This window comes from Serratia sp. CY37869 (assembly GCF_052168895.1).
In the GTDB taxonomy this organism is placed as follows: Bacteria; Pseudomonadota; Gammaproteobacteria; order Enterobacterales; family Enterobacteriaceae; genus Serratia; species Serratia ureilytica.
The window spans coordinates 455,817-567,690 of record NZ_JBJNLU010000003.1; the positions used below are offsets into that span (position 1 = coordinate 455,817).

Sequence of the window (111,874 nt, forward strand, 5' to 3'; positions counted from 1 at the left end):
AGCAAAATGAAGGTCACGACCATGCCGACGATGATCGCCTTCGGCAGTTGTTCCGGCTTGTCGGCGAAGCCGCGCGCCATTTCCGGCACGATGTACTGCGCCGAGAAGCAGAACACCACCACGTTGAACACCGGCACCATATAGCGCCAGTCGCCGTCCAGCAGGTTGCACATCTGGGTGGTGTCTTTCAGCAGCGTCGCCGCCACCAGCGCGGTCAACATTACCACCATGCCGATGCTGATGAACTTCTCGCCGCGGCCAATCGCTTTCAAACCGAGGTACAGCACGCCGGCGGCGGGCACGAAGAACAGCAGGCTGCCCAGCGCCGGCGAGATGCCGAACAGCGATTGCAGCAGCTTGCCGCTGCCGGTCATATAGGCGGTGAGCGCCCCAACGCTGTTGACGCATACCGAAGCGAACATCAGCCAGGCGCCCAGGCCACCGACGTAGCGCTTCGCCAGCCCGCTCAGCTGCAGATGCGCGCGAGTGCGCAACGTAGATTCAGCAACGTACAGCATGGTGATGGTGGTCAGGCTTCCCACCAGCACCAGCCAGAACAGCAGCGGCAGAAAGCCGGCCTTGCTGGAGGCGTAGGCGATGGAGAGCACCCCGGCGCCGATGTTGGTGCCGACGATCATCGCCACCCCTTCGAGGAAACTTAACGATTTGGCGGGTGCAGGTGCTCGCACCCCGGCGGCAAGCGCCGGAGAAACAGAGATATTATCAGACATGCATCATCCTTTATCGCCCGGCGACGCTGGCCGCCGGGATGGGTTAACGTCCTGACGCTCAACGGCTCACATCGATACACAGGTATTTCAGCTCCAGATATTCTTCTATCCCGTAGCGCGATCCTTCACGCCCGAGCCCTGACTGTTTCACGCCGCCGAACGGCGCCACTTCGTTGGAAATCAGCCCGGTGTTGATGCCGACCATGCCGTACTCCAGTGCTTCCGGCACGCGCCACTGGCGCGCGGCGTTCTGCGTGAACAGGTAGGCGGCCAGGCCGAATTCGGTGTCGTTGGCCATGGCGATGGCTTCCGCCTCGTCATGGAAGCGGAACAGCGGCGCCACCGGCCCGAAGGTCTCTTCTTTGGCGAAGCGCATCTTCTGCGTTACGCCGGTCACCACCGTCGGCTGGAAGAAGGTGCCGCCGAGCGCGTGCGGCTGGCCGCCGGTGGCGATCTGCGCCCCTTTGATCAGCGCGTCGTCGATATGGCTCTGCACCTTCGCTACCGCATCGCTGTCGATCAACGGCCCCTGGGTGGTGCCTTCGTGGCTGCCGTCTCCCACTTTCAACTGCTCGACCGCCGCCACCAGTTTCTCCGCCAGCCGCTCGTAGATGCCGTCCTGCACGTAGATACGGTTGGCGCACACGCAGGTCTGGCCGCTGTTGCGGAATTTGGAGGCCATGATGCCCGCCACCGCCGCGTCCAGATTGGCGTCGTCAAACACGATGACCGGCGCGTTACCGCCCAGCTCCAGCGACAGTTTCTTGATGCTCGGCGCGCACTGCGCCATCAGGATGCGGCCGACCTCGGTCGAACCGGTAAAGCTCAGCTTGCGCACCACCGGGCTGTCGCACAGCACTTTGCCCACCTGCGCCGCTTCGCCGGTCACCACCTGCAACACGCCGGCGGGAATGCCGGCGTCCTGCGCCAGCTTCGCCAACGCCAGCGCGGTCAGCGGCGTTTGCTCGGCCGGTTTGACGATGATGGCGCAACCGGCCGCCAGCGCCGGCGCCACCTTGCGGGTGATCATCGCCGCCGGGAAATTCCACGGGGTGATGGCCGCGCACACGCCGATCGGCTGCTTCACCACCACCAGACGCTGCGAAGCCTGCGGCGCCTGCAATACCGCGCCGTCCACCCGCTTGGCCTCTTCGGCGAACCAGGTGATGAACGACGCGGCGTACGCCACTTCGCCGCACGCTTCCGCCAGCGATTTGCCCTGCTCGGCAGTCATCAGCTGCGCCAGATCTTCCTGTGCGGCCAGCACCTTGTCGGCCCAGGCCAACAGCAGCGCGGAACGCTGCTTGGCGGTCAGCTGTTTCCAGTCGTTTTGCGCCCGCTGCGCCGCCGCGATCGCCTGCTGGGTTTCCTCTTCGCTGACCAGCGGAATGCTGGCCAGTTCGGCGCCGGTGGCCGGGTTGATCACCGCTTCGCGCTTGCCGCTCAGGGCATCGCACCACTCGCCGTTGATCAGACACTGGCTGCGCAACAGCTCGGGATTATTCAATTTCATGCCGATCGCTCCTTAGTGGGCCAGCGCGCGGGACAGAATGCCCATCGCCTTGGTGAACTGATCGTCCGGGATGGTCAGCGGGTAGAGGAAGCGGATCACGTTGCCGTTCACGCCGCAGCTCAACAGCAGCAGCCCTTCCTCCATCGCCTTCTGCTGCACCTGACGGGTGATCTCCGCCGAAGGCTTGCCGGTAGCCGGATCGTTGAACTCCACCGCCACCATCGATCCCTGCGCGCGCACATCGGCGATCGCCGGGCTGGTTTTGCGCGCCTGCTGGAGCACTTCCACCAGGTGCTGACCCAAGCGCTGAGCGCGCTGGCACAGCTGCTCTTCGTCGATCACGTCCAGCACCGCGTGCGCGGCGGCCACCGCCAGCGGGTTACCGGCATAGGTGCCGCCCAGCCCGCCCGGCGCCGGCGCGTCCATCACCTCGGCGCGGCCCGCCACCGCCGACAGCGGCATGCCGCCCGCCAGGCTTTTCGCCATAGTGATCAAATCGGGCTTAACGCTGTAGTGCTCCATGGCGAACAGCTTGCCGGTACGGGCGAAGCCGGTCTGCACTTCGTCGGCGATCAGCAGGATGCCGTGCTGGTCGCACAGCGTGCGCAGCGCCTGCATGAAATCGGCCGGCGCCACGTTGAAACCGCCCTCGCCCTGCACCGGCTCCAGCACAATGGCCGCCACCTGCTTGGGATCGATATCCGCTTTAAACAGGCGATCCAGGCTGTTCATCGCGTCTTCGGTGGTCACGCCGTACAGCGCGTTCGGATACTGGCCGTGGAACACCGAGCCGGGGAATGGGCCAAAGCCCAGTTTGTAAGGCGCCACTTTGCCGGTCAGCGCCATGGTCATATAGGTGCGGCCGTGGAAGCCGCCGCCGAAGGTGATCAAGCCCGGACGGCCGGTGTAAGCGCGGGCGATCTTCACCGCGTTTTCCACCGCTTCCGCGCCGGTGGTGAAGAAAGCGGTTTTACACGGGCCGGCGATCGGCGCGCGCTGGTTGATGCGCTCCGCCAAAGAAACATAGCTTTCGTAAGGAACGATCTGATAGGCGGTGTGGGTGAAGGCCTGCAGCTGCTTTTCAATTGCGGCGATCACCTTCGGGTGACGGTGCCCGGTGTTCAGCACGGCGATCCCCGAAGCAAAGTCGATCACTTCTTTGCCTTCCACATCCCACAGCGTGGCGTTCTCTGCGCGCTCGGCGTAAAAACCACACATCACGCCCACTCCGCGCGGGGTGGCGTCCTGACGGCGTTGGTTCAATTCTGCGTTTTTCATGCTGTTCTCTCCGGTCGGTGCCAGTTACACGTTTCGTTCACATTCGTGAAACAATGCCGTTTATTTACACAGGATGTGGCCCTATAATCGAGTGCCAGTTACGAATAATTGAGGGATCCAATTGCGCTCATTGAGTGGTGATCTGTTGCTGCAGCGCCTCGGCGAACAGCCCGATGACAAGCTGCACAAGCGGCTTTACAACGCGATCCGCACCAGCATTCTCGACGGCAGCCTGCCGCCCTCCAGCCGCCTGCCCGCCTCACGCGATCTGGCGCAGGAACTCAGCCTGTCCCGCAACACCGTGTTAACCGTTTATGAACAACTGCTGGCGGAAGGCTACGTGTCGGCGCGCGCCGGCAGCGGCACCTTCGTCGCCGACACGGTGCCGGACAGCTGCCTCTCCACCGGCGGCGCCCCGGCGGACGGCAGCGGGCAACCGCGGCGCGTCGAACTGTCGGAGCGCGGCGCCACGCTGCTGCACCACGCCAGCGCCAGCCCCAAACAGTGGGGGGCGTTCATTCCCGGCGTGCCTGACGTCAACGCCTTTCCCCATCAGCTGTTCAGCAAGATCCAGGCGCGCCTCAGCCGCCGCCCGACGCCGCAGCGGCTGACCTACAGCAATCAGGGCGGCAGCCCGGAGCTGCAGCATGCGTTGGTGGAGTATTTACGGGTGGCGCGCTCGGTGCGCTGTTCGCCGGAACAGATCCTGATCACCGAGGGCATCCATCAGGCGATCGATCTGGTGACGCGCATGTTGTGCAATCCGGGGGATGACGCCTGGATCGAAGAGCCGGGCTATTGGGGGATCCGCAATATCCTGCGCATCAATGCGCTGAACATCTGCCCGCTGGCGGTGGACGAAGCCGGGCTGGTGCCGCCGGAGCAGCCGACCAACCCGCCGCGGCTGATCTTCGTCACCCCGTCGCACCAGTATCCGCTCGGCTCGGTGATGAGCCTGGCGCGCCGCCAACGGCTGCTGGCGCTGGCGCGCAACGCCGGCGGTTGGATCGTCGAGGACGACTACGACAGCGAATTCCGCTTTTCCGGCCAACCGATCCCGGCGCTGCAAGGGCTGGAAGCCGACGCGCCGGTGATTTACATCGGCACCTTCAGCAAAACACTCTACCCGGCGCTGCGCCTCGGCTATGTGGTGTTGCCGCCGCCACTGGTGCAGGCGCTGAAAACCGCCCACGCCGAGCTGTACCGCGGCGGGCACCTGCTGATCCAGAGCGCGCTGGCGGAGTTCATCCAGGCGGGGCACTACACCGCGCATATCCGCCGCATGCGGCTGCTGTACGCCCGGCGGCGCGCCTTCCTGACCGGCTTGATCGAACGGCACCTCGGCAAACAGGCGCTCAGCGAGTTCAACAGCAACGCCGGATTGCACCTGATCCTCAACCTGCCGGACGAGGCCGACGACGTGGCGATCGCCGCCGCCGCCGGCGCGCAAGGGGTGCTGGTGCGGCCGCTGTCGCGCTACTACATGCTGCCCAATCGGCGGCGCGGCCTGCTGATGGGGTTTGCCTGCGTGCCGGAAGAGCAGATGGCCGCCGCCTTCACCCAGCTGCTGGCCTGCATCAACGCCCCGCACTAAGTCAGAGCGCCGCCCACCTGCCTCACCAGGCCTGAAGCCACCAGCCGTCCGCTTGCCGGTTCAGGCGGTGCGTCGGCCGCAGCGCCTGCAGGAAGTCTTCGTCGTGCGACACCACCATCATCGCGCCGGGGAAATCCGCCAGCGCGGTTTCAATCGCCAACGACGACGCCAGATCCAGGTGGTTGGTCGGCTCGTCGAGCAACAGCAGCTGCGCTGGTTGTCGCCGCCACAGCGCGCAGGCCAACGCTGCCTTCAGCCGTTCACCGCCGCTCAGCGAGCCCAGCGGCAACGCGATGCGATCCGCGCCAAGCTGCAACTGCGCCAGCCGGGTGCGCAACGCGCCTTCCGCCAACGGCGAATCCTGTAGCCCCAGATGCTCCATCACCGACAGGCCCGGGTCGAGCTGCGACAGGGTTTGATCGAGGTAGGCGGTCGACAGCGGACAATGACAATGGCCGGAAAGCGCCGCCAGCCGGCCGAGAATAGTCTTCAGCAAAGTGGATTTGCCGCAGCCGTTGGGGCCGGTCAACGCCACGCGCATCGGGCCGTCGATACGCAGATCGAGCGGCGGCGCACTGACGAACGGCAGCTGCAGCCGCTCGAGCACCAGCACCTGCTTGTTCGCGTTTACTTCGCTGCCCGGCAGCGCCAGCAACACCGGCGGTTCCTCTTCCACCCGCTGGTAGGCTTCGCGCACCGCCGCATCGAGGCTGTCGCGCCGATCCTGATGCTGTTTGCGCAGCGTGCCGAGGCTCTCTTTCGCCGCCGACTTGTAGGCCACCCGCTCGAAAGAGGCGATATTCAGCGTATCGACGACGCGCAGCGTTTGCGCCGAGCGCCGCTGGCTCATGTCGTGCTCTTTCTGTTGGCGGGCGCGGGTGCGGCGGCGCTCCTCGCGCGCATGCTCCAGATCGGCGCGCGCCGCCTGCTGCTCCGTATCGCGCTGGCGACGGTAGTCATCATAGTTGCCGCCGTAGCTGCGCAGCGCGCCGGGCGTCAATTCGACGATGCGCTCCATGCGCGCCAGCAACTGCCGGTCATGGCTGGCGATCAGCAACCCGCCCCGCCACTGATCCAGCTGCTGATACAGCCAGGCGCGCCCGACGCTGTCGAGGTGGTTGGTCGGTTCGTCCAGCAGCAGAAAATCCGCCTCGCCGAGCAAGGCGCCGCACAGCGCCGCGCGCATCCGCTCGCCACCGCTCAGCGAACCGGCGGATCGCAACGGATCGAAGGCCGGCAGCCCGGCAGCGGCGAAGGCGTTTTGCAGGCGATCGTGGAGATCCCATCGCCCTTCCAGACGATCGATATCGTCCGCCAGCGGCCGCCCCTGCTCGAGACGCGCCAGCGCGGCGAACGCCTCGCCATAGCCCAACAGCTGGGCCAGCGTGGTGTCCGCGGCGATCTCCGGTTGCTGTGCAACGTAAGCTACTGCGGCATGAGATTCGACGTGCCCGTTGCCCGGTTGATCCAGCCCGGCGATCAGGCGCAGCAGCTGGGTTTTACCGACGCCGTTGCGCCCTACCAGGCCGCAGCGCTGCCGGTCGAAAGCAAGATCCAGCGGGCCGAACAGCGTTTCGCCGTCAGCAAATTGGCAGGTCAGTTGATGTAAAACGAAATAAGGGGACTGCGCTGAATGAGCCATAAGCACTCCTGAATGAGATCAAAACATCCCCACAGGGCGCGAGAGCGCACAGCGTGGGACACGATATCAACAGGTGTGGGTGTTCATTTTCGGTAATGGCTCCGCAGAGAGAAGGAATTTACAACGCGTAAAGGCTAACCGATCTTTTGTTCGTTATGCAAACAGAGTCTGAGATTCATGACATCTATCACATTCGGCGCAACGCAGATTCCCAAGCGGCGCGACAACGGCTAGATTTATCTCATCCGACCACTTTTGTTCACATAATAATAACAGATGCTCATCCCCAATCGCTTTCAACCTGCAGCTAGGCGGCAAGTTCGGGCGTTCCCAGGAGCTTACTCAAGTAAGTGACTGGGGCGAGCGAACGCAGGCAACAACGCTGCAGGTTGAAAGAGGCGGGGGATGAACGATGGAGAGTGCAATGAGCAATTACCCTCACCTGCTGGCGCCGCTGGATCTCGGCTTCACCACCCTGAAAAACCGGGTGCTGATGGGATCGATGCATACCGGCCTGGAAGAGCTGCCCGACGGCCCGCAGCGCCTGGCCGCGTTCTATGCCGAGCGCGCCGCCGCCGGCGTGGCGCTGATCGTCACCGGCGGCATTGCCCCGAACGAACAGGGCGTGGTGTTTCGCGGCGGTTCGATCCTCAACAGCGAGGAGCAATTGCCTCACCACCGCCCGGTGACTGAAGCCGTCCACCGGGCGGGCGGCAAAATTGCGCTGCAGATCCTGCACACCGGCCGCTACAGCTATCAACCCAAGCTGGTGGCCCCTTCCGCGCTGCAGGCGCCGATCAACCCGTTTACGCCGAGCGCGCTCAGCGCAGCGGAGATCGAGCAGACTATCGCCGACTTCGCACGCTGCGCGGCGCTGGCGCAGCAGGCCGGCTATGACGGCGTTGAGGTGATGGGATCCGAGGGTTATCTGATCAACCAATTCTTGACGACGCGCACCAATCAGCGCGACGACCAATGGGGCGGCAGCTTCACCAACCGCATGCGCTTCGCCGTCGAAACCGTCAGGGCAGTACGCCAGGCCGTGGGCCCGGAATTCATTCTGATCTACCGGCTGTCGATGCTCGATCTGGTGGAAGACGGCTCCAGCTGGCAGGAGATCGAGCAGCTGGCGCTGGCGATCGAACAGGCGGGCGCCACGATCATCAATACCGGCATCGGCTGGCACGAAGCGCGCATCCCGACCATCGCCACCATGGTACCGCGCGCCGGATTCAGTTGGGTGACCCGCAAGCTGATGGGCAAGGTCAGCATCCCGCTGATCACCACTAACCGCATCAACGATCCGGCGGTGGCCGAGCAGGTGCTGGCGGACGGCTGCGCCGACATGGTGTCGATGGCGCGTCCGTTCCTCGCCGACGCCGCCTTTGTGCAGAAAGCCGCCGAGGGGCGCGCCGACGAGATCAATACCTGCATCGGTTGCAACCAGGCCTGTCTCGACCAGATCTTTGAAGGCAAGCTGACTTCCTGTCTGGTCAACCCGCGCGCCTGCCGTGAAACCGAAATACCGCTGACGATGGCGGAAAAGCCGAAAAAACTGGCGGTGGTCGGCGCCGGCCCCGCCGGGCTGGCGTTTGCCACCACCGCCGCCAGCCGTGGTCATCAGGTGACGCTGTTCGACGCCGCCGAGCAGATCGGCGGCCAGTTCAACATCGCCAAGCAGATCCCCGGCAAGGAAGAATTCCATGAAACCCTGCGTTACTTCCGCCGTCAGCTGGCGCTGCGTGAAGTGACGGTCAAACTAGGCGCCAAAGTCGAGGCGGCGGATTTAAGCGAATTCGATGAGGTGATCCTCGCCTGCGGCATCGTGCCGCGCACCCCGGATATTCCCGGCATCGGGCACGCCAAGGTGCTGAGCTATCTGGATGTGCTGCGCGATAAAAAACCGGTCGGCCAGCGGGTGGCGATCATCGGCGCCGGCGGTATCGGCTTCGACACCGCCGAGTACCTTAGCCAGCACGGCGTCTCCAGCAGCCTGGATCAGGCGGAATTTAACCGCGAATGGGGCATCGACGGCCGCCTTGAACAGCGCGGCGGGCTGGCGGCGCAAGGCCCGCAGGCACCACGCGCCGCCCGGCAGATCTACCTGTTGCAGCGCAAAACCAGCAAGGTGGGCGAAGGCCTGGGGAAAACCACCGGTTGGATCCACCGCGCCAGCCTGGCGATGCGCGGCGTGAAGATGCTCAATAGCGTCAGCTATCGGCTGATCGACGACGAAGGGCTGCACATCACCCGCGCCGAGCAAGACAGCTGCCTGCCGGTGGACACGGTGGTCATTTGCGCCGGGCAGGAACCGCGCCGCGAACTGCAGCAGCCGCTGCTGGCGATGGGGAAAACCGTGCATCTGATCGGCGGCGCCGACGTGGCCGCCGAGCTGGACGCCCGCCGCGCGATCGATCAGGGCACGCGGCTGGCGATGGCGCTGTAAAAAAGGGGCGCATCGCGCCCCTGATATTGATGACAAACCTCATCCCTATGCCGGGGTGGCAGAGAGCAGCGAATAGAAAACAAGGAAAATCAATTTATTGATTTTCGGCTGATAACCACAAAGGGGGAAAAACCACGCTTTTTCCCCCTTTGTCTACAGCCTGAGGGGCGCATCGCGCCCCTTGTTATTCACGCTCAGCGACGCGCGCCGGATTTCACCGCTCTCAAGATCACGAACTTCTTGTTCGAGGCCACCAGCGTGCAGTTGCCGAACAGACGTTTGAGCTTCTGATGGTAGTCGAGGTGACGGTTGCCGACGATGCGCAGTTCGCCGCCCACTTGCAGGCAGCGCTTGGCGTCGCAGAACATCTGCCAGGCGGTGTGATCGGTAATGGCGTGTTGCTGGTGGAACGGCGGGTTGCACAGCACCGCCTGCACGCTTTCGCGCTCGATGCCCGCCAGCGCGTTGTTCACCTCAAACTGGCAGCGGTCCAGCTCTTGCGGCAGGTTGTGCTCCACGTTCAGCTCGCTGGAGGCCACCGCCATGTAGGATTCATCGACGAAAGTCACCTGCGCGTCCGGATTCTGCGCCAGCGCCGTCAGGCCAATCACGCCGTTGCCGCAGCCCAGATCGACGATATGGCCGTTCAGGCCGCGCGGCAAATGATCCAGGAACAGGCGCGCGCCAATATCCAGGCTGCCGCGCGAGAAGACGTTGGCGTGGTTGTGGATCAGCCAATCGGTGCCGTCCAGCGTCCAGTTGGTGGTTTCCGCCGCCGCCGGCGGGACGATGTCCGCCGCCTGGCAGAAAATCAGGCGCGCCTTCTTCCACGCCAGGCTGGTGCGCGTCGGGCCCAGCACCTTTTCAAACAGCTGCATCGTCGAGGTATGCACGTCGCGCGCCTTGGCGCCGGCGACGATCAGCGTGTCTTCGGTCACAACGTGGCGCAGCGCGCGCAGCTGCTGCTCCAGCAGCGCCAGCGCCTTCGGCACGCGAATCAGCACCACCGCCGGCGCCGCCGGCAGCTCGGCCAGGCTGTCCAACAGGGTGACCTGTTCAGGATCCAATCCGTTGAGCTTCAGGTTGTGACGCGTCGCCAGCTGGCTCATGTACGAGTCGCTGACGCTGTAAGGACGATGCGCGTGCAGCGCACAGGCCAGGGTGCCGAAGTTATCGTTGAAAATCAGCACCGGGCGGCCACCGATATCTACGTTTTCAAGCTGTTGCAGCAGATATTCGTCCGCCGCTTCCCACGCCTGCAGCTGGGTGGATTCTTCCTGTTGGGGATAACGCTCCAGCTCAAGTTGCTGTGTTCCCAGATCGAGTTGGCTCATTGCCCCTCCTGACTGATAAAATTTGGGCTGTTTATCCCCTAAAAACGCCCGTCAGTAAAATGTTTTTTCGGATAAATTGCGTATGTCAGGATTTGAGCGAAAAAACAGCATAGAATGACCGGCTGAATGACCGGCTGAATGGCCGTTGATACGGAACAAGAATGTCTGAATTGACCTACCTGCAAGGCTACCCGGCGCATCTGCAAAGCCAGGTGCAGCAACTGATCCATCAGAATCGGCTGGGAGACGTGCTGCTGCAGCGCTATCCGCAGGTGCACGATTGTACCACCGACAAGTCGCTGTATCAGTTTACCGTCGATCTGAAAAACCAGTATCTGCGCAACGCCCAGCCGCTGAGCAAGGTGGCCTACGACAGCAAGATCCACGTCATGAAGCACGCGCTGGGCCTGCACACCGCCATCTCGCGCGTGCAGGGCGGCAAGCTGAAAGCCAAGGCGGAAATTCGCGTGGCGACGGTGTTCAAGGTCGCGCCCGAACCGTTCCTGCGCATGATCGTGGTGCATGAGCTGGCGCACCTGAAAGAGAAAGATCACAACAAGGCGTTCTACAGCCTGTGTTGCCATATGGAACCGGATTACCACCAGTTGGAGTTCGATACCCGGCTGTATCTGACGCACCTTTCGCTGTTCGGCGAGCTGTATGCATAGCGAATGAGGGCGTGATAATCTGCGGTTTTAAGCCTGGACCGGAGCTCGCCATGATTCGCTTTGCCGTCGTCGGCACCAACTGGATTACGGAACGTTTTATTGATGCCGCCCATGAAAGCGGCAAACTCAAGCTGAGCGCCGTGTATTCACGCTCGCTGGAACAGGCGCAGGCGTTTGGCGCCAACTATCAGGTCACGCAGTTTTTCGACTCTCTCGAGGCGATGGCCCAGTCCGACGCCATAGACGCGGTGTATATCGCCAGCCCCAATTCCCTGCACTGCCCGCAATCGCTGCTGTTCCTGCGCCATAAAAAGCACGTGATCTGCGAAAAACCGCTGGCCTCCAACCAGCGCGAAGCGGAACAGCTGGCGGCCTGCGCGCGGGAAAATCAGGTGGTGCTGTTCGAAGCGTTCAAAAGCGCCTATCTGCCGAATTTTCTGGCGCTGCAGCAGGCATTGCCGAAAGTCGGCCGGCTGCGCAAAGCCTTCATCAACTACTGCCAATACTCTTCGCGCTACCCGCGCTACCTGGCCGGCGAGAACCCCAACACGTTTAATCCGCAGTTCTCCAACGGCTCCATCATGGACATCGGCTACTACTGCCTGGCCAGCGCGGTGGCGCTGTTCGGCGCGCCGCAGTCGGTGCTCGCCAGCGCCACGCTGCTGGAGACCGGCGTGGACGCCCACGGCACCGTCTGCCTGAACTACGGCGATTTCGACGTCACGCTTTCCCATTCCAAGGTCAGCGACTCGACGCTCCCCAGCGAGATCCAGGGAGAGGAAGGCACGCTGATTATCGACAAGATTTCCGAGTGCCAGGGCGTGGCGCTGACGCCGCGCGGCGGCAACCGCCAGGATCTGAGCCAGCCGCAGCACATCAACACCATGCTGTATGAAGCGCTGGCCTTCGCCGAGCTGGTGGAAAATCACCGGGTGGAACATCCGGGGCTGGAGAATTCGCTGATCGTCGCCCGCCTGCTGACCGATATCCGCCGCCAGACCGGCGTCGTCTTCCCCGCCGACGGAGAATGAGATGAAACCGCTGCTCGTGATGCAAACCGGCGACGCGCCGCAGGCCATTCGTCAGGAATTGGCCAACTTTGATGGCATGTTCCTGCAACAGGGCAATATCGACGCCGAACGCGCGCACATCGTACACTTGCCCGCCGGCGAGCGGCCGTTGCCGCCGGCCGCCTATTGCGGCGTGGTCATCACCGGCTCGCCGGCGATGGTGACCGAACAGCTGCCGTGGAGCGAGGCGGCGGCCGAGTGGCTGCGCCAGGCGATGGCGATCAAACTGCCGCTATTCGGCGTCTGCTACGGCCACCAGCTGTTGGCCTACGCGCTCGGTGGCGAAGTGGGTTACCACCCGCAGGGCATGGAGGTGGGCACGCTGGAGATCGAACTGCTGCCCGCCGCGGCCGAAGACCGGCGGCTCACCCTGCTGCCACCGCGCTTCAAAGCCAACCTGATCCACTCGCAGAGCGTGCTGACGCCGCCCGCCGGCGCGCAGACGCTGGCGCGTTCGCAGCAGGACGCGCACCAGATCCTGCGCTATGGCGATCATGCCCTGACCACCCAGTTCCACCCGGAATTCAACGGCGCGGTGATGAGCCAGTATCTGCAGTGGCTCGGCGAGCTGCACCCCGAGCAGCAGGCCCGCTATCAACAGCAACAACAGCAGGTTAGCGACACGCCGTTCAGCCGCCTGCTGCTGCAGGGATTCGTCGTCAGCCTGGGCGCGCAAAAAGCGTTGGCCGGCTAACGCGATTCACGTTGACCGCCGACACATTTTGCATTACTTTCTGCTCTGCAAAGGGGAGTAACTTCATTGCCGGTTAATCGTCATTACGATGCGCAAGCATCCGGTTACCGGGCAACCTGATGTCAAAGGTGTAACCACCTTCATCAACGTTGTAAGTGAGACCTTGCCGGAAGGCGAGGTTTGCTTGCAGCGTTCACAGAGCGGCTGGCGTCTTCCGACGTTGGCCGTTTTTGTTTTTGAAGGATACCTCTGATGATGAATTCCGTTGGCACACCGTGGTTATGGGGCAGCTTCGCCGCCGTCATAGTCGTGATGCTCGCAATCGATCTCCTGTTGCAGGGCCGTAAAGGCGCGCACACCATGACTATGAAGCAGGCCGCCAGTTGGTCGCTGGTGTGGGTCAGCCTCTCTCTGCTGTTCAATTTCGGTTTCTGGTACTACCTGAATGAAACCGCCGGGCGCGCCGTCGCCGATACCCAGGCGCTGGCCTTCCTGACCGGCTACCTGATCGAAAAAGCGCTGGCGGTGGATAACGTGTTCGTCTGGCTGATGCTGTTCAGCTACTTCGCCGTGCCGGCCAACCTGCAGCGGCGGGTGCTGATCTACGGCGTGTTGGGGGCGATCGTGCTGCGTACCATCATGATCTTCGCCGGCAGTTGGCTGGTCAGCCAGTTCCAGTGGCTGCTGTACCTGTTCGGCGCTTTCCTGCTGTTCACCGGTATCAAGATGGCGCTGGCGAAGGAAGACGACTCGGCAATCGGCGACAAGCCGCTGGTGAAATGGCTGCGCAGCCGCCTGCGCATGACCGACAGCCTGGAAGGCGAGCGTTTCTTCGTGCGCCGCAACGGCATCCTGTTCGCCACCCCGCTGGTGCTGGTGCTGATCCTGGTGGAACTGAGCGACGTGATTTTCGCGGTGGACAGCATCCCGGCGATTTTCGCCGTGACCACCGACCCGTTCATCGTGCTGACCTCTAACCTGTTCGCCATCATGGGCCTGCGCGCCATGTACTTCCTGCTGGCCAACGTGGCGGAACGTTTCTCGATGCTGAAATACGGCCTGTCGGTGATCCTGGTGTTTATCGGTATCAAGATGCTGATAATCGACTTCTTCCACATCCCGATCGGTATCTCGCTCGGCGTGGTGGCGGGCATCCTGACGCTCACCTTGCTGATCAACGCCTGGGTCAATCGCCGCAACGATCGCCTGGCGAAGAAATAACCATAATCTGTTATCCGGGGCGCTAGTCGCCCCGCGATTGTTTGGCAATTCCCCCAAAACGCCAAACGTTATTACGATCACACAAATGTAACCAGTATGTTATCAAGTGTTGATCCGCGCTCAGAATTTCACCCTCGCCTCTTTCCAACATCATTCGATTACTGAATACTGATTCGGCAAACACACTTAGTTACAGAATCATATAAAGCTGCCCGGCGTCGTTCCCGCCGCGGCGGCCAGATAACATCAGGAAGAGAAGCACTATGCAAAAACTACTACAAAGGATGACTCAGGGCAGCCTGGTTAAACAAATCATGGTCGGCCTGGTGGCCGGCATTCTGGTGGCGCTGGTTTCGCCGGCGGCCGCGGCGGCCGTCGGCCTGCTCGGCACCCTGTTCGTCGGCGCGCTGAAGGCGGTAGCGCCACTGCTGGTGCTGATACTGGTGATGGCCTCGATCGCCAACCATAAACAGGGGCAGAAAACCAACATTCGCCCCATCCTGTTCCTCTACCTGCTGGGCACCTTCGCTGCGGCGCTGGTGGCGGTCGTCGTCAGCTTTATCTTCCCTTCCACGCTGGCGCTGACCACCGGCGCAACCGACATCACCCCGCCAGGCGGCATCGTGGACGTGATGAAGGGCCTGTTGATGAGCGTGGTGGCCAACCCGTTCCATGCGCTGATTAACGCCAACTACATCGGCATTCTGGCGTGGGCCGTCGGGCTGGGGCTGGCGCTGCGCCACGCTTCCGAAACCACCAAGGGGCTGATCAACGACATGTCCCATGCGGTCACGCTGGTGGTGCGCGCGGTGATCCGCTGTGCGCCGCTCGGCATCTTCGGCCTGGTGGCCTCCACGCTGGCGGAAACCGGCTTCGGCGCGCTGTGGGGCTATGCGCAACTGCTGATGGTGTTAATCGGCTGCATGCTGCTGGTAGCGCTGGTGCTCAACCCGCTGATCGTGTACTGGAAGATCCGCCGCAACCCGTATCCGCTGGTGTTCGCCTGCCTGCGCGAGAGCGGCGTGACCGCCTTCTTCACCCGCAGCTCCGCCGCCAACATCCCGGTGAACATGGAGCTGTGCAAAAAGCTGAACCTGAATGAGGACACCTACTCGGTTTCCATCCCGCTGGGCGCCACCATCAACATGGCCGGCGCGGCGATCACCATCACCGTGCTGACGCTGGCGGCGGTAAACACGCTGGGCATCGCGGTGGACGTCCCGACCGCCCTGCTGCTGAGCGTGGTGGCCGCCCTGTGCGCCTGCGGCGCCTCCGGCGTGGCCGGCGGCTCGCTGCTGCTGATCCCGCTGGCGTGCAACATGTTCGGCATTCCGAATGACGTGGCGATGCAGGTGGTGGCGGTCGGCTTTATCATCGGCGTGCTGCAGGATTCGGCGGAAACCGCCCTCAACTCCTCCACCGACGTGCTGTTCACCGCCGCCGCCTGCCAGGCGGAAGACCAGCGGCTGGCGAACGAAGACCCGCTGAAGGTGCGTTAATCGCGCGTTGCTTCATAAAAAGGCGCTCCCTCGAGCGCCTTTTTTGTCAGCTTTACAGCGTCACCCCGCTTTTAAAGATCGCCAGCTCGCGAAAGTCGTTGGTTTCATTACGCGCCGGACGCCCGTTGGCAATCTCGACAATCAGATCGATGAAGCGGCTGAGCAGCGTCTCCATCGCCACGCCGTGAACCAGGCTGCCGGCGTCAAAATCGATCCAGTGCGGTTTCTTCGCCGCCAGCTCGCTGTTGGTCGCCAGCTTCACCGTCGGCACAAAGCCGCCGTACGGCGTACCGCGCCCGGTGCTGAACAGCACCATATGACAGCCGGCGCCGGCCAGCGCGCTGGTCGCCACCGCGTCGTTGCCCGGCGCGCTGAGCAGATTCAGCCCCGGCACGCGCAGCCGCTCGCCGTATTTCAGCACGTCCACCACCTGGCTTAGCCCCGCCTTTTGGGTGCAGCCAAGCGACTTCTCCTCCAGCGTGGTGATGCCGCCGGCCTTGTTGCCCGGCGACGGATTCTCATAAATCGGCTGCTGATGGGCGATGAAATAGCGTTTGAAATCGTTGATCATGTCGACGGTTTTGTCGAAGGTTTCTCCATCGCGGCAGCGGCTCATCAGAATGCGCTCGGCGCCGAACATCTCCGGCACTTCGGTCAGCACCGTGGTGCCGCCGTTGGCGATCGCATAGTCGGAAAAGCGCCCCAGCAGCGGGTTGGCGGTAATGCCCGACAGCCCGTCCGAACCGCCGCATTCCAGGCCGAACTTCAGCTCGCTCAGGCGGCCCGGCTCGCGGCGATCGTGGCGCATCTCCCGATACAGCTCGTGCAACAGCGCCAGCCCGGCCTCCACTTCATCGTCCTGCTGTTGGCACACCATAAAGCGCAACCGCCGCTCGTCCCCTATCCCCAGCGTGGCGCGAAAGGCATCCACCTGATTGTTCTCGCACCCCAGCCCGATCACCAGCACCGCGCCGGCGTTGGGATGGCGCGCCATGTTCTGCAGCATGATGCGGGTGTTGGCATGATCCTGCCCCAGCTGCGAGCAGCCGAACGGGTGGCTGAACAGATGCACGCCGTCGATCCCGTCCGCCTGTGTTTGCTGCAAAAAGCGCTGCTGGATCTGGCGAGCGATACCGTTGACGCAGCCGACGGTCGGCACGATCCACAGCTCGTTGCGGATCCCCACTTCGCCGTTGGCCCGGCGGTACAGCTGCACCTCGCGATCCGCCGCCTGCGGCGGCAGCGTCGGGAACTGCGGCTGGTAACGGTAGCTGTCCAGATCGCTCAGGTTGGTTTTGACGTTTTGCGAATGAATATGCTCCCCAGGCGCAATGGCCGCGAGCGCATGGCCGATCGGCTGGCCATATTTGATGATGTCTTCACCCTCGGCGATCGGGCCGAGTGCAAACTTGTGCCCACGCGCCACCGGCTGCGCCAGTTTGACGACCGCGCCTTCCAGCTCAACGCGCTCTCCGGCAGCCAGATCGCGCAGCGCCACCGCCACGTTATCCTGCTCGTGAATCTTTATCGTACTTTGCATAAACCGGTCCCGGATAACGGCTACGCCAGTTCAATGGCGAAATAGTTTTTGGCGTTGTCGAAGCAGATGTTTTTCACCATCTCGCCCAGCAGCGCGATATCCGCCGGCGCTTCGCCGTCCGCCACCCAGCGGCCGATCATCTGGCAAAGGATGCGGCGGAAGTATTCATGGCGCGTATAAGACAAGAAGCTGCGGCTGTCGGTCAGCATGCCGACGAAGCGGCTCAGCAGCCCGAGCTGGGCCAGCTGCGTCATTTGGCGCTGCATGCCGTCCTTCTGATCGTTGAACCACCAACCGGAGCCGAACTGCATCTTGCCCGGCGTGCCTTCCCCCTGAAAATTGCCGATCATGGTGCCGATCACTTCGTTATCGCGCGGATTGAGGCAATAGAGAATGGTTTTCGGCAGACCGCCCTGCCGCGCCTGAGCATCCAGCAGCCGTGACAGCGGTTCCGCCAGCGGCCGGTCGTTGATCGAGTCGAAGCCGATATCCGGCCCGACGGCGGCCAACATGCGGCTGTTGTTATTGCGCAGCGCGCCGATGTGATACTGCTGCACCCAGCCGCGACGCCGGTATTCGCCGGCCAGAAACAGTAGCACCGCGCTTTTGAACTGGGCGCTCTGTTCCGGCGTCGGCAGCTCGCCGTTCAGGCGGCGCAGCAGGATCGCATCCAGCGCCGCTTCATCGGCCTCGCCGAACACCACCACGTCCAGCGCATGATCGGCCACCTTGCAGCCGTGGGCGGCAAAGTGATCCATGCGCTTGTACAGGGCGTCGCACAGCGCGCTAAAGCGGCCGATGGCGGTGTCCGCCGCCGCCTCCAACTGCCGCAGATAGTCGTTGAAGCCGGGCGCATCGATGGTGAAAGCCTTGTCCGGCCGCCAGCTCGGCAGCACTTTGATAGCGAAACTGCGATCGTCGGCGATCGCCCGATGATGACGCAGATCGTCTATCGGATCGTCGGTGGTGCCGACCATTTTCACGTTCATTTGCTGCATGATGCCGCGCGCGCGAAACGCATCCTGCGCCAGCAGCGCATTGCCGCGCTGCCAGATTTCATCCGCCGTGGCCGGCGACAACAGCATATCCGTGATGCCGAACGGGCGGCGCAGCTCCAGATGCGTCCAGTGATAGAGCGGGTTGCCGATGGTGTGCGGCACCGTGGCGGCCCAGGCGTCGAATTTCTCGCGATCGCCCGCATCGCCGGTGCATAACCGCTCCGCCACGCCGTTGGTGCGCATCGCCCGCCATTTGTAGTGATCGCCCCGCAGCCAGATATCGTACAGGTTGCTGAAGCGGGTATTCTCCGCGATCTGCTGCGGCGGCAAATGGCAGTGGTAATCGAAAATCGGCTGCTGCGCCGCGTAGTCGTGATACAAGCGCCGGGCAAATTCGCTGTCCAGCAGGAAATCTTCGCTCAAAAACGTCGCCATCTCGGGCTCCTTACTTGCCGTGCGGCACGGGGTTCGAATCACAAAAGTTATCACACCAATTTTCACTAGCGTCCAGCAAATTTTTCCCGATGTCTGCCGTTCATCCTCTCTCTACGCCTTTTTTCGCTCAATTTATCGGCAAAAATGCCCTATTTCACCGGCCACATTATTGCTCAGGCGAATAATTCCTTTTGTGATATCACTCAACTTTTAAACCTGTATGACAGGTTATTGTCTCGCCAGCCGCATCGACGGCCACACCTTCAAACGGGGAGACACTTCGGATGCGTAAAATTAAAGGGTTACGCTGGTACATGATCGGACTGGTGACCATCGGCACCGTGCTGGGTTATCTGACCCGCAACGCCATCGCCGTGGCGGCGCCGACGCTGGAAGATACGCTGCACATCACCACCCAACAGTATTCCTATATCGTCGCCGCCTACTCCGCGTGCTACACCGTGATGCAACCGGTGGCGGGCTACGTGCTGGACGTGCTGGGCACCAAGGTCGGCTACGCCATGTTCGCCATTCTGTGGGCGCTGTTCTGCATGGGTACCGCGTTGGCCAACAGTTGGGGCGGGCTGGCGTTGGCGCGCGGCGCGGTCGGCATGGCGGAAGCGGCGATGATCCCCGCCGGGTTGAAGGCCAGCAGCGAATGGTTTCCGGCCAAAGAACGTTCGATCGCCGTCGGCTATTTCAACGTGGGCTCGTCGATCGGCGGCATGATCGCCCCGCCGCTGGTGGTATGGGCCATCGTCGCGCACAGCTGGGAGATGGCATTCATCATCACCGGCGTGCTGAGCCTGATCTGGGCCATCTGCTGGCTGCTGTTCTACAAACACCCGAAAGATCAGAAGAAACTGAGCCAGGAAGAACGCCGTTACATCCTCGAAGGCCAGGAAGCGCAGCACCAGACCTCTAACGCCAAAAAGATGTCCGCCTGGCAGATCGTGCGCAACCGCCAGTTCTGGGGCATCGCGCTGCCGCGCTTTCTGGCGGAGCCGGCGTGGGGCACCTTCAACGCCTGGATCCCGCTGTTCATGTTCAAGGCCTACGGTTTTAACCTGAAAGAGATCGCCATGTTCGCCTGGATGCCGATGCTGTTCGCCGATCTCGGCTGCATCGTCGGCGGTTATCTGCCGCCGCTGTTCCAGAAGTATTTCAAGGTCAACCTGATCGTCTCGCGCAAGCTGGTGGTGACGATGGGAGCGGTGTTGATGATCGGCCCCGGCATGATGGGCCTGTTCACCAGCCCTTACGCGGCTATCGCCCTGCTGTGCGTCGGCGGCTTCGCCCATCAGGCGCTGTCCGGCGCGTTGATCACCCTCTCTTCCGACGTGTTCGGCCGCAATGAGGTGGCGACCGCCAACGGGCTGACCGGCATGGCGGCCTGGACCGCCAGCACGCTGTTCGCCCTGGTGGTCGGCGCCCTGGCAGACACCCTCGGCTTCAGCCCGCTGTTCGCCGCGCTGTCAGTCTTCGACATTCTCGGCGCCATCGTCATCTGGACGGTGCTGCAAAACCGCCCGGCCGCCGAACCGCAGCCGGCCGCGCTGCAGCCCACCCCGGCGCGCAGCTGATCCCCCGCCCGGCCGCTGCGCCGGGCCCCTTGCTCCTCTGGCAGCGGTGCCGAATAAGTGGTATAACAAATCCGATGGCCACGCGCCCCTTCCCACCGCACCGTATAGAGCATTCACTATGGAATTCACTGAAACCAGACGCCTGTATCAGCAACTGGCCGCCGAGCTGAAGCAACGCATCGAAAGCGGCCGTTACCCGGTAGGCGACAAGCTGCCGGCCGAGCGATACATCGCCGAAGAGATGAATGTCAGCCGCACCGTGGTGCGCGAGGCGATCATCATGCTGGAAGTGGAAGGCTATGTGGACGTGCGCAAGGGATCCGGGATCCACGTGGTGTCCAACCAGCAAAAGCACCTGGTGGTGCCGGGCGACAGCATCGAGTTCGCCACCGCCGGCCCGTTTGAGCTGCTGCAGGCGCGCCAGCTGATAGAAAGCAACATCGCCGAATTCGCCGCCACCCAGGTGACCAAGCAGGATATCGTGCAACTGATGGAGATCCAGGAGCACGCCCGCAAAGAAGACCGTTTCCGCGACTCGCAGTGGGATCTGAAGTTCCACGTGCAGGTGGCGCTGGCCACCCAGAACACCGCCATGGCCACCATCGTGGAAAAAATGTGGGTGCAGCGGGTCAACAACCCTTACTGGAAGAAACTGCACGAGCATATCGACGAACGCTCGATCGCCAGCTGGTGCGACGATCACGATCAGATCCTCAAGGCGCTGATGCGCAAAGATCCTTACGCCGCCAAACTGGCGATGTGGCAGCACCTGGAGAACACCAAGCAGATGCTGTTCAACGCCACCAGCGACGACTTCGAATACAACGCCGACCGCTATCTGTTCGCCGAGAACCCGGTGGTGCACCTGGACGGCGTGAGCCACGAGCCGAAATAGCCACGGCGGTCAAAAACCGTCGGCTTATGTCAGGTAATGTAAAATCCGCTGAATCGATGCCGGAACCGCCGTTTGCCGTGTACTATTTCACCGTCGGCAACGTAGATTTCCCTGTTGCCAATCGTGCTATTTTGGTAGAGTTAGCCCACTTTTTTACCCATTGCTGCGGGGGCGGGACGCGAATAAATGCGCTGGTTGTTTGCCATGCTGATTGCTCTTTTCTGCTGGACCGGTTCGGTCTCCGGCCAACAGCTATGCGTGGCGTCATCCAAGCCCACCCCCAGCGCGCTGAGCAGCCTGCCGCTGCTGGCGGAGCCGGCGCTTTCCCCCTATGATCATGTGTATCGGGCACCGGCCGAAGCGCGCCGCAAAGCGCCCGGCAAGTTGCCGCTGCTGCTGCCCAGAGCGTACTCTTTCCCCGGTTCGCTGCTCGCGTCCTCCCTGCCGGCGCCGGTCTATACCCTGGCCGCAGAGCCGGGCTACCGAATTCGTTTCCCCCGCCAGGACACCCCGGCCCCCAACCGGCTTGCCCAGGTCGACTGGATGCTGGACGCCTCCAGGCAACAAAGTCGGCAGGCCGGCTGGAAAGAAAGCAACATGCAGTACCGTGGCACGCTGACTTACCACCTATGACCGGTGTCGCACCGCTTAGAAACCTTAAAGCAACGCCGTTTCATCGTTATCAGCATTCAGGATCGCCGCGCGCTTTCAGCCCACGCCCGCTCCGCCGCTGAGATAAAAATAAACAATGACGTTTTAGGAACACCGGATGGACATCATTAAAGAACTGATACATGCCTTATGGCAGCAGGATTTTGAGACGCTGGCGAACCCTTCGTTGGTGTGGACCCTCTACATCCTGCTGTTCATGATCCTGTTTTTGGAAAACGGCCTGCTGCCGGCCGCTTTTCTGCCGGGCGACAGCCTGCTGATCCTGGTCGGCGTGCTGATCGCCAAAGGCACCATGGGCTTCCCATTGACCATCGTTATCCTGACCGTCGCCGCCAGCCTGGGGTGCTGGGTCAGTTACATACAGGGCCGATGGCTCGGCAATACGCGAACGGTGCAAGGCTGGCTTTCGCATCTGCCGGCCCACTACCATCAGCGTGCGCATAACCTGTTCCACCGCCACGGCCTTTCCGCCCTGTTGGTCGGCCGCTTCCTGGCCTTCGTGCGCACCCTGCTGCCAACCATCGCCGGCCTGTCCGGCCTGAGCAACGCACGCTTCCAGTTCTTCAACTGGATGAGCGGCCTGCTGTGGGTCTTGATCCTGACGACGCTGGGCTTCGCCCTCGGAAAAACCCCGGTATTCCGCAAGTATGAAGACCAGCTGATGTTCTGCCTGATGATGTTGCCGCTGGTGTTGCTGGTGGTCGGCCTGGTCGGCTCGCTGATCGTGCTGTGGCGCAAGAAACGCGCCAGCGGCCAGAACCCGGGGAAAGGGGCGTGACAGCAAAGCGCCCGCGCTGGCAATACGTCCTGATGATCGCGCTCGCCCTGCTGGCGCTGGCGACGCTGTTGGTGCCCTGCATGGTGCGCACCGAGAGCGAGCTGCGCATTCGCGCCAGCCAGCAAGGGCTGTCGCTGCCCGACGGTTTTTACGTCTACCAGCGCCTGGATGAGCGCGGTATCCGCATCAAAAGCATCACGCCGGAAGGCGATGGCTTGGTTATTCGTCTGGATTCGCCGGAGCAGCAGTTGCTGGCGCGTGAAGCGCTGCAAACCATCCTGCCTCCCGGTTACCACATCGCGCTGAGCGAATCTCCCGTGCCAACGCACTGGGTGCGCGAATTTGCGCGCTCCCCACTCAATCTGGGATAATCCCCTTCAAATGAAGGGGATTCCTTTCATTGCCGTTATCTTCATTTTCATTCGCATCATTTAGCTCAAAAAACAATCAGTCGCGCCGAATTTCGGCTGATTCTTTGGGGGCGCGCCGGTTTCATGGCTATGCTGAAGGATAACTTCAGCCGGCGATGAACGCCCTCCTCTCGCGCTGCCGCCTCCGGCAGTCAGGAAAGCGGATGCCTGTTCAGGCATCCCATGAAAAGGAACTGAGAAATGAAATTTCGCCACTCACTGTTACTGCTGCTGCCACTCTGCGCGCTGCCGACGCTGTCCTCGGCCGCTGAGGGCGGCTGCGCCGCCAAAGCGCAAAATATCCAGCAGCAAATCGACTACGCGACTCAGCACGGCAACACCCACCGCGTGGATGGGCTGAAAAAAGCGCTGAGCGAAGTGCAGACCCACTGCACCGAAGCCGGCCTGCAGGCCGAACGCCAGAAAAATATCGCAGAGAAACAGCGCAAGGTGGACGAGCGCCGGGAAGAGCTGAAAGAAGCGCAACAAACCGGCAAGCTGGACAAGGTCGCCAAGAAGCAGCAAAAGCTGGCCGAAGCGCAGGCTGAATTGAAACGCGCCCAGGCGGAATAATTTTTTTACACCAGCGGATTTATCGATGAGAGCCCCATCACACGGGATTTCTTAAGCATATGGAATTGATGTCTGGTGTTATCTGCTGGTCATCACCCCTTTGCTCCGGCGAAAAAATCCGCTATGTTAAAAGTCTGTCGAAATAAACGTTAAGGAATAATCACATGGCACATGATTCAAATGCAGAAAACTTACGCGCTGAACTGAAGTCCTTAGCCGATACGCTGGAGGAAGTGCTGAACTCCTCCACCGACAAGCCGAAAGCCGAGCTGGAGAAGCTGCGATCGAAGGCGGAAGGCGCGCTGAAAGAGACTCGCGCTCGCCTGAGCGACGCCGGTGACAAGCTGGCTTCGCAAACCAAACAGATCGCCGGCCAGGCCGACGACTATGTGCGCGACAACCCGTGGACCGGCATCGGTATCGGCGCGGCGGTCGGCGTGGTGTTGGGCGTGCTGCTCGCGCGTCGTTAATCATGGCTGAACAACCGCAAGTGCGCGCACAGGGCCCCGCTAAAGGGGTCCTGGATATCGGTCAGCGCATCATCACGATCCTGGTCGGCATGGTGGAAACCCGTGTCCGGCTGGCGGTAGTCGAGCTGGAAGAGGAGAAAGCCAACCTCATTCAGCTGCTGATCATGGCCGGCATGACGCTGCTGTTCACCGCCTTCGGTTTGATGAGCCTGCTGATCCTGATCTTCTGGGCCATCGATCCGGTCTACCGGCTGGTGGCGCTGGGCGCAACAACCGGCGTGCTGCTGTTCCTGGCCGTGGTCGGCACCATCTGGACGCTGGTCAAGGCCCGTCGCACCACGCTGCTGGGCGCCACGCGCAAGCAACTGGAGCTCGATCGCGCCGAACTGGAGCGAGAGCCATGAGCCGCCGCCGCTATCTGGAATGGAAAAAAGAGAGGCTGATTCGGCAGATCCAGCAACAGCGTCTGGATCTGGCCGAAAACAAGTCCCTGTGGCTGGAAAAGACCGAACGCATCGACCGCGGCTGGCAAACGGTGTTTGGCCTGCGCCGCTATCTGGTGCTCGGTTCCAGCGTCATGGCGCTGTACGGCATCCGCCATCCCAGCAAGATGATCCGCTGGTCGCGTCGCGCTTTCGGCGCCTGGAGCGCTATCCGTCTGTTTAAAAAGACGTTTTCCGCCAAGTAAGCCGCTTGGTCTTTCCTTCAAACCTCCTGTTGCTCTGCCCGCATTTTCTCCCTTGATACAACGCGTCCAACCCCGGGGCCGGGCAACCTGCTGATCGGCGGCATTTTATTAGCACGCTAAAGATTCAGATTTTTTGAAAAATTACGACAGTTTTACTTGCTAACAACCTGAGCACTTCCCGCTTAACATTCACTCCATCAATACGATACGAGCCGGACAGGGCGAATGTCCTGATATACCGCTCGTTGACATGGCTTCCGCCGAACAGGCATACAAAAACACTTTGGAGTAGATGATGAAAAAATTAGAAGATACAGGTTTGTTGGTTGCTCGTATTCTGATGCCAATCCTGTTTATCGTGGCAGGCTACGGCAAAATGGGTGACGCCTACGCCGGTACCCAACAGTACATGCAATCGATGGGCGTGCCTGGCTTCTTGCTGCCGCTGACCATCCTGCTGGAATTTGGCGGCGGTCTGGCGATCCTGTTCGGTTTCCTGACCCGCACCGTGGCGCTGTTCACCGCCGGTTTCACCATCCTGACCGCGCTGCTGTTCCACACTGATTTTGCGAACGAAGTAAACCAGCTGATGTTCATGAAAAACCTGACCATCGCCGGCGGCTTCATCGTGTTGGCGGTCGCAGGCCCGGGCGGCTTCAGCATCGACCGTCTTCTGAACAAGAAATGGTAATCTAAACTGTCATTCAGGGCCCGGCATGCCGGGCCTTGTCGTTTTTTAACTCGGACACCAAGGAGATTCCCATGGGACAACTCGTCGATGGCGTTTGGCAAGACATCTGGTATGACACCAAATCTACCGGCGGCCGTTTCAAACGTTCAACCGCTCAGTTTCGCAATTGGGTGACCGCCGACGGTCAGCCGGGCGAACACGGCGTGGGCGGCTTCCAGGCCGAAGCGGGCCGTTATCACCTTTATGTTTCTCTCGCCTGCCCCTGGGCGCATCGCACGCTGCTGATGCGCAAACTGAAAGGGCTGGAGCAGATCATTCCGGTCTCGGTGGTGCACCCGCTGATGCTGGAAAACGGCTGGACCTTCGGCCAGGATTTTCCTGAAACCACCGGCGATCCGCTGTATCACGCCGACTTCCTGTACCAGATCTACCTGCGGGCCGATCCGCACTACAGCGGGCGCGTGACCGTACCGGTGCTGTGGGATAAACAGCGGCAAACCATCGTCAGCAACGAGTCCGCCGACATCATCCGCATGTTCAACAGCGCGTTTGACGGCGTCGGCGCTCGGGCAGGCGACTACTACCCGACCGCGCTGCGCGGCAAGATCGATGAGCTGAACGGTTGGATTTACGATCAAGTGAACAACGGCGTGTACAAGGCCGGTTTTGCCACCAGCCAGGAAGCCTATGACGAAGCGGTCAACGGGGTATTCAACGCGCTGGAACGCCTGGAGCAGATCCTGGGGCAGCATCGTTACCTGACCGGCGATCGGCTGACCGAAGCCGACCTGCGTCTGTGGACCACGCTGGTGCGTTTCGATCCGGTGTACGTCACCCACTTCAAGTGCGACAAACACCGCATCAGCGACTACCTCAATCTGTACGGCTTCCTGCGCGACATCTACCAGATGCCGGGCATCGCCGAGACGGTCAACCTGCCGCACATTCGCAACCACTACTATCGCAGCCACGCCACCATCAACCCGCACGGCATCATTTCCATCGGGCCGGCGCAGGATCTGGACGAGCCGCACGGCCGCGACCAGCGCTTCGGTTAAGGCGAAAAAAATCCCCTTGCCGCCCGGCAAGGGGATGTCATCCAACCGACGTTAACGCTGCGCGAACAGGCGCGGAATCTCACGCAGGAACCAGGCTTTCGCCTCCCCCATGCTGTCACGCCGCCAGGCCATGATGATGTCGGCTTCGCGGCTGTATTCCGGCCCGACCACGCGCAGCCGCCCGGCTTCGATATCTTTCTCCACCATCGGATACGGCATGGTCGCCACCCCCAACCCGGCCAGCAGCGCCAGGCGTTTGTCTTCAATGGTGCTCACCGTCAGGCGCTGTTGCTTGTCCAGCAGCTGTACGGTCAATACCGGGCGCTCACGGGCGGTGTCGGCCACCGCAATGCCGCGATACTTCACGCGGGTCACTTCGGAAAGCGGCTCCGGCTCCAGGTGGATCGGGTGATCCGGCGCGGCGACATAAACGCTCATCACCTTATACAGTTTGCGGGTGTTGATCTCCGACGACGCGCGGAAATGCATGTCCGGCGCGATCACGATGTCAGCGCGCCCCTGCTCCAGCCGCTCCCAGGCGCCCGCCAGCACCTCGGTGAAAATGGACACCTGGGTGTTGGCCTTCAGCGCCAGCTTGTCGACCAGCGGGAACAGCAGACTCGGCGGCGACAGCGCTTCACTGACGATAGTCAGGTGAGTTTCCCAACCGCGCGCCAACGCTTCGGCGTCGGTGGTCAGCTTATCGGCCGCCTCCAGCAGCACCCGACCGCGTTCCAGCAACATGCGCCCCACGTTGGTGAACTTGGTGCGGTGGCCCGAACGGTCGAACAGCACCACGTCCAATTCTTCTTCCAATTTTTGCATGGTGTAGCTGAGTGCCGACGGCACCCGGCCCAATTCATCGGCGGCCGCGGCGAAACTGCCGCGCCGGTCGATTGCATCCATCACCCTTAGTGCCTCAAGCGTGAGCGCCCGATCTCTGGCCATCGCATCCCTCTGTCAGGAAATTTGAATATGCCGACCAGATTAACTGGCTAACAATCCGACGTCCAGATGCTTACCATTTGGATAATGAATTTAGAGAGCCGATTGCCATGATTACATGCAGAACAGCACAACAATGCGGGCAAGCTGACTTTGGTTGGCTGCAGGCTCGCTACACCTTTTCCTTTGGTCACTACTTCGATCCCAAACTGATGGGCTACGCGTCGCTGCGGGTGTTGAATCAGGAGGTGCTGGCGCCGGGCGCGTCGTTCCAGCCGCGCACCTATCCCAACGTGGATATCCTGAACCTGATCCTGCAGGGCGAGGCGGAATACCGCGACAGCGACGGCAACACCACGCGGGTTAAAGCCGGCGAAGCGTTGCTGTTGGCCACCCACCCGGGCCTGAGCTACAGCGAGCAGAACGTCAGCAGCGATACGCCGCTCACCCGCCTGCAGCTGTGGCTGGACGCCTGCCCGGAACGCAGCAACGAACGGGTGCAGCGCCTGGCGCTGCCGACGGCGGGCAGCCTGCTGTTGGCTTCGCCGGACGGCGCGCAGGGCAGCCTGCAGCTGCGTCAACAGGTCTGGATCCATCATCTCGATCTGCAGCCGGGCGAAGAACAAACGCTGACGATTAACGGGCCGCGCGCTTATCTACAGTCGATACACGGCACCATCGCCGCCACCGGCGAGCGCCACGAGGAACAACGCCTGACCTGCGGCGACGGCGCCTTCGTGCGCGAGGAGAATCGCCTGACGATCCGCGCCGAGACGCCGCTGCGCGCGCTGCTGATTGATCTGCCGGTGTAAGCCGGCCGGAAAACGAAAAACCCCGCGCAACTGGCGTTGCGCGGGGTTTTCTTTTGTCGAGGGAGTTGACCGGTAAGCCGGGTTCTGTCGTGGACAGTCATTCCTCTAGGCCAGCAATCGCTCACTGGCTCAAGCAGCCTACCCGGGTTCAGTACGGGCCGTACCATGTGAACCCCTATTTGGCCTTGCTCCGGGTGGAGTTTACCGTGCCACGAACTGTTGCCAGCCGCGCGGTGCGCTCTTACCGCACCCTTTCACCCTTACCTGATCCCGCTTGCGCGGGCCATCGGCGGTTTGCTCTCTGTTGCACTAGTCGTAGGCTTGCGCCTCCCAGGCGTTACCTGGCACCCTGCCCTATGGAGCCCGGACTTTCCTCCCCTCCATCTGTCTCCCCGAAGAGGACGGCAATGAAGCGGCGACTGTCTGGTCAACTCCGGCGCGGATAGTAGCGTCGCGGCGGCGGCAGGTCAACCGCTTTACGGCTGTTGTTGCTCCAGCGCGTGCTTATACAGCGCATTTTTCTTCACGCCGTGGATTTCCGCCGCCAGCGCCGCCGCCTTTTTCAACGGCAACTCTTTTTGCAGCAGCGCCAGCGTGCGCAGCGCCTCAAGCGGCAGCGCATCCTCCTGCGCCTTGTGGCCTTCGACGATCAGCACCATTTCGCCGCGGCGGCGCACTTCATCTTCCTGCACCCACGCCAGCAGCTCACCCACCGGCGCGCCGTGGATGGATTCCCAGGTTTTGGTCAGCTCACGCGCCAGCACGACATAACGCTGCGGGCCCCAAACGGTGACCATGTCCTGCAGACTTTCCAACAGGCGGTGAGTGGATTCGTAGAAAATCAGCGTGCGCGGTTCCTCCGCCAGCGCCATCAGCGTATCCTTGCGCCCCTTGGTTTTCGCCGGCAGAAAACCTTCGTAGCAGAAACGGTCGGAAGCGACGCCCGCGGCGCACAGCGCGGTAGTGGCGGCGCAGGCGCCCGGCAGCGGCACCACGCGAATGCCGGCCTCGCGGCAGCGGCGCACCAGGTGATAGCCGGGATCGTTGATCAGCGGCGTGCCGGCGTCGGAAACCAGCGCGATGCTCTGGCCTTCCTGCAGTTTCGCCAGCAGCTGATCGGCCTTTTGCTGTTCGTTGTGATCGTGCAGCGCGAACAGACGCGCGTTGATCGCGAAGTGTTGCAGCAGCAATCCGGTATGGCGCGTGTCTTCCGCCGCGATCAGATCAACGCTTTTCAGTACCTCTAACGCGCGGTGGGTAATATCGCCCAGATTGCCGATTGGGGTGGGCACCACATACAGCGTTGATGCAGAAATGACTGATTGTTGGTGTTGATTCATTGTTTCATCCGGGTTGCCGATTTAATATTGAGCATCTTGAAAAAAACATCACTGGATACAGTATGCTTTCCTCAACATTCGTTCGTACCAAAGCAGGGCGTTCCAAGCCTGTCCGACTTACCGCAGTCATCGCGGCCGCCCTTTTCCTGGCAGGCTGTCCGAGTCGGGCCCCGCAAACGCCGCCCGCCAATATACAGGACGAAGCGAGCGCCAGCTCCGATTACTACCTGCAGCAGTTGCAGCAAAGCAGCGATGATAACAAGGCTGACTGGCAATTACTTGCTATTCGCGCCTTGCTGCGTGAAGGAAAACTGCCGCAGGCCGGCGACCAGTTGAATCAGCTGCCGAAAAACCTCAGCGGCGCACAGCAGACCGAACGCCAGTTGCTGACCGCCGAACTGCAGATCGCCAACAAGAGCTACGTCAGCGCCCGCAGCACGCTGGGCCACCTGGACAGCGGTGCGCTGTCGCCGAATCAAAAGGTGCGCTACTACCAGGCGCAGATCGCCGCCAACCAGGGCAAAGCATCGCTGCCGCTGATCCGCGCCTATATCGCTCAGGAGCCGTTGCTGACCGGCAAGGCGCACCAGGACAATCTGGATCAAACCTGGCAGGCCCTGCTGCAGCTGACGCCGCAGGAGATGAACAGCCTGGTGATCAACGCCGACGAGAACGTGCTGCAAGGCTGGCTGGATCTGCTGCGTGTCTATCAGGACAACAAGCAGGATCCCGATCTGCTGAAGGCCGGCATCAAAGACTGGCAGAACCGTTATCCGAAGAACCCGGCGGCCAAAACGCTGCCGGCTCGCCTGAATCAGGTGCTGAACTTCACCCAGGCCTCCACCTCGAAAATCGCCCTGCTGCTACCGTTGAACGGCCAGGCGAAAGTGTTCGCCGACGCCATCCAGCAAGGGTTCGAAGCGGCGAAAAACGGCGGTTCCATGCCGGCGCCGCAGCCTCAAACCGCGCAACCGGCCGGCGCGCCGGCCCAAACGGCGCCGGCCGATCAGGCCGCTGCCGGTGACATCAACGCCAACGGCGCGGTCAGCCCTTCGGCGCAAGAGAGCCAGCCGGCCGTCACCGCCGCGCAACCCGCTGCGCCGTCCAGCGCGCCGATAACGCCGCTGCAGGCCGCTAATGCGCAGGTCAAAGTGTACGACACCACCAGCCAGCCGCTGGCCGCCTTGCTGAGCCAGGCGCAGCAGGATGGCGCCACTCTGGTGGTCGGGCCGCTGCTGAAAGAGAACGTCGATCAGTTGTCCGCCAGCACCACCACGCTGAACGTGCTGGCGCTCAACCAGCCCGAAACGCCGAAGGACAATCTGAACATCTGTTACTTCGCCCTGTCGCCGGAAGATGAAGCGCGCGACGCCGCCCGCCACATCTGGGAACAACAGAAACGTCAACCGCTGCTGCTGGTGCCGCGCGGCGCCTTCGGCGATCGCGTCGCCAAGGCCTTTAACCAGGAATGGCAGAAGCAAGGCGGGCAAACCGTGCTGCGTCAGGACATCGGCTCCGCCGGTGAACTGCGCCAGATGGTGAACAGCGGCGGCATCCGCATGACCGGCACGCCGATGTCGAGCGCCCCGGCGCCGCAGAGCGTGACCATCGCCGGGCTGACCATTCCGGCGCCGCCGAGCGACGTGCCCGCCGCTACCGGCGGCAGCGTCGACGCGGTGTATATCGTCGCTACCCAGTCCCAGCTGACGCTGATCAAACCGATGATCGACATGGCCACCAGCTCGCGCGGCAAACCGGCGATGTACGCCAGCTCGCGCAGCTACCAGGCCGGCGCCGGCCCGGACTTCCGTCTGGAAATGGAAGGTCTGCAGTTCAGCGACATCCCGCTGCTGGCCGGCTCAAACCCTCAGCTGTTGCAGCAGGCCAGCGCGCGTTTCCGCAACGATTACTCGCTGGTGCGCCTGTATGCGATGGGGATGGATGCCTGGACATTGGCCAACCACTTTGCTGAAATGCGCCAACTGCCGGGCTTCCAGGTTTCCGGCACCACCGGCACGCTGAGCGCGTCGCCGAACTGCGTGATCAACCGCAAGCTGCCTTGGCTGCAATATCGTCAGGGTACGGTCGTGCCGGTCTCTTGAACCCACGCGCCGCCGGGGCGGGCTATGAGTTACTGGCCCGCCGTCATCTGGAACGCGCCGGGCTCACCTTCTGCGCCGCCAACGTTGCGGTGCGCGGCGGTGAGCTCGACCTCATCATGCGCGACGGCGCCACCTGGGTGTTCGTCGAAGTGCGCTACCGCCGCAACGACGCCTTCGGCGGCGCGGCCGCCAGCGTTACCTCTCGCAAACAACAGCGGTTGCTGCACGCCGCCGCCGTCTGGCTGGCGGGGCGCGGCGCCAGTTTTGACACATCATCTTGCCGTTTTGATGTTTTGGCCATTACCGGTAGCCAGTTAGAATGGATACCCAACGCCTTCAATGCGGATTAATTGGGGTTTTGCGGCGCAGACCGGCCCTTTGACTTAGTGGATTAATACAACGTGCTGGATAGAATTAAAGTCTGTTTTACCGAAAGCATCCAAACCCAGATCGCGGCGGCGGAAGCGTTGCCTGACGCCATTTCCCGCGCTGCGATGACGCTGGTTCAATCCTTACTCAACGGCAACAAAATCCTGTGCTGCGGCAACGGCACCTCGGCGGCCAACGCACAGCACTTCGCCGCCAGCATGATCAACCGTTTTGAAACCGAGCGCCCCAGCCTGCCGGCCATCGCCCTCAACGCCGACAACGTGGTGCTGACCGCGATCAGCAACGATCGCCTGCACGACGAAGTGTACGCCAAGCAGGTGCGCGCGCTCGGGCACACCGGCGACGTGCTGCTGGCGATTTCCACCCGCGGCAACAGCCGTGATATTGTGAAAGCGGTCGAAGCGGCCGTCACGCGCGATATGACCATCGTCGCGCTCACCGGCTACGACGGCGGCGAGCTGGCCGGGTTGCTCGGCCAACAGGATGTCGAGATCCGCATCCCGTCGCACCGCAGTTCGCGCATTCAGGAAATGCATATGCTGACCGTAAACTGCCTGTGCGACCTGATAGACAATACGTTATTCCCCCACCAGGACGATTAAGGAACTGAGATGAAGCTAAAAGCCACATTTGCAGTGCTGTCCAGCGCCCTGCTGTTGCAAGGCTGTATCGCCGGCGTCGTCGTCGGCAGTGCGGCCGTCGCCACCAAAACCGCCACCGACCCGCGCAGCGTAGGGACCCAGGTGGATGACGGCACGCTGGAAGCCAGGGTAGAAAGCGCCCTGAGCAAAGACCAGCAGTTGAAGAAAGAGGCCCGGGTGGTCGCCACCGCCTATCAGGGCAAGGTGCTGTTGACCGGCCAGTCGCCTAACGCCGATCTCACCGCGCGCGCCAAGCAGATCGCCATGGGCGTGGAAGGCACGACCGAAGTGTATAACGAAATTCGCCAGGGCACGCCTGTCAGCCTGAGCACCGCGTCCTCCGACACCTGGATCACCACCAAAGTGCGTTCGCAGCTGTTGACCAGCGATACGGTGAAATCGTCCAACGTGAAAGTCACCACCGAAAACGGCGAAGTGTTCTTGCTGGGCCTGGTCACTCAGCAGGAAGGACAGTCGGCGGCGCAGATCGCCAGCCAGGTCAGCGGCGTGAAGCACGTCACCACCGCCTTTACCTATGTGAAATGATCCTTCAGGCAAGGGGGCTTCCCCTTGCCGATTTTCTGTACGCTTCCCGCTGTTTTACCCTGGTTTAATGAGCCGCGTTTAAAGTAATCTCTCACTTCATTACGGATAAAATTCAAATGGACAGAATTTTAATCGGTTTTCTCACTGCCGTTTCTTTATTCACCGCCGGAGTTTCCGCCGCCAATCCCACTCAGGATACGCCCCGCGCCGAACATGCCCCGCCCCCGATGACCGGTCAAACCGTTGCTACTCAAGGCGCGATCACGGTCGACCAGGTAAAAATCAATTATCAGGCGCAAACCGGGGTGCTGGAATTGAGTAAAGAGGATCCGGAAGATCCCGTGACCGGCATGTTCTATGTTGCGTATTTCAAAAAGAATGAGAATAAGAACGAAAGCAGGCCGATTACCTTTATCTACAACGGCGGGCCGGGCTCCGCCTCGCTGTGGCTGCATATGGGGGCGCTGGGGCCTAAACGGGTTATCGCTACTCAGCCAGAGAAAACACAGCTGGCGCCTTACCAACTCACCGATAACCAATACAGTCTGCTCAACGTCAGCGATCTGGTGTTTATCGATGCCCCCGGAACGGGTTACAGCCGCTTTTCCAGCAGTGCCGCCAGCCAGCCGGAGAGAGCGCAGCAAAAAGCACAGAGTGCCAGCAACGTCTATGGCGTCAACGGTGATGCTCAGGCTTTTTCTCAATTTATCGTTCAGTTTTTAACGCATTACCAACGCTGGAACTCACCTAAATATTTATTGGGTGAAAGCTACGGCACTACCCGCTCGGTGGTATTGGCCGAGACGCTAAAAAATCAGAATATCGATCTTAACGGTATTATCCTGATGTCGCAGTTTCTGAACTACGACAATAACGTCGACGATCCCAATCAAAACCCTGGCGTCGATCAACCTTACTATCTGGCGCTCCCAACCTACGCAGCCAGCGCATGGTACCACCAGCGGCTGCCGGGCAAACACCAGAGCCTGAAAACCCTGTTAGACCAGGCCGAGCAGTTTGCGCTGGGGACTTATGCCCCAGCCTTGCTGCAAGGTGCCAATCTGCCTGAAAAAGATCGCCAAACGCTCGCCGAGCAGCTTTACCAATTTACCGGCATTCCGGCCGATTATTGGCTCAATGCCAATTTGCGCCTGAGTGGACCGGTCTTCGCCAAGCAACTGTTGCGCAGCCAAGACGAGACCATTGGCAGAATCGATACCCGCTATCGTGGGCCGTCGCTGGATAATATCGCTGAAACGTCCAACTACGATCCCAACGTCAGTGCAATTACTTCCGCCTACGTCGCGCAATTCCACGATTATCTTGGCAAAACGCTGCATTTTAGCGCCGACCAAAACTATCGCGCATTTTCCAATGAGGTCTATGACTGGAACATGTCCAGCAACAGCCGGGACAGATCATTTAACGTGTTGCCGAACCTGTCGCGAGTGATGAAAATGACTCCGACAATGAGAGTGATGGTGATTGGCGGGGTTTACGACCTGGCCACCCCTTACTTCGTCGCCAAATATGAGATGAGCCATCTGCCCGTGTCGCCCAAATTACGCGACAATATCCGTTTCTATTGGTATGACACCGGGCATATGCCGTACGTGGATGAACTATCGCTTAAAAAGATGCACGCGGATTTAACTGCATTTATCAGCGAAAAGCCCTGATGCGGCATTAGCCACCGAAGAGAGGGATACCTTGCCCGAAAGCAGGGTATCGCTTGGTTAATCCAGCTTGTTCTCTTTCAGGAAACCTTCCCCACCCAACTGGCGCATCTGGCGCATAATCCACTGTTGACGCTGCACCACATAACCGGACGGCGCATCGGCCCTGAAGCGGTGCGGATTCGGCAATACCGCCGCCAGCAGCGCCGCTTCGGCCGCGGTCAGGCGCTTGGCCGGCTTATGGAAAAAGCGCTGTGAAGCCTCTTCCACGCCGAACACCCCGTCGCCGAACTCCACGATGTTCAGATACACCGTCAGAATACGCCGCTTGGTCCACACCAGCTCGATGCCCGACGTCAGCCCGGCCTCCAACCCTTTGCGCAGCCAGCTGCGGCCATCCCAAAGAAACAGGTTCTTGGCGGTCTGCTGCGACAGCGTGGACGCGCCGCGAATGCGCGTCGGGCGCTTCTCGTTGTGGCTGAGCGCCTTTTCAATGGCCGCCACATCGAAGCCCCAATGGTCTGGAAACTTCTGATCTTCCGCCGCCATCACCGCCAGCGCCATCTGCGGCGAAATGTCGTCCATCGACACCCAGTCCGAATGAGCGACGTAGCCGAAGTCGCCGCTCAGCCAGGCGCTGATCTGCCGCTCCACCATCACGGCGGAAAACGGCACCGGCAGGAAGGCGAAGGCCACAATGCCCAACACCCACAGGCCGATAATCGCGATGACGCCGCGTTTCAGCCAATACCACGGACGCAGCCGCCGCCATCCGCCGACCGATTTGCTCATTCAGCCAGTTCCAGCACCCGCGCCACCAGTTTATCGATGCCGACGGCCGCCTGCGCGATCGACGGTGCCAGCATATAGGCCGGCGTGGTCACGATCTTGTGCTCGCTGTCCACCACGATGTCGTCCACCGGGCAAATCACCGGCTCGCCGCCCATGGCGTCAATCACTTCTCCCAGGTCGGGATCGTTGCCAATGGTCAGCCGCGCTTGTTGATCGAGCAGCTTCGGCAACAGCGCCGGTGCGATGCACATCAGGCCAATTGGTTTGTTGGCCTTATGCATCTCGCGCGTCAGACGCGCCAACGCTTCATCGACCCAACATTCCGCGCCGGCCTCGGCGAAATTGCTGAGATTCTTGGCGGCGCCAAAGCCGCCGGGCACAATCAGCGCATCCAGCTGCGCGGCCTCCGCCAGCGCCAACGGCTGCACTGCGCCGCGGGCAATGCGCGCCGATTCAATCAGGACGTTGCGCGATTCCGCCATCTCCTCACCAGATAAGTGATTAATAACATGGCGTTGCGGTTTATCAGGCGCAAAACACACCGCCTGCGCGCCGGCACGGTCCAGCGCCAGCAGCGTCAGCACCGCTTCGTGGATCTCCGTACCGTCATAAACGCCGCTGCCGCTGAGGACTACACCCACCTTTTTCATCACTCTTCCTCCTGTCGCTGCTGTCAACTGGTTCGTGCTCGGAGTTGACAAACACTAATCTACATCACACATTTTAATGAATCTTCTAACAAGAGCGCTTACATTTGCTATGTTGTTGGCTGTATGATGTTTAGGAATTCGCTACAACCTGCTCGACCAGAACACTGAAACCAATACGCAGGTTCACAATTTCCCTGGTGTTGGCGCAATATTCGCGCACCCCGGCTCACGTCGGGGTCATTTTTTTTCAGCGTTCTCTACCCAAGCCCGCAGTACCTGCACGTCGTTACGCCACTCTTGCTTCAGCTCATCTACCCAGTCCTGCACGTTATCCCACCAGGCCGGCAGCGTCGGCGTTTGAATCTGTTGCGCCAACTGCTGCAGGTGACGCAGGCCGACCGAACCGGCGGCGCCCTTGATCTTGTGCCCTTCCTCGGTGATGCCTTTCTGATCGCGCGCCGTCATGTTGGAATCCAGCACCGCCAGATAACCCGGCATCATCTGTTCGAACATCTCCAGACTTTGATGGATCAACTGCGGACCAACCAGGTCCATGTACTGCTCCAGCATCGCGGTATCGAGTAACGACTCATTAATCTGCATCGCCTTGTGCTCCGTTTTCTTAGAAGTGTGAGAAGGTTGATGATCCCAATAGTGTTTGATGACCTTGGTCAGCGCCGGCACCGACAGCGGCTTGCTCAGCACATCGTCCATGCCCGCCTCGAGATACTCTTTTTTGTCTTTCAGCACGTTGGCGGTCAGGGCCACCAACGGCGGCAGCGCCTGCCCGGCGTAACGCTCGCGCAGCGCCCGGGCGATATCCAGCCCGGTCATGTCCGGCAGTTGGATGTCCAGCAGCACCAGATCGAACTCGTCCGGATCGAACATCGCCAGCGCGTCATGGCCGTTCATCGCCACCTCGACGCTGTTGCCCAGCTTCTCCAGCACCGAGCGCGCCACGATCACGTTCAGTTCGATATCTTCCACCAGCAGGATGTGCAGCGCCGGCAACGGCAGCTCCTCTTCCTCCGGCGCCGCGCTGACGGCTTCCTGCACCGCCGGCGCCTTGATGGTCAAAGTGAAGCAAGAACCGTGCCCTTGTTCGCTGCGCACGGTAATGTCGCCGCCCATGCTCTGCGCCAGCCGTTTGGAGACCGCCAGCCCGATGCCGGTGCCGGTGGCCGGACGGCCGCCGCGCTGATCTTTCACCTGATAATACATGGCGAAGATCTTGTCCTGCTCGTCCTGCGGGATGCCCATGCCCGAGTCTTCCACTTCGAACACCAGCTTCTCCTGCGCCTCGCGCCGCACGCGCACCACAATTTGCCCCTGTTGGGTAAATTTCACCGCGTTGCCGATCAGGTTCCACAAGATCTGCCGCAGGCGCGTGCCGTCGGTCACGATCTGCTGCGGCAGCGGCGTCTGCGGCTCCATGATGAACTGCAGCCCTTTCGGCTGCGCTAGCAGGCCCGAGAGATTCTCCAGATCCGCCAGGAAACCGGTGAAGTCCACCGGCTGGTTGTCGAGCTGCACCTTGCGCCGCTCGAGCTTGTCCATTTCGATAATGTCGTTGAAGATATTGCCGAGGGTGATGGCGCTGACGTGAATGGTCTTCAGGTATTTCAGCTGCTCGTCGTTCAGCTCGGTATCAAGCAAAATGCGGCTCAGGCCGACGATGCCGTTAAGCGGCGTACGCAGCTCGTGGCTGATCGTAGAGATAAAGGTGGTTTTCTCCCTGCTGGCGTTCTCCAGCGCGTCCTGGTAGCGCTTACGCTCGGTAATATCGCGGCCGAAGCCCATCAGCCCGTGGCGTTTGCCCACCCGGTCGTAAAACGGGACCTTGCGCAGCTCGAAACAGGCCTTGCGGCCGTCGGGATACACCAGCCACTGTTCGTAGGTCAGCGAAACGTTGTGGCGGAACACCTTCTCGTCGGTCTCAATGACCTTTTCGGCGATCTCCTGGCCGTAGACGTCGAACGGCGTCAGGCCGATCAGCTGTTTCTCGCTTTTGCCGGTCAGCAGTTCCATCGCGCGGTTACAGCCGGAAAACTCTTTATCTTCGTTGCGGTAGTAGACCAAATCCGGCGAGGCATCGAGGAAGGAACGCAGCAGCGCCGATTGCTGGCCCAGCTCAATCTGCGCCTGCTCGCGCTGCTCCATCTCTTCCGTCAGCTTTTCCATCACCTGCAGGCGCTCTTCTTCCGCTTTGATACGGTCGGCGATCTCCTGATTCAGCTGGCTGATATTGTCTTTGAGCTGCTGATTAAGCTCCAGATCGCGGTGGCGCATCTCTTCCAGCTTGTCCACCAGCCGCGCCAGCCGTTGGCGCGACTCTTCCAGCTGTTCCACCACCACCGAGAGAAAGTAGACCGCCCACGGGGTGATCAACAGACCGAAGAAGATTGAACGCACCACGTCGATGCTTTCCACTTCGCCGCGCAGCAGCATGGTCACCGCCATCTGCACCACCATCGCCAGCACCACCAGCGCCGAGGCCAGCAGCAGCGAGAAGCGCACCAACCCCAGTTTCACCATTAAATCAACGTAGTACTGGGCCAACACCCGGATTTGCTTCATAGCGGCTCCCATCAGACACAATCTTTTGAATCATACCGTAAAACCGCAATGAGATAAGGCGGCAAACGCCGAAGTGTGGCAAAGATTGCACTTCAGAGCGGCATTCCGGGGCGGTAGCGCCGCTTTTCATCCAGCGCGCTGCCCTGCCCGCCGTATTGCTGCAGATAAGCACCGACCGCCTGCATGCCGCTCCAGCGGTTTTCGCACCACAGCGGCGCCAGCAGCGTCGGCCGACGGGCGCTGGCGGAAAGACGGTGGTACACCACCTCGCCCGGCGTATGGCGGACCATCTCCCCGGCGCTGGCGGCGTAGTCCTCCAACGCCAGTTCGGACAACCGCCCGGCATGCCACGCCCGCGCCAGGGTACTGCCGGTGACGACGTGCAGCGGATGCAGTTTGATGCCATCCACGCCGGTCTCCGTCACCCGCTGCAGCGTGAGCAGATGATCGCGCTGAGTTTCTCCCGGCAGCCCGACGATCAGATGGCAGCACACCTTCAGCCCGCGCTGCCGGGCCAGTCGCGCAGTCTGCTGATAACAGCGAAAATCATGGCCGCGGTTGATGCGCTTCAGCGTTTTATCGTGCGCCGTCTGCAACCCCAGCTCCAGCCACACTTCATAGCCTTGCTCGCGGTATCCCGTCAGCAGATCCAGCGCGGCGGGCGGCACGCAGTCCGGCCGGGTGCCGACGCACAGGCCGACCATGGCGCTCTGCGCCAACGCCTGCCGATACATCGTCTCCAGCCGTTCAACCTCCGCATAGGTGCTGGTATAGGCCTGGAAATAGGCCAGATAGCGCCGCGCCCGATCGGCCCGCGCGGCCTGCTGCGCCAGCTGTTCGGCGATGCTCTGGCGTTGCATCGCTTCATCGGCGAACGAGGCGACATTGCAGAACGTACAGCCGCCGCGCCCCAACGTGCCGTCGCGGTTAGGGCAGCTGAATCCGCCGTGCAGCGTGAGTTTATGGATCTTTTCGCCATAGCGGCGCTGGAGATCCGCGCCAAACATATTGACTAATTGCGGCAACTGCATAATCTTGGTGGTTCTCTGTGTTCAAAGCCGCGATGCTAATAAGAAACGGTTTTTCCCGCGATGACAGAGATCAACGCTTTCCCCGCAAGGCGCCATCAGGCATAACTATTCATCATAAACGCAAATCAATTCATTCTAATTCTGATGAATTATTCTAATCGTCACGCAACCGTTAACGGCAATATGACAACACGGTGAAAAATAGTCATAAACATCAGCCAAGCAATATCTTATAGAATAAAATTCTGGCATTACCCCCCGCACTAGCATGGTGCAGAGATTAAGGGGTTGCACTATAGTGAGACAGCTCACACTTCTGCAAGGATCGGCGTTGCCCCACGATAGTGCAAAAATGCATTAAATTACTTATTTATCAAATAAATAAACATCATTAATTCGATAAGAATCTATCTTAAGCCCACATTTGACCTGCGAATTCTTTCTCGCTAAGTTGGAAGTCCGCTGGAAGCTTTCTGGACGGGCAAACGTCTCGTCATATTTATGCAGTAATTGAAGACTCCCTCTTAAAACAAGTCCTATACCACTTGTGAGACCGTCACGAGAGGCCATTGATGGAGGGCGGAAAAGCAGATTGGCGGGGTTAACTTGCTGATTGGACTTCTGCCTGAAATTGGGAAGCCCCCTCGCAGTAGGTTGTGAGAGTCACGCAGAGCCTGGGGAGGTTCACGATATGTTGTACGATAAATCCCAAGAGAGGGACAACTGTGGTTTCGGCCTGATCGCCCATATAGAAGGCGAACCTAGCCACAAGGTGGTGCGCACCGCCATTCACGCGCTGGCCCGCATGCAGCACCGCGGCGCGATCCTCGCCGACGGCAAGACCGGCGACGGCTGCGGCCTGTTGCTGCAAAAACCCGATCGTTTCTTCCGCATGGTGGCGGAAGAGCGCGGCTGGCGTTTGGCCAAGAACTACGCCGTCGGCATGATGTTCCTCAGCCAGAATGAAGAGGAAGCGCGCCTCAGCCGCCGCATCGTGGAAGAAGAGCTGCAAAACGAAACGCTGTCGATCGTCGGCTGGCGCGAAGTGCCGACCAACCCGGACGTGCTGGGTGAAATCGCCCTCTCCTCCCTGCCGCGCATCGAGCAAATCTTCGTTAACGCCCCGGCCGGCTGGCGCCCGCGTGATATGGAGCGCCGCCTGTTCGTGGCGCGTCGCCGCATCGAGAAACGCGTGGAGGACGACAGTTTTTACGTCTGCAGCTTCTCTAACCTGGTGACGATCTATAAAGGCCTGTGCATGCCTGCGGATCTGCCGCGCTTCTATCTCGATCTGGCGGACCTGCGCCTGGAGTCGGCCATTTGCCTGTTCCACCAGCGCTTCTCCACCAACACCGTGCCGCGCTGGCCGCTGGCGCAGCCGTTCCGCTACCTGGCGCACAACGGCGAAATCAACACCATCACCGGCAACCGCCAGTGGGCACGCGCCCGTACCTATAAATTCCAAACGCCGCTGATCCCGGATCTGCAGGCCGCCGCGCCGTTCGTCAACGAAACCGGCTCCGACTCCAGTTCGCTGGACAACATGCTGGAGCTGCTGCTGGCGGGCGGGATGGATCTCATCCGTGCCATGCGCCTGCTGGTGCCGCCGGCCTGGCAGAACAACCCGGACATGGACGGCGATCTGCGCGCCTTCTTCGACTTCAACTCGATGCACATGGAGCCGTGGGACGGCCCGGCCGGCATCGTGATGTCCGACGGCCGCTACGCCGCCTGTAACCTCGATCGCAACGGCCTGCGCCCGGCGCGCTACGTGATCACCAAAGACAAGCTGATCACCTGCGCCTCCGAAGTCGGCATCTGGGATTACCAGCCGGATGAAGTGGTAGAAAAAGGCCGCGTCGGCCCCGGCGAGCTGATGGTGATCGACACCCGCAGCGGCCGCATCCTGCACTCGGCGGAAACCGACAACGATCTGAAAAGCCGCCACCCGTATAAAGAGTGGATGGAGAAAAACGTCAAACGCCTGGTGCCGTTCGAAGATCTGCCGGACGATCAGGTCGGCAGCCGCGAGCTCGACGACGCGCAGCTCGAAACCTATCAGAAACAGTTCGGCTACAGCAGTGAAGAGCTGGATCAGGTGATCCGCGTGCTGGGCGAAATTGGCCAGGAAGCCACCGGTTCGATGGGCGACGATACCCCGTTCGCCGTGCTCTCCAGCCGGCCGCGCATCGTTTACGACTATTTCCGCCAGCAGTTCGCGCAGGTCACCAATCCGCCGATCGATCCGCTGCGTGAAGCGCACGTCATGTCGCTGGCCACCAGCATAGGCCGCGAAATGAACGTGTTCTGCGAAGCCGAAGGCCAGGCGCACCGCCTGAGCTTCAAATCGCCGATCCTGCTGTACTCCGATTTCAAACAGCTCACCACGCTGGAAGGCGAATACTATCGCGCCGAGACCCTCGATCTGACCTTCGATCCGCAGCAGCAGGATCTGGAGCAGACCATTCGCGCCCTGTGCGACGAAGCGGAACGTAAGGTGCGCGAAGGCGCGGTGCTGTTGGTGCTGTCCGACCGCGCCATCGCGCCCGGCCGCCTGCCGGTGCCTGCTCCGATGGCAGTCGGCGCCGTGCAAACCCGCCTGGTGGAAAAAAGCCTGCGCTGCGACGCCAACCTGATCGTTGAAACCGCCAGCGCCCGCGATCCGCACCACTTCGCCGTACTGCTCGGCTTCGGCGCGACCGCCATCTATCCGTATCTGGCCTATGAAACCCTGGCCAAGCTGGTGGACAGCCAGGCGATCGACAAGAAATACCGCGACGTGATGCTGAACTACCGCAACGGCATCAACAAAGGCCTGTACAAGATCATGTCCAAGATGGGCATTTCGACCATCGCCTCTTACCGCTGCTCCAAGCTGTTCGAAGCGGTCGGCCTGCACCGCGATCTGGCGGATCTGTGCTTCCAGGGCGTGGTCAGCCGCATTGGCGGCGCCAGCTTCAGCGATTTCCAGCAGGATCTGCAGAACCTTTCCAAGCGCGCCTGGCTGAAACGCAAACCGCTGGAGCAAGGCGGCCTGCTGAAATTCGTGCACGGCGGCGAATACCACGCCTACAACCCGGACGTGGTGAACTCGCTGCAAAAAGCGGTACACAGCGGCGAGTACAGCGACTATCAGGCTTACGCCAAGCTGGTGAACGAGCGGCCGGTCGCCATGCTACGCGATCTGCTGGCCATCACGCCGAAAGGCGAACCGATCCCGGTCGATCAGGTCGAACCGGCGGAATCGCTGTTCAAACGCTTCGACACGGCGGCGATGTCGATCGGCGCGCTGAGCCCGGAAGCGCACGAATCACTGGCGATCGCCATGAACGGCCTCGGCGGCTTCTCCAACTCCGGCGAAGGCGGCGAAGATCCGGCGCGCTACCGCACCAACAAGGTGTCGCGCATCAAACAGGTGGCCTCCGGCCGCTTCGGCGTAACACCGGCCTACCTGGTGAACGCCGACGTGATCCAGATTAAGGTGGCGCAAGGCGCCAAGCCGGGCGAAGGCGGCCAGCTGCCGGGCGACAAAGTCACCCCGTACATCGCCAGACTGCGTTACTCGGTGCCGGGCGTGACGCTGATCTCCCCGCCGCCACACCACGACATCTACTCGATCGAAGATCTGGCGCAGCTGATCTTCGATCTGAAGCAGGTCAACCCGAAGGCGGTGATCTCGGTGAAACTGGTGTCCGAGCCGGGCGTCGGCACCATCGCCACCGGCGTGGCGAAAGCCTATGCCGATCTGATCACCATCGCCGGTTACGACGGCGGCACCGGCGCCAGCCCGCTGTCCTCGGTGAAATATGCCGGCTGCCCATGGGAACTGGGCCTGGTGGAAACCCAGCAGGCGCTGGTGGCCAACGGTCTGCGCCACAAGATCCGCCTGCAGGTGGACGGCGGCCTGAAAACCGGCGTGGACATCGTCAAAGCGGCGATCCTGGGCGCGGAAAGCTTCGGCTTCGGCACCGGGCCGATGGTGGCGCTGGGCTGCAAATACCTGCGCATCTGCCACCTCAACAACTGCGCGACCGGCGTCGCGACTCAGGACGACAAGCTGCGCCGCGATCACTACCACGGCCTGCCGGAACGCGTGACGAATTACTTCCAGTTTATCGCGCGTGAAACCCGCGAGATCATGGCGCAACTGGGCGTGAGCCAGTTGGTGGATCTGATCGGCCGCACCGAGTTCCTGACCGAGCTGGACGGCATCTCCGCCAAGCAGAACAAGCTGGATCTGTCGCCGCTGCTGAAAACCGCCACGCCGCATCCGGGCAAAGCGGTGTACTGCACCGAAAGCAGCAACCCGGCGTTCGACAAGGGCCTGCTGAACAAAGAGCTGCTGGCGCAGGCACAGCCGCATATCGAAGCGAAACAGGGTAAAACCTTCTACTTCGACATTCGCAACACCGACCGCTCCGTGGGCGCCATGCTGTCCGGCGCTATCGCCAACGTGCACGGCGATCAGGGCATGGCGGCCGATCCGATCAAGGCGCACTTCTCCGGCACCGCCGGGCAGAGCTTCGGCGTCTGGAACGCCGGCGGCGTCGAGCTGACCCTGACCGGCGACGCCAACGACTATGTCGGCAAAGGCATGGCCGGCGGCAGCATCGCGGTGCGTCCGCCGATCGGCTCCGCCTTCCGCAGCCATGAAGCCAGCATCGTCGGCAACACCTGCCTGTACGGCGCCACCGGCGGCAAGCTGTTCGCCGCCGGCCGCGCGGGCGAGCGTTTCGCGGTGCGCAACTCCGGCGCCATCACCGTGGTGGAAGGCATCGGCGACAACGGCTGCGAATACATGACCGGCGGCATCGTCTGCGTGCTGGGTAAAACCGGCATCAACTTCGGCGCCGGCATGACCGGCGGCTTCGCCTACGTGCTGGACGAAGACGGCGAGTTCCGCAAGCGCGTGAACCCGGAGCTGGTGGAAGTGCTGGATGTCGATCAGTTGGCGATCCATGAGGAGCATCTGCGCGGCCTGATCACCGAACACGTGCAGGCGACCGGCTCTTCCCGCGCGGAAGAGATCCTGGCCAACTGGCCCGAGTGGGCGCCGAAGTTCGCCCTGGTCAAACCGAAGTCCAGCGATGTCAAAGCGCTGTTGGGTCACCGTAGCCGTTCCGCAGCCGAGCTGCGGGTGCAGGCGCAGTAAGAGGTAGGTCATTAATGAGCCAGAACGTTTACCAATTTATCGACCTGCAGCGTGTTGATCCGCCAAAGAAACCGCTGAAGATCCGCAAAATCGAGTTCGTCGAGATCTACGAACCGTTTTCGGAAACCCAGGCCAAGGCCCAGGCGGACCGCTGTCTGTCCTGCGGCAACCCGTATTGCGAGTGGAAGTGCCCGGTGCACAACTACATCCCGAACTGGCTGAAGCTGGCCAACGAAGGCCGCATCATGGAAGCGGCGGACCTGGCGCATCAGACCAACAGCCTGCCGGAGGTGTGCGGCCGCGTATGCCCGCAGGATCGCCTGTGCGAAGGGTCTTGCACCCTGAACGACGAGTTCGGCGCGGTCACCATCGGCAATATCGAGCGTTACATCAGCGATAAGGCCATCGAAATGGGCTGGAAGCCGGACATGTCGCACGTGCAACCGACCGGCAAGCGCGTGGCGATCGTCGGTGCCGGCCCCGCCGGGCTGGCCTGCGCTGACGTGCTGACCCGCAACGGCGTTAAGGCGGTGGTGTATGATCGTCATCCTGAGATCGGCGGTCTGCTGACCTTCGGCATCCCGGCCTTCAAGCTGGAAAAGGAAGTGATGGTCAAACGCCGCGGCATCTTCAGCGAGATGGGCATCGAGTTCCAGCTGAATACCGAAGTGGGCAAAGACGTCAGCATGGAGACTTTGCTGAGCGAGTACGATGCGGTGTTCCTCGGCGTCGGCACCTATCAATCGATGCGTGGCGGGCTGGAGAATGAGGATGCGCAGGGCGTGTACGACGCGCTGCCGTTCCTGATCGCCAACACCAAGCAGTTGATGGGGTATGAAACCGAGCAGCACGAGCCTTATGTCAGCATGGAAGGCAAACGGGTGGTGGTGCTGGGCGGCGGCGATACCGCCATGGACTGCGTGCGCACCTCGGTGCGTCAGGGCGCGACGCAGGTCACCTGCGCCTACCGCCGCGACGAGGCCAACATGCCGGGCTCCAAGCGCGAAGTGAAGAACGCCCGGGAAGAAGGGGTGGACTTCCAGTTCAACCTGCAGCCGCTGAGCATCGAACTGAACAGCGCCGGCCGCGTGGCCGGGGTGAAAATGGTGCGCACTCAGTTGGGTGCGCCGGATGCCAACGGCCGCCAGGCGGCGGAGCAGGTGCCGGGTTCCGAGCACGTGATCGACGCCGACGCGGTGGTGATGGCGTTCGGCTTCCGCCCACACCGCATGGACTGGCTGGCGGCGCACGACGTGCAGCTCGATAAACAGGGCCGCATCGTGGCGCCGGAAGGCAGCGACAACGCATTCCAGACCAGCAACCCGAAAATCTTCGCCGGTGGCGACGCGGTCCGTGGCTCCGACCTGGTGGTGACGGCGATCGCCGAAGGCCGCAAAGCGGCAGACGGCATCATGAACTACCTGGAAGTGTAAACCTTCCGTACCGCCAAAGGCCCGGCACATTGCCGGGCCTTTGTTTTAACCGGCCACGCTTTGTAACAACCTCCCCCCTACTCACTGCCTCAACGCGCTATAGTATTGAGTTAGCACCATTGCAGGGCGCGGCTGCGCCTGACACCGAGATAAGGATAGCGAACATGAAATGCTCCATTTCCCTGTTGGCCGGCGCACTGCTGGCCGTCAGTTTCAGCGCCTCAGCCCTGGCGCTGGATTCGCAGGAGGTCGGTTACAATATCGAAGCGCGCGGCGCACGGCCGGTCGTGGCGCAGTTGGGCAAGGCCGGGCAGTTCAGCGCCGTGGAAAACAGCATACGGTTGGGGGACGACAACTGGATTGCCCTGGCACCCAAGCTGGCCGGCGGCGGCAATGCCGGATTTACCGCCGGCATTAAATCTGCCCTCTCCGCCGCCCTGATCTACAACCCGGCGGCGGTATTGCAGGCGCTCAACAAAGGCAACGATCTGCCGCTCAATGACATCTGCACCGCGCCGCCGGAAGTGCAAGGCGACACCGCCATCACCAGCTTCCGTGAGCGCGCGGCCCGCGCGCTGTCCACCGTGCGCGTAGGCGATCTCAGCGCGCCGCGCGATGCCTGCATTGCCGCCTTGAAAGGCTGATCCGCTTCGTCCGGGCAAAAAAAAGCACCCCACGGGGTGCTTTTTCGTTTGTTCACGCGGGCTTATTTTACCACGCGCAGCGCCGGGCGGCCACCGCGCGGCGGCTGCGGCGGTTCGTCGTCCGAGCCGTCATCTTCCGCGGTATCCGGGCGATCGCCGTCGATCACCGACATCAACGTTTCCGAAGGGATCGTCTCATTGTCCAAACCTTCGAACACGCCTTCGCTTTCGTCGTAGGCGGCTTCCGGTTCAAACATCGTGCCGGCGCCGTTCTCACGCGCATAAATCGCCAGCACGGCGGCCATCGGCACCGAAACCTGGCGCGGCACGCCGCCGAAGCGCGCGTTGAACTGCACGTCTTCGTTGCCCAACGCCAGGTTGCCTACCGCGCGCGGCGCGATATTCAACACGATCTGGCCATCGCGCGCGAACTCCATCGGCACCTGAACATCAGGGCGAGTCACGTCGACCACCAGGTGCGGCGTCAGCTGGTTATCCAGCAGCCAGTCATAGAACGCCCGCAGCAGATACGGGCGACGCGGCGTCATCTGAGACATGTCCATCGCGCTTAGCCCCGGGTTTGCAGGCGCATTTCACGCTCGGCTTCGGTCAGGGAAGCCAGGAAAGCGTCGCGTTCGAAGACGCGGGTCATGTAGCCTTTCAGCTCTTTGGAGCCGGCGCCGCTCAACTCGATGCCCAGCTGCGGCAGACGCCACAACAGCGGTGCCAGGTAGCAATCCACCAGGCTGAACTCTTCGCTCATGAAATACGGCGCCTGGCCGAAAATAGGCGCGATCGCCAGCAGCTCTTCACGCAGTTGGCGGCGGGCGGATTCTGCTTCCTGACCGCTGCTCTTCTCGATCTTGTCCATCAGCGAGTACCAGTTCTTCTCGATGCGCAGCATCATCAGACGGCTCTCACCACGGGCAACCGGGTAAACCGGCATCAACGGCGGGTGCGGGAAGCGCTCATCCAGGTATTCCATGATGATGCGGGATTCATACAGGGTCAGTTCGCGATCGACCAGCGTAGGCACCGTCTGGTAAGGGTTGAGGTCAATCAGATCTTGCGGCAGGTTATCCATTTCGACCTGCTCGATCTCGACGCTGACACCTTTCTCCGCCAGTACGATGCGTACTTGATGGCTAAAAATGTCGGTCGGGCCAGAGAACAGCGTCATTACCGAACGTTTGTTGGCAGCGACAGCCATGAAAACCTCCAAGTTATCTAGAAAATACTGCGAATAGCCAACTGACAGGCTGCTATCCTGAATAATCTTGCCGCAGGCCGGCAGCACGCAGCGCGACCCGAACCCATAAAAAACCGGCCCAGGAGGTCAACTGCACGGCGAACAGGCGCAAAAGTGGGTGATAGTTTACCAGATTTTGCTTGTTTTGTGGGGGCGCTGCGGCGAATTCATGTTGAATTGTCTGATATACCACAGATTTTAGTCGGGGACGGCGGATTTCAGGCATAAAAAAACCCGGTGAAGCACCGGGTTTTTTGCGTAAATCGCACTGCCGAAGCAGCGGAAATTAACGCTTGGAGAACTGCGGACGACGACGTGCTTTACGCAGACCGACTTTCTTACGTTCAACCTGACGAGCGTCACGGGTGACGAAGCCAGCTTTACGCAGTTCAGAACGCAGAGTCTCATCGTACTCCATCAGTGCACGGGTGATACCGTGACGGATGGCGCCAGCTTGACCGGAGATACCACCACCTTTAACGGTGATGTACAGATCCAGTTTGCCAACCATGTCGACCAGTTCCAGCGGCTGACGAACTACCATGCGGGCAGTTTCGCGACCGAAGTACTGTTCCAGGCTGCGCTGGTTGATAACGATGTTACCGTTGCCCGGCTTGATGAAGACGCGAGCGGCGGAGCTTTTGCGGCGACCAGTGCCGTAGTATTGATTTTCAGCCATTGCCATTAATCCCGATTAAATGTCCAGAACTTGCGGTTGCTGTGCCGCGTGATTGTGCTCGGTGCCCGCGTAAACTTTCAGTTTACGGAACATAGCACGACCCAGCGGGCCCTTTGGCAGCATGCCTTTAACCGCGATTTCAATCACGCGCTCAGGACGGCGGGCAATCATCTCTTCAAAGGTCGCTTGCTTGATACCACCGATGTGGCCGGTGTGGTGGTAGTACACTTTGTCTGTACGCTTGTTGCCGGTTACAGCAACTTTGTCAGCGTTCAGAACGATGATGTAATCACCGGTATCCACGTGCGGGGTGTATTCCGCTTTATGCTTGCCGCGCAGGCGACGAGCCAGTTCAGTAGCGAGACGGCCTAAAGTTTTACCATCTGCATCAACAACGTACCAGTCGCGTTTTACGGTTTCTGGTTTAGCTGTAAAAGTTTTCATTAGAAAGCTTACCCAATAATTAGTTACACGTTGGTGAACACCCAAACGCTCGAAAACAGTTGAGGCTCACACGACCATACAAGTCCAGCAAACCTACCCCTTCGAATAGCCATTGCCGGCACTATAAAGTTTTTGGGAAAAAAAACTTTGTTGTAACGTGGGGTCGCAAGATTATAGAGAAGTCGCTCACAAAGATCGAACGGTTTTTGAATGGAAAATAAATTTATCGCCGGCGGCGGACAACCGGCGATACGGCGGCGGCAAGCCCGGCAGACTCAGGGCAAATGCGGCAGCTTGAGGTACTCTTCGCTCTGCATTTCCTGCAGGCGCGACAGGCAGCGCTGGAATTCAAATTTCAGCTGCACCCCCTGATAGATCTCGAACATCGACGCTTCAGCGCCGATCACCAGCTTGATGTGCCGCTCGTAGAATTCGTCCACCAACGCCAGGAAACGGCGCGCGGTATTCTCTTTCAGCGGCCCCATCACCCGCACATTATACAGGATCACGCTGTGATACAGCCGCGACAGCGCGATGTAGTCCAGTTGGCTGCGCGCCTCTTCGCACAGCGTGTGGAAATCCACCGCCAGCACGCCGTCCACCGAACGGATAGCCTGCAGCGGCCGATGGTTGATCTGCAGCACCGGCGCGTCCTCCCCCGCCTTGCCCGCCAGCTTGACGAACATCCGATCCAGCGTCTCGCGCGTCTGGTCGCTCAGCGGCGTCAGGTAGAGGTGCGCCTGGGTCAGGGTACGCAGACGATAGTCGATGCCGGCGTCGACGTTCATCACGTCGCAGTACTCGTTGATCAGATCGATGGCCGGCAGGAAACGCGCCCGCTGAAGACCGTTGCGGTACAGATCGTCCGGCGGGATGTTCGACGTGGCCACCAGCGTAATGCCGCGCGCGAACAGCGCCTGCAGCAGCGTGGCCAGCAGCATGGCGTCGGTGATGTCGGACACGAAAAATTCGTCGAAACACAGCACGTCGGTCTCGGCCTTAAAGCCGTCGGCGACGATTTCCAGCGGGTTTTCCCGCCCCTGCAGCTCGGTCAGCTCTTCATGCACCCGCAGCATGAAGCGGTGAAAGTGCAGACGCATTTTGCGATCGCCCGGCAAACTGTGGAAGAACATATCCATCAACCAGGTTTTGCCGCGCCCGACGCCGCCCCACATATACAGCCCCTGCACCGGGCGCTGCGGCGCCGTGTCGCCGCCCTTGCCCAGCAAGCGGCTGAGCTTACCGCGCAGCCCGCCGGCAGGCGCGCTCGCCGCCGGCTTTTGCAACAGAGCCTGATAAATGCGATCCAGTTGAGTGACGGCCCGGCGTTGAACCTCATCGGCCTGATATTCCCCCGCATCCAGCGCCTGCTGGTAGCGAGATAACGGTGATAGTGCCTGCATCTGTTCGATGTTCCCTAAGAACGCTTAGAAATTATTTAGCCAACGTTGGCGGCAAGTTGATGCCGATTCGCACCGTTATCGCCACAAATGCCCGCTGCGGGCGCCGCTGAAAACCCTGTAAAAATTAGGTGGAAGCGCATCAGGATTCCACTCGGACAAGGTTAACGGTTATAGTGGATATTATTAAGTGAAAAATCCCTGCGGAACAACGAAGTCAAAATAGGAGTCATCATGACCTGGGAGTATGCGCTGATTGGTTTGGTCGTCGGTATCGTGATTGGTGCGGTGGCGATGCGTTTTGGCAACCGTAAATTACGTCAACAACAAGTCCTGCAGAACGAGCTGGACAAGAGCAAAACCGAGCTGGAAGAGTACCGTCAGGAGCTGGTCGGCCACTTTGCCCGCAGCGCCGAGCTGCTGGACAACATGGCGCGCGATTATCGTCAGCTGTATCAGCACATGGCGAAAAGCTCGAACAACCTGCTGCCGGATCTGCCGATGCAGGAAAATCCGTTCCGCTATCGCCTGACCGAAGCGGAAGCAGACAACGATCAAGCGCCGGTGGAAATGCCGCGCGACTATTCGGAAGGCGCCTCCGGCCTGCTGCGCGGGCAAAGCGCGCGCCGCGACTGACCCCCTTCGCCCGCGGGGCCACCCGCGGGCTTCCTCCGTTTACCGTCTTGACCTTCCCTCGCATTACCTTTACTGAACTTTGCACGCAAATTCACGGTCTTACCCTTCACTATGACAAGGTGATTGCCTTATCATCAAATTTTCATCGGCAGGTATTGAGAGAGTTATAATCAATGAAGAAAAAGTCGTTAATTCTTAGTGCATTGGCAATGAGCCTCGGCCTGACGCTCAGCTCCGTACCGGTGGCCAACGCGGCCCTGCCCGTCGCCGTTCAGGGGCAGCCGCTGCCGAGCCTGGCGCCGATGCTGGAAAAAGTCTTGCCCGCCGTAGTGAGCGTGCATGTCGCCGGCACTCAGGTGCAGCGTCAACAACTGCCGGAAGAGTTCAGGCGCTTCTTCGGCCCTAACTTCCCCGGCCAGCAGCAAAGCTCCCGTCCGTTTGAAGGGCTGGGTTCCGGCGTTATCATCGACGCCGCCAAAGGCTATGTGCTGACCAACAACCACGTCATCAACAACGCCGATAAAATCCGCGTGCAGTTGAACGACGGTCGCGAGCTGGACGCCAAGCTGGTCGGCCGCGATGAGCAATCAGACATCGCCCTGCTGCAGCTCAGCGACACCAAAAACCTGACCGCCATCAAGATGGCCGACTCCGATCAGCTGCGCGTCGGCGACTTTGCCGTCGCCGTCGGCAACCCGTTTGGCCTGGGCCAAACCGCCACTTCCGGCATTATCTCGGCGCTGGGCCGCTCCGGCCTGAATCTGGAAGGGCTGGAAAACTTCATTCAGACCGACGCCTCCATCAACCGCGGCAACTCCGGCGGCGCGCTGGTTAACCTGAACGGCGAGCTGATCGGCATCAATACCGCCATTTTGGCGCCGAGCGGCGGCAACGTCGGCATCGGCTTCGCCATTCCGAGCAATATGGCGCAGAACCTGAGCCAACAGCTGATTGAATTCGGCGAAGTGAAACGCGGCCTGCTAGGCATCAAGGGCAGCGAAATGACCCCGGATATGGCCAAAGCCTTCAACACCGACGCGCAGCGCGGCGCCTTCGTCAGCGAAGTGTTGCCGAAATCCGCCGCCGCCAAGGCCGGCATCAAGGCCGGGGACATTCTGGTTTCCGTCGACGGTAAACCGGTAAGCAGCTTCGCCGAGCTACGCGCCAAGGTGGGCACCACCGCGCCGGGCAAAACCCTCAAAGTGGGCCTGCTGCGCGACGGCAAACCGCAGGAAGTCTCGGTCACGCTGGACAATAGCGAGAGCGCCTCGACCAATGCCGAAACGCTGTCGCCGGCGCTGCAGGGTGTTTCCCTCAGCAACGGCGCGCTGCCGAGCGGCGACAAGGGCGTGAAGGTGGAGAACGTGGATAAAGGCTCGACGGCGGCGCAGATCGGCCTGCAGAAAGGCGACGTGATCATCGGCGTCAACCGTCAGCGCGTGGACAACATCACTACGCTGCGCAAAGTGCTGGAGGCCAAGCCACCGGTGATGGCGCTCAATATCGTACGCGGCAACGAAACCATTTATCTGCTGCTGCGTTAATTTGTGCAAAAACCGGGCTCGGTGACATACTGCGCCCGGTTAACTCATGCTATCCTCCGAACATCGTTCACCACACCACGAAAACTCCATGTTTGCTAAGCTCTTGCGTTCTGTCGTTATCGGTCTCATCGTTGCCGGCCTGCTGTTGGCCGCCCTGCCCATGCTGCGTTCTTCCAACGGCCTGTTTGCAGACAAACCTGAGAGCACCAGCGACGAAACGCCAGTGAGCTACAACAAAGCGGTGCGCCGCGCCGCGCCCGCCGTGGTGAACATTTACAACCGCAACCTGAACGGCGCCGCCAACGTGCTGTCGCTCGGTTCCGGCGTGATCATGAATGAACGCGGCTATATCATCACCAACCGCCACGTGATCAAAGACGCTCAGCAGATCACCGTGGTGTTGCAGGATGGCCGCCGCTACGAAGCGCTGTTGGTCGGCTCGGACGGCCTGACCGATTTGGCGGTGCTGAAGATCGATCCCGGCAATTTGCCGGTGATCCCGACCAATAAAAATCGCGTTGCCCACGTCGGCGACGTGGTGCTGGCGATCGGCAACCCCTATAACCTGGGGCAGACCGTCACACAGGGCATCCTCAGCGCCACCGGCCGCATCAGTATGAGCACCACCGGCCGACAGACGTTCCTGCAGACCGACGCCTCCATCAACCGCGGCAACTCCGGCGGCGCGCTGGTCAACTCGCTGGGCGAGCTGATCGGCATCAACACCCTGACCTATGACAAAATTACCGACGGCGAAACGCCGGAGGGCCTCGGCTTCGCCATTCCGATCGAACTGGCCACCAAAATCATGGACAAGCTGATCCGCGACGGCCGTGTGATCCGTGGCTATTTCGGCATTCAGGGCAAAGAGATCATTCCGCTGCGCTCCTCGAATTCCGGCATCGATCGCCTGCAGGGCATCATCGTGACCGAAATTACCCCGAACGGCCCGGCGGGCAGCGCCGGTTTCCAGATCAACGACATCATCATCAACGTGGATAACAAACCGGCGGTATCCGTGCTGGAAACCATGGACCAGGTAGCGGAGATCAGGCCAGGCACCGAGATACCGGTTATCGTGCTGCGCGACGGCAAACGCATTACGTTGAAAATGACGGTGGGTGAATTCCCGGAAGACAGCAATTAAAAAAGGGCCGGCATTGATAGCCGGCCCTTTGATTTTCATCCTGCCGACGCAGCCGCGCCGGCGCTAATGCCTTACTCGCCTTTCACACGCTCGATGTTCGCACCCAGCGCGCGCAGCTTGTCTTCAATACGCTCATAGCCGCGATCAATATGGTAGATGCGATCGACGACGGTCACGCCGTCGGCGATGCAGCCGGCGATCACCAGGCTGGCGGAAGCGCGCAGATCGGTCGCCATCACCTGAGCGCCGGACAGCTGTTCAACGCCATGGCAGATCACGGTGTTGCTCTCGATTTCCGCGTGCGCCCCCATGCGGATCAATTCCGGCACGTGCATGAAGCGGTTTTCGAAGATGGTCTCGGTGATAACGCCGGTGCCTTCCGCCACCAGGTTCAACAGGCTGAACTGGGCCTGCATGTCGGTCGGGAAGCCCGGGTGCGGCGCGGTGCGCACGGTGACCGCTTTCGGGCGCTTGCCGTGCATGTCCAGGCTGATCCAGTCTTCGCCCACTTCGATATCGGCACCGGCTTCACGCAGTTTGGCCAGCACCGCATCCAGCGTATCCGGACGGGTGTTGCGGCACATCACTTTGCCGCCGGAAACCGCGGCGGCGATCAGGAAGGTACCGGTCTCGATACGGTCAGGCAGCACGCGATACACGCCGCCGCCCAGACGCTCGACGCCCTCGATGGTGATCTTGTCGCTGCCTGCGCCGCTGATCTTCGCGCCCAGCGTATTGAGGAAGTTGGCGGTATCGACAATTTCCGGCTCACGCGCGGCGTTCTCGATAACGGTCGTGCCGGTCGCCAGGGTCGCGGCGCTCATGATGGTCACGGTCGCGCCCACGCTCACCTTGTCCATCACGATGTGCGCGCCTTTCAGACGGCCATCGACGGACGCCTTGACGTAACCTTCTTCCAGCTTGATCTCGGCCCCCAACTGCTCCAGGCCGGTGATGTGCAGATCGACCGGACGCGCGCCGATCGCGCAGCCGCCCGGCAGGGAAACCTGGCCGCGGCCGAAACGTGCCACCAGCGGCCCCAGCGCCCAGATGGAAGCGCGCATGGTTTTCACCAGATCGTAAGGCGCGCAAAACTCGTTCACGCCGCTGGCGTCCACGAAGACCGAACCGTTGCGCTCAATCTTGGTGCCCAACTGGCTGAGCAGTTTAATGGTGGTGTCGATGTCCTTCAGCTTGGGGACATTCTGCAGCTCGACCGGCTCTTCCGCCAACAGGGCGGCGAACAGGATCGGCAGGGCGGCGTTTTTGGCCCCGGAAATAGACACTTCACCGCTCAGGCGGGTCCGACCCTGCACACGAAATTTATCCATCTGACTACTCTCTGTTATCTAATCTGAAGCTGCCCGCCCGGCAGGGCAAACAGCCTTAAAATCCGTTGAGTTTGCGGTCTCGCTGCCACTCTTCAGGGGTGTACGCCTTGATAGACAAGGCATGAATGCGGTTGTCCGCAATGTATTCCATCAGCGGTGCGTAAACCGTCTGCTGTTTTTTGACGCGGCTCATGCCGGCGAACAGTTCGCCGACCACGATCGCTTGAAAATGGCTGCCGTCGCCCGTCACGTGCGCTTCATCCAGTGCCAATGCCTGCATCAGCACGTCTTTAATCTCGTTGGTTTCCATAGTATCCAGTTCTGCCGCTAAAGGATCATAAACAGCCTAGTATCTTAGTGGAATACGATGTTTTCTTAAACTAAAGAAAAAGCCCCTGCATAACAGGGGCTTTGTATCGTTTAACCACGCAAAGGCGGTGTAAAACGCCGCTAACCGGCGGTATCGACAGGCATTATCGCCTGCAGGTTGTAGAGCGCGATCAGCGTTTTCAGACGCTCGGTGACGCCGAAAATTTTTAGCGCGACGCCACGTTGGCGCTGCTCTTCCTGCAGATGCAGCAACAGCGCCAGCCCGGAGGAGTCCACGCGCTGCAGTTGCGCCACGTCGATCGCGGTTTTATCCGCCATCAGCGCGTCGCGCTGCCGCCACAACGGCAGCAGCGTTTCACGGTCCAGTTCACCGCGCAGGATCAGCGTCTGCTGCTCTGATTCGAAGCTGAGCGCTGCCGACATCAGTTTTTCTTGTCCAGCGAGATGGGCTGCGCGGCAGCGGCCTGCAGCTGTTTGGTCAGGCCGTCGATGCCCTGAGTACGCAGCGTAGACGCCCACTCGTTTTGCTTGGTGGTGATCATGCTGACGCCTTCGGCGATCATGTCATACGCCTGCCAGTAGCCGGTTTTGCTGTTCTTGCGCCATTGGAAATCCAGACGCACCGGCGGGCGGCCGCCGTTGTCGATGATGGTGACGCGAATGGCCACGATGTCGGCGTTGCCCAGCGGCTGTTCAGGCGCGATCTGGTAAGTCTGGCCGTGGTACATCGCCAGCGCCTGGCCGTAAGCCTGCTCCAGGTAAGCCTGGAAAGCGGTGAAGTAAGCTTCGCGCTGCGCAGGCGTCGCATCTTTGTAGTAACGGCCCAGCACCAGCGCGCCGGCGTATTTCACCTGCACGAACGGCATCAGTTCCTGATGCACGATGGAGCGCAGGTAGTTCGGGTCCTGCTTGATCTTCGGCTGTTCGTTCTTCAAACGGCTGAAGGTCTTCTGCGCCGCGTCTTGCATCATGCTGTAAGGATTGGTTTGGTCGGCTGCGCTCGCCAGCGGCGCAACCACCAGCAGAGCCACCATCAGTAAACGTTTAAACATGCAGGTATCCTCTCTTAATGATTTGGAACAGCGGGTTGCGGTGCAGCGCCGGCAGCCGGCTCAGCGGCCGCGTCTCCCGGTTTGGCGCTGTCCTGACCGCCGCTTTTATACAGGAACTGGCCGATCAGATCTTCCAGAACCATGGCTGATTTAGTGTCCTGGATGGTGCCGCCGTCTTTCAGAATGGTGGTGCCCATATCAGGATCTTCGAAGCCCACGTTAAGCGCCAGATATTGCTCGCCCAGCAGGCCGGAGGTGCGGATCGCCAGCGAGCTGGTATCCGGGATTTCGTCGTACTTTTTCTGGATATCGAGCGCCACGCGCGGCGTGTAGGTTTTCGGATCGAGTTCGATGTCCGCCACGCGGCCGATCACCACGCCGCCGATCTTCACCGGCGAACGCGGTTTCAGGCCGCCGATATTGTCGAACGTCGCGTAAACGCGGTAGGTCGGCTCGCTGCCGATCGATTTAAGGTTCGCCACCTGCAGGCAGATAAACACGATGGCGCACAGCGCGATCAGCATGAATGCCCCAACCCAGATTTCACTCTTCTTCGTTTGCATCGAATCAATTCCCAAACATCAGTGCGGTCAGCACGAAATCCAATCCCAACACCGCCAGTGACGAATGCACCACGGTACGCGTCGTCGCCCGGCTAATCCCTTCAGAGGTAGGCACGGCGTCATACCCGTTGAAAATGGCAATCCAGGTTACGGTAATGGCGAACACCACGCTCTTGATCAGGCAGTTGAGCAGATCTTTTTTCCACTCTACGGCGCCTTGCATCGCCGACCAGAAGAAGCCGCTGTCGATGCCTTTCCAATCCACGCCGACCACCGAGCCGCCCCAAATGCCGATCGCCACGAAGATGATGGTCAGCAGCGGCATGCTGATCATCCCCGCCCAGAAACGCGGCGCCACGATGCGCCGCAGCGGATCGACCGCCATCATTTCCAGGCTGGAGATCTGTTCCGTCGCCTTCATCAGGCCGATTTCCGCCGTGAGCGCGGAACCGGCGCGGCCGGCGAACAGCAGCGCCGTCACCACCGGCCCCAGCTCGCGCAGCAGCGACAGCGCCACCATCATGCCGAGGCTGGCTTCAGCGCTGTAGGTGGTAAGCACGATATACCCCTGCAGGCCCAGCACCATGCCGATAAACAGCCCGGAAACCATGATGATCAGCAGCGACTGCACGCCGACGCTGTAAAGCTGTTTCAACAACAGCGGCCACTGCTTGCCGGGTTCCGGCCGGCCAATCAATGCGTTGAACAGCATCAACCCGGCGCGGCCGAAGCTGGCGCTGGTGTTGATGCCACTGCGCCCCAGAGACGCTAACGCTCTTAATAACATGAGCTTATTTACTCCCTAAGCCTAGCAGTTCAGTCTGATAATCCCCGGCCGGATAGCGGAACGGCACCGGTCCATCCGCTATACCATCCAGGAACTGACGCACGCGCGCATCAGGATTGTTCTGCAATTGCTGCGTGGTGCCTTCGGCAATCACCCGGTGATCGGCCACGATATATGCGTAGTCGGCGATGCTCAGCACCTCCGGCACGTCGTGCGACACCACGATGCAGGTAATGCCCAGCGCATGGTTCAACTCGTCGATCAGCTTGACCAGCACCCCCATGGTGATCGGATCCTGGCCGACGAAAGGTTCGTCGAACATGATCATCTCCGGGTCCAGCGCGATCGCGCGCGCCAACGCCGCCCGGCGCGCCATGCCGCCGGAGAGTTCATTGGGCATCAGCTGCGCCGCACCGCGCAGCCCGACCGCTTCCAGCTTCATCAGCACCGTGCTGCGCAGCAGGGGCTCAGGCAGGTTGCTGTGCTCACGCAACGGGTAGGCCACGTTTTCGAATACGGTCAAATCGGTGAACAGCGCGCCCGACTGGAACAGCATGCTCATCTTTTTGCGCGCGTCGTACAACTGACGGCGGGACAATGCGGGAATGTTGTCGCCGTCAAACCAAATCTCCCCGCGGTCCGGCGTCAGCTGACCGCCGATCAGACGCAGCAGCGTGGTTTTGCCGATGCCCGACGGCCCCATGATCGCCGTGATCTTACCGCGAGGCACCGTCAGGTTGATGTCTTCAAATATCCGCCGGTCGCCGCGCGAGAAGCTCATGTCGCGCACTTCGACCAAATTATCTGCCTTTTGGAGCATGTTAATGGACCCTTTACGACTCATCTTTTGCTGAATCTACCCGTGATGTTAAAGCAATGGGCGCAATCCGTCTCATCTTTACAAAAACTTACTGCCATTTCGCAACCAATGATGCCATTGGTTTTACTTTTCCGCGCCACCCGGTCAAAATTGGCGCCATAACGAAAAAAAACGAAAGTGTTCAACAATTAGCCGGGAAAAACCGTTGCTGCGCTCAAGCGCACGCACCGGAGGGCAAGCAATACCGCCGCATTGACGGCTTTAACCAACGAACCGGGATAATACCCGACAAAGGACCCTGCATGTTTCTCGCAATAGCATTATTAATCGTTGGTTTATTTCTACTGGTGTATGGTGCAGACCGCTTAGTTTATGGTGCTGCCGTGATTTCCCGTTCGCTTGGCGTGCCGCCGTTGATCATCGGCATGACCATCGTCGGCATCGGCACTTCACTGCCGGAGCTGATCGTGTCCACCACCGCCGCGCTGAACGGGCAGATAGATATGGCCGTTGGCAACGTATTAGGTTCCAACATCACCAACATTTTATTGATCCTGGGCGTCGCAGCGCTGATTCACCCGCTGGCTGCACGATCGGAAATACTGCGGCGCGAACTGCCGCTGATGTTAGCGGTCACAGTATTGTGCGGTTTCGTGTTGATGGACGGCACCCTGAGCAGGCTGGACGGCGTGCTGCTGCTGACCGCCGCCGCCGGTTTCATCCTGCTGATGCTGAAAATCGCCCGGCTGGCGCAGCGCGAGGGCAGCGACAGCCTGACCATGGAGCAGATCGCCGAACTGCCGCAGGACAGCAGCAATACCGTAGCGGTGCTGTGGCTGGTGCTGGCGTTTATCATTCTGCCGCTCTCTTCCAGAATGGTGGTCGATAACGCGACGGTGATCGCGCACTATTTCGGCCTGAGCGAACTGGTGGTCGGCTTGACCATTATCGCCATCGGCACCAGCCTGCCCGAGCTGGCCACGTCCATCGCCGGAGCATTAAAGGGCGAAGATGATATGGCGATTGGCAATATCATCGGCTCCAATATTTTCAACACGGTGATCGTGCTGGGCGTCCCCGCCCTGCTGTCGCCGGGCAGCGTGGACGCCGCCGCCTTCCAGCGCGATTACTGGGTGATGCTGGCGGCCAGCGTGCTGCTGAGCGTGCTGTGCATCGGCCGCAAACACCGCATCGGCCACCTGGCCGGCGCGCTGTTATTATGCGGCTTTATTGCGTATCTTGCGGTGCTGTTCTTTAACCCTTTCAGTACTTTCGGCTAAACCGACGGGAATGAGTATGTCGAACATTGAGTTGCAACCGGGCTTCGATTTTCAACAGGCCGGCAAAGAAGTGCTTCAGATAGAGCGTGACGGGCTGGCTCAGCTCGACAGCTACATCAACGCAGACTTCACCCGCGCCTGCGAAACGATCGCCGCCTGCGGCGGCAAAGTGGTGGTGATGGGCATGGGCAAATCCGGCCATATCGGCTGCAAGATCGCCGCGACCTTCGCCAGCACCGGCACCCCCTCATTCTTCGTTCACCCGGCGGAAGCCAGCCATGGCGATTTGGGCATGGTCACTCCGCAGGATATCGTGCTCGCCATCTCCAACTCCGGTGAGTCCAGCGAGATCCTGGCGCTGATCCCGGTGTTGAAACGGCAGCGGATCACCCTCATCTGCATGACCAACAATCCGGAAAGTTCGATGGGCAAGGCGGCGGACATCCACCTGTGCATCAAGGTGCCGCAGGAGGCCTGCCCGCTGGGGCTGGCGCCGACCACCAGCACCACCGCCACGCTGGTGATGGGCGATGCGTTGGCCGTCGCGCTGCTGAAGGCGCGCGGTTTCACGCCGGAAGATTTCGCGCTGTCGCATCCGGGCGGCGCACTCGGCCGCAAGCTGCTGCTGCGGGTTAGCGATATCATGCACAGCGGCGACGAAATGCCCCACGTCAGCGCCGACGCCTCATTGCGCGACGCGCTGCTGGAAATCACCCGCAAAAATCTGGGTCTGACGGTGATCTGCGACGATCTGATGAAAATCGCCGGCATCTTTACCGATGGCGACCTGCGCCGGGTGTTCGATATGGGCATCAACCTGCACGAAGCCAAGATCGCCGATGTCATGACGCCGGGCGGCGTGCGGGTGCGTCCCAACCTCCTGGCGGTCGATGCGCTGAATCTGATGCAGCAACGCCACATCACCGCGCTGCTGGTTGCCGATGGCGACCAGTTGCTGGGTGTGGTACATATGCATGACATGCTGCGTGCCGGCGTCGTTTAATTAAGGAATAGAACGGAATGGGTATGGTAGAAACCTGCTACGGGCCGGTAGAACAAGAGGTTATGGCGCGTGCCGGGAACATCCGCCTGTTGATTTGCGATGTTGACGGCGTACTGTCGGACGGCCTGATCTTCATGGGCAACAACGGTGAAGAATTGAAGGCGTTCAACGTGCGCGACGGTTACGGCATCCGCTGTCTGAAAACCTCCGACATCGAGGTGGCGATCATTACCGGTCGCTCCGCCAAGCTGCTGGAAGACCGCGCGCAAACGCTCGGCATCACCCATCTGTATCAGGGGCAATCCGATAAGCTTTTGGCCTTCCGCGAACTGTTGGATAAACTGTCGTTAACGGCGGATCAGGTCGCCTATATCGGCGATGACCTGATCGACTGGCCGGTGATGGCGCAGGTGGGCCTGGCGGTCGCGGTCGCAGACGCTCATCCGCTGCTGACGCCGCGAGCCCACTACGTCACCCGCATTGCCGGCGGCCGCGGCGCGGTGCGCGAACTGTGCGACATCATTCTTTTGGCTCAAAATAAGCTGGAGGACGCCAAAGGGCTGTCGATATGAGTAAAACCAAACTTTGGATCACCATCCTGTTGACGGTGATCGTTCTGGCGCTGATCGGCTGGAACATGACGGACTTCAGCGACGATACGGCTCCTGGCCCGGCTAACGATCAGGATCCGACCTACCAGAGCCAGCACACGGTCACCGTGGTGTACAATCCGGCCGGTAAACTGAATTATAAGCTGGTGGCGGAAGACGCGAAGTATTACACCGCCGGCGAGCTGAGCTGGTTCACCCAGCCGGTGATGACGCTGTTCGACGAGAATGCGGTGGCCACCTGGTCAGTTCGCGCCGATCGCGCCAAACTGACGAAGGACCGGATGCTGTATCTGTATGGCCACGTCGAGGTAAACAGCCTGACCACCACCTCGCAGCTGGAAAAAATTAAGACGGACAACGCTCAGGTAAACCTGGTCACCCAGGACGTCACCTCCGATGACGAAGTCACGCTTTACGGGACCAATTTTACCTCTAACGGCATGAAAATGCGTGGGAACCTGCGGACCAAAACCGCTGAGCTGATTGATAAGGTTAAGACCAACTATGAAATCCAGAACCAAAAACCAACTCCGTAATCTGTTGATCGGCAGCTTAGTTTTGGCCGCCAGCGCCCCTGCTCTGGCGCTGAAATCCGACTCCAGCCAGCCGGTCAGCATCGACTCGCTCAAGCAGTCGTTGGATATGCAAAGCAACGTCAGCACCTTTACTGACAACGTGGTGATCAAACAGGGCACCATCGATATCCGCGCTGACAAGGTGGTGGTCACCCGTCCGGGCGGAGATCAGAATAAGACCTATATTGAAGCGTTCGGCAACCCGGTAACCTTCTACCAGATGCAGGACAGCGGCAAGCCGGTCAAAGGCCACGCGCAGAAAGTGCGTTACGACGTGGCGACCCAGCTGGTGACCCTGACGGGCAACGCCTATCTGGAGCAGCTCGACAGCAACGTGAAAGGCGATCGCATCACCTATCTGGTGCAACAGCAGCAAATGCAGGCGTTTAGCGACAAAGGCAAACGCGTGACAACGGTTCTGGTACCGTCGCAGTTGCAAGACAAAAACGGGCAAAAAAAGAGTAACTAATCACTTATGGCAACACTCATCGCAGAAAATCTGGCGAAAGCCTACAAGGGCCGTAAAGTTGTCGAAGACGTCAGCCTGAAAGTGAAATCCGGCGAGATCGTCGGCCTGCTCGGCCCGAACGGCGCCGGTAAAACCACCACTTTCTACATGGTGGTCGGCATCGTGCCGCGCGACGCCGGGCGCATCGTGATCGACGAGGAAGACATCAGCCTGTTGCCGCTGCACGCCCGTGCGCGCCGCGGCATCGGTTACCTGCCGCAGGAAGCGTCGATCTTCCGCCGCCTGAGCGTGTACGACAACCTGATGGCGGTGTTGGAGATCCGTCCCGATCTCACCAGCGAACAGCGCGAAGACCGCGCCAAAGAGCTGATGGAAGAGTTCCATATCTCCCATCTGCGCGACAGCCTCGGCCAGGCGCTGTCCGGCGGTGAACGCCGCCGCGTCGAAATCGCCCGCGCGCTGGCGGCCAACCCGAAATTCATTCTGCTGGACGAACCCTTCGCCGGGGTGGATCCGATTTCCGTTATCGATATCAAGAAAATCATCGAGCACCTGCGTGACAGCGGCCTGGGCGTGCTGATCACCGACCACAACGTGCGCGAGACGCTGGACGTGTGTGAACGCGCCTACATCGTCAGCCAGGGCAAACTGATTGCCCACGGCACGCCGGATGCTATTCTGGCCGACGAGCAGGTTAAACGCGTTTATCTGGGCGAAGAGTTCCGCCTCTAAGCGCCGGCGCGTCCTGCGGGACGACACCGTTAACGGAAGTAGACAGAAAACTATGAAGCAAGGTTTGCAACTCAGGCTCAGCCAACAGCTGGCCATGACACCTCAGCTCCAGCAGGCGATCCGCCTGCTGCAGTTGTCCACGCTTGAGCTTCAGCAAGAGATCCAGCTGGCGCTGGAGAGCAATCCGCTGCTTGAACAGACCGATCTGCACGACGAAATCGACGCCAAAGAAACCCAGGAGACCGAGGGGCTCGATACCCGCGAGGCCTTGGAGCAGAAAGACATGCCGGAAGAGCTGCCTCTGGACGCCACCTGGGATGAAATCTATACCGCGGGCACGCCGTCCGGCACCGGCACCGACTACAGCGACGACGAGCTGCCGGTCTATCAGGGCGAGACCACCCAAACGCTGCAGGATTATCTGATGTGGCAGGTGGATCTGACGCCGTTTTCCGATACCGACGCCGCCATCGCCACTTCCATCGTCGACGCGGTGGATGACACCGGCTATCTCACCGTCCCGCTGGAAGACATTCTGGAAAGCCTGGGCGACGAGAACGTGACCCTCGAGGAAGTCGAGGCGGTGCTGAAGCGCGTGCAGCGTTTTGATCCGATCGGCGTCGCCGCGCGCGATCTGCGCGATTGCCTGCTGGTGCAGCTCTCCCAATACGCCAAAGATACGCCTTATCTGGCCGAAGCGCGGCTGATCATCAGCGAGCATCTGGATCTGTTGGCCAACCACGACTTTCGCAGCCTGATGCGATCAACCCGGCTAAAAGAAGATACACTGAAAGAAGCGATGCTGCTGATTCAGTCGCTCGATCCGCGCCCAGGGCAGTCGATCAATACCGGCGAATCGGAATACGTTATTCCGGACGTGCTGGTGCGCAAAACGCAGAACAAATGGACGGTCGAGCTCAACGGCGACAGCGTGCCGCGTTTGAAGATCAATCAGCAGTACGCCGCGCTGGGCAACAGCGCCCGCAGCGAAGCCGACGGCCAGTTCATCCGCAGCAACCTGCAGGAAGCCAAGTGGCTGATTAAAAGCCTGGAGAGCCGCAACGAGACGTTGCTGAAGGTCACCCGCTGCATCGTCGATCAGCAGCAGGCGTTCTTCGAGCAAGGCGAAGAGTTTATGAAACCCATGGTGCTGGCGGATATCGCCCAGGCCGTGGAGATGCATGAATCGACGATCTCGCGCGTCACCACGCAGAAGTTTCTGCACAGCCCGCGCGGCATTTTCGAATTGAAATATTTCTTCTCCAGCCACGTGAATACCGACAGCGGCGGCGAAGCCTCCTCGACGGCGATCCGCGCGTTGGTGAAGAAATTGATTGCGGCGGAAAACCCCGCCAAACCACTCAGCGACAGCAAGCTGGCCACCCTGCTCGCCGATCAGGGGATCATCGTGGCCCGGCGCACCGTCGCCAAGTACCGAGAGTCTTTGTCCATCCCGCCGTCGAACCAGCGCAAACAGTTGGTTTGACCTCTATTGAGAAGGAAGACACTATGCAGCTCAACATTACCGGACACCACATCGAAATCACCGATCCGTTGCGCGAGTTCGTGAACAACAAGTTCGCCAAACTCGAACAGTATTTTGATCGCATCAATCAGGTGTATGTTGTATTAAGTGTGGAAAAAGTGCAGCAAATTGCGGAAGCAACGGTGCACGTGAATGGAGGCGAGTTGCACGCCACCTCGGAAGACGAGAATATGTATGCCGCAATTGATACGCTGATCGACAAATTGGCACGTCAATTGAACAAACATAAAGACAAATTGAAGCAACACTGACACCCTGACCCATTCCGTGAGGCGGCATCCGTCGCCGCCTCTCCCTTCGGCGCGTGACCCGCATGGGTGACGCGCCGAACGGTAATCAGGGTCAAAACCGACGAAAAACCGCCTTGCCGGGTTCGCCCGGCGGCGCGGTTTTAAGTGAAGATGAGATGAACAACGAATATATGCAATTAAGCTCGGTGTTAAACATCGAGTGCACCAAAAGCTCGGTACACTGCACCAGCAAGAAGCGGGCTTTGGAAATTATCAGCGAACTGGCCGCCAAACAGCTCAATCTGCCTTCGCAGGTGGTGTTTGACGCGGTTCTCACCCGGGAGCGCATGGGCAGCACCGGTATCGGCAACGGTATCGCCATTCCCCACGGCAAACTGGAAGAGGACACACTGCGGGCCGTTGGCGTGTTTATCCGTCTCGACCAACCCATCGCTTTCGACGCTATCGACAATCAGCCGGTCGATCTGCTGTTTGCGCTGCTGGTGCCTGCCGATCAGTGCAAAACCCATTTGCATACGCTGTCGCTGGTCGCCAAACGCCTGGCAGACAAAACCGTATGCCGCCGCCTGCGCGCCGCGCAGAGCGACGAAGAACTTTACCAAATCATCACCGAGTGATGCCCGGCCGGCGTGACTTCCAGCCCGGATAACGATACTGTTTTACGATGATGGATCCGGCTGCGGCCGGAATAACAAAGTTTAACGGTGGCGATGAACGCCGCCGCGATGCCAGGGGAGTTGCCACATGGTGCTGATGATTGTCAGCGGCCGTTCCGGTTCCGGAAAATCCGTCGCCTTGCGGGCGCTGGAAGACATGGGTTTTTACTGCGTTGACAACCTGCCGGTGGTTCTGCTGCCGCAGCTCGCCAATACGCTGGCGGAACGCAATATCTCCGCGGCGGTCAGCATCGACGTGCGCAACATGCCGGAATCGCCGGAAGTGTTCGAATACGCGATGACTCAGCTGCCGGACAGCTTCTCGCCGCAGCTGCTGTTCCTCGACGCCGATCGCAACACGCTGATCCGCCGTTACAGCGACACCCGCCGCCTGCACCCGCTCTCCAGCAAAAACCTGTCGCTGGAAAGCGCGATCGACGAAGAGAGCGATCTGCTCGAACCGCTGCGCTCGCGGGCTGACCTGATTATCGACACCTCGGAAATGTCGGTGCACGAACTGGCCGAAATGCTGCGCACCCGCCTGCTCGGCAAACGCGAGCGCGAACTGACGATGGTGTTCGAATCCTTCGGCTTCAAGCACGGTATTCCTATCGACGCCGACTACGTGTTCGACGTGCGCTTCCTGCCTAACCCGCACTGGGATCCGAAGCTGCGGCCGATGACCGGTCTGGACAAGCCGGTAGCGTCGTTCCTCGATCGCCATACCGAAGTGCATAACTTTATTTACCAGACCCGCAGCTATCTGGAACAGTGGCTGCCGATGCTCGAAACCAACAACCGCAGCTACCTGACGGTCGCCATCGGCTGTACCGGCGGCAAACACCGTTCGGTGTACGTGGCGGAACAGCTGGCCGATTACTTCCGCTCGCGCGGCAAGAACGTGCAATCGCGCCACCGCACGCTGGAAAAGCGCAAACAATGACGGTCAAACAGACGGTTGAAATCAAAAACAAGCTGGGCATGCACGCGCGCCCGGCGATGAAACTGTTCGAACTGGTGCAAAGCTTCGACGCCGAAGTGATGCTGCGCAACGAAAGCGGCACCGAAGCCGAAGCCAGCAGCGTCATCGCGCTGCTGATGCTGGACTCCGCCCAGGGTCGGCACATCGAAGTCGAAGCGACCGGCCCCGATGAAGTCAACGCGCTGGCGGCGGTGGTCGAGCTGTTCAACTCCGGGTTTGATGAAGATTAGTCGCTGAGACTCTTCCCATGCGTCGCCTCGGCGCATGTGTTGCCTCCGCCCTTCCCATAGTGTAGCCCTCCCGTTTCTCATTTTGCGAATCCGCTTCCAGAAGCAGCCGTAACCGCCTGTAAATTCACGTTATGGATTTACCCCCACCACGGTAATCGCAATAGTGTGTAACGCAAAAACAGACAACAGGCGGATGTTTCCCCACGCTTTGCTTGCGGGACAACAGAAAGTTTACAATTTGTGAACTTCACCGGCAGTCGCTATAATGTTCACCGGGTAGGAATCGAAGGAACGATGCATATCATTTCCAGGGAACCGTTCAATAACGCAACGAAGCAATATCCCAATGAAGCCACTGCTCTCGAGGCCATTTATAAAGCGTTGCGACGGGGTGAGTTCCGCACGCCGGACGAGTTAAAAGCGCTTTTTCCTTCGCTCGATCGTATGAAGTACAAAGAGAAATGGTGGGTCATTGACGTCGGCGGCAACCACCTGCGGATCTTGTTCTTTGCCAGCTTCGAGACACAGAAAGTCTTCATAAAGCATATCGTTAGCCACGCCGAATACGACAAGCTGATGCAGCACTATCGAAGGAGTTCGTCATGATTACAGATGCCATTAAGGCGGCCGATGCGCTACTGCGCGCCGTACCCTTATTGCAGGGCAGCCACGCTCAGCAAGACTACCGAGAAGCGCTCGAATTGGTGGAATATCTGCTGGAAAACGATGAACGCCATCCGCTGATTGACATGTTGGCAAAAAAAATCGCCGAATATGAAGACAACAGCGCCGAATTTACCGCATTCAACCAGCGTATCGCCCAACTCCCGCAGGGGGTGGCCGCGCTTCGCGTATTGATGGAACAGCACCAACTCAGCCAAAGTGATTTTGAACATGAGATCGGCAAAAAGTCGTTGGTCAACCAAATCCTGAACGGCAAAAGATCGCTGACCATTCCGCACATTATGGCGCTGGCCAAACGCTTCAATCTGCCCCCAGCCCTGTTCCTGCCGGAAGCGGATTAATCCCCCTCAACTCCGGCTCAGGCAGTCCAGCGCCACCGCCTTAAAACTGTCGAAGCTGTCGCTGCCCAGCAGGCGGCTCATTGAGCGTTCACGCACGAAGGTGACGAACAGCTCATAGATCGCCATCGCCTCTTCATAGTCGCTCTTGCTGATCGCCAGCAGGAAAATCACGTGCGCGACCTCGCCCTCGCCCCAGGCGACGCCCTGCGGCGCCAGTAGCGTCACCACCACGGTCTTTTTCGCCAGCAGCCCCAGCGAGTGCGGCAGCGCGATGCCTTCGCCCAGCAGCGTGGAGACGATCGCCTCGCGTTCGACCACCGACGGATAAAAGTCCGCGCCGACGTACCCTTCCCGCTCCAGCTGGCCGCACACCCGGCTGAACAGTTCCGCCTGCGTCAGCGGCTCGTTGAGCACCATGAAATGCTCGGCGTCGAAGAACTTCTCCAGCATGTACGGTCGGGTGCGATCCACCAGCACCAGTTTGCCCAGTTGCTCCAGCTGATAATCGGTCGGGAACGGCGACATCACCACTACCGGCTTGTTCTTTTCGCCGATGCGGGCGTTGGAAATCACGAAGTCTTCGTCGATGTGCGCGAGCATCTCATAATCGCGCAGCGAGACGATGCGCGTCATCACCAGCTGCGGATACTTGCGCGCAATCTGCGCCTGGATCATCCGCACCGTCGAGTTGCCGGTGTCGCACACCAGCATCACCTGCGGGTGGCGTTCATAACCGATGTTGTAATGCCGCTCCAGCCCCACGCCGATGTGCAGCACCAGATAACCGATTTCGTTCTCGCTCAGCGTATAAGGCGTGTACTTGCCCCAGCTGGAGACCGCCGCCAGCGTCACGTCGTAAGCCATCGGATAGTGCTGCTTGATGTTGGCCAACAGCGGATTGGGGATGTTGATCTGGTATTTCACCCGCGTAATCATGGTCTTGATATGGGTAAGCAGATCGGCCCGCAGCTGCTCGTCGCCCTGCAGGTTGTAGTTATAGTGTGCGTTGATGTAGGACAGGATGTAGTCCACCAGCGCTTCTTCATCGTCGGCGTTGATTTCGGTCGGCTGCACGTCTTGCACGCGGCGCGCGGCGATATTGACCCGCAGATAGGCCTCTTCGGCCATCGAGATCTCTTTGCCGGAGGCCGCACGCAGCTCCGCCGCCAGGCGGGTCGACACCTGGCGCACCGCCTCGTCGCCGTCCTCCACCTCGAAGTCCGACAGCGGATAGCCATCGTTGATGCGCCGCAGCGCCACCGCGCAGTAGAAAATCAGGTACTGCTCGCCCTCGTCGGTCAGGCGAATGGCGTATTGCGACAGCAGCGGGTGCAGCAAGCCGGCGAACGCCGCCACCTGCGGCTGCAGCAGGATCTCGTTGTTGAGCAGCGGGTTCTCGGCGTCGGCCAGCTGCAGCTGGAACAGCAGGTCGGTCAGGCAGGCGCGGATCGCCATCTCCGCGCCGAACAGCTTCATGCCGTAACGCGGCTTGGTTTCGATCGTCAATTGATAGTGCGCCAGACGCTCTCTCACCTCAGCCATGTCGTTTTGCAGCGTGCCGCGGCTGACAAACCACTCGTCAGCCAGATCTTCCAGTTTAAGGGAGAAGGCTGAGGTCAAAAAACGCACCAGCAGATAATGCACTCGCTCCTGCGCGCTGCGCGGGGTGGCGTGTTTGCGGCGCTCCTGATGCTGCAGGGCGCTGAACAGCGCGGCATTATCGACCTGCAAACGATAGCCGGCCCCGCGGCTATGCACGAAGCGCGCGCCATATTTGTCCAGGATCTCGTTCAGCGCGGTGATATCCGCCCGCACCGTGCGGGTGGACACGGCGAAACGCTTCGCCAGCTCATCCTGCGGCAAAGTCTCGGTTTGCAAAGCATCGAACAAGTAAGCCAAACGCGGGTAAGGAAATCGCACCATTCTGTGTCCGTCAATCAGGCGGCCCGCCCGGTGAACCGGGCGGGCCACAGGTTACTTCGGCGGCGGCAGGAACGCCATTTGCGAGGGGCTGCCGATCGGCAGATAGCCGCCCACAAAGCTGAGTTTGCCGTCCGTCGGGTTGACGCTGAAGCGGGTGACGTTATCGCTGCGCTGGTTCAACGCATACAGATAGCGGCCATCCGGGCTCAGCGCCAGCGAACGCGGATAATCGCCGCGCGTCCAGGTATCCGCCACCGGTTTCAACTCACCGCCGGCGCCCACGCTGAACTGGGCAATGCTGTTATGCAGCCGGTTGGCGACGTACAGCGTGTCGCCGTTCTTGCTGAGCGCCAGCCCCGAAGCGAAGCTGGTGCCCTGATAGTCGGCGGGCAGCGCGGAAACCGCATGCAGTTGTTTCAGAGTACCTTTTTGGCGATCAAAACGGTAGCTGGTCAACGTCGAGGCCTCTTCGTTCACCAGCAGCACGGTTTCGCCGTCCGGATGGAACACAAAGTGACGCGGCCCCGCGCCGGCGGAAGAGGCGGCGATCCACGGCGGATCGTTCGGCGTCAGCCGGCCGCTCGCGGCGTCAAAGCGCCATTGGTAGATGCGATCCAACCCCAGATCGGTGGAGAACACGAACTTGCCGCTCGGATCGCTGGCGATCATATGGGCATGCGGGCCGTTGTGATCGCTGATGGCGAAGCTGCCGTTCACCGCCGCCGCCGGTTTGGCCGCGCCCGCCGGGCCCTGTTGCTGCTGCACCGAGCTGGCGGCGCCCAGGCTGCCGTCCGCTTCAATCGGGAAGACCGCCACGCTGCCGCTGACGTAGTTCGCCACCAGCAGATGCTGCCCGTCCGGCGTCGAGGTGAGATACACCGGCCCTGCCCCCTGCGAATCCACCTGGTTGAGCTGCGTCAGTGCGCCATCGGCCGGATTGACCCGGTAGGCGGTGATGCCGCCGTGCTTGCCGCCGTTGAAATCGGCCACTTCGCTGGCGACATACAGCGTCTTGCCGTCAGCGCCCAGCGTCAGCTGCGCCGGATTCGGCACGTTGCTGACCAGCGTAACCTGGCTCAACGCGCCGCTGGCCGGATCGACCCGCACTCGGTAAACGCCTTCGCCGTTGGGATTGTAGGTGCCGATATAGGCAAAATGAGATGACGTGGAGTTCATTGCATCCTCAGCATGCAGCGCCGGGCCGGTCACGGCCAGCAGCGCCAGGAACAACGCGGCGCGTCGGGTTGGAGCCTGCCAGTTTCGCATAGTAGTCCTCAATATAGGTAACGGCGCGGCATGCCGCGCCACGGGAAAACCTTCGCCTCCCAGCGTTTACCTCATCCCATTACGCGTTCAACCCACCAGCTTTTTGGTCATCGCCAGCAGGGCTTTCACGTCCTGCGGACGCGTATCGCCGCTGGCGGCGTCGATGATCGAGCTGTAGATATGCGGGATCACGCGTTTCACGCTGGCCGCCAGCGCGATCTCGACGATCGGCTCAAAGTTCTCCAGATCGATACCGCCGGTCGGCTCCAGCATGAAGTCATGCTCGGCGCAGGCCTTGGCTACGTACTGGTACTCGTCCTTGCACTTCAGGCCGCCCATCGGGAAATACTTGATGGAGCTGCCGCCCATGTCTTTCAGCAGGGCGATGGCGGTTTCCACCGGCACGATGCCGTCCGGCGCCGCGGCGCTCAATGGGCCGGTAGAGATCTTCACCCAACCGACGCGGCCGGTCGGCGACACCAGGCCGTTGACCACGCTGTCGTTCTGGCCCAGCAGCGCGCGGCTGGCGCCGACGCCGGTGAACACCTGGTTAACGTGCTGCGGCTGCACCTGCTGAGCGATCAGGCTGACCATCGCCGACTGCTTCGGATCGCCGGCGCCCAGGCCGACCGAGAGCGCGTTTTCAATCAGGCGCGCATAGCGCAGCATGTCGGTCACCGCGCTGTCGACGTCCGGGTAGTTCTTGGAGAGCACGCCCACCAGCACATGGCCTTCCGCCGCAGCGTAGATGTCCTGCGCGTTGGCTTTGGAGCCGGCCAGCACGTTCAGGCAGACGCGGTCGCGATAGTAGTTAGGCTGCAGCTTCATGCTTGTTTCTCCGTAAACAGATTTTTGATACAGGTAAAGACGGTCATCAGTTGCCGCTCGTCGACGCTGCGCACGTCGACCTCAATCTTGCCTTCGTTGGCCTTGTAGCCGCGGAAGTAGATGGCGATATCGCCGGTTTTCAACGCCTGGACGATGTCATAGGTCGACCGCCCCAGCACCGCCTCATCAAAGGTGATCTCGGCGCGAGCGATATCGCGGCCGGCGCTGTCCCAGACGGTCTTGGCGCTGACGCCGGTCAGGGTGTTGAGGCTGTCGAGGAACGGCGTCATCCGCTCCACCATCTGTTGCCCGGTGGTTTTCTCAAGCGTCAGATAGCTTTCAATCGCCTGGGTCAGGCCGAGGATGCCCTCTTTGCCGACCTTCATCGCCCGGCCGATGCCGCCGGATTGCAACTTCACCCACTCGACGTACTGTTTCTTGCCGATCACGAGACCGCTGGTCGGCCCCTCGATGGCTTTGGCGCCGCTGTAAATCACCAGATCGGCCCCCATCTGGTAATAACACATCAGATCTTCTTCCGCCGCGGCGTCGACGATCAGCGGCAGGTTATGCTTGCGCGCCACCACCGCCGCCTGTTCGACGGACAGAATGCTTTTCTGCACGCAGTGGTGCGATTTGACGTACAGGATCGCCGCAGTCTGCGGCGTGATGCAGGCTTCAATCTGCTCCGGCGAACATTCGTTGGCGTACCCCGCCTCCACCACCTTGCCGCCGCCCAGCGCCACCATGGTGTCCACCGGCGCGCCGAAGTTGACGTTGTGGCCGCGAGGCAGCACGATCTCGCGCGGCACGGCGATCGGCGCCGAATGCAGGTTCACCAGCAGATTGGCGTTATCTTTAACGATCACCGCCGCCACCGACTGGGCGATGCCCGCCGAGGCGCAGGAGACGATCACCGCATCTTCCACGTTGAGCAGATCGGCGATGTAGGCGCCGGTCTTGTTGACCAGATCCTTGATTTCGAAATAGTGGTTCAGGCCGTAATCAACGGCGTCGATCACGTCCTGGCGCGGCGTGGAAACGCCGAGAATGGTCATACGGCCGGAGGTGTTGATCACCTGCTTCAAACCGTATTTTTCATAAATCGAAGACATGGCTTGCCTCCCCTTGTTCGGTTAATAGGATTTCCCCGGCCACCACCGCGGCCAGCGGCACCAGCAGCCGTTCGCCCTCGGCGGTTTGCCCTTCGGCGTCGGCGAACACCTGCGGTTCGCGGCGCAGCTCAAACAGCGTGAAATCGGCGTCATAGCCCGGCTCCAGCCGCCCTTTGCCGCTCAGCTGCAGCGCCGACGCGGCGTTCTCCGTCACGCAGGCGATCACCTGCGGCAGCGTCAGGCCGACGCTGAAGAATTTGGACATCACCGTCGCCAGGCTGTGCACCGGCCCGTTCATGCGGTTGCGGCAGTAAATATCGGAGCTGATGGTGTGCGGCAAAATGCCCAGTTTGATCGCCTGGCGCGCCACCTCGAAGCTGAAGCTGGCGGTGCCGTGCCCTACGTCGAGCAATACGCCGCGCCGCAGCGCGCGCTGGATAGACTCGCGCAGTGTGCCCGCCGGCGTCAGAATGCGGTTCGGTTTGCCGTTGTAGCAGTGGGTGATGATGTCGCCACGGGTCAGCAGATCGGCGATGTCGTCCAGATCCGGCGGGTTGTTGCCGATATGCACCATCAGCGGCAGCCGACGGTTTTCCTGCTGGATCTCTTTGGCCAACACCAGCGGCCGGGTGCCGTTCTTGCCCACCACGCTGCTGCTCATGCGCGCCTTGATGCCGATGATGAAACCGGGATGGTTGGCGATGGCCTGGCCGGCCTCGCGCTTGTCGATGTCCGTCAACTCCGCCAGCTCGTTCTGCCGCAGCAGGCCGATGCGCGAGATATTGAGGAAGGCGAAAACGTTGGTTTTGGCGCTGCGCGTCAGCTGATAAAAGGCGTCGATATCGTCGGCACCGGCGCTGCCGGCATCGACCACGCTGGTGACGCCGCTGGCGACGCCGACCCGATCCGGCTCGTCATGGTAGATCGGCGATTCGGGATAGCAGTGCACGTGCGCATCGATCCAACCGGCGCTCAGGCGGCAGTTGCCCGCCAGATCCAGCTGGCGAACGGCGCTGACGTCCGCCGCCAATCGCCCCACCGAGGCTATTTTGCCGTCTTTCACCGCCAGATCGATCAGCGTATCGTCCGCCAGTCTGGCGCCTCTGATTACTAAGTCATACATACCGCATTGCTCCTGTTAGCCCGGGCGCCGCCGCAGCCTCGGGCGGCGCCTGGCGCAGGCCTCTTAAGAAATGGCTACCGGGAAGATCGCCCCCAGGATCATCGCGCCGAGGATCGCTCCGCCGGTGATCGGTTTGCCCCAGATATAGAACAGCAGCGCGCCGAGCAGCGAACCGATGCCGATCGGGATCGAGGCGGTCATCGCCGACAGGATGATCAACGGCCCGAGGAAGCGGCCCGAGGAGTTGCCCGCGCCCATCATCACGTCAGCCCCGTAGGTGGAGTTGCTCTGATTGATGGTGAATTTGCGCGCCAGAATGATCACGTAACCGATCGCCAGGCCGATGATCAGGCCGGTGGCCAGCGAAGCGGCGAAGTTGGCGACCGGGAACACGATGCCGGCCCCCAAAAGCAGCGCCGGTACGCCCAGCCCGACGCCGGTCTGGATCGCGCCGCCGATGTCGAGGATGCCCACCAGCGAACCTTCGATGATGCGCGCGAACAGGAAGCTGGCGCCGAACGCCGCCACAGCGCCGTACACGCCGGTATCCATCCCCGCCCGCAGCATGGAGACGAAGGCCACTTCGTTAAAGGCACCGATGCCGTACAGGTAGTACATGTGCGTCCCGGCGAACACGCCGGAGGACAGCAGGCCAACAAAAATCGGGAATGACCAGTCGGCGTACCAGAAGCCTTTTTGGGTTTGCTCTTCCATCATCCCGCTCCTTATTTACCGCTCAGGGTGTTGTGAATGGCGTCCAGCCAGCCCGGCACGCCGAGGCTGAAGGACTCGAGAACTTTCATGTCGAAGCCGCGGAAGAAGCCGCTCAGCACGAACAGCAGCACGATCACCGCCATCATGATCTTGGTGATTTTGTTCCAGCCGCTCTCTTCCACGCCTTTGCCGATCAGAATGCCCAGCACCAGGCCCGGTACGGCGTTGCCCATGATCAGCTGCGCCAGGCCGCCGAAAATGGTGCCCCAGAAGCCGGAACGGCGCCCGGCGTCGATCGCCGCCAGCCAGAAGATCACCGGCATCACGGTGTTCACCAGCAGGTTGGCCGCCGGCACCAGCACCTTGATCGCGGTGACCTGCAGCGCGGCAGGCACGGCGGAAGCGGTGGTATTGAGGAAGGCCACCACCAGCATGCCGATGATGCCGCAGGCGATGGCCATTTTTTTCGGATCGTGCAGCGTTTGCGCCAGATTGCGGTTCTTGACCATCAGGGCCGCCGCGCCCCAGTGCGGGATGATGCGGTGATCGACGTCCTGCGTGAAGGAGCCCGCCGCCACGGAAGACGCCCAGGCGTTGAAGAAGAAGCCCAGACCGAATGAGAAGTGGGAAGCCGGATCGCCCTCGCAGGAGTTCAGCTCGCCCAGGGTGCGAAACGCCCCCATGCCCTGTGTTGTCGGCGCGTGGAACATGCGTGCGGCGCCGGCCCCTACGCCAACCCCCACCAGCCCACCGATAATAATCGATTTAAATAAGATGATTAAAAACATCAGTATACCCTTTCATTTATGCTAACGTTTTTATTTCGTGACGAAGACAACCTTCTCGGTATTGATAATGGTTACGTTCACGGTTATTTCCAGAGAAACGGCATAGCTCTTTCTTTCACGCGGCAAAAAGAAGAAAAGAAATTTCTCTTTTGTTATTTTCTCTTCCGCTTTCACCACGCTGACGTCCTGCGGCTCGATGCGCAGCAGAATATTGTTGGTGGACTTTAATACCGCGCCCTGCACATTAGCCAAGGCGGAAGCAAAAGCTTTCGCTTTGCTGTCGCCTTTACCCTCCACCTTTACCGATGTGGTATATTGCTCTTTCATTATGGGTTGCCATGTTTTTTGACGTAGGCTTCCACCAGTTTCTGGCCCAGCTCTTCTTTATCCATAAAGCCGAACCCCAGCACGTTGCAGCCTTCGTTAATTGCCGTCACGCCCTCTTCCACCGAACGCATGCCGTATTTGGCTTTGTAGCCGTATTTGGTTTGCGCGGTAATCGCGCCGGCACCGCCGCTGCCGCAAAAAGAGATGCCCAGCTGCGCGTTTTCCGCTTTCATGACGTCGCCCAGCTTCATATCCGCCGCCACGCCGGGGATAACCACCGCTTTTCCGCCTGCGTTTTCAACGCCCTGGCCGACTTTTTGCCCTTTTCCCAAACGATCGCCGATCACTACGGTAATTTGACCCATGGTATATTCTCCTGATTGAAATCGATGCGTTAACCGCTATGCGTTATTATCTTTCGCCACTTCGAAGTGCACTGAAAGCAAATAGGCTTCTTCGATAGGCAATGTGCCAAACTGATCCACCACGCGCTCCGCCATTTGCATGGACTCGGCGGAAATTTCGTCGAACAGTGATTTATCCACCTCCGGCAACGGCTCACCGGTTATTGAGCGCAGCACCATGGCGCGAATATGCGATTCCAGCATCTGTTGCTGCACCGCATTGGTATAAATATTCTCAGCATTCAGCATCGCGGTAATATCCGCCAGCACCCGAGCGGTGATCTCACCGGCTTCGCTGATATCGGATTGTTCAATTTCTTTTATCGAAGCAGATCCATCATTCACTTTTCAGTACCCCTAGATCCCACATTAATCAGTAAGCCGTAAAGCGCATCACCTGAATAACCCGCTTTCTGTGATGTCTTTACCCTACCCCCGGTAAGATTTTCTGTGGAGACCGGTTTTTTCCAGTTCGAAGTGGAAATCGAATGACGCGCGGAGATCCATTTCGCAAAACGGCGCTAAGGCGAAAAAGTAAATGAGATAACAATTACATAACCCGGCTAACGGTTTTTTTTGCCTCGATTGACGATAAAAGCCTTCGTGATCGGGATCTCTTTCTTTTCTCGCCCCAACCGCCTACTATCAATGGGACAAATCGACATTACCCACACCCCCGCTCCTCTGGCGCGGGGGTGTTGCTTTGTGTTGTTTTTCCGAATTTATGGGTGCACAGACTGGCGCCCTTTGATTTGACTGGAGAGTGGAATGACCAAACCCATCATTACTATTAATGAGCTGGATGCGGAACGCCTGGATGCGCTATTGGAACAACCGGCCTTTGCCAACACCGACGTCGCCGCCGCGCTGAACGACGAGTTGGATCGCGCGGAAATCCTGCCGCCGGAGAAAATGCCGGCCAACGTGGTGACCATGAACAGCCGCGTGCGTTTTCGCGATCTGCACACCGATGAAGAGCACGTGCGCACGCTGGTTTACCCGGCCTCGCTGAAAGACAGCCACGATCAGCTGTCGGTGATGGCGCCGCTGGGCGCAGCGCTGCTCGGCATGCACGTCGGCAAGCAGATCTCCTGGCAATTGCCGAACGGTGAAGAAGCGCGGATTGAAGTGCTGGAATTGCTGTACCAGCCGGAAGCGGCGGGCGAATACCACCGTTAAGCGGTTCTCAGGGCGGCATCCGGCCGCCCTTTCTGTTTCAGAGGCAGATAGCGATCAGCACGGCGATCAGCAGCAGCACATAGATTTTGGCATGCAGCGCATCGCTCACCTTCGGCAAACAGCGCCTGGCAAACACGATCCCCGCAATCCCCGCCACCACCAGCAGCCCCAGAATGTTCAGATTGACGTAGCCCAGATACTGCGGCCCGCTCATCTCGCGCCACCCCAACACGATATACATCAGCGCCCCGATCACCGCCACCGGGATCGACAGCGGGTTGGCGGCGCTGACGCAATACTTCATGTCATAGCCATGGCGGCGCAGCAGCGGCACGGTCATCACGCTGCCGCCCACCCCCAGCAGTGTGGCGATGCCGCCGATCAGCGGCCCGCCGCCCCACAGCGTGGCAGGGGAAAGTTCAGCGCGCGCCGGTTTGGTCAGGAACCCCCGGCGGAACAGACAGTCGGCGATGGTCACCGCCATATAGGCCACGAACAGCACGCGGATCACGCCGTCCGCCAGCAGCGAGGAGGCAAACGCGCCCAGCGCCGCGCCGATGCCGATGAAAAAGATCAGCGGCACGATGGTTTCCCGCAGCAGGTTGCCGCTGCGCCAGTTGGTCAGGGTGGCGTACCCCGCGTTGAGGATCATCACCGCCGTCGAGGTCGCCACCGCAATATGCATCGCCTGGCCGGGCTGCTCGCCTGAGGCGGAGATCAAATGGTAAACGAAAGGTACCACCACAAAGCCGCCGCCGAAGCCAAACAGAATGGTGGTGATGCCGGTCAGAAAACCGGCACCCAGAACGATTAACATTTCAATCATGGCCGTGCGCCCGCACGAAGTCGTCGAACCCGGCGCAGAACTGCCCCGCCAGCGGGTGGAAACGATCGCCGACAAACAGCCCCAGATACTGCTCGCGCACGGCGTCGTGATCCACCAGCTCAATGCCCGCCTGTTCCGCCTGCGCCAGCGTCTGCGCATCCGGGAAGCCCCAATAGCGCGAATCGCCCTGCTTTTCCGCCGCTATCGCTTCGCTCCGTTCCGCCCGCATCAGCTGGCGCGCCAGGAAGGTGCCGCTCTGCACGCCCAGCAACATCATGTTTTCCAGGAACGACAGGTCGTGGCGCAGCTCGGCGGGCAGGCGGGCGAGCACCGGGCCGGCATCCCAATGTTCGTCCATTTCATGCAGCGTCACCGCACAGTCCTTGTCACCGTTCATCATCGCGCGGAACAGCGTCATCACCCCGCGATAGCGCGGCAAGTCACCCGGATGCAGGTTCCACAGCAGCTTGCCGCGCCGGCTGAAGGCGCGCACATAGTCGGCGGAAAATTTCTGATAACAGCGCAAAGAAATCACCCCGTCCATATGACCCAGGCTGCTGATAAACGCGGCGTCATTGATGTCGAGAACGCGATGCGCTTTGACCCCGGCGGCGGCCAGGAACAGTGCCGGCGGCTGATAGGCGCCCTCACAGGCGGCGGCGTTGCGGCCAACGAACGGGAACACGAAATCGTTCAGCACCTCGCGCTCATACAGCCCCAGGCGGCGAACCGCCGGCTCCTGGGCGCGGCCGCCGCTTTTCGCCAGGGGGAAATACACCGTAAAAGCACACTCGCCTTTCAGGGCGGCGATCAGATCCTGACATACCAGCCAGGAGAAAATGTCGTTGCCGACAAAGAGCGCTACGTTTTTCATGCTTCAGCCTTCTTTGCGTTGAAAATAGGGTTGTTAAACACGATTTTGCTGATATCTCGCGTGATGGATTCCATCGCCGAGGTGTAAAAAAGGTCGCCCTTGGCGGGCGCGCCGAGCGAGTAGAGATGCTGCTCGCGGCCGCGGCGATCGGCGATTTTCAGCGTGTGCGGGTTGCACTTCACGCCGCCGAACAGGTTCTCCTGCACCACCCCGTCTTGCAGCAGTTGATGGCTCAGGCGGTTGGGCGGCAGTTGATAAGAAGGCGTGGTGCAGTTGAACAGATACTGCGCATGCACCCGCATCTCATGGCAACGAAGGATAAATCCGTCCGCCCCCTTGCTGATATCCGCCAGGCCACCGCAGGCGCGCAGGCGTTGGCTCTCCAACGCCGCCACGATCTTGTAGGCGTTCTTGATCGGCATGGCGTGCCGATTGCGCATCCAGGAGGAGTTGTAAAAGCGCATGAAGATCTGCCGGTTGTTGGCATCCATTTTGACCCAGGCGGCGCACACCGTCGGATGGATCGCCGCCAGGTAGCTGCAGATGTGCTCACGGGCAAAGCGCGCCCGGTCGAGGCTGTCCGCCAGATCGCGGTAGCAATCGCGCCTTTCCCCCAGCGCCGAGAGCACCGTCAACCGTTCCGGCCCCGGATAGTGACGCGCCAGCGCGGCATTGATCGCATGCACCAGCTGATGCGCATCAATAAAATCGTGACCGGCGACAAAGCGCCGCAGCCCCTCAACAAACGCCTCCGGCGGCGGACGCATCAACGCCGGTTGCACGCTGGGGAACAGGCCCGAACGCGACAGGGCGCAGATATCGGTGGCCCCCAGGCGCTCCATCAGTTCAACGATGGCGTCGATCGCCGTCAGGCTGCAGCCGATCACGCCGATGGTTGAGTAAGGGTTGATCGGCGGCAGATCCCGGTGGGCCTGATAAGCGATCACCCCGTCCACCGGATAGAGACATTCCGGCGGGTTATGCCCCGAACACAACACCAGCGCGTTCATCTGTTCGGCGGCACCGCAGGCGGTGGTCAGCCGATAGCCTGCCTCGTGCGGCGCAATGGCATTCACTTCGGCGGTCACGAAATTCAGCGCCACGTTGCTGTCCGCCGCCATATACATCGTCATGTCGCGAATAAAATCGAGATATTCCCGATACAACCAACGCGGCGGATAACGATCCTGGCAAAACTGCGGGAAATGCATGGCGATCCAATCGACGAAGTGCGCGTCGTCGAAAATATCCGCCGACATATTTTCTGGCGCCATATTTAATATATGGCTGTCAAAATCGCTGCTGTATGCCATACCGCCCTTGAAGCCCTGCTTGTCGAACACCGTCAGGGAAAGCGGCCTTTTGCAATGATTAACCGACTTATTTTTTATAAAGTTATACGCAAAAGAGATGCCGGCGGCTCCGCCGCCAATCACACCGAACTTATACATGAAATATCACCTTATAGTCATTGAACTGCGCTAAGAACTATTGCTTCAGGTGTTGGAATAAAATGACGATTTATTCCTTATTAACTTCTTGTATTGCGAGAACGAAAACCTTCTTCTCACCCCGGTGTGAAAACTTGCGCGGGCTTTATGGCCGATAAAATAACGGCGCCCCGGACAAGCGTTATTTTTCTGCCCCGATAGTAGGGCGACCGCCGCTGGCTTGCTTTATATGAAAGGCCAACTATCATTGCGTTTCGGCCAACCTGCCGCCAAAGGGGACACATGCGCAACGTCCGCATTGATGACATCGACCACGTAGCGCGCGCGGTAATCGCCATCGGCACCGATTATCCGCCGGGGCATTTGCTGCCGATGCACAGCCACCGGCGCGCGCAGTTGCTGTACGGCGCCACCGGCGTCATGCACGTTTTCACGCAGCAAGGCAATTGGATCGTCCCGCCGCAGCACGCGGTGTGGCTGCCGCCACAGATGCCGCACGCGGTGAGAATGGTCGGCGTCACTACCCGCAGTCTGTACCTCGAACCGGGCGCGTTGCCCGCCGAACAGCCTCAGGTTTGCCAGGTGGTTAGCGTCACCCCGCTGATGCGCCAACTGTTGATGGCGGCGGTGGACATGCCGCTGGAGTATGAGCGGGAGGGACGCGACGGGGCGCTGGCGACGCTGCTGCTGCACGAGCTGGCCCGGCTGCAACCCTTGCCGTTGCACATCCCGCTGCCCGCCGATCCCCGGCTGGGCGAGCTGTGCCGCGCCTTTTTGCAGCACCCCGACGCCCACGACTCCGCGCAGCAATGGGCCCCTCGTCTGTACATGAGCATTCGCACCTTCAGCCGCTTCTTTCGCGCGCAGACCGGCCTGCCTTTTTCGCAATGGCGTCAGCGCGCCTGCGTGGTGCTGGCGTTGGCGCTGCTGGCCGAAGGGCGCAGCGTGACGCAGGTGGCCATGGAGATGGGATATGACAGCAGCGCGGCGTTTTCAACCATGTTTCGCCGCGTGCTGGGGCAGGCGCCCTCCTCCTATCTGACGGAAGACGGGCGCGACGGTTGACGGGTTAGCGGAATTTCTTGTGGTTGGCGTCGCGGGTCTGCTTGAAGCCCTGCGCCAGCTGCTTGGCTTCGGCGACTTTGCCCTGATTGGCCAGCGCCAGCGCCTGATCGATCTGGCCGATCAGGGTATCCAACCCGCTGCGGAAATCTTTCATCTCCGGGCTGTCGGCGGCTTTGCTCTCCAGTTTCGGCGGAGTACCCTGCTTGGCATCCTGCGCGGCGGCGCGCATGTTCTGCAGGCTCTGTTTGAGGGTGGCGGCGGAGTCGGTATTCAGCACCGTTTTGTAGTTTTCCGCCAGGGTGTCCATATCGTCGCCCAGATCGGCGGCGGCCGCCAGCGAACTGGCCGCCAGCAGCGTCAACGCCGCCAGCGCTTTCAGGGTATTCTGCATGTTTGCTCACCTTCCAGTTATTGTTTTAGTTAACCCACCGCTACCATAGGCAAGGCCGGGCAAAATCGAAACCGGAGATTTGTAAGCAAGGTTGAGGCGGGATAACGCGCGGCCGGCGGGCGCCGACCGCACAGAGGATCACTGGCCGGCGATCTTCATTTCCGGCAGCAGCACCGAACCGCACTGGATATTGCTGCGGGTTTCGATATCGCTGCCGACGCTGACGATGTTGCGCAGCATGTCTTTCAGGTTGCCGGCGATGGTGATCTCGCTGACCGGATACTGGATCTCGCCATTTTCCACCCAAAAACCGGCGGCGCCGCGAGAATAATCGCCGGTGACGCCGCTGACGCCCTGGCCCATCAATTCGGTGACCACCAGGCCGGTGCCAAGCTGTTTCAGCATGCCGGCGAAGTCTGCGCCCTGCCCGGCAATGCGCCAGTTATGGATGCCGCCGGCATGGCCGGTGCTGTGCAGGCCCAGCTTGCGCGCCGAGTAGCTGGTCATCAGCCAGGTTTGCAGCACGCCATCCTTGACGATATCGCGCCGTTGGGTGCGCACGCCCTCGCTGTCGAACGGCGTTGACGCCAGCCCTTTCAGCAGATGCGGGTGTTCCTCGACGGTCAGCCACGACGGCAGGATCTGCTTGCCGAGCGCGTCCAGCAGGAAAGTGGATTTGCGGTAGACGCTGCTGCCGCTGATGGCCCCCACCAGATGGCCGAACAGCCCGGTGGCCACTTCGGAGGCGAACAGCACCGGCGCCTTCATGGTCGACAGTTTACGCGGCGCGAGACGCGCCAGCGTGCGGCGGGCGCACTCCTGCCCCACCCACTCGGGGCTGTGCAGATCGCCCATCGCACGGCCGATGGTGTAAGCGTAATCCCGCTCCATGTCACCGTCCTGCTCCGCAATGACGCAGCTGGACAGCGAGTGACGGCTGGAACAGTAGCTTTGCAGCATGCCGTGGCTGTTGCCGAACACCTTGATGCCGTAGTGGCTGTTGAAGCTGCCGCCTTCGGTGTTGGTAATGCGTTTGTCCGCCGCCAGCGAAGCCTGCTCGGCGCGCGCCGCCAGCTCGATGCCGCGCTCGGCGTCCAGCTCGGTCGGGTGGAACAGATCGAGATCCGGCGCCTCAAACGCCAACAAATCTTTCTCCGCCGGGCCGGCGCAGGGATCTTCAGAGGTGTAACGCGCGATGTCCAGCGCCGCCTGTACGGTGCGGGCGATGGCATCCGGGCTGAGATCGGTGGAAGAGGCGCTGCCTTTGCGCTGACGGTGATACACGGTGATGCCCAGCGCGCCATCGCTGTTGAACTCGACGTTTTCCACCTCGCCGAAGCGGGTGCTGACGCTGATACCGGTCGATTTGGTGACCGCGACTTCCGCCGCGTCGGAACCGGCGCATGCCAGCTCCAGAGCCTGAGAAACGGCCTGTTCCAGCGCCTTGCGCTGTTCTGCAACTTGAGTGACTACTTTCATCAATCTGCCATAATTAATCAGAAAATCGTTGAGAAAAGTGCCGGAGCGGCGTAGTTGTGCACGCGGGGCGGCGCGCAAAAATCCTGAGATCTCTGCCGTTGAGTCTAACAGGAACCGCGTTGAATTTCGCATAAAGCCGGCAACCTGTTAGGATTAGCCTCTTTTTAACGGAGCCTACCATGAACAAACAGCCTGAAGACTGGCTCGACGATGTCCCGGAGAATGAAAACGAGGACGATGACGAGATTATCTGGGTCAGTAAAAGTGAAATTAAACGTGATGCCGAAGCGCTGAAAGACCTGGGGGCCGAAATGGTCGATCTGGGCAAAAACGCGCTGGATCGCATTCCGTTGGACGAAGATTTGCGCGCCGCCATCGAGCTGGCGCAGAAGATCAAGAAAGAAGGCCGTCGCCGTCAGCTGCAGCTGATCGGCAAGATGCTGCGCGCCCGCGATATCGAGCCGATCCAGACTGCACTCGACAAGCTGAAAAACCGCCACAACCAGCAGGTTTCGCTGTTCCATAAGCTGGAAGCGCTGCGCGACCGCCTGGTGGAAGAAGGCGATGACGTCATTCCGTCGATCCTGGATCTGTATCCGGCCGCCGACCGTCAACAGCTGCGTTCACTGGTGCGCAATGCGCAGAAAGAGAAGGCCGCCAACAAGCCGCCTAAGGCTTACCGCCAGATCTTCCAATACCTGCGCGAGCTGGCCGAAGCGGCTGACTAAGCGCCGCCGCCATCCCGGGATGAACCCGTTTCATCCCCGGTGATGCGCCGGTTCGCCGCTGCTTTCGCGGATATTGAAACGCAGGCTGCCTTCCAGCTCTTCTTCCGCTTCTTCAAACAGCAGAATGATCGCGCCAAAACGACGTTTGCTGCGGGCATTGAGGTGGGTGAACTCGATTTCCACCGGCAGACCGATATCACCGGTCACTACGTCCCACAGCGCGTCGAGGTTGGCGCCAAACCCCTCGTCCAGCGCAAACTTATGCGCGAAATCGCGGTAGAAGGCCGGCACATCCTGGATCTGCTCAAAATCAAACTCTACTTTTGCCATCAAACTCACTCCACACGAATGAAGTTTTTGTAATGGTCACGCGAGACGAAGATCAGACCGTCGCTCGAATACAGCAGGCGATCGGCGCCGCGCCGGCCACACTGGTAATTGATGTCCGCTTCACGCCAGACCCGGCCGCCGGCGCTCGGCAGTTGCCCTTCACGGTTAGAAAATCGATCGCCGCCAATCGCCTTGCCCGGCAATACCGAACAGAGGTTGCCTGAACGCGGGTCCCAGCCCTGCTCGCGCGCCTGCTTCTTGGTGATGTAATAATCCGGCAGCCGCTGATGCTGCTGCAGGTAACTCACCACCGTTTGCTGCTGCGTGAGCCGATCGATGCTCTGTTGCTGCCCCGCCGGCGCTTGCACCACCGCCGCATTGCCGCCAATCGCACGGTGCTCGTTGCCGCGCAACGCGCTGAAGACGGCGATGACCACGGCGATGACAATCGCCAACAGAATCCGCTTGTTCATGACATTCCCTGAAATTATGCCGCCGGAGGCGCCGCAGCTCCCCCAGGCTAGTTAGGTATATAGCCGACCTGGATGAAACTAAGATGACCGACACGTTGCGTTTTCGCGGCGGTGTGGGTTTCATCCATTCATGTCAATGATGCCACTTTCCAGCCGTTCTGGCACTCGGAGTCTCTCTGAAAACGAGCCGCCTGCTCTGAGACGGCCCGCCGAACAACGACTGCTTACAGTATAGTCAGGGAAGGCGCCGCACAGCGCGGCGCAACAGGAGGGAACGCATCAATCGATCAAGGCGTGGCGGTAGCGGTGCAGCATGTCGGCCAGGCGTTTCACCGGCCCAGTGACGCTGAGCGGCGCCTGATTGTCGACCAGCTTCTGTTGGTACTCGTTCATTTCGCCCAGCAAGCGATCGTAGTAATAGGCGCGCTTGACGTCGTTCTTGGCGGAGACCACCCGATCGGCGGTGCTGCGGATCTGGCGGTGGAAGGCCGACAGCTCTTCGCTGGCCGGAATTTCCGCTCGCTGCATGCGCTGGTGGGCGATGATCAGGTTCAGCGCCAGACGATACTTGGCAATGTCGTTCGGGAACATCATCAGCAGCTGGTTAAGCTGCTGATACAGCGCGGGCAGGTGGTTTTGCCGACGGCGCGCCGCCTTGGTGGTCAGCGCCGACACCGCGCTGCTGACGAACTGGTTGAGCAACGTGCGGCCGGTGCGTTCGCGCGAATTATCGCGGATCAGCAGCAGCACCATCAGCCCGACGCAGCTGCCGAGGAACTGGCCCAGCGCCCCGTCAAGAAACTGGGTCACGTTGAACTCCATCGGGTTGCTCAGCACCAGAATGTTGATGGTCCCCGCCAACAGCCCCAGCGAACCGAGCCGCCGCTTCTGCACCTCGATGCCGATGAAAAACGCCAGCAGGCCAAGGCTGAGACACAGCAGCAAAATGCTCTGCTGGGTCGCCGGCAGGATCACCATGAAGAACAGAGAACCGACCGGGATTGCCGCCAGCATGCCCAGCACGAAATCCATCGCCACCATGCGCGGCGCCGGGGTGCGCATCGCCAGCGAGGTGATCACCGCAATGATCACCATAAAACCGCTGCCGGACGTCCAGCCGGTCCACAGCCACAGCAGGCAGCCGAAGGCCGTCGCCACAAAGGTGCGCAGACCGTTGATCATCGCGTGATGCCCTTCCGCCGAGGTCGGCTTGACCACGGTTTCATTGCTCAAGACGCCCTCTTCCACCGCGCTGATGCTGCAGTTGGTGTGCACGCCTTTCGACAGCAGCAGGTAGCGCGTCGCCGCGCCGACCCAGCCGGTGATGGTCGGCAGCGTTTCCTCGGAGCGATGCGTGGTCAGCACCTGACGCAACAGCTTCATGCGCTTGTGGATCTCCTGCGGGGTCTCCGCCGGAACCATCAGCTGTTCCCGCAAACTTTCTTTCAGCGCCTGCGGGTGATTCAACAAGATCAGATAGGTTTCACAGGCCTGGGTGATCAGCGTCAGCGACAGGGTATGCAGCGCTTTCACCCGTCGGTTGACCTTCTGCCAGCGCGAGGATTCCATCATCAGGTTGTTGCGCATGCCGTCCAGCGCCGTGGTGCTCTTCACCAGATTGCTCCAGGCGCGGTCGATGTCCTCTTTATCGGCATGGCTGATGCACATCTGCATCAGGCGGTATTGATCCACCAGCAGCTTATCCACCGCCCGATCGATGTCCTGCTTGATCGAACGCGGCGAAAACAGCAGATCGGCCAACACGGCGCTGACGATCCCCAGCACGATCTCGCTGCAACGCTCGATGGCGAACTGCGGCGCTTCCAGCAGGTGGGCCTCGCTGGTGGCGACCGTCACGATGATGATCAGCGCGGTATAGCCGGCCAGCCCCCAGGCGTAGGAGTTCTCCACCTTGATAAGCGAAGAGAGCCAGGTGCAGAAACCGGCCCACATGCAGCACAGCATCAGCATCACTACCGGCGCGCGGGCGGTGGTGATGATGATGAGCAGGCCGACGAAGCAGCCGATAAAGGTGCCGATGATGCGCAGCCAGCCGCGATGGCGAATGGCGCCGGAGAAGGGTTCACCGCCGGCGGCAAAGGCCGGGCCGGCGGCGACGATGGCGGCGGTCATCGCCGACCAGCGCGGGGTTTCCAGATTGAGATGGAAGCCGACGAACAGCGCAAACACAATCGCGAAGCTGAGTTTGAAGGCAAATCTCAGCCGGATAAAGGTTGGGCTGCTCATTAGCCGAACTCACGCAGCCGGTGCATCAGGCGCACAAAAGGCGAGCCGCTGTCGGCATTGCGATCGTTCTTACCGACGATCACCACGGTGGCGGTGGTGCCGGCCGGGTACGGATGCTGTTGGTCCTTGGCGTCCAGCAGGATCTTCACCGGCACGCGCTGCGCCAGGCGCACCCACTCCAGGTTGCTGTCGATCGAGGCCAACCCTTTGTTGTTCACCGTGCTGCTGCTGTTGTTCACCGCCGCCGCCACGCTATCGACGGTGCCGTGCATGATGCGGTTGCTGCCGAGCGGGGTAATCTCCGCGCGATCGCCCTTATTCAGGCCGTTCAGCTTGGTCTCTTCCAGGTACGCCAGGATGTAGAAGGAATCTTTCTTCACCAGCGCCACCGCGACCGACCCGCGGGTGATGTATTCACCGGCGTGTACGTTGAGGTTGGTGATCCAGCCATCGGCCGGGGCGCGCACCGTGGTGCGCTCCAGATCCAACTGCGCCAGCTCGCGAGCCGCAATGGCCTTCGCCAGCTGGTGCTGCACGGTCTGCAGCGAGTTGTTCGACTGGTCAATCTCTTCCTGCGACATCGCCTGCACGCCCAACTTCACGCGGCGGCCGGCCTCACGCCGTTTTTCCGCCGCCAGCGTCTGATAGTAGGCGACGTCGGCGCCGGCTTCCGCCAAGGCCTGCTCATAACGCGGCCGATCGACCACGAACAGCACCTGGCCTTTCTTGACCAGTTGGTTGTCCACCACCGGCACGTCGGTCAGCAGGCCGCTGACGTCCGGCGCGATCGCCACCACGTCGGCGGTAAACTTGGCGTCACGCGTCCACGGCGACTCGGTGTAGAACACCCAGGCCTTGAATACCGCGGCAATGCCCAGCAGCACAAGAATCAAAGTGATCGCGATTCGGGTTATTTTTATCGAAAAATTTTTCACAGCGACCTCAAACAAAAAGACACGAAATCAGATAAAACAAGCAGCAATACAGCGCGGTATTAAACAGCGCCGGATGCCAGACAAAATCGTAAATCCCCGTCGGCTGCAGCAGGCGGCGCAAGAGAAAAAACAGCGCCAGCGACACCAACAGCTCGAAAAACACCGGCGGAAACGACAGTCCGAAGATGACCATAACCGGAAGCAAACTCATCACTTTTTCCTTATTGTTCACTGCGCCGGGGAAAGACAGGTCTCGCCATTCACATTCTCTTTACATTTTAGCGTGCGCGCGCCACAAATCTTGACCAGGCAGCTTGTCCAGGTCACGAACCCGAAAAAAGGTTAAACTTTGGGGCAGACATCCACGACAGGGATTGCGAGGGTGCCGGAGGAGCGGCAGGATGACGTCGCCGCTCGCTCTCGCACGTTGGTGAGGTCTATTCACCCGACCACGTTATATTAGCCTGCTTACTATCAAGGCATCAACAATCTGTGATCTAAATCACTTTTAAGCCAGAGTGAATAATGGAAAGATTAAAACGCATGTCGGTATTCGCCAAAGTGGTTGAGTTCGGGTCGTTTACCGCGGCCGCGCGCCAACTCGACATGAGCGTTTCATCGATCAGCCAAACCGTCTCGAAACTGGAAAATGAGCTGCAGGTCAAGCTGTTGAACCGCAGCACGCGCAGCATCGGCCTGACCGAGGCCGGCAAGATTTACTATCAGGGCTGCCGACGCATGCTGCAGGAAGTCAGCGAAGTGCATGAGCAGCTGTACGCGTTTAACAATACGCCCGCCGGCACGCTGCGCATCGGCAGCTCGTCCACCATGGCGCAAAACGTGCTGGCGAACATGACCGCCGAGATGATGAAAGAGTACCCGGGTCTGACGGTCAACCTGGTGACCGGTATACCGGCGCCGGATCTGATCACCGACGGTCTGGATCTGGTGATCCGCACCGGCGCGCTGCAAGACTCGAGTCTGTTCTCGCGCCGCCTGGGGCAGATGCCGATGGTGGTGTGCGCCGCCAAAAGCTACCTGAGCCAGCACGGCACGCCGCAGAAGCCGAGCGACATGGTCAACTTTTCCTGGCTGGAGTACAGCGTGCGGCCCGACAGCGAATTCGAACTGATGTCGCCGGAAGGCATCACCACGCGCATTTCCCCGCAGGGGCGCTTCGTCACCAACGACTCCTCCACCATGATCCGTTGGCTGAAAAACGGCGCCGGCATCGCCTACGCCCCGCTGATGTGGGTGATCGAAGAGATCAAACGCGGCGAGATCGAGATCCTGTTCAAAAGCTACCATTCGGATCCGCGGCCGATCTACGCGCTCTATACCGAGAAGGACAAACTGCCGCTGAAGGTACAGGTGTGCATCAACTATTTAACCGACTATTTCGAACGCGTAGCGGCGGTCTATCAGGGTTATCGCTGAGCAGCGCTTAAATAGCGGCGCGCCAGCGCGGCCAGCAGCATCAGCGCCAACATGCCGATGCCCCACAGCAGCCAGACGGCGTAGCCCGCCCAGGCCAGTAGCAGAGGAAAATAGCTCGCCAGCCCGCTGCCCAGCTGTTTCAGCCACGGCAGCCAAGTGTCCAACACCGTCTGCGGCACCAGGCTCAGCGCACCGTTCACCGGCAACGTTGCGTTTCCGGCCGCCTCCGCCAACGTCGGCAGCCAGGTCAGCAGGCCGGATACGCCCCAGGCCAGCAACGTCCACAGCGCCATGGCGCCGAGCAGCAGCGCGACCGTCCAGCCGCCCCGATTCACGGCACACCGCCGCCGCACTGCGGACAAAAGCGGCTGCCCGGCGGCAACGGCGCGGCGCACTGTCCGCAGGTGGCGCTCACCGCAGCAAACGGCTGGCCGCAGCGGTGACAATAACGCGCGCCCGGCTTATTCACGGCCCGGCATTCCGGGCACTGCGGCCCCTGTTCGCCATGCTGGCTATAGCGGTTGCCATGGTGGCCACCGCCGTGGCCCGCGCGCCGATGACCGCCGTTAATACCGCCTTGCCCCAACAACCTTTTCAGTAAGCTCATCCCGCCTCTCCTCTGTGCATTCACGCTGAAGCTCACTGTAAACCCTGGAGTAAACTCCAGGGTAAAGCCCGGCGATGAGGATTTACGTTTCATTACATCGTAATAATGGCAAGGCTTTGATGCCGTTAACAAAAGCATCATCGGCATTATCCCACGCCGCTGCGCTGCGTTATGCTGCGGGCACCTCTCCCTGCATCAGGAATAACCATGAAAAAAATCATACTGGACTGTGACCCGGGGCATGACGACGCCATCGCCCTGCTGCTGGCCTGGGGCAATCCGCAGATCGACCTGCTGGCGGTCACCACCGTGGTGGGTAACCAAACGCTGGACAAAGTGACGCGCAACGCCCTCGCGGTGGCACGCATCGCCAATATCACCGGCGTGCCCTTCGCCGCCGGCTGCCCGCGCCCGCTGGTGCGCAATATCGAAGTGGCACCCGACATTCACGGCGACTCCGGCCTCGATGGCCCGGTGCTGCCGGAGCCTCACCTGCAGCTGGACTCGCGCCACGCGGTGGATCTGATCATCGATACCGTGATGGCCCACCCGCCCGGCAGCGTGACGCTGGTGCCGACCGGCGGCCTGACCAATATCGCCATGGCGGTGCGTAAAGAGCCGCGCATTGCCGAGCGGGTCAAGGAAGTGGTGCTGATGGGCGGCGGCTATCATGTGGGCAACTGGAGCGCGGTGGCGGAGTTCAATATCAAAATCGATCCCGAGGCGGCGCACATCGTGTTCAATGAAAAATGGCCGCTGACCATGGTCGGGCTGGATCTCACCCACCAGGCGCTGGCCACGCCGGCAGTCTGCGAACGCATCGCCGCCCTCGGCACCCGGCCGGCCGCCTTCGTCGGCGAACTGCTGGCATTCTTTGGCCATATGTATCAGCAGGCGCAGGGCTTCAGCGCCCCGCCGGTGCACGATCCTTGCGCAGTGGCCTATGTGATCGATCCGAGCGTTATGTCGGTGCGCAAAGTGCCGGTGGATATCGAGCTGACCGGCACCCTGACGTTGGGCATGACGGTCGCGGACTTCCGCGCGCCGCCGCCGCCGGACTGCCACACCCAGGTCGCGGTCAAACTGGATCAGGATAAATTCTGGGATCTGGTGGTGGATGCGCTGGAGCGGATCGGCGACGTGGAGTAAGCGCACAAGAGACGAGATTAACGCGCTTGGGCAGGCGCGTTAGTCTGTATTCTGCCGCGGCAACGGGAGGCTCAAGCCATAACCGCTTTTATTTCCAATGCAACAGAACAATCCTAATAATAAATTATTTCATGAAAATTTAAAAAAACAGATAAAGAAAGGAAGAATCTTAATAAAATTAAAACCATGAAAATCACATTGAATTTAAAAACCAGCAATGGGAAACGATGAAGCAAATCTCCGCCCTCACGCCGCCACTGACGGCATCAATTAAACAAGCAGATACCTCTTTTATTCTTCACACTGCCTGCCAATATAGACCATTGCCGGGATGTCCCTCGATATCCACACACGCGATAACCACAGACAAAACATTGATTTTAATTAATAAAAATAATATTAAGATTAAAAATTGACTGAATCACAATAGATTTGAGAAAATAGCGTGTCTGTTTTTGCAAACAACAAAAATGCCTTTTGCGAGTGAAAAATACGGCTTAACCTTTCTTTGGGCAAACAGCCTCGCGCATTCTCAGGGCAAACATTATTTATCGCTTTACCATAAAGACGGTTTAAATTTCCCGTGAGACATTTTCGATTTCAACATTACACGCATTTCAACACCAGGATAAAGGATAGGGAATAATCAAAGCATGCATTTAATAAACGCTATCAGGCCTTGGCAGGTTAACCATGGCCGATAAATCTCCCGCTAACGCAGCGACCATCGCCGTGCTGCCCCTGCTGCTGATCTGGATGGCGGCGGTCCTGCCGATTTATTACCCCAACATGGGCGGCGACGGTCTGGCGCTGCCGCAAAACATTCTGGCCTGGGGCGTCATGGCGCTTACTACGCTGATCGTGACGTTTACCGTTTGCCTGGGTCGCATCCGCCTTTCGCTCACGCCCACCGCACGCCTGTTGCTGCTCGGCATCGCCTTGCTGGCGCTGCCGTTGCTGTATACCCGCCCCGAATGGCGCGAAGACGCCCTGTGGCGCTGCGCCGGCCTGCTCGGCGGTTGGTTGTTCTATGTCGCCTGCCTGCAGCTGCGCGTCACCGCCCGGCAGCGCGAGCTGCTGCTGTTCGGCCTGTTGTTTGCCGTCGGCATTCAGGCGTTGTTGGCGGCTTTACAGCTGTTCGCCCCCTCGCTGGCCTGGGTATCCCCTAACGGCGGCCGGGTCTACGGCGTCTTTCAGCAGCCGAACGTGCTGGGCAGCTTTATCGCCACCGGGCTGGCTTTGGCGCTCTGGCTGCTGCTGGCTCCCTACTCTGCGCCGACGCGGCGGCAAATCCCGCTGCTCGCGCTGCTGGCCGCTTTCTCCGCCCTGCTGGTGCTGATCCAGTCGCGCGCCGCCTGGTTGGGGGCCGCATTGGCGGCGGCGCTGCTGCTGTGGTGCTTTGCCCACCAACGCCCGGCCGCAAGCCGCTGGGCCGGCGGCGCGCTGCTGCTGGGCGCCGCGATCGGTCTGACGGTGCTGTTCACCGGTTTCGGTCTGGATGGCCGCGCTGGCCTGATCGGACGGGAGCTTTCCAACAGCGCGCGCCTGACCATGCTGCACGACGTCGGCGCCATGATCCTGGCCAAGCCGCTGCTGGGCTGGGGCTACGGCGGCTTTGAATACAGCTTCGCGCACTTTCGCCTGCAGGAAATGCCCTGGAGAGAAGTGCTGGAAGTCGCCGGGCATCCGCACAATGAAATCCTGCTGTGGTGGGTCGAGGGCGGCCTGACGGCGCTGGCAGGTATCGCTATCGTCCTTGCCGCCGGCGTACGGCTGCTGAAAAGCGCCTGGCAACGGGATCGAGAACAGCAGAACGGTGCGCGCGTCGGCCTGTTCCTGGTGCTGCTGCCGATGCTGATACACACTCAGCTGGAATACCCTTTCTATCTGTCTGCGCCGCACTGGCTGGCGTTTCTGCTGCTGCTGGCGCTGCTGGACGGCCAAACCGGCGAGCCCCGCCCGCTGCCGTTCGCCAAAGCCCTGAGCCTGCCGGTGGCGCTTGCGGCGCTCGGCGTGCTGGTGATGGCGGCCTTCGCCTGGCAAGGGCGCATGGCGCTCACTCAGTCGGAGCGCACTATGCTGGCCAACATCGACAGCATCGAGCAGATGCCGCCGCCGGCCGCCTGGATCTACCGGGAGCGCAAAACCTTCGACGAGCAATCTCACGCGCTGCTGGTCTATAACCAAACGCGCGATGATGCCCTGTTGACCGGCTATCGGCAGTGGGCCAATGCCTATCTGCAGCACCGCATCGACGCCAACGTCTACGCCACGCTGATCATGATCTTGCGCTATCAGGGGGATCAGGCACAAGCCGATGCTCGCCAGCGGGAAGCCGCTTTTCTGTTTGCGCGGGATGCGCGGTTCAGGTAGGGACAACGAGGTGAGAGCGATGCCTCGCCGCTCTCACCTGCGTCATTTTATGTAGCAAAATTAACGCGGCAAAATCGCGCACTCTTTATCCAGCAGCGACTCTACCGAAGCGCGATTGCCGACGTCCCAGCCGCGCTTCGAGGCCAGCAAAATAAACCCCCGTTGGCCGCCAAACGTAGTGGGCACTAACGCCACGCCATATTCCGCCATCTGCGGCGGCGACAGATGGAAATAATCCGCCAGATCCTTAATCGGGTAAACGCCCATCGCGGTTGGCTGCATCACGCGGCGCGCGTAGTAGGTGTGGCGCAACAGCTTATCCGGCAAGGGCCGCCATTGTTCCTGTATGTAGGGGCGTTCCGCCTGCAATTGACGCCGCACGTCCTCACGCAGACAGGTCAGGTGAATATGCAATTGGTTTTGGCTGCGGCCGTATGCGGAGTTGATCGCCATGCCCAACATATCATCCGGCACCGGCCCGCCATATTCGGCGGCCAGCCGATAACGCATCAGCCAGGCATAGCCAAAATAGTCCGTCCGTTCCCCGGCCAACAGCTGCGGGCTTTCGATGCCGGAGAGCGGCGCCGTCGGAACCAGAATAAAATGATAGGGGTAACGCGGATTTTGCAGCACGCTGAAGCCCTGGGCCTTCCCCTGCGGCATATAAATCTGCTCACAGGGCGCCGGATCGCGCTTTTGCTGATAATTGGCCATGCAAAGCTTATCGACTACGCCCCACAGCGCATCGGAGCGGGCGCAGCCCGTCAGGGACAGGACGCCCAGCGCCAGCAGCCAACGCCGGGCGGGTATAGCCAGACGCGTCATCATCGTATTGCTCTGTTTTTTCGCCACGTCAATTTTATTCCATTATATCGTGCAGGCTACGGCGTCCTGCCGCGCTTAGCGTTACGAATGCGAGAAAGGCCGCAAAATGGAGCATGATTGAGGGGCCAACGCGTGGCCCCTGGAGGAAAAATTACGCCGTGCCGCCGACGGTGAGCGTGTCCAGTTTCAGCGTCGGTTGGCCGACGCCCACCGGCACGCTCTGGCCTTCTTTGCCGCACACGCCCACGCCTTTATCGAGCGCCAGATCGTTGCCGACCATCGAGATCTGCTGCATAGCCTCGATGCCGGAGCCGATCAGCGTCGCCCCCTTCACCGGTTTAGTGATGCGGCCCTTCTCGATCAGATAGGCTTCGGTGGTGGAGAACACGAACTTGCCGGAGGTGATATCCACCTGGCCGCCGCCAAAGTTCGGCGCGTACAGGCCGTACTCAACACTGGCGATGATCTCTTCCGGCGTCGATTTACCCGCCAGCATGTAGGTATTGGTCATGCGCGGCATCGGCAGATGCGCGTAGGACTCGCGGCGGCCGTTGCCGGTCGGCGCGACGCCCATCAGGCGCGCGTTGAGCTTGTCCTGCATGTAGCCTTTCAGCACGCCGTTTTCGATCAGCACGTTGTACTGGCCCGGCACGCCTTCGTCGTCGATCGCCAGCGAACCGCGGCGCCCTTGCAGGGTGCCGTCGTCCACCACGGTACACAGCTCAGACGCCACCAGCTCGCCCATATGGCCGCTGAACACCGAGGTGCCGCGCCGGTTGAAGTCGCCTTCCAGGCCATGGCCCACCGCTTCGTGCAGCAGCACGCCCGGCCAGCCGGCACCCAACACCACCGGCATATTGCCGGCCGGCGCCGCTACCGCGCCGAGGTTGACCAGCGCCATGCGCACCGCTTCTTTAGCGTAAGCGTCGGCGCGCACGTCGCCGTCGACGGTTTCCAGGAAGTAGTCATAGCCGAAACGGCCGCCGCCGCCGCTGGAGCCGCGCTCACGCTTGCCGTCCTGCTCCACCAGCACGCTGACGGAAAGGCGCACCAGCGGGCGAACGTCCGCCGCCAGCGTGCCGTCGGTGGCGGCCACCAACACCTGCTCGTAAACGCCGGTGATGCTGGCGTTCACTTCCTGCACCCGCGCATCGGCGGCGCGCGCCACCTTGTCGACGCGGTGCAACAGGGCGATTTTCTCTTCGCGCGGCAGGCTTTGCAGCGGATCGAGCAGCGGGTACAGCGCTCGATAACCGATTTCGCCCAGGGTATGCGCCCGCCCGTCGCCCTGCTCGCGCACGATGCTGCGCGCCGCCTGGGCGCTCTGCTGCAGCGCATTCAGAGTGATCTGATCGGCATAGGCGAACCCGGTCTTCTCACCGCTGACGGCGCGCACGCCGACGCCCTGGTCGATATTGTAAGAGCCATCCTTGATGATGCCGTCCTCGATCACCCAGGCTTCGTGATAGCTGGACTGAAAATAGAGATCGGCGTAGTCGATACGGCGTTCTGCCAGTTGACCCAGTACCGAGTACAGGTCTTGATGACTCAGCTTGTTGGTAGCGAGTAACTGCTCACTGACAAACGTCAGACTCATAATGGTTTCACTCTTGATTGGAGGATAACTTGTCAGACGGCGCCGTCAGCGACGTCTGGAATCGGTTGTGCTGCAGCACCGGCATCTGCGCACGAATATTTTTCAGGCTTGCGGCGTCCACGCGCACCTTCAGTGCCGCCACGGCGTCCGGGTTCTCGGCCAGTACCTTGCCCCAGCCGTCGACGGCCAGCGTGTGGCCCCAGGTGCGACGGGTCGGCCCGTGGCGCCCCACCTGCGCCGGCGCCAGGATCATGCACTGGTTCTCGATCGCTCGGGCACGCAGCAGGATTTCCCAATGCGCCTCGCCGGTTACCCGCGTAAAGGCCGCCGGCACCGAAATCAGTTCGGCGCCCTGCGCCCGCAGCGCCTGGAACAGCGCGGGGAAGCGCAGATCGTAGCATATGGTCATGCCCAAACGCCCGACCGGCGTATCCACCACCGTCAGGTGCTGCCCATGCTGGTAGGTATCCGACTCGCGGTAATGGCCGTGCGCGTCGTTGATGTCCACATCGAACATGTGCAGCTTGTCGTAGCGGGCGCGGATCTCGCCCTGCTCGTCGAACAACAGGCTGCTGGTGGTGATAAGCTCCGGGTTCTCACGGCTGACGAGCGGCATCGAGCCCACCAGCAACCACACGCCATAGCGGCGCGCCAGTTCGCGCACCGCATTCTGCAGCGGGCCATCGCCCTGTTTTTCCGCCTGTTGGCGGTAGGCTGCGGAGTTGGCGAACAGCAGCGCGTTCTCCGGCGTCATGACCAGTTTTACCCCGGCATTGAGCTGCTTAATCTGCTGTTCAATCTGGGCCAGGTTATCGCGCACCTGATCGCCACTGCACAACTGCAACAACGCAACGTTAGCATTCCTCATGACGCCTTATCCTCCTTTGACTTACGCTGTACCTCATTGATCTTCGGCTGGTCGAGATCGCCGCCGATATGGTAGCGAATCAGCGAAATCTTGCTCCACAGCGGCCCCAGCACCTGCGAGGCGGCGAACACCGCCGCGCCGACGATCGGGTTAACGACAAACGCCGTGGCCACGCCGACGGTCGCTGAAATCGCCGGCGCCACCACCGCTTCCATATCGATGCGGCGGCGCGCCAAATCGATCTGGCCGCTCATAGCAATATCCGCCGCCAAGCCATCGATCAATAGATTATCAGTATGCATTATGCCATCTTTCAGCCAGGCGGTACTGCGGATGGAATCAAAGTAGAAGCCTTTGCCGAAGGTATCGCTGAAGTCGAACTGCAGCTTGCGCAGCAAAGCGTCGAAGCTGACCAGCCGCAGCAGCTGACCGGCGCGGCCGCCGCCCATGCTGTCGATCTCGCCCTTGCCCATTTTGACCTGCAACGCGCCGCTCAGCGTATCGACCCGCGGCTGCCACGGCGTGCCATGCCAGTACAGATCGAAATCCACGTCGTAAGGCGCTCCCTTGAGCGGAATGGTGATGCCAAAGAAGGCGGCGGTTTCATCAATCTTGCCGCCGAGCAGCTTGCCTTTCAGCGAGCTGCGCTCTTCCTGCGCGTTTTGTTTCCACAGGCCGGTGGCGGTCATGCGCCCTTGGCCGGTATCGACCAGGCCGTGATCCAGCGTCAGAGTATCGCCCCGATTAGTCAGATCCGCCTCGACCTTGCCGAGGTTCTGCCCCAGCACCCAACACGACTTGCAGCGCAACATCAGCGAAGGCCAGTCGCGGAAGCTGATTTTCTCCGGCGGCGGCGGCGTGCCCGCCGCGCTTTTCGTCTCTGCGAACTGCGGGTTGTAATACAGATAATTGATATCGGCGCGCCACGGCCCGCGATCGGCCACCCGCAGGCTGCCGTCCACTTCGTCGCTCTTGGCGCTCACGAGGGTAGCGCCAAGCTGTTTCTCGGCCGACAGCGTCAGCTTATGCCAGGCCTGGCCGCCCAACAGCAACTGCGGCGTGGTCAGCGCCACGGTGGTGGGGAAGCTGAAACCGCCCACCTGGCCGCTGCCGCCGCCCTGTTTCAGCGCCGGCGCGAGCAGCGCCAGCCACTGCTCACCGTCCAACGCCGGCAGATTCAGCGTCATCGACTTGCCGGCCGGCAGCGGCGGCGTGCCGCCCCCGTTGGTTTGCCAGGCGGCGCGCGCCAGATTCACCTGTTTTTTATCGAAGTTCCATTCACTGTTGAAACGGTTCTGTTTGCCCGCGCTACCGGTCAACATGAAGCCGTTCAAACCGCCTTTGACCTTGACGTTCACCGGCAGCGCCTCTCCTGGCGCCTTGTCCAGCGGCGAAGGTAAGTGACTGCTCACTTTCTTCAAATCCGCGTCGAGACCGATATCGTAGCTGGCCGAACCTTGGTGCGGCAGCGTGATGGCCACCTGGCTCTGCCAGGGCGCGCTGCCGCTGAGCGCATCGGCGGCCTCTTTCGGCAGGCCGGGGAACTTGCCCGGCTGCCAGTCTCCTTTCAGACCAACGTTGACCTTGTAGTCACGCTCGCCTTCCTGCGTAGTGAAGTTGACCGCCACCGGTTGCCCGAACCAGTTGGCCGACAGGGTGTCGCTCTCCAGATTGCCGTTGTTGAAACGGAATTTGCCGCTGAGCTTCTGCAGCTCGCTTTCCAGCGGTTTTATCAGCAACGAATTATTGTTCAGCGCCACTTCACCGGTGGCTTTGACCTGCTCGCCGTCCAGCGGGATATCCAGATGTAAGCGCCCACTGACATCGCCGCCAATTTGCAGCTGCTCCAGTGCCGCCCCCAGCGAATCGTGCAACGGCGTCTGCATAAAGTAGTCATGCACATCGCTGCCCGCGCCTGCGACTTCGGCGTCGATCAGCAATCGCTCTTTCAGGTAATCCGGGATCACCGCGCTGATATTTTTACCCGCCACCTTGCCCAACCGGGTTTGCGGCGCATGCATCCACAGCCCCTCGTTGGCGAAATCGAGATCGATCGCCAAATCGGTCAGCGCCGGCCAGCCCGGTTGGAACTGGAAGGTGGCATGGCGCAGCGGTACGAAGACTTCGAACTGCCCTTCGTTTTTGCGATACGGGAAGTGCTGCGGATCGCCGGAATAAATCAGCGTGGCGTTATCCACCTGGCCGCCCTGAATGGCGCCGCTCAGGTAGTCCACCAGATGCTTGCCCATCAACGGTTCCGGGAAATAGCGCCAGGCGTCGGCGCCGTCATACAGGCGGATGCCCGCCAGGATGTTCAGCCACGGATCGCCCTTGGCCGGCTGCTGATAACGGAAATCGCCGTTGACCCACAGCGACTTCGCCTTGACGTCCAGCCCCTGGCTCGCCAGTTCCCAGCCCTGATCGTTGTAACGCCAGGTCAGCGCGCCACGCGCGCGGCTGACTTCAAGCGGCGCTCGGAACATGTCGCCGTAAGGCAGGGTGCTGTCGGTAAGCCCCAGCGTCAGGCGGCCGTTCTCCACCCCGCCGCTCAACGCCCCGGAGAAGTGGTTAACGCCCGGCAGCAGTTCCCAACGCTGCCAGCTGACATCGCGCCACAGCGCCTGGAAACGGCTCTTTTCCGGCTGCTTGAGCGGAATGTCCAGCGCCAGCGCTTCCAATTGCCCCTGCGGCTGCAGATCGTTCCAGCGGTCGAGCACGTCCGGGCTGAGGAACGAGAAGGTCGGCAACAGCGCCGACAGACGCTCCAGCTGAATATCAGTCGCGCGCACACGCAGTTCTTCATTCTGCGCCGGCCCCATGAATTCGGTGTTTTCCGGCAGCCACAGCGCGGAAAGCCCGCCCTGCGGCCAGGCCTGGCCGTCGGTGCTCAAACGCAGTTGCGGCACGTCGAGCTGCCAACCGGTGCCCTGGCGGCGCAGCGACAGCGCCAGATTATCCACGTCCAGCCGGTGCTGCGCGGCGCCGGTGTCCCAGTTGGCCGCCCCCTGCTTGAGCAACGCATTGCCGCCGGCGATCTGGCCGTTCTGCACCTGCAGCCAGGCCGCCAGGCTGAAGTCGGCGCTTTCCAGCCCGGTGTTGGCGCGCAGCCAGCGGGTAAACCAGGGTTTCATGTCGATGTTATCGGCCTGCAGGTAGACCGTGCCGGTATCCAGCAGGCCCTGATTATCGCGCAGGTCCATGCGCAGCTGCACCACGCCGTGTTGGCCGTTCAGCGTAGACAGACTGATCTGCCCCTCGGCGCGGTGGCGATCGCGGCCGTTGAGCCAGGTCAGCTGGGGAATGTCAAATTCGGCGCGCGCGCCGGCGGGCGTCAGGAACGAGATACGGCTGTCGCGCAAATCGAAATGATCGAGCTGGCGCAGCATCAGATCGCTGATCTTGCCCGGCTCAAGGCCTTCGCCCTGCTGGTCGCCGCCCAGCGTGGCGTTCAAGTCGAGGCGGAATTGGTAGAAGGTCAGATCGCGGAACTGCCAGCGCCAGTGCAGCAGCGACTGCCACACGTCCAACGCCAGCGTCACGCGCTCGATATGCACATCGCTTTTGGGCAGCGTAGCGCTCAGGTTGCGCATTTCAAGCTGCGGGCCGAACGTTTCCCAGCTGCCCTGCACGAAATCCATCCGCACGGGCACGCCGGACAGCTTCTCCACCTGCGCCAGCAGTTGCGGGCGGTAGTCGTTCAGCTTCGGCAGCATCAGGCGCAGCCCGCTGATCAGCAGCGCCACAATCACAATTAGGGTGGCGCCTGTTGCTAACAGAATCCCAGGCAGTCGCCTCACGCAGTTCTCCTTGCTCCGCTGCCTGGCAACGGGAATATCTATGCACTGACGGGCCCGGCGTGCCGGGCCCCTACCGATGTCGGGCGGGCTACATCATGACGACGTCGAACTGCTCCTGGCTGTACAACGGTTCGATCTGCACCTTCACCTGTTTGCCGACGAAAATCTCCACTTCGGCCAGCGCGTGCGACTCTTCGCTCTTCAGCGCTTCGCCGACCGCCGCGGAGGCGTACACCAGGAAGCGATCGGAATCGTAGGCGTGATGCACGCGCACAATTTCGCGCAGGATCTCGTAGCACACGGTTTCCACCGTTTTCACGGTGCCGCGCCCATTGCAAGTAGGACAATCGTGACAGAGCACATGTTCAATGCTTTCACGCGTTCGTTTACGCGTCATTTCAACTAAGCCTAGCTGAGAGAAGCCGTTGATCGTGGTTTTTACCCGATCTTTACTCAACGCCTGCTCCAGCGAGTGCAGCACCCGGCGGCGATGCTCTTCGTTGTTCATATCGATGAAGTCGATAATGATGATGCCGCCCAGGTTGCGCAGCCGCAGCTGGCGGGCAATGGCTTGCGTCGCCTCGATGTTGGTATTGAAGATGGTTTCATCGAGGTTGCGGTGGCCGACGAAGGCGCCGGTGTTGATGTCGACGGTGGTCATCGCCTCGGTCTGATCGATGATCAGATAACCGCCGGACTTCAGCTCCACCTTGCGCTCCAGCGCGCGCTGGATCTCGTTTTCCACATCGTACAGATCGAAAATCGGTTGGCTGCCGGTATACAGCTCCAGCTTGCGGGTGATGTCCGGGATATACTCGCCGGTAAAATCCACCAGCAGATCGTGCGTCAACCGCGAATCGACGCGAATGCGATCCAGCGCCGCGCCGGCGAAGTCGCGCAGGATGCGCTGCGCCAGCGCCAGCTCGCCGTACAGCTTGTATTTGGTCTGGTTGCGCTTCTTGCGCTCCATCACCTTGGTCCACAGGCGTTTGAGGAACGCAGCGTCCTGCGCCAGCTCCTCCTCGCCGATGCCCTCCGCCGCGGTGCGGATGATAAAACCGCCCAGCTCGTCGCAGTGCGGCGCAACGATGGACTTCAGGCGTTCGCGCTCGGCTTCGCTTTCAATGCGCTGCGACACGCCGACGTGCGCCGCGCCCGGCATGAAGACCAGATAGCGCGAAGGCAGCGTAATGTCGGTAGTCAGACGCGCACCCTTGGTGCCGAGCGGATCTTTCACCACCTGCACCATCAGGTCTTGCCCCTGGCGCACCAGCTCGGCGATGTCGCGCACGTGGAAGTTTTTCCGCTCGTCGCCGGCGACGCATTCGGTATGCGGCATGATGTCGGAGGCGTGCAGGAAGGCGGCCTTGTCCAGGCCGATGTCGACGAACGCCGCCTGCATCCCCGGCAGGACGCGGCTGACGCGCCCTTTATAGATATTGCCGACGATGCCGCGTTTGGATTCGCGTTCGATATGAATCTCTTGCAGAATGCCGCCATCGATATAGGCGACCCGCGTTTCAGACGGTGTGATATTAACCAGTAGCTCAGCTGTCATGCCTTCTCCTCAGAGCCGGTCGATAATGGCAGCGCCCATCAACCGGTTCTTACATCACGTAATGCGACAAAATTACTGAGCAGCTCATGTGTTTCGACCAGTGGCAGACCGACCACCGCGTGATAACTCCCGGTTATCGTTCTGACGAAACAACCACCCTTTCCTTGAATGCCGTAGGCGCCCGCTTTATCCATCGGTTCGCCCGTAGCAATATAGTCGCGGATATCCTGTTGCGACAGGCTGCGGAACGTCACGTCGGTCACCACCAGCTGGCAACGCACGTCTTGGCGATCGGCGATCGCCACCGCCGTCATCACCTGATGCTGTTTGCCCGACAGGGCCGCCAGCATCTGTGCCGCATGGGCTTCGTCGCGCGGCTTCTCCAGCACCCGGCCGTTGAGCACCACGATGGTGTCGGCGCCCAGCACCGGCCGATCTTCCTGCGCCAGCGCCACGCCCGCTTTGGCCTTGTCCTGCGCCAGGCGGCGCACATAGGCTTCTGCGGCTTCGCCTTCCCGGCGCTGCTCTTCGGTATGCGTCAACAGGATGTCGAACGATACGCCCAGCAGGGTCAGCAGTTCACGTCGACGTGGGGAGCCGGAGGCCAGATAAAGCGAAGTCATTGAGATACCCTTACTGTACGGCGAACTGACGGCGGATTTTGCGCATCAACAGGAATAACCACGGCCACAAAATGCCGTTTACCACACTACTCCAGAACACCTCTGGGCGGAAAGAGACGTTGATCACTAAAAACTCAGCCCAGAACACCACCACGTCCATCGACAGCGACAGCAGCACGACGATCAGCGCCTGTTGCCACAGCGCCATATTGCGGAACAGTTGGAATTTGAACGCCACCAGGTAGGCGATGATGCCCAGCGCCAGCGCGCGCACGCCCAGCGTGGAGCCGAGGATCAGATCCATGATCAACCCCAGCACGAAACCGGTGCCGACGTTGACGCGGTGCGGCAAGGCCATCACCCAGTAAATGAGGATCAGCACCAGCCACGAAGGCCGGAACATGTAGATCTGTTCCGGCCACGGCATGATTTGCAGCACCAACGCCACCAGGAACGACAGCCAGATGATCCAGCGCCCGTGGCTGCGGTAACTGTTCATTGCACCACTCCCGCCGCGGCAGGCTGGGCTGGAGGCTGGGCAGACGCCGGAGCGACGGTTTGCGGCGCCACGCCGGTGGCCGGCGCCGGCAGCTGCGGCCCGACCGAACCGGCAGGCGGCAACACCTGCGGCATCATCTGCATCAGGCGCTCATTGGCCACGCGGTGAACTTCGTCCGGCGGCAACGGCATGTCGCCGTTGCGATCGGCGCCCCACAGCAGCAGCAGGTAGCGCAAGCGCTGCAGACCGGCGGTCGGCCGTGCCTGAATCACAGTGTAAGCGCGTTGATTGTCGACCTTGACCGAAGAGACTACCGCCACCGGATACCCTTCCGGGAAACGGCCGCCGAGGCCGGAGGTCACCAGCACGTCGCCAACGCGGATATCGGTATTGTTCGGCAGGTGTTCCAGCTGCAGATCGTCGGCGCAGCCGCTGCCTGCGGCGATCACCCGAATATCGTTGCGCAGCACCTGAATCGGCAACGCGTGCGAGGCATCGCAGATCAGCAGCACGCGGCTGGTCACCTTCGCCACCGCCACGACCTGGCCAACTACGCCCTTGTCACTGATCACCGGCTGGCCTTCATAGACGCCGTTATCCGACCCTTTGTCGATAACGACCTGGTCGCTATACGGATCGGAACCGGTGGAGATCACCTGGGTGACCATCTTGTGTTCGTCCTGGCGCAGCGGGGAACCCAGCAGCTCGCGCAAGCGGGCGTTTTCCTGCTTGAATTGGCCAAGAAGAAGAATATCGCTGTTTTTCAGCAGCAGTTCCTGCCGCAGAGCTCGGTTTTCCAGCTCCAGCTGTTGGCGGGTGGCCAGCGTTTCCGACACGCTGTCCAAAACTTTACGCGGCCCGTTGGCCAGAAAATAGAAAGGGCTGACTGCGGTGTCCATGTAGTTACGTATCTTCACGAACGTGCCGAGCCGGCTGTCGGCAACGATCAGGCCAATGGCCGCGATCACCGCCAAAAAAAGTCGCAGTTGCAGGGAAGGCCCCCTGCTAAAAATCGGCTTCATAAATTATGCGAGTTCCTCGACAACAGAAAGAGGAACCGTACCCGATTTTCGCTGTGCGCATTCATCCGATACGATTCCTCCTTCCAGGGGCTGACTATTCTTCGCTGAACAAATCGCCGCCGTGCATGTCGATCATTTCCAACGCCTTGCCGCCGCCGCGCGCCACGCAGGTCAGCGGATCTTCCGCCACCACGACCGGGATGCCGGTTTCTTCCATCAGCAGGCGATCGAGGTTGCGCAGCAACGCGCCGCCGCCGGTCAAGACCATGCCGCGTTCGGAAATGTCGGAGGCCAATTCTGGCGGGCACTGCTCCAGCGCAACCATCACCGCGCTGACGATGCCGGTCAGCGGCTCTTGCAGGGCTTCGAGGATTTCATTGGAGTTCAGGGTAAAGCCGCGCGGTACGCCTTCAGCCAGGTTACGGCCGCGCACTTCGATTTCGCGCACTTCGTCGCCCGGATAGGCAGAACCGATTTCGTGCTTGATGCGCTCTGCGGTGGCTTCGCCGATCAGCGAGCCATAGTTGCGGCGCACATAATTGATGATGGCTTCATCGAAACGGTCACCGCCGATGCGCACGGAAGAGGAGTACACCACGCCGTTCAGCGAGATCACCGCCACTTCAGTGGTACCGCCACCGATATCCACCACCATGGAGCCGGTCGCTTCGGAAACCGGCAAACCTGCACCGATCGCCGCCGCCATCGGCTCTTCAATCAGGAACACTTCACGCGCGCCGGCCCCTTGGGCGGACTCGCGGATAGCGCGGCGTTCAACCTGGGTTGCGCCGACCGGCACACAGACCAGCACGCGCGGGCTTGGGCGCATAAAGCTGTTGCTGTGAACCTGTTTGATAAAGTGCTGCAGCATTTTTTCGGTCACGAAGAAGTCGGCGATCACGCCGTCTTTCATCGGGCGAATAGCCGCGATGTTGCCGGGGGTGCGGCCCAGCATCTGTTTGGCGTCATGACCGACGGCCGCTACGCTCTTTGGGGAGCCGGCACGATCCTGGCGAATGGCAACCACCGAAGGTTCATTCAGTACGATGCCTTGCCCTTTAACATAAATCAGGGTATTGGCGGTACCCAAGTCGATGGACAAGTCGTTGGAAAACATGCCACGAAATTTCTTAAACATAACGAAAGGATAATCCTGCAAGCTGGGGGCGGAAAATAAAATCCGCCTACTTTACCAACCACACGAAGCAGCGACAAGGCGCAAAAACGTTCTACTTCGGTGAAAAATAGTCTGTATTGTTTCTGCTCGAATGCACGGAAATTGGATGAGGCCTGAATTCCCTGAACAAAGGCTCAGTTTACCACCCTGTCAACGCACGAAACGGCGTAACACAGCTCATAAAATCTAACATATTCCCTGATTGCCGCCGGTGGTAAGCACCTACCAACGTCAACCAGATAAAGGCAGACAAGAGCCTATCTCAAATAGGCGTTGTTGTCGCAGGCAGTTTGGAAAAAACTCCAAAAAGACGGTAACGAGGCCCAGATGGATCCGGTCCTCATTCTACGTCAATTTTTGTCCGTCAATCAGCTTAAACACGATAACGACGTGAATATTTTTTACGCCCCACGTCGATCGGTTCCGGCGACGCGAAAAAGTCGCCCTGCCCGCCATGGATCCCACGCTCTTTCAGCGTCTGCCATTCGTTGCGCGTACGTACGCTGGCAGCGAACACCTGAGCGCGCGTGCCCGCGCAGGCGCCGGTCAGGCTCTGCACGAACAGCTGATTTTCGTCCCGCTTATCGATACTCCGCACCAACCCCGGGTGGAGCTTGACGATCTCCACCTGCAACGACTTGATATAGGACGTACTGACCACGGTTAACCCCGCTTTGGACACCGCCAGGCGGCAACCCAGCCCTGACAGCAACCTCAGCACCGGACGCAAACGGTCGATATGTTGACACACATCTGCCTCCGCAAGTTCAATCAGAATTCGTCGACGCTGACTTTTTTCGCACTGCAACAGCGTATCGCGCAGCCAGCGTTGGAAAGAGCGCTGCAAAATCGAGTCCACGCACAGCGGGAACGCCAGCGTTTCTTCAGGCCACTGCGCCAGCAACGGGATGATGCGGCTCACCTGTTGGCGATCGTAACTCTCCGCCAACCCCAATTGCTCCACCAGCGGCATATATTCCGCCGGCAGCAATTCCTGGGCGCCGTCATAAATTCGGCTCATGATCTCACGGTGGTGCACCTCGCCTTCCACGGTCACCGCCGGTTTCTGATACAGCCGCGGGCCGCCGCGCGCCAGCACCTGTTCCAGCAGCGTGCGCCACTTGACGCTGCCGCGCCCCTTTTCCGGCACCTGGCTGTCGTACACGTACCAACCGTTTTCGCCCTGCAGCGTGGCGTGCCGCGTCGCCTGCTCCGCGTAATCGATCACCTGCTCCGTGGTCTGGCCGCTGCGGTACGCCACGATGCCGATGTGCAGGAAGGCCTCACGGTCGATCATCGCCGTGGAAGGCAAGGCATCGATGGCGTTGACCAGCTGTGAGGCGATGCCGTCGGCCTCCTTCAGCGTGCGATGCGGCAGCAAGACGGTAAAATCGCTGTGAAAATAGCGCGCCAGCAGCGCCGACGGATAGCGCATCACGAAGGTAGACAGCAGATTGACCAGCGAATACATCAGCTCCTGCACCGCTACGCTGCCGTGCGTGTCGCGCAGGGTCTCGAAATCGGGCAGCCGCACCATCATCACGATGCCGTGCGAGCCTTCCTCTTCCAGCTGAGTGGTCAATTGGTTATCGAAGAACAGGCGATTGTTCAGCCCGGTTTTGGCGTCCTGCGCGGCGAAGGCGCGGATCAGCGTATCGACCCGGCTGCGCTCCTCCCGGGCTTCCGCCAGATCGGCCAGCAGGCGGTCGAGCGCCCCGCTGACGTTGGCCGGCCATTCGCGCACGTCGCCCTGCATGACGTTTTCGCGCTCGCCGTTCAGAATGCGCCGCGCGCGGCGCTCCAGACGATCCTCGCCGTCGGCCTGTTCACGCAGCCAGCGCAGGCTGAACAGCAAAATCACCACCATAACGACGATCGACAGCGTGACGGCGGCCGTGGATTGCAACGTGCGCACATCGCTGGCGAAGGGATCGAGGTAGGTGATTTGCAGCGTACTGCCCGGGTGCTGCAACAGCGGGCGCGAGACCTGACGATAGCCGTTCAGCGCATCCCAGGGCTCTTTTTTCGCCGTCGGCAATTTATAGTCGAGGAGCTTGCTGGCGCCGGCCTCTACGCGGATCGACACAATGCCGAGCGGGCGCATGACAATCGGCAACCATTTCTCCTGATCGCGCGGCGACTCGCGCAACATGGCTTGATCGAGAGACGTGACCAGCGAATCAAAGCGACGCTCCTGGCGATCCTGGGTAACGTAAAAGAAGCTGTATGAGCATCCCATCAGCATCAAAAACATCGCCAGCGCGACCAACAGAGTGATCAATGCAGAGAGTTTGGTGGTAAATCGCATCCCTGTGCCTTGTCCGCTATGGTTAAGTGAGTGTTCACCCTTTAGCTAAAAGGGGCCGTCCAACCCTAACAAGCCTTGCTGAGGAATTAAACCTGCAAGCGCCGTTTTTGTCCTTTATCAGGACTTGGGCCGCTTATTATGCATATAGTCAAATAAATGTGATTCAGCCATTGATAGAAAAGTGTAAACGAGAGGAAGAGTGACATGCGTGCACTGTTATTGGAACAACAAGACGACCAAACTCTGGCTCATATCAAAGATATCGGCAGCGATCGGTTGCCGGAAGGCGATGTTACCGTCGACATCAACTGGTCCAGCCTGAACTACAAGGATGCGCTGGCGATCACCGGGAAAGGCAAGATCGTGCGTCATTTCCCGATGGTGCCGGGCATCGACTTCGCCGGCACCGTGCGCCACAGCGGTGACGCTCGCTTTAAAGAGGGGCAAAGCGTGGTGCTCACCGGCTGGGGCGTGGGTGAACACCACTGGGGCGGCCTGGCCGAGCAGGCTCGCGTCTCCGGCGAGTGGCTGGTGCCGCTGCCGAACGGCCTGGATGAGCGCAAGGCGATGATCATCGGCACCGCCGGCTTTACCGCCATGCTGTGCGTGATGGCGCTGGAGGAAGGCGGGGTACACCCGGACGACGGCGATATCCTGGTTACCGGCGCCAGCGGCGGCGTGGGCAGCACCGCCATCGCCCTGCTGGCGGCGCTGGGGTACCGGGTGACCGCCATCAGCGGCCGCGACAGCAATACCGACTACCTGAAAGCGCTCGGCGCCAAAGAGGTGATGTCGCGCGATGGCTATATCGACACGCCGCGTCCGCTGGAGAAACAGCTGTGGGCCGGCGCGGTGGACACCGTCGGCGACAAACTGCTGGCCCGGGTGCTGGCGCAGATGAACTATAACGGCACCGTCGCCGCCTGCGGCCTGGCCGGCGGTTATCAGTTGCCGACCACCGTGATGCCGTTCATTCTGCGCAATGTGCGCCTGCAAGGGGTGGATTCGGTGCATACGCCGCTGCATCGCCGCCAAACCGCCTGGGAACGGCTGGCCGGCATCCTGCCGGACAGTTTCTATCAGCAGGCCACGCACGAAATCACCCTCGAACAGGCGCCGGCCACCGCCGCCGCGCTGCTGAACAACCAAATCACCGGCCGCACTCTGGTGAAAATCCGCTGACGGACTCCCCCCGGCGACGGGGGGCTCACCGGCGTCTGCGAAATTTCATATTTTCCCGCGTCCCCTCGCTTCCGGCCGGCTTTAGCGCCATGCTTATTTCATGGAGCCCCGTTAACCGCTCGCGGGCGGCGGGCATCAGTCGCGGAGAACATAAGCATGAACAAACACCCCAAATTGACCGAGGCCGACGTCACGCCGGAGAGCGTATTCCACCAGCGGCGCAAAGTGCTGCAGGCGCTCGGCATCACCGCCGCCACGCTGGCGCTGCCTACCGGCGCACAGGCGAACCTGCTGTCGTGGTTCAAAGGCAACGATCGTCCCAAGGCGCCGCCGGGCAAAGCGCTGGAATTCAGCAAACCGGCCGCCTGGCAGGCGCAGCTGGCGATGACGCCGGAAGACAAGGTCACCGGCTACAACAACTTCTATGAGTTCGGCCTCGACAAGGCCGATCCGGCCGCCAACGCCGGCGGGCTGAAGACCGAAGGCTGGAAAGTGCGCATCGACGGCGAAGTGGCGAAGCCGATAACGCTGGATATCGACGATCTGATGAAGCGTTTCCCGCTGGAGCAGCGCATTTATCGCATGCGCTGCGTCGAGGCCTGGTCGATGGTGGTGCCATGGATCGGTTTCGAGCTGGGCAAGCTTCTCAAGCTGGCCGAGCCGAACGGCAACGCGCGCTACGTGGCCTTCCAGACGCTGTACGATCCGGAACAGATGCCCGGCCAGAAAGATCGCTTTATCGGCGGCGGCCTGAAATATCCCTACGTCGAAGGGCTGCGGCTGGACGAGGCGATGCATCCGCTGGCGCTGCTGACCGTCGGCGTGTACGGCAAAACCCTGCCGCCGCAAAACGGCGCGCCGCTGCGGTTGATTACGCCGTGGAAATACGGCTTCAAAGGCATCAAGTCGATCGTGCATATCCGTTTGGTGCGCGATCAGCCGCCGACCACCTGGAACCAATCTGCGCCGAACGAGTACGGTTTTTACGCCAACGTGAATCCGCACGTCGATCATCCGCGCTGGTCGCAGGCCACCGAGCGTTTTATCGGCGCCGGCGGCATACTCGACGTCAAACGCCAACCGACCCTGCTGTTTAACGGCTATGCCGATCAGGTGGCGTCGCTGTATCGCGGCATGGACCTGCGGGAGAATTTCTAAGTGCGCCTGACGCCTGTTCATATCAAATGGCTGAAAGCCGCCCTGCATCTGGCGGCGTTTTTGCCCTTTCTCTGGCTGGTGTTGGCGGTGGATCAGGGCTGGTTCAGCGCCGATCCGTCCAAGGACATTCAGCATTTTACCGGCAGGATGACGCTGAAACTGCTGCTGGCCACGCTGGCTATCGCCCCGCTGGCGCGCTACGCCCGGCAACCGCTGCTGATCCGCTGCCGCCGCCTGGTCGGGCTGTGGTGCTTTGCCTGGGGCACGTTGCACCTGATAAGCTACTCTACGCTGGAACTGGGGCTGAGCAATCTCGGCCTGCTGGGCAGCGAGCTGGTGAACCGCCCGTATCTGACGCTCGGCATCCTCACCTGGTTGATCCTGCTGGCGCTGGCGGCCACCTCGACGCTGTGGGCGATGCGCAAACTGGGCGCCAAATGGCAAACGTTGCACAACTTCGTCTATCTGGCGGCGATCCTCGCGCCCATCCACTATCTGTGGTCGGTCAAAACGTTTTCACCCCAGCCGTTCATTTACGCGCTGTTGGCGGTGGCGCTGTTAGGCCTGCGTTACAAGAAATTCCGCGCCTGGTGGCGCTGAATCGCGCGGCGGCGCGTGGGATTGCCGCTGAAAAACGCGCGCCGCCGGCGGGAACTTTTTTTGTGTTCCAGCGC

Annotated in this window: 109 protein-coding genes and 1 other RNA gene (1 of these 110 running past the window's edge); 52 read left to right on the forward strand and 58 right to left on the reverse strand. The window is 60.7% G+C overall.

The window, feature by feature from the left end:
• The 3 genes in view from ACJ8J1_RS17720 to ACJ8J1_RS17730 are tightly spaced (at most 58 nt apart) and all read right to left on the reverse strand, a layout consistent with a single transcriptional unit that may run on beyond the window.
• A protein-coding gene (locus ACJ8J1_RS17720; RefSeq protein WP_033644540.1) for an aromatic amino acid transport family protein crosses the window boundary here: on the reverse strand, nt 1–731 show its 5' portion. The gene continues 511 nt to the left of window position 1, outside the view; 731 of the gene's 1,242 nt are visible here — the first part of the coding sequence; it begins with the start codon at nt 729–731; its stop codon lies beyond the left edge, outside the window.
• A gap of 58 nt (nt 732–789) precedes the next feature.
• A complete protein-coding gene (locus ACJ8J1_RS17725) occupies nt 790–2,244 on the reverse strand; it encodes an NAD-dependent succinate-semialdehyde dehydrogenase (protein ID WP_033644539.1) in 1,455 nt (484 codons plus the stop codon).
• A gap of 12 nt (nt 2,245–2,256) precedes the next feature.
• Nucleotides 2,257–3,522 carry a 4-aminobutyrate--2-oxoglutarate transaminase gene (locus tag ACJ8J1_RS17730; protein WP_033644538.1) on the reverse strand — a complete coding sequence of 422 codons (1,266 nt, stop codon included), beginning with the start codon at nt 3,520–3,522 and terminating at the stop codon, nt 2,257–2,259.
• 121 nt (nt 3,523–3,643) lie between these two features.
• Between ACJ8J1_RS17730 and pdxR the strand changes: the two genes are divergently transcribed.
• A complete protein-coding gene (gene pdxR / locus ACJ8J1_RS17735; RefSeq protein ID WP_033644537.1) occupies nt 3,644–5,116 on the forward strand; it encodes a MocR-like pyridoxine biosynthesis transcription factor PdxR in 1,473 nt (490 codons plus the stop codon).
• Between the two features lie 22 nt (nt 5,117–5,138).
• Here pdxR and ACJ8J1_RS17740 read toward each other — a convergent pair whose 3' ends face one another.
• Nucleotides 5,139–6,758: an ABC-F family ATP-binding cassette domain-containing protein gene (locus ACJ8J1_RS17740; protein ID WP_033644535.1), complete on the reverse strand. Its 1,620-nt coding sequence runs from the start codon at nt 6,756–6,758 to the stop codon at nt 5,139–5,141.
• Nucleotides 6,759–7,182: 424 nt separating this feature from the next.
• On the opposite strand from ACJ8J1_RS17740, the gene ACJ8J1_RS17745 reads away from it, so the two are divergent.
• On the forward strand, nt 7,183–9,204 hold the full coding sequence (locus ACJ8J1_RS17745; protein WP_033644534.1) for an oxidoreductase: 2,022 nt from the start codon (nt 7,183–7,185) through the stop codon (nt 9,202–9,204).
• Nucleotides 9,205–9,398: 194 nt separating this feature from the next.
• Here the strand turns inward: ACJ8J1_RS17745 and rlmG are convergent, their stop codons facing one another.
• A complete protein-coding gene (rlmG, locus tag ACJ8J1_RS17750) occupies nt 9,399–10,538 on the reverse strand; it encodes a 23S rRNA (guanine(1835)-N(2))-methyltransferase RlmG (RefSeq protein WP_033644533.1) in 1,140 nt (379 codons plus the stop codon).
• Between the two features lie 161 nt (nt 10,539–10,699).
• Here rlmG and ACJ8J1_RS17755 point away from each other — a divergent pair, with 161 nt between their 5' ends.
• The 5 genes from ACJ8J1_RS17755 to sstT all read left to right on the forward strand — a co-directional run bounded on the left by ACJ8J1_RS17755 (nt 10,700) and on the right by sstT (nt 15,690).
• Nucleotides 10,700–11,206: a M48 metallopeptidase family protein gene (locus ACJ8J1_RS17755; RefSeq protein WP_033632026.1), complete on the forward strand. Its 507-nt coding sequence runs from the start codon at nt 10,700–10,702 to the stop codon at nt 11,204–11,206.
• Between the two features lie 50 nt (nt 11,207–11,256).
• Nucleotides 11,257–12,237 carry a Gfo/Idh/MocA family protein gene (locus ACJ8J1_RS17760; protein WP_033644532.1) on the forward strand — a complete coding sequence of 327 codons (981 nt, stop codon included), beginning with the start codon at nt 11,257–11,259 and terminating at the stop codon, nt 12,235–12,237.
• Between the two features lies 1 nt (nt 12,238).
• A complete protein-coding gene (locus tag ACJ8J1_RS17765) occupies nt 12,239–12,970 on the forward strand; it encodes a glutamine amidotransferase (protein WP_033644531.1) in 732 nt (243 codons plus the stop codon).
• 252 nt (nt 12,971–13,222) lie between these two features.
• Nucleotides 13,223–14,191 (forward strand): TerC family protein, encoded by a 969-nt coding sequence (locus ACJ8J1_RS17770; protein WP_016930179.1) that lies wholly within the window; start codon nt 13,223–13,225, stop codon nt 14,189–14,191.
• 263 nt (nt 14,192–14,454) lie between these two features.
• Nucleotides 14,455–15,690 (forward strand): serine/threonine transporter SstT, encoded by a 1,236-nt coding sequence (gene sstT / locus ACJ8J1_RS17775; RefSeq protein ID WP_028128305.1) that lies wholly within the window; start codon nt 14,455–14,457, stop codon nt 15,688–15,690.
• Nucleotides 15,691–15,742: 52 nt separating this feature from the next.
• Here the strand turns inward: sstT and ACJ8J1_RS17780 are convergent, their stop codons facing one another.
• Nucleotides 15,743–17,230, reverse strand: coding sequence for a UxaA family hydrolase (locus ACJ8J1_RS17780; RefSeq protein ID WP_033644529.1), 1,488 nt, complete (start codon nt 17,228–17,230; stop codon nt 15,743–15,745).
• A gap of 20 nt (nt 17,231–17,250) precedes the next feature.
• Nucleotides 17,251–18,663: a glucuronate isomerase gene (gene uxaC / locus ACJ8J1_RS17785; protein WP_033644528.1), complete on the reverse strand. Its 1,413-nt coding sequence runs from the start codon at nt 18,661–18,663 to the stop codon at nt 17,251–17,253.
• A 284-nt stretch (nt 18,664–18,947) separates the two neighbouring features.
• Between uxaC and ACJ8J1_RS17790 the strand changes: the two genes are divergently transcribed.
• The 11 genes from ACJ8J1_RS17790 (at nt 18,948) to ACJ8J1_RS17840 (ending at nt 26,481) form a co-directional block, all read left to right on the forward strand.
• Nucleotides 18,948–20,246: an MFS transporter gene (locus ACJ8J1_RS17790; protein WP_033644526.1), complete on the forward strand. Its 1,299-nt coding sequence runs from the start codon at nt 18,948–18,950 to the stop codon at nt 20,244–20,246.
• A 118-nt stretch (nt 20,247–20,364) separates the two neighbouring features.
• A complete protein-coding gene (gene exuR, locus ACJ8J1_RS17795) occupies nt 20,365–21,141 on the forward strand; it encodes a transcriptional regulator ExuR (protein WP_033636102.1) in 777 nt (258 codons plus the stop codon).
• A gap of 186 nt (nt 21,142–21,327) precedes the next feature.
• Nucleotides 21,328–21,774, forward strand: a complete 447-nt coding sequence (locus ACJ8J1_RS17800) for a hypothetical protein (RefSeq protein WP_033644524.1) — start codon at nt 21,328–21,330, stop codon at nt 21,772–21,774.
• Nucleotides 21,775–21,910: 136 nt separating this feature from the next.
• A complete protein-coding gene (locus tag ACJ8J1_RS17805) occupies nt 21,911–22,591 on the forward strand; it encodes a DedA family protein (protein WP_033644523.1) in 681 nt (226 codons plus the stop codon).
• Nucleotides 22,588–22,962 carry an EnvZ/OmpR regulon moderator MzrA gene (gene mzrA, locus ACJ8J1_RS17810; protein WP_071845111.1) on the forward strand — a complete coding sequence of 125 codons (375 nt, stop codon included), beginning with the start codon at nt 22,588–22,590 and terminating at the stop codon, nt 22,960–22,962. The genes ACJ8J1_RS17805 and mzrA overlap by 4 nt, the downstream gene beginning before the upstream one ends.
• A 240-nt stretch (nt 22,963–23,202) precedes the next feature.
• Complete coding sequence (locus ACJ8J1_RS17815) at nt 23,203–23,574, forward strand: DUF1090 domain-containing protein (RefSeq protein WP_033644521.1); 372 nt, start codon at nt 23,203–23,205, stop codon at nt 23,572–23,574.
• Between the two features lie 164 nt (nt 23,575–23,738).
• Entirely contained in the window at nt 23,739–24,044 is a 306-nt protein-coding gene (locus tag ACJ8J1_RS17820) for a DUF883 family protein (protein ID WP_004937125.1), read from the forward strand.
• 2 nt (nt 24,045–24,046) lie between these two features.
• Nucleotides 24,047–24,448 (forward strand): phage holin family protein, encoded by a 402-nt coding sequence (locus tag ACJ8J1_RS17825; protein ID WP_015379160.1) that lies wholly within the window; start codon nt 24,047–24,049, stop codon nt 24,446–24,448.
• Nucleotides 24,445–24,732: a YqjK-like family protein gene (locus ACJ8J1_RS17830; protein ID WP_033644520.1), complete on the forward strand. Its 288-nt coding sequence runs from the start codon at nt 24,445–24,447 to the stop codon at nt 24,730–24,732. Before ACJ8J1_RS17825 ends, ACJ8J1_RS17830 begins: the two co-directional genes overlap by 4 nt.
• A 295-nt stretch (nt 24,733–25,027) precedes the next feature.
• Nucleotides 25,028–25,423, forward strand: coding sequence for a DoxX family protein (locus ACJ8J1_RS17835; RefSeq protein WP_033644519.1), 396 nt, complete (start codon nt 25,028–25,030; stop codon nt 25,421–25,423).
• Between the two features lie 71 nt (nt 25,424–25,494).
• On the forward strand, nt 25,495–26,481 hold the full coding sequence (locus ACJ8J1_RS17840) for a glutathione S-transferase family protein (RefSeq protein WP_033644518.1): 987 nt from the start codon (nt 25,495–25,497) through the stop codon (nt 26,479–26,481).
• Nucleotides 26,482–26,532: 51 nt separating this feature from the next.
• Here the strand turns inward: ACJ8J1_RS17840 and ACJ8J1_RS17845 are convergent, their stop codons facing one another.
• A complete protein-coding gene (locus tag ACJ8J1_RS17845) occupies nt 26,533–27,429 on the reverse strand; it encodes a LysR family transcriptional regulator (RefSeq protein ID WP_025304355.1) in 897 nt (298 codons plus the stop codon).
• 107 nt (nt 27,430–27,536) lie between these two features.
• On the opposite strand from ACJ8J1_RS17845, the gene ACJ8J1_RS17850 reads away from it, so the two are divergent.
• Nucleotides 27,537–28,238 carry a pirin family protein gene (locus tag ACJ8J1_RS17850; protein WP_033644517.1) on the forward strand — a complete coding sequence of 234 codons (702 nt, stop codon included), beginning with the start codon at nt 27,537–27,539 and terminating at the stop codon, nt 28,236–28,238.
• 57 nt (nt 28,239–28,295) lie between these two features.
• On the opposite strand, the gene rnpB is transcribed toward ACJ8J1_RS17850, so the two are convergent.
• Together rnpB and rsmI are read right to left on the reverse strand one after the other, a co-directional pair.
• Nucleotides 28,296–28,673, reverse strand: an RNA gene (gene rnpB / locus ACJ8J1_RS17855) — RNase P RNA component class A.
• 41 nt (nt 28,674–28,714) lie between these two features.
• A complete protein-coding gene (rsmI, locus tag ACJ8J1_RS17860) occupies nt 28,715–29,578 on the reverse strand; it encodes a 16S rRNA (cytidine(1402)-2'-O)-methyltransferase (protein WP_004937108.1) in 864 nt (287 codons plus the stop codon).
• Nucleotides 29,579–29,640: 62 nt separating this feature from the next.
• Here rsmI and ACJ8J1_RS17865 point away from each other — a divergent pair, with 62 nt between their 5' ends.
• The 5 genes from ACJ8J1_RS17865 to ACJ8J1_RS17885 all read left to right on the forward strand — a co-directional run bounded on the left by ACJ8J1_RS17865 (nt 29,641) and on the right by ACJ8J1_RS17885 (nt 34,936).
• Nucleotides 29,641–31,680 carry a penicillin-binding protein activator gene (locus tag ACJ8J1_RS17865; RefSeq protein ID WP_033644516.1) on the forward strand — a complete coding sequence of 680 codons (2,040 nt, stop codon included), beginning with the start codon at nt 29,641–29,643 and terminating at the stop codon, nt 31,678–31,680.
• Entirely contained in the window at nt 31,677–32,030 is a 354-nt protein-coding gene (locus ACJ8J1_RS17870; RefSeq protein ID WP_089192279.1) for a YraN family protein, read from the forward strand. The genes ACJ8J1_RS17865 and ACJ8J1_RS17870 overlap by 4 nt, the downstream gene beginning before the upstream one ends.
• A 51-nt stretch (nt 32,031–32,081) precedes the next feature.
• Nucleotides 32,082–32,672 carry a DnaA initiator-associating protein DiaA gene (gene diaA, locus ACJ8J1_RS17875; RefSeq protein WP_004937103.1) on the forward strand — a complete coding sequence of 197 codons (591 nt, stop codon included), beginning with the start codon at nt 32,082–32,084 and terminating at the stop codon, nt 32,670–32,672.
• Nucleotides 32,673–32,681: 9 nt separating this feature from the next.
• Complete coding sequence (dolP, locus tag ACJ8J1_RS17880) at nt 32,682–33,257, forward strand: division/outer membrane stress-associated lipid-binding lipoprotein (protein ID WP_021505102.1); 576 nt, start codon at nt 32,682–32,684, stop codon at nt 33,255–33,257.
• A 116-nt stretch (nt 33,258–33,373) separates the two neighbouring features.
• Nucleotides 33,374–34,936 (forward strand): S10 family peptidase, encoded by a 1,563-nt coding sequence (locus ACJ8J1_RS17885; protein WP_033644513.1) that lies wholly within the window; start codon nt 33,374–33,376, stop codon nt 34,934–34,936.
• Nucleotides 34,937–34,993: 57 nt separating this feature from the next.
• Here ACJ8J1_RS17885 and mtgA read toward each other — a convergent pair whose 3' ends face one another.
• From mtgA to ACJ8J1_RS17905, 4 genes are all read right to left on the reverse strand, one after another.
• A complete protein-coding gene (mtgA, locus tag ACJ8J1_RS17890; protein WP_033644511.1) occupies nt 34,994–35,725 on the reverse strand; it encodes a monofunctional biosynthetic peptidoglycan transglycosylase in 732 nt (243 codons plus the stop codon).
• Nucleotides 35,722–36,375 carry an isoprenoid biosynthesis glyoxalase ElbB gene (gene elbB, locus ACJ8J1_RS17895; RefSeq protein WP_033644510.1) on the reverse strand — a complete coding sequence of 218 codons (654 nt, stop codon included), beginning with the start codon at nt 36,373–36,375 and terminating at the stop codon, nt 35,722–35,724. Before elbB ends, mtgA begins: the two co-directional genes overlap by 4 nt.
• Before the next feature lie 237 nt (nt 36,376–36,612).
• Complete coding sequence (arcB, locus tag ACJ8J1_RS17900; RefSeq protein WP_033644509.1) at nt 36,613–38,952, reverse strand: aerobic respiration two-component sensor histidine kinase ArcB; 2,340 nt, start codon at nt 38,950–38,952, stop codon at nt 36,613–36,615.
• Between the two features lie 92 nt (nt 38,953–39,044).
• The gene (locus ACJ8J1_RS17905) at nt 39,045–39,983 is read right to left on the reverse strand and encodes a TIGR01212 family radical SAM protein (RefSeq protein WP_033644508.1); all 939 of its coding nucleotides are present in this window, start codon (nt 39,981–39,983) and stop codon (nt 39,045–39,047) included.
• A 691-nt stretch (nt 39,984–40,674) separates the two neighbouring features.
• Between ACJ8J1_RS17905 and gltB the strand changes: the two genes are divergently transcribed.
• The 3 genes from gltB to ACJ8J1_RS17920 all read left to right on the forward strand — a co-directional run bounded on the left by gltB (nt 40,675) and on the right by ACJ8J1_RS17920 (nt 47,212).
• Nucleotides 40,675–45,135 (forward strand): glutamate synthase large subunit, encoded by a 4,461-nt coding sequence (gene gltB / locus ACJ8J1_RS17910; protein WP_033644506.1) that lies wholly within the window; start codon nt 40,675–40,677, stop codon nt 45,133–45,135.
• 14 nt (nt 45,136–45,149) lie between these two features.
• Nucleotides 45,150–46,568, forward strand: a complete 1,419-nt coding sequence (locus ACJ8J1_RS17915; protein ID WP_033644505.1) for a glutamate synthase small subunit — start codon at nt 45,150–45,152, stop codon at nt 46,566–46,568.
• A 164-nt stretch (nt 46,569–46,732) separates the two neighbouring features.
• Complete coding sequence (locus tag ACJ8J1_RS17920; RefSeq protein WP_033644504.1) at nt 46,733–47,212, forward strand: hypothetical protein; 480 nt, start codon at nt 46,733–46,735, stop codon at nt 47,210–47,212.
• A gap of 62 nt (nt 47,213–47,274) precedes the next feature.
• Here ACJ8J1_RS17920 and sspB read toward each other — a convergent pair whose 3' ends face one another.
• The 5 genes from sspB to zapE all read right to left on the reverse strand — a co-directional run bounded on the left by sspB (nt 47,275) and on the right by zapE (nt 50,987).
• Nucleotides 47,275–47,775: a ClpXP protease specificity-enhancing factor gene (gene sspB / locus ACJ8J1_RS17925; protein WP_033644502.1), complete on the reverse strand. Its 501-nt coding sequence runs from the start codon at nt 47,773–47,775 to the stop codon at nt 47,275–47,277.
• A gap of 5 nt (nt 47,776–47,780) precedes the next feature.
• Nucleotides 47,781–48,422, reverse strand: a complete 642-nt coding sequence (sspA, locus tag ACJ8J1_RS17930; RefSeq protein ID WP_004937082.1) for a stringent starvation protein SspA — start codon at nt 48,420–48,422, stop codon at nt 47,781–47,783.
• Between the two features lie 325 nt (nt 48,423–48,747).
• Nucleotides 48,748–49,140, reverse strand: a complete 393-nt coding sequence (gene rpsI / locus ACJ8J1_RS17935) for a 30S ribosomal protein S9 (protein ID WP_004937080.1) — start codon at nt 49,138–49,140, stop codon at nt 48,748–48,750.
• 15 nt (nt 49,141–49,155) lie between these two features.
• On the reverse strand, nt 49,156–49,584 hold the full coding sequence (gene rplM, locus ACJ8J1_RS17940; RefSeq protein WP_004937079.1) for a 50S ribosomal protein L13: 429 nt from the start codon (nt 49,582–49,584) through the stop codon (nt 49,156–49,158).
• 275 nt (nt 49,585–49,859) lie between these two features.
• Complete coding sequence (zapE, locus tag ACJ8J1_RS17945; protein ID WP_033644501.1) at nt 49,860–50,987, reverse strand: cell division protein ZapE; 1,128 nt, start codon at nt 50,985–50,987, stop codon at nt 49,860–49,862.
• 231 nt (nt 50,988–51,218) lie between these two features.
• Between zapE and zapG the strand changes: the two genes are divergently transcribed.
• The 3 genes from zapG to degS all read left to right on the forward strand — a co-directional run bounded on the left by zapG (nt 51,219) and on the right by degS (nt 54,311).
• Complete coding sequence (zapG, locus tag ACJ8J1_RS17950) at nt 51,219–51,620, forward strand: Z-ring associated protein ZapG (protein WP_004937074.1); 402 nt, start codon at nt 51,219–51,221, stop codon at nt 51,618–51,620.
• A gap of 173 nt (nt 51,621–51,793) precedes the next feature.
• Nucleotides 51,794–53,164, forward strand: coding sequence for a serine endoprotease DegQ (degQ, locus tag ACJ8J1_RS17955; RefSeq protein WP_025304368.1), 1,371 nt, complete (start codon nt 51,794–51,796; stop codon nt 53,162–53,164).
• 88 nt (nt 53,165–53,252) lie between these two features.
• Nucleotides 53,253–54,311: an outer membrane-stress sensor serine endopeptidase DegS gene (degS, locus tag ACJ8J1_RS17960; RefSeq protein WP_033644500.1), complete on the forward strand. Its 1,059-nt coding sequence runs from the start codon at nt 53,253–53,255 to the stop codon at nt 54,309–54,311.
• 71 nt (nt 54,312–54,382) lie between these two features.
• On the opposite strand, the gene murA is transcribed toward degS, so the two are convergent.
• The 7 genes from murA to mlaF form a co-directional block, all read right to left on the reverse strand.
• Entirely contained in the window at nt 54,383–55,642 is a 1,260-nt protein-coding gene (murA, locus tag ACJ8J1_RS17965; protein WP_019453131.1) for a UDP-N-acetylglucosamine 1-carboxyvinyltransferase, read from the reverse strand.
• 55 nt (nt 55,643–55,697) lie between these two features.
• A complete protein-coding gene (gene ibaG, locus ACJ8J1_RS17970) occupies nt 55,698–55,952 on the reverse strand; it encodes a BolA family iron metabolism protein IbaG (protein ID WP_025304370.1) in 255 nt (84 codons plus the stop codon).
• A gap of 140 nt (nt 55,953–56,092) precedes the next feature.
• Nucleotides 56,093–56,395 carry a lipid asymmetry maintenance protein MlaB gene (mlaB, locus tag ACJ8J1_RS17975; protein ID WP_033644499.1) on the reverse strand — a complete coding sequence of 101 codons (303 nt, stop codon included), beginning with the start codon at nt 56,393–56,395 and terminating at the stop codon, nt 56,093–56,095.
• On the reverse strand, nt 56,395–57,024 hold the full coding sequence (mlaC, locus tag ACJ8J1_RS17980) for a phospholipid-binding protein MlaC (protein WP_033644498.1): 630 nt from the start codon (nt 57,022–57,024) through the stop codon (nt 56,395–56,397). The genes mlaB and mlaC overlap by 1 nt, the downstream gene beginning before the upstream one ends.
• Before the next feature lie 14 nt (nt 57,025–57,038).
• The gene (gene mlaD / locus ACJ8J1_RS17985; RefSeq protein WP_033644497.1) at nt 57,039–57,587 is read right to left on the reverse strand and encodes an outer membrane lipid asymmetry maintenance protein MlaD; all 549 of its coding nucleotides are present in this window, start codon (nt 57,585–57,587) and stop codon (nt 57,039–57,041) included.
• 4 nt (nt 57,588–57,591) lie between these two features.
• Nucleotides 57,592–58,374, reverse strand: coding sequence for a lipid asymmetry maintenance ABC transporter permease subunit MlaE (gene mlaE / locus ACJ8J1_RS17990; RefSeq protein WP_033644495.1), 783 nt, complete (start codon nt 58,372–58,374; stop codon nt 57,592–57,594).
• 4 nt (nt 58,375–58,378) lie between these two features.
• On the reverse strand, nt 58,379–59,194 hold the full coding sequence (gene mlaF / locus ACJ8J1_RS17995; protein WP_033644494.1) for a phospholipid ABC transporter ATP-binding protein MlaF: 816 nt from the start codon (nt 59,192–59,194) through the stop codon (nt 58,379–58,381).
• Between the two features lie 302 nt (nt 59,195–59,496).
• Between mlaF and ACJ8J1_RS18000 the strand changes: the two genes are divergently transcribed.
• The 13 genes from ACJ8J1_RS18000 (at nt 59,497) to ACJ8J1_RS18060 (ending at nt 68,554) form a co-directional block, all read left to right on the forward strand.
• A complete protein-coding gene (locus ACJ8J1_RS18000) occupies nt 59,497–60,474 on the forward strand; it encodes a calcium/sodium antiporter (protein WP_033644493.1) in 978 nt (325 codons plus the stop codon).
• Nucleotides 60,475–60,490: 16 nt separating this feature from the next.
• Nucleotides 60,491–61,477, forward strand: a complete 987-nt coding sequence (gene kdsD, locus ACJ8J1_RS18005) for an arabinose-5-phosphate isomerase KdsD (protein WP_033644492.1) — start codon at nt 60,491–60,493, stop codon at nt 61,475–61,477.
• 17 nt (nt 61,478–61,494) lie between these two features.
• A complete protein-coding gene (gene kdsC, locus ACJ8J1_RS18010) occupies nt 61,495–62,049 on the forward strand; it encodes a 3-deoxy-manno-octulosonate-8-phosphatase KdsC (protein ID WP_021505108.1) in 555 nt (184 codons plus the stop codon).
• Nucleotides 62,046–62,624, forward strand: coding sequence for an LPS export ABC transporter periplasmic protein LptC (gene lptC / locus ACJ8J1_RS18015; RefSeq protein ID WP_033644491.1), 579 nt, complete (start codon nt 62,046–62,048; stop codon nt 62,622–62,624). The genes kdsC and lptC overlap by 4 nt, the downstream gene beginning before the upstream one ends.
• Nucleotides 62,593–63,132 (forward strand): lipopolysaccharide ABC transporter substrate-binding protein LptA, encoded by a 540-nt coding sequence (lptA, locus tag ACJ8J1_RS18020; RefSeq protein ID WP_025160121.1) that lies wholly within the window; start codon nt 62,593–62,595, stop codon nt 63,130–63,132. The genes lptC and lptA overlap by 32 nt, the downstream gene beginning before the upstream one ends.
• A 6-nt stretch (nt 63,133–63,138) precedes the next feature.
• Complete coding sequence (gene lptB, locus ACJ8J1_RS18025; RefSeq protein WP_004937040.1) at nt 63,139–63,864, forward strand: LPS export ABC transporter ATP-binding protein; 726 nt, start codon at nt 63,139–63,141, stop codon at nt 63,862–63,864.
• Nucleotides 63,865–63,916: 52 nt separating this feature from the next.
• Nucleotides 63,917–65,350 (forward strand): RNA polymerase factor sigma-54, encoded by a 1,434-nt coding sequence (gene rpoN / locus ACJ8J1_RS18030; RefSeq protein ID WP_004937039.1) that lies wholly within the window; start codon nt 63,917–63,919, stop codon nt 65,348–65,350.
• Nucleotides 65,351–65,373: 23 nt separating this feature from the next.
• A complete protein-coding gene (gene hpf / locus ACJ8J1_RS18035) occupies nt 65,374–65,661 on the forward strand; it encodes a ribosome hibernation promoting factor (RefSeq protein WP_004937038.1) in 288 nt (95 codons plus the stop codon).
• A gap of 155 nt (nt 65,662–65,816) precedes the next feature.
• Entirely contained in the window at nt 65,817–66,278 is a 462-nt protein-coding gene (gene ptsN, locus ACJ8J1_RS18040) for a PTS IIA-like nitrogen regulatory protein PtsN (protein ID WP_016930212.1), read from the forward strand.
• Nucleotides 66,279–66,405: 127 nt separating this feature from the next.
• A complete protein-coding gene (gene rapZ / locus ACJ8J1_RS18045) occupies nt 66,406–67,260 on the forward strand; it encodes an RNase adapter RapZ (RefSeq protein WP_015379177.1) in 855 nt (284 codons plus the stop codon).
• On the forward strand, nt 67,257–67,529 hold the full coding sequence (gene npr, locus ACJ8J1_RS18050; RefSeq protein WP_004937034.1) for a PTS phosphocarrier protein NPr: 273 nt from the start codon (nt 67,257–67,259) through the stop codon (nt 67,527–67,529). The genes rapZ and npr overlap by 4 nt, the downstream gene beginning before the upstream one ends.
• Before the next feature lie 294 nt (nt 67,530–67,823).
• Complete coding sequence (locus tag ACJ8J1_RS18055; protein WP_004937033.1) at nt 67,824–68,135, forward strand: type II toxin-antitoxin system HigB family toxin; 312 nt, start codon at nt 67,824–67,826, stop codon at nt 68,133–68,135.
• Nucleotides 68,132–68,554, forward strand: a complete 423-nt coding sequence (locus ACJ8J1_RS18060; RefSeq protein WP_033644489.1) for a helix-turn-helix domain-containing protein — start codon at nt 68,132–68,134, stop codon at nt 68,552–68,554. The genes ACJ8J1_RS18055 and ACJ8J1_RS18060 overlap by 4 nt, the downstream gene beginning before the upstream one ends.
• 6 nt (nt 68,555–68,560) lie before the next feature.
• On the opposite strand, the gene ACJ8J1_RS18065 is transcribed toward ACJ8J1_RS18060, so the two are convergent.
• From ACJ8J1_RS18065 to ACJ8J1_RS18110, 10 genes are all read right to left on the reverse strand, one after another.
• Complete coding sequence (locus ACJ8J1_RS18065; protein ID WP_033644486.1) at nt 68,561–70,477, reverse strand: BglG family transcription antiterminator; 1,917 nt, start codon at nt 70,475–70,477, stop codon at nt 68,561–68,563.
• Between the two features lie 51 nt (nt 70,478–70,528).
• Entirely contained in the window at nt 70,529–71,743 is a 1,215-nt protein-coding gene (locus tag ACJ8J1_RS18070) for a lactonase family protein (protein ID WP_033644485.1), read from the reverse strand.
• 87 nt (nt 71,744–71,830) lie between these two features.
• On the reverse strand, nt 71,831–72,571 hold the full coding sequence (gene dagF / locus ACJ8J1_RS18075) for a 2-dehydro-3-deoxy-phosphogluconate aldolase (RefSeq protein ID WP_033644484.1): 741 nt from the start codon (nt 72,569–72,571) through the stop codon (nt 71,831–71,833).
• A complete protein-coding gene (locus ACJ8J1_RS18080; protein ID WP_033644482.1) occupies nt 72,568–73,686 on the reverse strand; it encodes a DgaE family pyridoxal phosphate-dependent ammonia lyase in 1,119 nt (372 codons plus the stop codon). The genes dagF and ACJ8J1_RS18080 overlap by 4 nt, the downstream gene beginning before the upstream one ends.
• Nucleotides 73,670–74,809, reverse strand: a complete 1,140-nt coding sequence (locus ACJ8J1_RS18085; protein WP_033644479.1) for an amidohydrolase/deacetylase family metallohydrolase — start codon at nt 74,807–74,809, stop codon at nt 73,670–73,672. The genes ACJ8J1_RS18080 and ACJ8J1_RS18085 overlap by 17 nt, the downstream gene beginning before the upstream one ends.
• Nucleotides 74,810–74,872: 63 nt before the next feature.
• Entirely contained in the window at nt 74,873–75,523 is a 651-nt protein-coding gene (locus ACJ8J1_RS18090) for a DUF4310 family protein (RefSeq protein ID WP_004937013.1), read from the reverse strand.
• An 11-nt stretch (nt 75,524–75,534) separates the two neighbouring features.
• Nucleotides 75,535–76,311, reverse strand: coding sequence for a DUF4311 domain-containing protein (locus tag ACJ8J1_RS18095; protein ID WP_004937006.1), 777 nt, complete (start codon nt 76,309–76,311; stop codon nt 75,535–75,537).
• Nucleotides 76,312–76,341: 30 nt separating this feature from the next.
• On the reverse strand, nt 76,342–76,638 hold the full coding sequence (locus ACJ8J1_RS18100; RefSeq protein ID WP_004937003.1) for a DUF4312 family protein: 297 nt from the start codon (nt 76,636–76,638) through the stop codon (nt 76,342–76,344).
• Nucleotides 76,638–77,003 (reverse strand): glycine-rich SFCGS family protein, encoded by a 366-nt coding sequence (locus tag ACJ8J1_RS18105; RefSeq protein ID WP_004937000.1) that lies wholly within the window; start codon nt 77,001–77,003, stop codon nt 76,638–76,640. Before ACJ8J1_RS18105 ends, ACJ8J1_RS18100 begins: the two co-directional genes overlap by 1 nt.
• 36 nt (nt 77,004–77,039) lie before the next feature.
• A complete protein-coding gene (locus ACJ8J1_RS18110) occupies nt 77,040–77,366 on the reverse strand; it encodes a glycine dehydrogenase (protein ID WP_089192640.1) in 327 nt (108 codons plus the stop codon).
• 444 nt (nt 77,367–77,810) lie between these two features.
• Here ACJ8J1_RS18110 and rnk point away from each other — a divergent pair, with 444 nt between their 5' ends.
• Complete coding sequence (rnk, locus tag ACJ8J1_RS18115) at nt 77,811–78,221, forward strand: nucleoside diphosphate kinase regulator (RefSeq protein WP_004936993.1); 411 nt, start codon at nt 77,811–77,813, stop codon at nt 78,219–78,221.
• Between the two features lie 37 nt (nt 78,222–78,258).
• Here the strand turns inward: rnk and ACJ8J1_RS18120 are convergent, their stop codons facing one another.
• From ACJ8J1_RS18120 to ACJ8J1_RS18130, 3 genes are read right to left on the reverse strand one after another with little or no spacing between them, the layout of a single operon-like run.
• Nucleotides 78,259–79,047, reverse strand: coding sequence for a sulfite exporter TauE/SafE family protein (locus ACJ8J1_RS18120; protein WP_033644477.1), 789 nt, complete (start codon nt 79,045–79,047; stop codon nt 78,259–78,261).
• Nucleotides 79,040–79,921, reverse strand: a complete 882-nt coding sequence (locus ACJ8J1_RS18125) for a formyltransferase family protein (RefSeq protein ID WP_033644476.1) — start codon at nt 79,919–79,921, stop codon at nt 79,040–79,042. Before ACJ8J1_RS18125 ends, ACJ8J1_RS18120 begins: the two co-directional genes overlap by 8 nt.
• Nucleotides 79,918–81,372, reverse strand: coding sequence for an FAD/NAD(P)-binding protein (locus ACJ8J1_RS18130; protein WP_033644474.1), 1,455 nt, complete (start codon nt 81,370–81,372; stop codon nt 79,918–79,920). Before ACJ8J1_RS18130 ends, ACJ8J1_RS18125 begins: the two co-directional genes overlap by 4 nt.
• 282 nt (nt 81,373–81,654) lie before the next feature.
• On the opposite strand from ACJ8J1_RS18130, the gene ACJ8J1_RS18135 reads away from it, so the two are divergent.
• Nucleotides 81,655–82,437, forward strand: a complete 783-nt coding sequence (locus ACJ8J1_RS18135) for an AraC family transcriptional regulator (protein ID WP_033644472.1) — start codon at nt 81,655–81,657, stop codon at nt 82,435–82,437.
• 4 nt (nt 82,438–82,441) lie between these two features.
• On the opposite strand, the gene cybC is transcribed toward ACJ8J1_RS18135, so the two are convergent.
• On the reverse strand, nt 82,442–82,828 hold the full coding sequence (cybC, locus tag ACJ8J1_RS18140) for a cytochrome b562 (protein WP_033644470.1): 387 nt from the start codon (nt 82,826–82,828) through the stop codon (nt 82,442–82,444).
• A gap of 138 nt (nt 82,829–82,966) precedes the next feature.
• Nucleotides 82,967–84,307, reverse strand: coding sequence for a metalloprotease PmbA (gene pmbA / locus ACJ8J1_RS18145; protein WP_033644467.1), 1,341 nt, complete (start codon nt 84,305–84,307; stop codon nt 82,967–82,969).
• Nucleotides 84,308–84,486: 179 nt separating this feature from the next.
• Between pmbA and yjgA the strand changes: the two genes are divergently transcribed.
• Nucleotides 84,487–85,035, forward strand: coding sequence for a ribosome biogenesis factor YjgA (gene yjgA / locus ACJ8J1_RS18150; RefSeq protein WP_004936968.1), 549 nt, complete (start codon nt 84,487–84,489; stop codon nt 85,033–85,035).
• Nucleotides 85,036–85,065: 30 nt separating this feature from the next.
• On the opposite strand, the gene ACJ8J1_RS18155 is transcribed toward yjgA, so the two are convergent.
• The 5 genes from ACJ8J1_RS18155 to aaeX form a co-directional block, all read right to left on the reverse strand.
• A complete protein-coding gene (locus ACJ8J1_RS18155) occupies nt 85,066–85,365 on the reverse strand; it encodes a barstar family protein (RefSeq protein WP_033644909.1) in 300 nt (99 codons plus the stop codon).
• Nucleotides 85,366–85,370: 5 nt separating this feature from the next.
• On the reverse strand, nt 85,371–85,838 hold the full coding sequence (locus ACJ8J1_RS18160; RefSeq protein ID WP_033644465.1) for a ribonuclease: 468 nt from the start codon (nt 85,836–85,838) through the stop codon (nt 85,371–85,373).
• A 279-nt stretch (nt 85,839–86,117) separates the two neighbouring features.
• Nucleotides 86,118–88,085, reverse strand: a complete 1,968-nt coding sequence (gene aaeB / locus ACJ8J1_RS18165; RefSeq protein ID WP_033644464.1) for a p-hydroxybenzoic acid efflux pump subunit AaeB — start codon at nt 88,083–88,085, stop codon at nt 86,118–86,120.
• Nucleotides 88,085–89,020 (reverse strand): p-hydroxybenzoic acid efflux pump subunit AaeA, encoded by a 936-nt coding sequence (gene aaeA / locus ACJ8J1_RS18170; RefSeq protein ID WP_033644462.1) that lies wholly within the window; start codon nt 89,018–89,020, stop codon nt 88,085–88,087. The genes aaeB and aaeA overlap by 1 nt, the downstream gene beginning before the upstream one ends.
• 7 nt (nt 89,021–89,027) lie before the next feature.
• Complete coding sequence (gene aaeX / locus ACJ8J1_RS18175; protein ID WP_004936952.1) at nt 89,028–89,231, reverse strand: p-hydroxybenzoic acid efflux pump operon protein AaeX; 204 nt, start codon at nt 89,229–89,231, stop codon at nt 89,028–89,030.
• 314 nt (nt 89,232–89,545) lie between these two features.
• On the opposite strand from aaeX, the gene aaeR reads away from it, so the two are divergent.
• A complete protein-coding gene (gene aaeR, locus ACJ8J1_RS18180) occupies nt 89,546–90,457 on the forward strand; it encodes an HTH-type transcriptional activator AaeR (protein ID WP_004936950.1) in 912 nt (303 codons plus the stop codon).
• Here aaeR and ACJ8J1_RS18185 read toward each other — a convergent pair.
• Together ACJ8J1_RS18185 and ACJ8J1_RS18190 are read right to left on the reverse strand one after the other, a co-directional pair.
• Complete coding sequence (locus ACJ8J1_RS18185; RefSeq protein WP_033644460.1) at nt 90,448–90,792, reverse strand: hypothetical protein; 345 nt, start codon at nt 90,790–90,792, stop codon at nt 90,448–90,450. The genes aaeR and ACJ8J1_RS18185 overlap by 10 nt on opposite strands.
• The gene (locus ACJ8J1_RS18190; protein ID WP_033644459.1) at nt 90,789–91,064 is read right to left on the reverse strand and encodes a zinc ribbon domain-containing protein; all 276 of its coding nucleotides are present in this window, start codon (nt 91,062–91,064) and stop codon (nt 90,789–90,791) included. Before ACJ8J1_RS18190 ends, ACJ8J1_RS18185 begins: the two co-directional genes overlap by 4 nt.
• Before the next feature lie 207 nt (nt 91,065–91,271).
• On the opposite strand from ACJ8J1_RS18190, the gene uriH reads away from it, so the two are divergent.
• Together uriH and ACJ8J1_RS18200 are read left to right on the forward strand one after the other, a co-directional pair.
• Nucleotides 91,272–92,213: a uridine-preferring nucleoside hydrolase UriH gene (uriH, locus tag ACJ8J1_RS18195; RefSeq protein ID WP_069100226.1), complete on the forward strand. Its 942-nt coding sequence runs from the start codon at nt 91,272–91,274 to the stop codon at nt 92,211–92,213.
• A gap of 693 nt (nt 92,214–92,906) precedes the next feature.
• A complete protein-coding gene (locus ACJ8J1_RS18200) occupies nt 92,907–94,586 on the forward strand; it encodes a PglL family O-oligosaccharyltransferase (protein WP_033644457.1) in 1,680 nt (559 codons plus the stop codon).
• A gap of 60 nt (nt 94,587–94,646) precedes the next feature.
• Here the strand turns inward: ACJ8J1_RS18200 and ACJ8J1_RS18205 are convergent, their stop codons facing one another.
• The 10 genes from ACJ8J1_RS18205 to csrD all read right to left on the reverse strand — a co-directional run bounded on the left by ACJ8J1_RS18205 (nt 94,647) and on the right by csrD (nt 108,860).
• Nucleotides 94,647–95,411: a CDP-diacylglycerol diphosphatase gene (locus ACJ8J1_RS18205; RefSeq protein ID WP_033644908.1), complete on the reverse strand. Its 765-nt coding sequence runs from the start codon at nt 95,409–95,411 to the stop codon at nt 94,647–94,649.
• Between the two features lie 151 nt (nt 95,412–95,562).
• Nucleotides 95,563–97,008, reverse strand: coding sequence for a metalloprotease TldD (gene tldD / locus ACJ8J1_RS18210; protein ID WP_033644456.1), 1,446 nt, complete (start codon nt 97,006–97,008; stop codon nt 95,563–95,565).
• Nucleotides 97,009–97,015: 7 nt separating this feature from the next.
• Nucleotides 97,016–97,876: a deaminated glutathione amidase gene (nit1, locus tag ACJ8J1_RS18215; RefSeq protein ID WP_033644455.1), complete on the reverse strand. Its 861-nt coding sequence runs from the start codon at nt 97,874–97,876 to the stop codon at nt 97,016–97,018.
• The gene (gene yhdP / locus ACJ8J1_RS18220) at nt 97,873–101,673 is read right to left on the reverse strand and encodes an AsmA2 domain-containing protein YhdP (protein WP_033644454.1); all 3,801 of its coding nucleotides are present in this window, start codon (nt 101,671–101,673) and stop codon (nt 97,873–97,875) included. The genes nit1 and yhdP overlap by 4 nt, the downstream gene beginning before the upstream one ends.
• Before the next feature lie 88 nt (nt 101,674–101,761).
• Nucleotides 101,762–103,231 carry a ribonuclease G gene (rng, locus tag ACJ8J1_RS18225; RefSeq protein WP_033644453.1) on the reverse strand — a complete coding sequence of 490 codons (1,470 nt, stop codon included), beginning with the start codon at nt 103,229–103,231 and terminating at the stop codon, nt 101,762–101,764.
• 38 nt (nt 103,232–103,269) lie between these two features.
• Nucleotides 103,270–103,854: a Maf family protein gene (locus tag ACJ8J1_RS18230; protein ID WP_033644452.1), complete on the reverse strand. Its 585-nt coding sequence runs from the start codon at nt 103,852–103,854 to the stop codon at nt 103,270–103,272.
• Nucleotides 103,855–103,864: 10 nt separating this feature from the next.
• Complete coding sequence (gene mreD / locus ACJ8J1_RS18235; RefSeq protein WP_004936918.1) at nt 103,865–104,353, reverse strand: rod shape-determining protein MreD; 489 nt, start codon at nt 104,351–104,353, stop codon at nt 103,865–103,867.
• Nucleotides 104,350–105,375, reverse strand: coding sequence for a rod shape-determining protein MreC (gene mreC, locus ACJ8J1_RS18240; RefSeq protein ID WP_033644451.1), 1,026 nt, complete (start codon nt 105,373–105,375; stop codon nt 104,350–104,352). Before mreC ends, mreD begins: the two co-directional genes overlap by 4 nt.
• 94 nt (nt 105,376–105,469) lie before the next feature.
• On the reverse strand, nt 105,470–106,513 hold the full coding sequence (mreB, locus tag ACJ8J1_RS18245) for a rod shape-determining protein MreB (protein WP_003855260.1): 1,044 nt from the start codon (nt 106,511–106,513) through the stop codon (nt 105,470–105,472).
• A gap of 412 nt (nt 106,514–106,925) precedes the next feature.
• A complete protein-coding gene (gene csrD / locus ACJ8J1_RS18250) occupies nt 106,926–108,860 on the reverse strand; it encodes an RNase E specificity factor CsrD (protein WP_033644450.1) in 1,935 nt (644 codons plus the stop codon).
• Between the two features lie 204 nt (nt 108,861–109,064).
• Here csrD and acuI point away from each other — a divergent pair, with 204 nt between their 5' ends.
• The 3 genes from acuI to msrQ all read left to right on the forward strand — a co-directional run bounded on the left by acuI (nt 109,065) and on the right by msrQ (nt 111,800).
• Nucleotides 109,065–110,042: an acrylyl-CoA reductase (NADPH) gene (gene acuI / locus ACJ8J1_RS18255; protein WP_033644448.1), complete on the forward strand. Its 978-nt coding sequence runs from the start codon at nt 109,065–109,067 to the stop codon at nt 110,040–110,042.
• 156 nt (nt 110,043–110,198) lie between these two features.
• Complete coding sequence (gene msrP, locus ACJ8J1_RS18260) at nt 110,199–111,200, forward strand: protein-methionine-sulfoxide reductase catalytic subunit MsrP (protein WP_033644446.1); 1,002 nt, start codon at nt 110,199–110,201, stop codon at nt 111,198–111,200.
• Nucleotides 111,201–111,800 carry a protein-methionine-sulfoxide reductase heme-binding subunit MsrQ gene (gene msrQ, locus ACJ8J1_RS18265; RefSeq protein ID WP_016930241.1) on the forward strand — a complete coding sequence of 200 codons (600 nt, stop codon included), beginning with the start codon at nt 111,201–111,203 and terminating at the stop codon, nt 111,798–111,800.
• The last annotated feature ends 74 nt before the right edge of the window (nt 111,801–111,874 follow it).

What these genes read in the sequence shown, in the direction of transcription:
- gltB (WP_033644506.1), top strand. Translation starts at nt 40,675, where the DNA reads ATGTTGTACGATAAATCCCAAGAGAGGGACAACTGTGGTTTCGGCCTG.
- ACJ8J1_RS17820 (WP_004937125.1), top strand. Translation starts at nt 23,739, where the DNA reads ATGGCACATGATTCAAATGCAGAAAACTTACGCGCTGAACTGAAGTCC.
- uxaC (WP_033644528.1), bottom strand. Translation starts at nt 18,663, where the DNA reads ATGGCGACGTTTTTGAGCGAAGATTTCCTGCTGGACAGCGAATTTGCC.
- murA (WP_019453131.1), bottom strand. Translation starts at nt 55,642, where the DNA reads ATGGATAAATTTCGTGTGCAGGGTCGGACCCGCCTGAGCGGTGAAGTG.
- yjgA (WP_004936968.1), top strand. Translation starts at nt 84,487, where the DNA reads ATGAACAAACAGCCTGAAGACTGGCTCGACGATGTCCCGGAGAATGAA.
- sspB (WP_033644502.1), bottom strand. Translation starts at nt 47,775, where the DNA reads ATGGACATGTCTCAGATGACGCCGCGTCGCCCGTATCTGCTGCGGGCG.
- ACJ8J1_RS17725 (WP_033644539.1), bottom strand. Translation starts at nt 2,244, where the DNA reads ATGAAATTGAATAATCCCGAGCTGTTGCGCAGCCAGTGTCTGATCAAC.
- ACJ8J1_RS17865 (WP_033644516.1), top strand. Translation starts at nt 29,641, where the DNA reads ATGCTTTCCTCAACATTCGTTCGTACCAAAGCAGGGCGTTCCAAGCCT.
- mlaD (WP_033644497.1), bottom strand. Translation starts at nt 57,587, where the DNA reads ATGCAAACGAAGAAGAGTGAAATCTGGGTTGGGGCATTCATGCTGATC.
- ACJ8J1_RS18190 (WP_033644459.1), bottom strand. Translation starts at nt 91,064, where the DNA reads ATGAGCTTACTGAAAAGGTTGTTGGGGCAAGGCGGTATTAACGGCGGT.
- ACJ8J1_RS18085 (WP_033644479.1), bottom strand. Translation starts at nt 74,809, where the DNA reads ATGTATGACTTAGTAATCAGAGGCGCCAGACTGGCGGACGATACGCTG.
- ACJ8J1_RS17765 (WP_033644531.1), top strand. Translation starts at nt 12,239, where the DNA reads ATGAAACCGCTGCTCGTGATGCAAACCGGCGACGCGCCGCAGGCCATT.
- ACJ8J1_RS17815 (WP_033644521.1), top strand. Translation starts at nt 23,203, where the DNA reads ATGAAATTTCGCCACTCACTGTTACTGCTGCTGCCACTCTGCGCGCTG.
- aaeR (WP_004936950.1), top strand. Translation starts at nt 89,546, where the DNA reads ATGGAAAGATTAAAACGCATGTCGGTATTCGCCAAAGTGGTTGAGTTC.
- uriH (WP_069100226.1), top strand. Translation starts at nt 91,272, where the DNA reads ATGAAAAAAATCATACTGGACTGTGACCCGGGGCATGACGACGCCATC.
- ACJ8J1_RS18000 (WP_033644493.1), top strand. Translation starts at nt 59,497, where the DNA reads ATGTTTCTCGCAATAGCATTATTAATCGTTGGTTTATTTCTACTGGTG.
- sspA (WP_004937082.1), bottom strand. Translation starts at nt 48,422, where the DNA reads ATGGCTGTCGCTGCCAACAAACGTTCGGTAATGACGCTGTTCTCTGGC.
- dolP (WP_021505102.1), top strand. Translation starts at nt 32,682, where the DNA reads ATGAAGCTAAAAGCCACATTTGCAGTGCTGTCCAGCGCCCTGCTGTTG.
- ACJ8J1_RS17840 (WP_033644518.1), top strand. Translation starts at nt 25,495, where the DNA reads ATGGGACAACTCGTCGATGGCGTTTGGCAAGACATCTGGTATGACACC.
- ACJ8J1_RS17830 (WP_033644520.1), top strand. Translation starts at nt 24,445, where the DNA reads ATGAGCCGCCGCCGCTATCTGGAATGGAAAAAAGAGAGGCTGATTCGG.
- ACJ8J1_RS18065 (WP_033644486.1), bottom strand. Translation starts at nt 70,477, where the DNA reads ATGGTGCGATTTCCTTACCCGCGTTTGGCTTACTTGTTCGATGCTTTG.
- sstT (WP_028128305.1), top strand. Translation starts at nt 14,455, where the DNA reads ATGCAAAAACTACTACAAAGGATGACTCAGGGCAGCCTGGTTAAACAA.
- aaeB (WP_033644464.1), bottom strand. Translation starts at nt 88,085, where the DNA reads ATGAGCAGCCCAACCTTTATCCGGCTGAGATTTGCCTTCAAACTCAGC.
- rlmG (WP_033644533.1), bottom strand. Translation starts at nt 10,538, where the DNA reads ATGAGCCAACTCGATCTGGGAACACAGCAACTTGAGCTGGAGCGTTAT.
- ACJ8J1_RS18125 (WP_033644476.1), bottom strand. Translation starts at nt 79,921, where the DNA reads ATGAAAAACGTAGCGCTCTTTGTCGGCAACGACATTTTCTCCTGGCTG.
- mreB (WP_003855260.1), bottom strand. Translation starts at nt 106,513, where the DNA reads ATGTTTAAGAAATTTCGTGGCATGTTTTCCAACGACTTGTCCATCGAC.
- ACJ8J1_RS18155 (WP_033644909.1), bottom strand. Translation starts at nt 85,365, where the DNA reads ATGGCAAAAGTAGAGTTTGATTTTGAGCAGATCCAGGATGTGCCGGCC.
- ACJ8J1_RS17780 (WP_033644529.1), bottom strand. Translation starts at nt 17,230, where the DNA reads ATGCAAAGTACGATAAAGATTCACGAGCAGGATAACGTGGCGGTGGCG.
- lptC (WP_033644491.1), top strand. Translation starts at nt 62,046, where the DNA reads ATGAGTAAAACCAAACTTTGGATCACCATCCTGTTGACGGTGATCGTT.
- ACJ8J1_RS18090 (WP_004937013.1), bottom strand. Translation starts at nt 75,523, where the DNA reads ATGGAAGAGCAAACCCAAAAAGGCTTCTGGTACGCCGACTGGTCATTC.
- ACJ8J1_RS17845 (WP_025304355.1), bottom strand. Translation starts at nt 27,429, where the DNA reads ATGGCCAGAGATCGGGCGCTCACGCTTGAGGCACTAAGGGTGATGGAT.
- ACJ8J1_RS17745 (WP_033644534.1), top strand. Translation starts at nt 7,183, where the DNA reads ATGAGCAATTACCCTCACCTGCTGGCGCCGCTGGATCTCGGCTTCACC.
- ACJ8J1_RS17920 (WP_033644504.1), top strand. Translation starts at nt 46,733, where the DNA reads ATGAAATGCTCCATTTCCCTGTTGGCCGGCGCACTGCTGGCCGTCAGT.
- ACJ8J1_RS17760 (WP_033644532.1), top strand. Translation starts at nt 11,257, where the DNA reads ATGATTCGCTTTGCCGTCGTCGGCACCAACTGGATTACGGAACGTTTT.
- mlaE (WP_033644495.1), bottom strand. Translation starts at nt 58,374, where the DNA reads ATGTTATTAAGAGCGTTAGCGTCTCTGGGGCGCAGTGGCATCAACACC.
- rpoN (WP_004937039.1), top strand. Translation starts at nt 63,917, where the DNA reads ATGAAGCAAGGTTTGCAACTCAGGCTCAGCCAACAGCTGGCCATGACA.
- ACJ8J1_RS18060 (WP_033644489.1), top strand. Translation starts at nt 68,132, where the DNA reads ATGATTACAGATGCCATTAAGGCGGCCGATGCGCTACTGCGCGCCGTA.
- pmbA (WP_033644467.1), bottom strand. Translation starts at nt 84,307, where the DNA reads ATGAAAGTAGTCACTCAAGTTGCAGAACAGCGCAAGGCGCTGGAACAG.
- ACJ8J1_RS18160 (WP_033644465.1), bottom strand. Translation starts at nt 85,838, where the DNA reads ATGAACAAGCGGATTCTGTTGGCGATTGTCATCGCCGTGGTCATCGCC.
- ACJ8J1_RS18120 (WP_033644477.1), bottom strand. Translation starts at nt 79,047, where the DNA reads ATGATTGAAATGTTAATCGTTCTGGGTGCCGGTTTTCTGACCGGCATC.
- kdsC (WP_021505108.1), top strand. Translation starts at nt 61,495, where the DNA reads ATGGGTATGGTAGAAACCTGCTACGGGCCGGTAGAACAAGAGGTTATG.
- degS (WP_033644500.1), top strand. Translation starts at nt 53,253, where the DNA reads ATGTTTGCTAAGCTCTTGCGTTCTGTCGTTATCGGTCTCATCGTTGCC.
- ACJ8J1_RS17825 (WP_015379160.1), top strand. Translation starts at nt 24,047, where the DNA reads ATGGCTGAACAACCGCAAGTGCGCGCACAGGGCCCCGCTAAAGGGGTC.
- ACJ8J1_RS18080 (WP_033644482.1), bottom strand. Translation starts at nt 73,686, where the DNA reads ATGTCTTCGATTTATGAAAAATACGGTTTGAAGCAGGTGATCAACACC.
- mlaF (WP_033644494.1), bottom strand. Translation starts at nt 59,194, where the DNA reads ATGCTCCAAAAGGCAGATAATTTGGTCGAAGTGCGCGACATGAGCTTC.
- exuR (WP_033636102.1), top strand. Translation starts at nt 20,365, where the DNA reads ATGGAATTCACTGAAACCAGACGCCTGTATCAGCAACTGGCCGCCGAG.
- dagF (WP_033644484.1), bottom strand. Translation starts at nt 72,571, where the DNA reads ATGAAGCTGCAGCCTAACTACTATCGCGACCGCGTCTGCCTGAACGTG.
- ACJ8J1_RS17915 (WP_033644505.1), top strand. Translation starts at nt 45,150, where the DNA reads ATGAGCCAGAACGTTTACCAATTTATCGACCTGCAGCGTGTTGATCCG.
- ACJ8J1_RS17770 (WP_016930179.1), top strand. Translation starts at nt 13,223, where the DNA reads ATGATGAATTCCGTTGGCACACCGTGGTTATGGGGCAGCTTCGCCGCC.
- ibaG (WP_025304370.1), bottom strand. Translation starts at nt 55,952, where the DNA reads ATGGAAACCAACGAGATTAAAGACGTGCTGATGCAGGCATTGGCACTG.
- ACJ8J1_RS18105 (WP_004937000.1), bottom strand. Translation starts at nt 77,003, where the DNA reads ATGGGTCAAATTACCGTAGTGATCGGCGATCGTTTGGGAAAAGGGCAA.
- zapG (WP_004937074.1), top strand. Translation starts at nt 51,219, where the DNA reads ATGACCTGGGAGTATGCGCTGATTGGTTTGGTCGTCGGTATCGTGATT.
- ACJ8J1_RS17850 (WP_033644517.1), top strand. Translation starts at nt 27,537, where the DNA reads ATGATTACATGCAGAACAGCACAACAATGCGGGCAAGCTGACTTTGGT.
- ACJ8J1_RS17905 (WP_033644508.1), bottom strand. Translation starts at nt 39,983, where the DNA reads ATGCAGTTGCCGCAATTAGTCAATATGTTTGGCGCGGATCTCCAGCGC.
- rplM (WP_004937079.1), bottom strand. Translation starts at nt 49,584, where the DNA reads ATGAAAACTTTTACAGCTAAACCAGAAACCGTAAAACGCGACTGGTAC.
- ACJ8J1_RS18100 (WP_004937003.1), bottom strand. Translation starts at nt 76,638, where the DNA reads ATGAAAGAGCAATATACCACATCGGTAAAGGTGGAGGGTAAAGGCGAC.
- tldD (WP_033644456.1), bottom strand. Translation starts at nt 97,008, where the DNA reads ATGAGTCTGACGTTTGTCAGTGAGCAGTTACTCGCTACCAACAAGCTG.
- ACJ8J1_RS17885 (WP_033644513.1), top strand. Translation starts at nt 33,374, where the DNA reads ATGGACAGAATTTTAATCGGTTTTCTCACTGCCGTTTCTTTATTCACC.
- nit1 (WP_033644455.1), bottom strand. Translation starts at nt 97,876, where the DNA reads ATGAGGAATGCTAACGTTGCGTTGTTGCAGTTGTGCAGTGGCGATCAG.
- ACJ8J1_RS18130 (WP_033644474.1), bottom strand. Translation starts at nt 81,372, where the DNA reads ATGTATAAGTTCGGTGTGATTGGCGGCGGAGCCGCCGGCATCTCTTTT.
- ACJ8J1_RS18200 (WP_033644457.1), top strand. Translation starts at nt 92,907, where the DNA reads ATGGCCGATAAATCTCCCGCTAACGCAGCGACCATCGCCGTGCTGCCC.
- ACJ8J1_RS18055 (WP_004937033.1), top strand. Translation starts at nt 67,824, where the DNA reads ATGCATATCATTTCCAGGGAACCGTTCAATAACGCAACGAAGCAATAT.
- mreD (WP_004936918.1), bottom strand. Translation starts at nt 104,353, where the DNA reads ATGAACAGTTACCGCAGCCACGGGCGCTGGATCATCTGGCTGTCGTTC.
- aaeX (WP_004936952.1), bottom strand. Translation starts at nt 89,231, where the DNA reads ATGAGTTTGCTTCCGGTTATGGTCATCTTCGGACTGTCGTTTCCGCCG.
- csrD (WP_033644450.1), bottom strand. Translation starts at nt 108,860, where the DNA reads ATGCGATTTACCACCAAACTCTCTGCATTGATCACTCTGTTGGTCGCG.
- ACJ8J1_RS17800 (WP_033644524.1), top strand. Translation starts at nt 21,328, where the DNA reads ATGCGCTGGTTGTTTGCCATGCTGATTGCTCTTTTCTGCTGGACCGGT.
- ACJ8J1_RS17740 (WP_033644535.1), bottom strand. Translation starts at nt 6,758, where the DNA reads ATGGCTCATTCAGCGCAGTCCCCTTATTTCGTTTTACATCAACTGACC.
- mlaC (WP_033644498.1), bottom strand. Translation starts at nt 57,024, where the DNA reads ATGTTTAAACGTTTACTGATGGTGGCTCTGCTGGTGGTTGCGCCGCTG.
- rnk (WP_004936993.1), top strand. Translation starts at nt 77,811, where the DNA reads ATGACCAAACCCATCATTACTATTAATGAGCTGGATGCGGAACGCCTG.
- ACJ8J1_RS17805 (WP_033644523.1), top strand. Translation starts at nt 21,911, where the DNA reads ATGGACATCATTAAAGAACTGATACATGCCTTATGGCAGCAGGATTTT.
- rapZ (WP_015379177.1), top strand. Translation starts at nt 66,406, where the DNA reads ATGGTGCTGATGATTGTCAGCGGCCGTTCCGGTTCCGGAAAATCCGTC.
- elbB (WP_033644510.1), bottom strand. Translation starts at nt 36,375, where the DNA reads ATGAAAAAGGTGGGTGTAGTCCTCAGCGGCAGCGGCGTTTATGACGGT.
- zapE (WP_033644501.1), bottom strand. Translation starts at nt 50,987, where the DNA reads ATGCAGGCACTATCACCGTTATCTCGCTACCAGCAGGCGCTGGATGCG.
- ACJ8J1_RS18230 (WP_033644452.1), bottom strand. Translation starts at nt 103,854, where the DNA reads ATGACTTCGCTTTATCTGGCCTCCGGCTCCCCACGTCGACGTGAACTG.
- ACJ8J1_RS17755 (WP_033632026.1), top strand. Translation starts at nt 10,700, where the DNA reads ATGTCTGAATTGACCTACCTGCAAGGCTACCCGGCGCATCTGCAAAGC.
- ACJ8J1_RS17835 (WP_033644519.1), top strand. Translation starts at nt 25,028, where the DNA reads ATGAAAAAATTAGAAGATACAGGTTTGTTGGTTGCTCGTATTCTGATG.
- cybC (WP_033644470.1), bottom strand. Translation starts at nt 82,828, where the DNA reads ATGCAGAATACCCTGAAAGCGCTGGCGGCGTTGACGCTGCTGGCGGCC.
- msrP (WP_033644446.1), top strand. Translation starts at nt 110,199, where the DNA reads ATGAACAAACACCCCAAATTGACCGAGGCCGACGTCACGCCGGAGAGC.
- kdsD (WP_033644492.1), top strand. Translation starts at nt 60,491, where the DNA reads ATGTCGAACATTGAGTTGCAACCGGGCTTCGATTTTCAACAGGCCGGC.
- ACJ8J1_RS18095 (WP_004937006.1), bottom strand. Translation starts at nt 76,311, where the DNA reads ATGTTTTTAATCATCTTATTTAAATCGATTATTATCGGTGGGCTGGTG.
- hpf (WP_004937038.1), top strand. Translation starts at nt 65,374, where the DNA reads ATGCAGCTCAACATTACCGGACACCACATCGAAATCACCGATCCGTTG.
- ACJ8J1_RS18205 (WP_033644908.1), bottom strand. Translation starts at nt 95,411, where the DNA reads ATGACGCGTCTGGCTATACCCGCCCGGCGTTGGCTGCTGGCGCTGGGC.
- lptA (WP_025160121.1), top strand. Translation starts at nt 62,593, where the DNA reads ATGAAATCCAGAACCAAAAACCAACTCCGTAATCTGTTGATCGGCAGC.
- rng (WP_033644453.1), bottom strand. Translation starts at nt 103,231, where the DNA reads ATGACAGCTGAGCTACTGGTTAATATCACACCGTCTGAAACGCGGGTC.
- degQ (WP_025304368.1), top strand. Translation starts at nt 51,794, where the DNA reads ATGAAGAAAAAGTCGTTAATTCTTAGTGCATTGGCAATGAGCCTCGGC.
- mlaB (WP_033644499.1), bottom strand. Translation starts at nt 56,395, where the DNA reads ATGTCGGCAGCGCTCAGCTTCGAATCAGAGCAGCAGACGCTGATCCTG.
- ACJ8J1_RS17790 (WP_033644526.1), top strand. Translation starts at nt 18,948, where the DNA reads ATGCGTAAAATTAAAGGGTTACGCTGGTACATGATCGGACTGGTGACC.
- arcB (WP_033644509.1), bottom strand. Translation starts at nt 38,952, where the DNA reads ATGAAGCAAATCCGGGTGTTGGCCCAGTACTACGTTGATTTAATGGTG.
- ACJ8J1_RS18070 (WP_033644485.1), bottom strand. Translation starts at nt 71,743, where the DNA reads ATGCGAAACTGGCAGGCTCCAACCCGACGCGCCGCGTTGTTCCTGGCG.
- ptsN (WP_016930212.1), top strand. Translation starts at nt 65,817, where the DNA reads ATGAACAACGAATATATGCAATTAAGCTCGGTGTTAAACATCGAGTGC.
- mreC (WP_033644451.1), bottom strand. Translation starts at nt 105,375, where the DNA reads ATGAAGCCGATTTTTAGCAGGGGGCCTTCCCTGCAACTGCGACTTTTT.
- acuI (WP_033644448.1), top strand. Translation starts at nt 109,065, where the DNA reads ATGCGTGCACTGTTATTGGAACAACAAGACGACCAAACTCTGGCTCAT.
- mtgA (WP_033644511.1), bottom strand. Translation starts at nt 35,725, where the DNA reads ATGAGCAAATCGGTCGGCGGATGGCGGCGGCTGCGTCCGTGGTATTGG.
- ACJ8J1_RS18135 (WP_033644472.1), top strand. Translation starts at nt 81,655, where the DNA reads ATGCGCAACGTCCGCATTGATGACATCGACCACGTAGCGCGCGCGGTA.
- lptB (WP_004937040.1), top strand. Translation starts at nt 63,139, where the DNA reads ATGGCAACACTCATCGCAGAAAATCTGGCGAAAGCCTACAAGGGCCGT.
- rpsI (WP_004937080.1), bottom strand. Translation starts at nt 49,140, where the DNA reads ATGGCTGAAAATCAATACTACGGCACTGGTCGCCGCAAAAGCTCCGCC.
- ACJ8J1_RS17730 (WP_033644538.1), bottom strand. Translation starts at nt 3,522, where the DNA reads ATGAAAAACGCAGAATTGAACCAACGCCGTCAGGACGCCACCCCGCGC.
- rsmI (WP_004937108.1), bottom strand. Translation starts at nt 29,578, where the DNA reads ATGAATCAACACCAACAATCAGTCATTTCTGCATCAACGCTGTATGTG.
- npr (WP_004937034.1), top strand. Translation starts at nt 67,257, where the DNA reads ATGACGGTCAAACAGACGGTTGAAATCAAAAACAAGCTGGGCATGCAC.